The sequence below is a fragment of the Streptomyces sp. GbtcB6 genome, assembly GCF_019091475.1.
Classification (GTDB): Bacteria; Actinomycetota; Actinomycetes; order Streptomycetales; family Streptomycetaceae; genus Streptomyces; species Streptomyces hyaluromycini.
Genome location: NZ_JAGXJL010000002.1, coordinates 56866 through 172208, shown reverse-complemented (window position 1 = coordinate 172208; position 115343 = coordinate 56866). Strand labels below are relative to the sequence as shown.

The 115343-nt window shown below is 71.9% G+C and carries 96 protein-coding genes and 1 riboswitch (1 of these 97 running past the window's edge); of the genes, 45 read left to right on the top strand and 51 right to left on the bottom strand.

What is annotated here, in order from left to right:
• Positions 1-186: 186 nt before the first annotated feature.
• The 4 genes from KVT45_RS03690 to KVT45_RS03675 form a co-directional block, all read right to left on the bottom strand.
• Positions 187-1110, bottom strand: coding sequence for a MurR/RpiR family transcriptional regulator (locus KVT45_RS03690; protein WP_217545007.1), 924 nt, complete (start codon positions 1108-1110; stop codon positions 187-189).
• 187 nt (positions 1111-1297) lie between these two features.
• Positions 1298-3001 (bottom strand): phospholipid carrier-dependent glycosyltransferase, encoded by a 1704-nt coding sequence (locus KVT45_RS03685; protein WP_217545006.1) that lies wholly within the window; start codon positions 2999-3001, stop codon positions 1298-1300.
• 94 nt (positions 3002-3095) lie between these two features.
• On the bottom strand, positions 3096-5027 hold the full coding sequence (locus KVT45_RS03680; RefSeq protein ID WP_217545005.1) for a phosphatase PAP2 family protein: 1932 nt from the start codon (positions 5025-5027) through the stop codon (positions 3096-3098).
• Between the two features lie 291 nt (positions 5028-5318).
• The gene (locus KVT45_RS03675) at positions 5319-6224 is read right to left on the bottom strand and encodes a BadF/BadG/BcrA/BcrD ATPase family protein (protein WP_217545004.1); all 906 of its coding nucleotides are present in this window, start codon (positions 6222-6224) and stop codon (positions 5319-5321) included.
• A gap of 324 nt (positions 6225-6548) precedes the next feature.
• Here KVT45_RS03675 and KVT45_RS03670 point away from each other — a divergent pair, with 324 nt between their 5' ends.
• From KVT45_RS03670 to KVT45_RS03645, 6 genes are all read left to right on the top strand, one after another.
• A complete protein-coding gene (locus KVT45_RS03670; protein WP_308310636.1) occupies positions 6549-7682 on the top strand; it encodes an ROK family transcriptional regulator in 1134 nt (377 codons plus the stop codon).
• A 276-nt stretch (positions 7683-7958) separates the two neighbouring features.
• Positions 7959-9281, top strand: coding sequence for an ABC transporter substrate-binding protein (locus KVT45_RS03665; protein ID WP_217545002.1), 1323 nt, complete (start codon positions 7959-7961; stop codon positions 9279-9281).
• Between the two features lie 124 nt (positions 9282-9405).
• Entirely contained in the window at positions 9406-10317 is a 912-nt protein-coding gene (locus KVT45_RS03660; RefSeq protein ID WP_217545001.1) for a carbohydrate ABC transporter permease, read from the top strand.
• Positions 10314-11216 (top strand): carbohydrate ABC transporter permease, encoded by a 903-nt coding sequence (locus tag KVT45_RS03655; RefSeq protein ID WP_217545000.1) that lies wholly within the window; start codon positions 10314-10316, stop codon positions 11214-11216. Before KVT45_RS03660 ends, KVT45_RS03655 begins: the two co-directional genes overlap by 4 nt.
• Positions 11217-11218: 2 nt before the next feature.
• Complete coding sequence (locus KVT45_RS03650; protein ID WP_217544999.1) at positions 11219-12937, top strand: hypothetical protein; 1719 nt, start codon at positions 11219-11221, stop codon at positions 12935-12937.
• Between the two features lie 51 nt (positions 12938-12988).
• A complete protein-coding gene (locus KVT45_RS03645; RefSeq protein WP_217544998.1) occupies positions 12989-14806 on the top strand; it encodes a hypothetical protein in 1818 nt (605 codons plus the stop codon).
• Positions 14807-14887: 81 nt separating this feature from the next.
• Here KVT45_RS03645 and KVT45_RS03640 read toward each other — a convergent pair whose 3' ends face one another.
• Positions 14888-15562 carry a nucleoside/nucleotide kinase family protein gene (locus KVT45_RS03640; RefSeq protein WP_217544997.1) on the bottom strand — a complete coding sequence of 225 codons (675 nt, stop codon included), beginning with the start codon at positions 15560-15562 and terminating at the stop codon, positions 14888-14890.
• A 77-nt stretch (positions 15563-15639) separates the two neighbouring features.
• On the opposite strand from KVT45_RS03640, the gene KVT45_RS03635 reads away from it, so the two are divergent.
• Together KVT45_RS03635 and KVT45_RS03630 are read left to right on the top strand one after the other, a co-directional pair.
• Positions 15640-16374, top strand: coding sequence for an HAD family phosphatase (locus KVT45_RS03635; RefSeq protein ID WP_217544996.1), 735 nt, complete (start codon positions 15640-15642; stop codon positions 16372-16374).
• The gene (locus KVT45_RS03630) at positions 16371-18716 is read left to right on the top strand and encodes a glycoside hydrolase family 65 protein (RefSeq protein WP_217544995.1); all 2346 of its coding nucleotides are present in this window, start codon (positions 16371-16373) and stop codon (positions 18714-18716) included. Before KVT45_RS03635 ends, KVT45_RS03630 begins: the two co-directional genes overlap by 4 nt.
• A gap of 149 nt (positions 18717-18865) precedes the next feature.
• On the opposite strand, the gene KVT45_RS57600 is transcribed toward KVT45_RS03630, so the two are convergent.
• Together KVT45_RS57600 and KVT45_RS03620 are read right to left on the bottom strand one after the other, a co-directional pair.
• A complete protein-coding gene (locus tag KVT45_RS57600; RefSeq protein ID WP_217544994.1) occupies positions 18866-19762 on the bottom strand; it encodes a M56 family metallopeptidase in 897 nt (298 codons plus the stop codon).
• Positions 19759-20142, bottom strand: a complete 384-nt coding sequence (locus KVT45_RS03620; RefSeq protein WP_217544993.1) for a BlaI/MecI/CopY family transcriptional regulator — start codon at positions 20140-20142, stop codon at positions 19759-19761. The genes KVT45_RS57600 and KVT45_RS03620 overlap by 4 nt, the downstream gene beginning before the upstream one ends.
• A 147-nt stretch (positions 20143-20289) precedes the next feature.
• Here KVT45_RS03620 and KVT45_RS03615 point away from each other — a divergent pair, with 147 nt between their 5' ends.
• The gene (locus tag KVT45_RS03615) at positions 20290-21237 is read left to right on the top strand and encodes a lysylphosphatidylglycerol synthase domain-containing protein (RefSeq protein WP_217544992.1); all 948 of its coding nucleotides are present in this window, start codon (positions 20290-20292) and stop codon (positions 21235-21237) included.
• Positions 21238-21310: 73 nt separating this feature from the next.
• Positions 21311-22165, top strand: a complete 855-nt coding sequence (prcB, locus tag KVT45_RS03610; RefSeq protein WP_217544991.1) for a proteasome subunit beta — start codon at positions 21311-21313, stop codon at positions 22163-22165.
• A 1-nt stretch (position 22166) separates the two neighbouring features.
• Here the strand turns inward: prcB and KVT45_RS03605 are convergent, their stop codons facing one another.
• A complete protein-coding gene (locus KVT45_RS03605) occupies positions 22167-22850 on the bottom strand; it encodes a phosphatase PAP2 family protein (RefSeq protein WP_217544990.1) in 684 nt (227 codons plus the stop codon).
• Between the two features lie 266 nt (positions 22851-23116).
• Here KVT45_RS03605 and efeU point away from each other — a divergent pair, with 266 nt between their 5' ends.
• The 3 genes from efeU to KVT45_RS03590 all read left to right on the top strand — a co-directional run bounded on the left by efeU (position 23117) and on the right by KVT45_RS03590 (position 28011).
• Complete coding sequence (efeU, locus tag KVT45_RS03600) at positions 23117-25384, top strand: iron uptake transporter permease EfeU (protein ID WP_217544989.1); 2268 nt, start codon at positions 23117-23119, stop codon at positions 25382-25384.
• Between the two features lie 47 nt (positions 25385-25431).
• A complete protein-coding gene (gene efeB / locus KVT45_RS03595) occupies positions 25432-26703 on the top strand; it encodes an iron uptake transporter deferrochelatase/peroxidase subunit (protein ID WP_217544988.1) in 1272 nt (423 codons plus the stop codon).
• A 147-nt stretch (positions 26704-26850) separates the two neighbouring features.
• Positions 26851-28011, top strand: coding sequence for a HoxN/HupN/NixA family nickel/cobalt transporter (locus tag KVT45_RS03590; protein ID WP_217544987.1), 1161 nt, complete (start codon positions 26851-26853; stop codon positions 28009-28011).
• Between the two features lie 127 nt (positions 28012-28138).
• On the opposite strand, the gene KVT45_RS03585 is transcribed toward KVT45_RS03590, so the two are convergent.
• The 5 genes from KVT45_RS03585 to KVT45_RS03565 form a co-directional block, all read right to left on the bottom strand.
• Positions 28139-29098 (bottom strand): hypothetical protein, encoded by a 960-nt coding sequence (locus KVT45_RS03585; RefSeq protein ID WP_217544986.1) that lies wholly within the window; start codon positions 29096-29098, stop codon positions 28139-28141.
• A 12-nt stretch (positions 29099-29110) separates the two neighbouring features.
• Positions 29111-30583, bottom strand: a complete 1473-nt coding sequence (locus tag KVT45_RS03580) for an APC family permease (RefSeq protein WP_217544985.1) — start codon at positions 30581-30583, stop codon at positions 29111-29113.
• 297 nt (positions 30584-30880) lie between these two features.
• Complete coding sequence (sthA, locus tag KVT45_RS03575; protein ID WP_217544984.1) at positions 30881-32284, bottom strand: Si-specific NAD(P)(+) transhydrogenase; 1404 nt, start codon at positions 32282-32284, stop codon at positions 30881-30883.
• Between the two features lie 116 nt (positions 32285-32400).
• A complete protein-coding gene (locus tag KVT45_RS03570; RefSeq protein ID WP_254646279.1) occupies positions 32401-32994 on the bottom strand; it encodes a nucleoside deaminase in 594 nt (197 codons plus the stop codon).
• 16 nt (positions 32995-33010) lie between these two features.
• A complete protein-coding gene (locus KVT45_RS03565) occupies positions 33011-33217 on the bottom strand; it encodes a hypothetical protein (RefSeq protein ID WP_089103531.1) in 207 nt (68 codons plus the stop codon).
• A gap of 170 nt (positions 33218-33387) precedes the next feature.
• Between KVT45_RS03565 and KVT45_RS03560 the strand changes: the two genes are divergently transcribed.
• Entirely contained in the window at positions 33388-35232 is a 1845-nt protein-coding gene (locus KVT45_RS03560; protein WP_217544983.1) for a glycoside hydrolase family 15 protein, read from the top strand.
• Between the two features lie 3 nt (positions 35233-35235).
• Here KVT45_RS03560 and KVT45_RS03555 read toward each other — a convergent pair whose 3' ends face one another.
• The 5 genes from KVT45_RS03555 to KVT45_RS03535 all read right to left on the bottom strand — a co-directional run bounded on the left by KVT45_RS03555 (position 35236) and on the right by KVT45_RS03535 (position 43880).
• On the bottom strand, positions 35236-37977 hold the full coding sequence (locus tag KVT45_RS03555) for a SpoIIE family protein phosphatase/ATP-binding protein (RefSeq protein WP_217544982.1): 2742 nt from the start codon (positions 37975-37977) through the stop codon (positions 35236-35238).
• Between the two features lie 80 nt (positions 37978-38057).
• Positions 38058-40571 carry a SpoIIE family protein phosphatase gene (locus KVT45_RS03550; RefSeq protein WP_217544981.1) on the bottom strand — a complete coding sequence of 838 codons (2514 nt, stop codon included), beginning with the start codon at positions 40569-40571 and terminating at the stop codon, positions 38058-38060.
• A gap of 231 nt (positions 40572-40802) precedes the next feature.
• Positions 40803-41084 carry a YkvA family protein gene (locus KVT45_RS03545; RefSeq protein ID WP_089103535.1) on the bottom strand — a complete coding sequence of 94 codons (282 nt, stop codon included), beginning with the start codon at positions 41082-41084 and terminating at the stop codon, positions 40803-40805.
• 40 nt (positions 41085-41124) lie between these two features.
• Complete coding sequence (locus KVT45_RS03540) at positions 41125-42273, bottom strand: hypothetical protein (RefSeq protein ID WP_217544980.1); 1149 nt, start codon at positions 42271-42273, stop codon at positions 41125-41127.
• Positions 42274-42515: 242 nt separating this feature from the next.
• On the bottom strand, positions 42516-43880 hold the full coding sequence (locus tag KVT45_RS03535) for an FAD-dependent oxidoreductase (protein WP_217544979.1): 1365 nt from the start codon (positions 43878-43880) through the stop codon (positions 42516-42518).
• 257 nt (positions 43881-44137) lie between these two features.
• On the opposite strand from KVT45_RS03535, the gene KVT45_RS03530 reads away from it, so the two are divergent.
• Complete coding sequence (locus tag KVT45_RS03530; RefSeq protein WP_308310635.1) at positions 44138-45196, top strand: NAD-dependent epimerase/dehydratase family protein; 1059 nt, start codon at positions 44138-44140, stop codon at positions 45194-45196.
• 41 nt (positions 45197-45237) lie between these two features.
• Here KVT45_RS03530 and KVT45_RS58025 read toward each other — a convergent pair whose 3' ends face one another.
• A complete protein-coding gene (locus KVT45_RS58025) occupies positions 45238-47475 on the bottom strand; it encodes a C40 family peptidase (RefSeq protein WP_308310634.1) in 2238 nt (745 codons plus the stop codon).
• Positions 47476-47485: 10 nt separating this feature from the next.
• A riboswitch (cyclic di-AMP (ydaO/yuaA leader) is annotated at positions 47486-47639 on the bottom strand.
• Between the two features lie 428 nt (positions 47640-48067).
• Between KVT45_RS58025 and KVT45_RS03520 the strand changes: the two genes are divergently transcribed.
• The 5 genes from KVT45_RS03520 (at position 48068) to KVT45_RS03500 (ending at position 54769) form a co-directional block, all read left to right on the top strand.
• Entirely contained in the window at positions 48068-50047 is a 1980-nt protein-coding gene (locus KVT45_RS03520) for a DUF1996 domain-containing protein (protein ID WP_217545298.1), read from the top strand.
• Between the two features lie 290 nt (positions 50048-50337).
• A complete protein-coding gene (locus tag KVT45_RS03515) occupies positions 50338-51654 on the top strand; it encodes a lipase family protein (RefSeq protein WP_217544977.1) in 1317 nt (438 codons plus the stop codon).
• A gap of 53 nt (positions 51655-51707) precedes the next feature.
• Positions 51708-52166, top strand: a complete 459-nt coding sequence (locus KVT45_RS03510; RefSeq protein ID WP_217544976.1) for an NAD(P)H-dependent oxidoreductase — start codon at positions 51708-51710, stop codon at positions 52164-52166.
• Between the two features lie 191 nt (positions 52167-52357).
• Positions 52358-54490, top strand: a complete 2133-nt coding sequence (locus KVT45_RS03505) for a hypothetical protein (RefSeq protein WP_217544975.1) — start codon at positions 52358-52360, stop codon at positions 54488-54490.
• Between the two features lie 27 nt (positions 54491-54517).
• Positions 54518-54769 carry a hypothetical protein gene (locus KVT45_RS03500; protein WP_217544974.1) on the top strand — a complete coding sequence of 84 codons (252 nt, stop codon included), beginning with the start codon at positions 54518-54520 and terminating at the stop codon, positions 54767-54769.
• Between the two features lie 180 nt (positions 54770-54949).
• Here the strand turns inward: KVT45_RS03500 and KVT45_RS03495 are convergent, their stop codons facing one another.
• Positions 54950-55624 (bottom strand): ATP-binding protein, encoded by a 675-nt coding sequence (locus KVT45_RS03495; RefSeq protein WP_217544973.1) that lies wholly within the window; start codon positions 55622-55624, stop codon positions 54950-54952.
• Positions 55625-55951: 327 nt separating this feature from the next.
• On the opposite strand from KVT45_RS03495, the gene KVT45_RS03490 reads away from it, so the two are divergent.
• The 3 genes from KVT45_RS03490 (at position 55952) to KVT45_RS03480 (ending at position 58001) form a co-directional block, all read left to right on the top strand.
• Positions 55952-56827, top strand: coding sequence for a helix-turn-helix transcriptional regulator (locus tag KVT45_RS03490; protein ID WP_217544972.1), 876 nt, complete (start codon positions 55952-55954; stop codon positions 56825-56827).
• Positions 56828-57064: a DUF397 domain-containing protein gene (locus tag KVT45_RS03485; RefSeq protein WP_217544971.1), complete on the top strand. Its 237-nt coding sequence runs from the start codon at positions 56828-56830 to the stop codon at positions 57062-57064.
• A gap of 121 nt (positions 57065-57185) precedes the next feature.
• Positions 57186-58001: an SAM-dependent methyltransferase gene (locus tag KVT45_RS03480; RefSeq protein WP_217544970.1), complete on the top strand. Its 816-nt coding sequence runs from the start codon at positions 57186-57188 to the stop codon at positions 57999-58001.
• A 215-nt stretch (positions 58002-58216) separates the two neighbouring features.
• Here the strand turns inward: KVT45_RS03480 and KVT45_RS03475 are convergent, their stop codons facing one another.
• A complete protein-coding gene (locus KVT45_RS03475; protein WP_217544969.1) occupies positions 58217-59002 on the bottom strand; it encodes an NPP1 family protein in 786 nt (261 codons plus the stop codon).
• Positions 59003-59232: 230 nt separating this feature from the next.
• Between KVT45_RS03475 and KVT45_RS03470 the strand changes: the two genes are divergently transcribed.
• A complete protein-coding gene (locus tag KVT45_RS03470) occupies positions 59233-60882 on the top strand; it encodes a carboxylesterase family protein (protein WP_308310633.1) in 1650 nt (549 codons plus the stop codon).
• A 21-nt stretch (positions 60883-60903) separates the two neighbouring features.
• Here KVT45_RS03470 and KVT45_RS03465 read toward each other — a convergent pair whose 3' ends face one another.
• Positions 60904-62064, bottom strand: a complete 1161-nt coding sequence (locus tag KVT45_RS03465; protein ID WP_217544968.1) for a PP2C family protein-serine/threonine phosphatase — start codon at positions 62062-62064, stop codon at positions 60904-60906.
• Positions 62065-62118: 54 nt separating this feature from the next.
• Positions 62119-63108 carry an aldo/keto reductase gene (locus KVT45_RS03460; RefSeq protein WP_217544967.1) on the bottom strand — a complete coding sequence of 330 codons (990 nt, stop codon included), beginning with the start codon at positions 63106-63108 and terminating at the stop codon, positions 62119-62121.
• A 147-nt stretch (positions 63109-63255) separates the two neighbouring features.
• Between KVT45_RS03460 and KVT45_RS03455 the strand changes: the two genes are divergently transcribed.
• Both KVT45_RS03455 and KVT45_RS03450 read left to right on the top strand, forming a co-directional pair.
• Positions 63256-64191 (top strand): LysR family transcriptional regulator, encoded by a 936-nt coding sequence (locus KVT45_RS03455; RefSeq protein WP_217544966.1) that lies wholly within the window; start codon positions 63256-63258, stop codon positions 64189-64191.
• Positions 64192-64296: 105 nt separating this feature from the next.
• Entirely contained in the window at positions 64297-65460 is a 1164-nt protein-coding gene (locus KVT45_RS03450; protein WP_217544965.1) for an NAD-dependent formate dehydrogenase, read from the top strand.
• 151 nt (positions 65461-65611) lie between these two features.
• Here the strand turns inward: KVT45_RS03450 and KVT45_RS03445 are convergent, their stop codons facing one another.
• The 7 genes from KVT45_RS03445 to bla form a co-directional block, all read right to left on the bottom strand.
• On the bottom strand, positions 65612-66838 hold the full coding sequence (locus tag KVT45_RS03445) for a cytochrome P450 (RefSeq protein ID WP_217544964.1): 1227 nt from the start codon (positions 66836-66838) through the stop codon (positions 65612-65614).
• Positions 66839-66908: 70 nt separating this feature from the next.
• Positions 66909-68117 carry a cytochrome P450 gene (locus KVT45_RS03440; protein WP_217544963.1) on the bottom strand — a complete coding sequence of 403 codons (1209 nt, stop codon included), beginning with the start codon at positions 68115-68117 and terminating at the stop codon, positions 66909-66911.
• Positions 68114-68707, bottom strand: coding sequence for an ATP/GTP-binding protein (locus tag KVT45_RS03435; RefSeq protein ID WP_217545296.1), 594 nt, complete (start codon positions 68705-68707; stop codon positions 68114-68116). The genes KVT45_RS03440 and KVT45_RS03435 overlap by 4 nt, the downstream gene beginning before the upstream one ends.
• Positions 68708-68720: 13 nt before the next feature.
• Positions 68721-69068, bottom strand: a complete 348-nt coding sequence (locus KVT45_RS03430) for a DUF742 domain-containing protein (RefSeq protein ID WP_217544962.1) — start codon at positions 69066-69068, stop codon at positions 68721-68723.
• Positions 69065-69472 (bottom strand): roadblock/LC7 domain-containing protein, encoded by a 408-nt coding sequence (locus KVT45_RS03425; RefSeq protein WP_089103557.1) that lies wholly within the window; start codon positions 69470-69472, stop codon positions 69065-69067. Before KVT45_RS03425 ends, KVT45_RS03430 begins: the two co-directional genes overlap by 4 nt.
• Complete coding sequence (locus KVT45_RS03420; protein WP_217544961.1) at positions 69469-71055, bottom strand: ATP-binding protein; 1587 nt, start codon at positions 71053-71055, stop codon at positions 69469-69471. Before KVT45_RS03420 ends, KVT45_RS03425 begins: the two co-directional genes overlap by 4 nt.
• Before the next feature lie 180 nt (positions 71056-71235).
• Complete coding sequence (gene bla / locus KVT45_RS03415; protein ID WP_217544960.1) at positions 71236-72111, bottom strand: class A beta-lactamase; 876 nt, start codon at positions 72109-72111, stop codon at positions 71236-71238.
• Positions 72112-72331: 220 nt separating this feature from the next.
• Between bla and KVT45_RS03410 the strand changes: the two genes are divergently transcribed.
• Both KVT45_RS03410 and KVT45_RS03405 read left to right on the top strand, forming a co-directional pair.
• Positions 72332-73144: a hypothetical protein gene (locus KVT45_RS03410; protein WP_254646278.1), complete on the top strand. Its 813-nt coding sequence runs from the start codon at positions 72332-72334 to the stop codon at positions 73142-73144.
• Positions 73145-73337: 193 nt separating this feature from the next.
• Complete coding sequence (locus KVT45_RS03405) at positions 73338-76712, top strand: pyruvate carboxylase (protein WP_217544959.1); 3375 nt, start codon at positions 73338-73340, stop codon at positions 76710-76712.
• Between the two features lie 52 nt (positions 76713-76764).
• On the opposite strand, the gene KVT45_RS03400 is transcribed toward KVT45_RS03405, so the two are convergent.
• The 7 genes from KVT45_RS03400 to KVT45_RS03370 form a co-directional block, all read right to left on the bottom strand.
• Positions 76765-77739 (bottom strand): hypothetical protein, encoded by a 975-nt coding sequence (locus KVT45_RS03400; RefSeq protein WP_217544958.1) that lies wholly within the window; start codon positions 77737-77739, stop codon positions 76765-76767.
• Positions 77740-77893: 154 nt separating this feature from the next.
• Positions 77894-78349, bottom strand: a complete 456-nt coding sequence (locus KVT45_RS03395; protein ID WP_217544957.1) for a hypothetical protein — start codon at positions 78347-78349, stop codon at positions 77894-77896.
• A gap of 41 nt (positions 78350-78390) precedes the next feature.
• Positions 78391-79188, bottom strand: a complete 798-nt coding sequence (locus KVT45_RS03390) for a DUF4389 domain-containing protein (protein WP_217544956.1) — start codon at positions 79186-79188, stop codon at positions 78391-78393.
• An 87-nt stretch (positions 79189-79275) separates the two neighbouring features.
• Complete coding sequence (locus KVT45_RS03385) at positions 79276-80052, bottom strand: polysaccharide lyase family 7 protein (protein ID WP_308310632.1); 777 nt, start codon at positions 80050-80052, stop codon at positions 79276-79278.
• 131 nt (positions 80053-80183) lie between these two features.
• Positions 80184-81398: a carbohydrate-binding protein gene (locus tag KVT45_RS03380; RefSeq protein WP_217544955.1), complete on the bottom strand. Its 1215-nt coding sequence runs from the start codon at positions 81396-81398 to the stop codon at positions 80184-80186.
• Positions 81399-81514: 116 nt separating this feature from the next.
• On the bottom strand, positions 81515-82258 hold the full coding sequence (locus KVT45_RS03375; protein WP_217544954.1) for a YqjF family protein: 744 nt from the start codon (positions 82256-82258) through the stop codon (positions 81515-81517).
• 129 nt (positions 82259-82387) lie between these two features.
• Positions 82388-82738, bottom strand: coding sequence for a hypothetical protein (locus tag KVT45_RS03370; protein WP_217544953.1), 351 nt, complete (start codon positions 82736-82738; stop codon positions 82388-82390).
• Positions 82739-82911: 173 nt separating this feature from the next.
• Between KVT45_RS03370 and KVT45_RS03365 the strand changes: the two genes are divergently transcribed.
• From KVT45_RS03365 to KVT45_RS03345, 5 genes are all read left to right on the top strand, one after another.
• The gene (locus KVT45_RS03365) at positions 82912-83589 is read left to right on the top strand and encodes a response regulator transcription factor (protein ID WP_217544952.1); all 678 of its coding nucleotides are present in this window, start codon (positions 82912-82914) and stop codon (positions 83587-83589) included.
• Between the two features lie 37 nt (positions 83590-83626).
• Positions 83627-84910 (top strand): cell wall metabolism sensor histidine kinase WalK, encoded by a 1284-nt coding sequence (locus KVT45_RS03360; RefSeq protein WP_217544951.1) that lies wholly within the window; start codon positions 83627-83629, stop codon positions 84908-84910.
• Between the two features lie 72 nt (positions 84911-84982).
• A complete protein-coding gene (locus KVT45_RS03355; RefSeq protein WP_217544950.1) occupies positions 84983-85852 on the top strand; it encodes an alpha/beta fold hydrolase in 870 nt (289 codons plus the stop codon).
• Positions 85849-86568, top strand: a complete 720-nt coding sequence (locus KVT45_RS03350) for a hypothetical protein (RefSeq protein ID WP_217544949.1) — start codon at positions 85849-85851, stop codon at positions 86566-86568. The genes KVT45_RS03355 and KVT45_RS03350 overlap by 4 nt, the downstream gene beginning before the upstream one ends.
• A 138-nt stretch (positions 86569-86706) precedes the next feature.
• Complete coding sequence (locus KVT45_RS03345; RefSeq protein ID WP_217544948.1) at positions 86707-87438, top strand: GntR family transcriptional regulator; 732 nt, start codon at positions 86707-86709, stop codon at positions 87436-87438.
• Here KVT45_RS03345 and KVT45_RS03340 read toward each other — a convergent pair.
• The 6 genes from KVT45_RS03340 to KVT45_RS03315 are packed head-to-tail and all read right to left on the bottom strand — an operon-like array spanning position 87428 to position 93559.
• Entirely contained in the window at positions 87428-87751 is a 324-nt protein-coding gene (locus KVT45_RS03340; RefSeq protein WP_217544947.1) for an L-rhamnose mutarotase, read from the bottom strand. The two genes, KVT45_RS03345 and KVT45_RS03340, sit on opposite strands and share 11 nt — an antisense overlap.
• Positions 87748-89271: a sugar ABC transporter ATP-binding protein gene (locus KVT45_RS03335; RefSeq protein ID WP_217544946.1), complete on the bottom strand. Its 1524-nt coding sequence runs from the start codon at positions 89269-89271 to the stop codon at positions 87748-87750. Before KVT45_RS03335 ends, KVT45_RS03340 begins: the two co-directional genes overlap by 4 nt.
• Positions 89268-90287: an ABC transporter permease gene (locus tag KVT45_RS03330; protein ID WP_217544945.1), complete on the bottom strand. Its 1020-nt coding sequence runs from the start codon at positions 90285-90287 to the stop codon at positions 89268-89270. The genes KVT45_RS03335 and KVT45_RS03330 overlap by 4 nt, the downstream gene beginning before the upstream one ends.
• Complete coding sequence (locus KVT45_RS03325; protein WP_217544944.1) at positions 90284-91348, bottom strand: ABC transporter permease; 1065 nt, start codon at positions 91346-91348, stop codon at positions 90284-90286. Before KVT45_RS03325 ends, KVT45_RS03330 begins: the two co-directional genes overlap by 4 nt.
• Positions 91345-92433 carry a mandelate racemase/muconate lactonizing enzyme family protein gene (locus KVT45_RS03320; RefSeq protein ID WP_217544943.1) on the bottom strand — a complete coding sequence of 363 codons (1089 nt, stop codon included), beginning with the start codon at positions 92431-92433 and terminating at the stop codon, positions 91345-91347. The genes KVT45_RS03325 and KVT45_RS03320 overlap by 4 nt, the downstream gene beginning before the upstream one ends.
• A 34-nt stretch (positions 92434-92467) precedes the next feature.
• On the bottom strand, positions 92468-93559 hold the full coding sequence (locus KVT45_RS03315) for a substrate-binding domain-containing protein (RefSeq protein ID WP_217544942.1): 1092 nt from the start codon (positions 93557-93559) through the stop codon (positions 92468-92470).
• Between the two features lie 386 nt (positions 93560-93945).
• Between KVT45_RS03315 and KVT45_RS03310 the strand changes: the two genes are divergently transcribed.
• From KVT45_RS03310 to KVT45_RS03295, 4 genes are all read left to right on the top strand, one after another.
• The gene (locus KVT45_RS03310) at positions 93946-95757 is read left to right on the top strand and encodes an FAD-binding dehydrogenase (RefSeq protein ID WP_217544941.1); all 1812 of its coding nucleotides are present in this window, start codon (positions 93946-93948) and stop codon (positions 95755-95757) included.
• A 282-nt stretch (positions 95758-96039) separates the two neighbouring features.
• On the top strand, positions 96040-97143 hold the full coding sequence (locus KVT45_RS03305) for a GNAT family N-acetyltransferase (RefSeq protein WP_217544940.1): 1104 nt from the start codon (positions 96040-96042) through the stop codon (positions 97141-97143).
• A gap of 142 nt (positions 97144-97285) precedes the next feature.
• The gene (locus KVT45_RS03300) at positions 97286-98113 is read left to right on the top strand and encodes a PP2C family protein-serine/threonine phosphatase (protein WP_217544939.1); all 828 of its coding nucleotides are present in this window, start codon (positions 97286-97288) and stop codon (positions 98111-98113) included.
• Positions 98114-98193: 80 nt separating this feature from the next.
• Positions 98194-99207, top strand: a complete 1014-nt coding sequence (locus KVT45_RS03295; protein ID WP_217544938.1) for an MASE1 domain-containing protein — start codon at positions 98194-98196, stop codon at positions 99205-99207.
• 59 nt (positions 99208-99266) lie between these two features.
• Here the strand turns inward: KVT45_RS03295 and KVT45_RS03290 are convergent, their stop codons facing one another.
• Positions 99267-99758 carry a peptidylprolyl isomerase gene (locus tag KVT45_RS03290; protein ID WP_217544937.1) on the bottom strand — a complete coding sequence of 164 codons (492 nt, stop codon included), beginning with the start codon at positions 99756-99758 and terminating at the stop codon, positions 99267-99269.
• Between the two features lie 68 nt (positions 99759-99826).
• Positions 99827-100393, bottom strand: a complete 567-nt coding sequence (locus KVT45_RS03285) for an alpha/beta hydrolase (protein WP_217544936.1) — start codon at positions 100391-100393, stop codon at positions 99827-99829.
• Between the two features lie 123 nt (positions 100394-100516).
• Between KVT45_RS03285 and KVT45_RS03280 the strand changes: the two genes are divergently transcribed.
• The gene (locus KVT45_RS03280) at positions 100517-100963 is read left to right on the top strand and encodes an Lrp/AsnC family transcriptional regulator (protein ID WP_217544935.1); all 447 of its coding nucleotides are present in this window, start codon (positions 100517-100519) and stop codon (positions 100961-100963) included.
• A 212-nt stretch (positions 100964-101175) separates the two neighbouring features.
• On the opposite strand, the gene KVT45_RS03275 is transcribed toward KVT45_RS03280, so the two are convergent.
• The gene (locus KVT45_RS03275; protein ID WP_217544934.1) at positions 101176-102102 is read right to left on the bottom strand and encodes an SGNH/GDSL hydrolase family protein; all 927 of its coding nucleotides are present in this window, start codon (positions 102100-102102) and stop codon (positions 101176-101178) included.
• 285 nt (positions 102103-102387) lie between these two features.
• Between KVT45_RS03275 and KVT45_RS03270 the strand changes: the two genes are divergently transcribed.
• Positions 102388-103089 (top strand): SDR family oxidoreductase, encoded by a 702-nt coding sequence (locus KVT45_RS03270; protein ID WP_217544933.1) that lies wholly within the window; start codon positions 102388-102390, stop codon positions 103087-103089.
• A 209-nt stretch (positions 103090-103298) separates the two neighbouring features.
• Positions 103299-105431 carry a discoidin domain-containing protein gene (locus KVT45_RS03265; protein WP_217544932.1) on the top strand — a complete coding sequence of 711 codons (2133 nt, stop codon included), beginning with the start codon at positions 103299-103301 and terminating at the stop codon, positions 105429-105431.
• 11 nt (positions 105432-105442) lie between these two features.
• Here KVT45_RS03265 and KVT45_RS03260 read toward each other — a convergent pair whose 3' ends face one another.
• From KVT45_RS03260 to KVT45_RS03240, 5 genes are all read right to left on the bottom strand, one after another.
• Positions 105443-106564 carry an acyltransferase gene (locus tag KVT45_RS03260; RefSeq protein WP_217544931.1) on the bottom strand — a complete coding sequence of 374 codons (1122 nt, stop codon included), beginning with the start codon at positions 106562-106564 and terminating at the stop codon, positions 105443-105445.
• Between the two features lie 249 nt (positions 106565-106813).
• Complete coding sequence (locus KVT45_RS03255) at positions 106814-107284, bottom strand: hypothetical protein (RefSeq protein ID WP_217544930.1); 471 nt, start codon at positions 107282-107284, stop codon at positions 106814-106816.
• Positions 107268-107759, bottom strand: a complete 492-nt coding sequence (locus tag KVT45_RS03250) for an RNA polymerase sigma factor (protein ID WP_217544929.1) — start codon at positions 107757-107759, stop codon at positions 107268-107270. Before KVT45_RS03250 ends, KVT45_RS03255 begins: the two co-directional genes overlap by 17 nt.
• A gap of 89 nt (positions 107760-107848) precedes the next feature.
• Positions 107849-108475 (bottom strand): class F sortase, encoded by a 627-nt coding sequence (locus KVT45_RS03245; protein ID WP_217544928.1) that lies wholly within the window; start codon positions 108473-108475, stop codon positions 107849-107851.
• On the bottom strand, positions 108472-108846 hold the full coding sequence (locus KVT45_RS03240; protein ID WP_217544927.1) for a Tat pathway signal sequence domain protein: 375 nt from the start codon (positions 108844-108846) through the stop codon (positions 108472-108474). The genes KVT45_RS03245 and KVT45_RS03240 overlap by 4 nt, the downstream gene beginning before the upstream one ends.
• Before the next feature lie 219 nt (positions 108847-109065).
• On the opposite strand from KVT45_RS03240, the gene KVT45_RS03235 reads away from it, so the two are divergent.
• The 5 genes from KVT45_RS03235 to KVT45_RS03215 form a co-directional block, all read left to right on the top strand.
• The gene (locus tag KVT45_RS03235; RefSeq protein ID WP_217544926.1) at positions 109066-109503 is read left to right on the top strand and encodes a Fur family transcriptional regulator; all 438 of its coding nucleotides are present in this window, start codon (positions 109066-109068) and stop codon (positions 109501-109503) included.
• A gap of 56 nt (positions 109504-109559) precedes the next feature.
• Positions 109560-111749, top strand: a complete 2190-nt coding sequence (gene katG / locus KVT45_RS03230; RefSeq protein ID WP_217544925.1) for a catalase/peroxidase HPI — start codon at positions 109560-109562, stop codon at positions 111747-111749.
• A 223-nt stretch (positions 111750-111972) separates the two neighbouring features.
• Complete coding sequence (locus KVT45_RS03225; RefSeq protein ID WP_217544924.1) at positions 111973-113682, top strand: PHP domain-containing protein; 1710 nt, start codon at positions 111973-111975, stop codon at positions 113680-113682.
• Positions 113679-114284 carry a hypothetical protein gene (locus KVT45_RS03220; RefSeq protein WP_217544923.1) on the top strand — a complete coding sequence of 202 codons (606 nt, stop codon included), beginning with the start codon at positions 113679-113681 and terminating at the stop codon, positions 114282-114284. Before KVT45_RS03225 ends, KVT45_RS03220 begins: the two co-directional genes overlap by 4 nt.
• A gap of 164 nt (positions 114285-114448) precedes the next feature.
• Positions 114449-115343, top strand: partial view of a M1 family aminopeptidase gene (locus KVT45_RS03215; protein ID WP_217544922.1) — the 5' portion only. The gene runs 944 nt beyond the window's last position; 895 of the gene's 1839 nt are visible here — the first part of the coding sequence; it begins with the start codon at positions 114449-114451; its stop codon lies off the right edge, out of view.

Genomic DNA, 115343 nt, shown 5'->3' with positions numbered 1-115343 from the left:
GGTGCGTCCTCGGGTGCGGAACGTGCCCGGAGTGGGCCGGGGGTGATCCGTGAGCAGTATTTATATATGCCGTCCGGTTTGCAAGACGTATGAAAACATTCATGCGCGAAATGCGGTGAATACTCCCCCTACGAGGTCATGCGGAGGGAGGCCGCAGGGAAGCCGGATACACCGGGATCCCGGGGGTCAGTCCTTGAGGAAGAACTGGTGCTCCTCGGCGACCTGCTCGTACTCCTCCAGGCGCGCCTGGGTGCGCGCGGGATCGGCGTCGGTCATGGCCTGGAGCAGAGCGGCGGCCATCAGGCCGGGTGCCGCGTAGGTGTCGAAGACCAGGCGGGACCCGATGCCGGTGCTGAAGGTGACGTCGGCCTCGTCGGCCAGCGCACCGAGCGCCAGGTCGGTCACCAGCGCGACCCGCAGCCCCGCGGTGCGCGCCACCCGGATCGCGGTCAGTGTCTCCTGCGCGTGCCGCGGCATGCCGAACGCCAGCACCCAGGTGCCACCCGCCTCGCGCGACTGCAGCAGGGCGTCGTAGGCCACGCTGCCGCCCCGGGTCACCACCCGTACGTCGGGGTGGATACGGCGGGCGGCGTAGGCGAAGTACTCCGCCAGCGAGACGGAGATGCGCAGGCCGAGCACGGTCAGCGGGGACGACTGGGACAGTTCGCGGCCGATCCAGATCACCCGGTCCGGGTCGGCGAAGTCCCGGCGCAGGTTCTCCAGGTTCTCGATCTCGGCGTCGACGGCGGCCTGGAGCTCGTTGCTGCGGTGCTCGGTGGCGGCCCCCGTACCGCCCGCCAGGGTGCGCAGCGCGATCGACTGGAGCCGCTCACGCAGGGCGGGGTAACCGCTGAAGCCGACCGCGCCCGCGAACCGGGTCACCGACGGCTGGCTGACCCCGACCCGCTCGGCGAGGTCGGTGATCGACAGGAAGGCGGCCTCGGTGATGTGGTCGATCAGGTACTGGGCGATGCGGCGCTGGCCGGGGGAGAGCCGGGGGCCGTCGAAGAGTTCGCGGAGCTGGGAGGTGGGCGCGGCCTCGGCCTCCGGCACGGTTTTGCCCGAGGTGATCGCGGATGCCTGGGCACGTGCCTGCTGCGGCGATGGCACCGAAGCGCCTCCTTTGTCTCCCACGAGGACTCAACATAGCTCACGGACCGTGGTGACCAGGGGTTGTGCGGTACGCCGGACCGTCCCGGCGGCCGAACGCTCAGGATGCGGAAACAGCACCGGGATTCCGGCGCTCACCGGCGGCGGATGAGGTGGTCGTCGCCGGTGGATCAGGTGGATCGTACGGTCACCGCCGATAGATGGTGATCGAATGACCGACATCATCGACCGGACGGCTGGTGTCGATCAATTCGGCCAGTGCGCCTCGTGCCTTGGCGGCCGACGAGTCCGAGACGACCAGCAGCCCGTGCACCTTCCCGGGCGGCACCTTGCGGGGGTCGGCGGCGTGGATGCCGTAGTACTCCGGGACGCCACTGCCCTTGTAGACCAGCCAGATCCGCTCGCCCGGGTAGCGCTCCTTCAGCCGGTCGGCGAGCCGGCCCAGGTCCTGCCCCCAGTCCACGTTGGAGTCGTGCAGCCACAGATGCGTCTTCGCCGGACCGCCGAACGCCTCGTTGGCGTACGGCAGATAGAACGGGAACGCGCGCAGCGAGCTCACCGCGACGAACAGCACCAGCGCCCCGCCCACCGGCCGCGCCCACCGCCGCCGCACCACCAGGACCGAGGCCCCGCCCACCGCCAGGAACATCGGCATGAAGACCGCGTACCGCGTCCCGAAGTCCCGTGACCCGGTCATCGCCGAGGCGAGCAGCACGGCAGGCGGCAGCAGCAGATACGGCGCGGCGGGCCGCAACCGCCGTACCGCCACCAGCGCGACGGCACCGGCCGCCCACAGCGCCAGCATGCCGAGCGGGGTCTTCACCAGCAGGGCGGCCGGCAGGTAGTACCAGCGGGAGCCGGTGTAGAGGTGCCCGAACAGATAGCCCTGCCAGGGGTAGTCCTCCAGGGCGAACTGCATCCGCATGCCGTCCCGGTAGGACTGCGGGAAGGGCATCAGGTCGGCCAGGAGGCCGCGCAGTCCGGGCACCGCCGGCACGGGCTCGGCGGACAGCGCACGGAGCCGGGGATCGACCGCCAGATAGGAGAGCCATACGACGGCGACCGCGGTCAGGGCCACCACGGCCGCGGCCGCGAGGGCGCGCAGCGCACGGCCCGGGCGCGCGCCCCACACCGACACCACCGCCAGCGCCACGAGCACCGGGACGGCGGGCAGCGCGCTCATCTTCGTCGCCAGCGCCGCCCCCAGCGCGGCCCCCGCCAGGGGCAGATACAGCCGGGGCCGGCGCCGGGCCCGCCACACCAGCCAGGCCGACGTCAGCACGAACCCGGCCGACGGCACGTCCAGGGTGGCCAGCGAGCCGTGCGCGATCACGTCCGGGGAGAAGCAGTACAGGGCGAGCGCCAGCAGCCCGGCGGCCGTACCGAGGACTTCACCGGCGAAGGCGAGGACGACCAGACCGAACAGCAGCGTCAGCACGATCACCGGCAGCCGCGCCCACAGCATCACCCGCCAGGGGTCGTTGCCGGACGAGTACAGCAGGTGCCGGCCCACCTGCCCCTGGTCGCCCTGGTACGCCGGGTCGTAGTGCGGGTCTGCGACGGCGATGCCGGCCATGATGACGAGCTTGCCGAGCGGCGGGTGCTCGGTGTTGTAGCGCAGCCGGTGCTCGTGGAGGTAGTCGGTGGCGGTGGCCACGTAGACCGGCTCGTCGATGGTGGGTGTCTGCTGGACGGCGGTGGTCACCATCGCCGCCGCCATCTGGGCGAGCAGCAGCACCGCGAGGACCGGCACCAGCCACCGGCGGCGGGCTCGCAGGGCGGCGGTCAGCCGGGCCGCGGGGGCGGGCCGGGGAAGGGGCCCGGGGCCGGCAGGGAGGTCGGGGACGTCGGGGACGTCGGGTTCGAGGACCGACTGCTGTTCGCTTGCCATCTTCCGCCCCGCGGGGACACCGGGCCCGCGGTGACGGGAGCGATCACGATCAGCCATGGGCCCTACTGTCGCATCGCTCCCGCCACCGGGCGCGTCACCGCTTCACGAGTCGTACCGACAGACCGTCTGCCGTGTACACGGGTACGGCCCGCAGCGTGGCGGAGTTCAGCTCCACCTTGTCGAACTGGCCGCGCAGCCGCGGCGCGTCGACGACCGGGAGGATGCTGCCCGCGGCCGGCGGGTGCTCGGTGTCGAGGTTCAGGGACAGGGTGGTGCCCCTGCCCAGGACGGCCAGGTGCTTCACCGTCAGCGGCGCCGTGCGGCCCTTGGCGAGGGTGACCGTCAGGGCGCCCGCGTCCTGTGTGTACGTCCCGCGCACGAACAGCTGCCCGGTGACCCGCAGGGTGCCGGCCGAGACCCGGACGTCACCGCGGCCCAGCGCGTCGTCGGAGGCGGCGACCAGGGTGCCGGCGGCCAGTACGGTGCCGCCCCGGTAGCGGTTGCCGCCGGTCAGGGTCAGGGTGCCGGTGCCTTTCTTGGTCAGAGAGCCGTGGCCGTCGATGTCGTTGCGCCAGCTGTCGGCCGCCGAGAAGCCGCCGGCCGCCGCGTCCAGGGTGACCGTGACGTCCGCGTCGAAGGCGCCGTAACCGTCCGCCGCGGCGAACAGGTTGAGGCGGCCCCACTGCTCCGGGCCGTCCAGCAGCACGTACCCGGAGGGGAGGCCGGTGGTGCGCAGCACCTCGCGGCGCTGGTCGGCGGTGAGGTACGGCTGGCGGGTCTCCAGCAGCACCTCGGCGCCCTTGGGCACGGTGAACGGGAGCTCGCGGCCCTCCCGCTTCAGGATGTACGTCAGCCGGGGCGTGGCCGCGCGTTCGTTGGCCTCGCGGTCGGCGTACGGGTCGGTGGCGGCGTCGGCCGAGTGGGCGTAGGCGTACAGGGTGTCGGCGGTGCTGCCGGTCTGCGCCTCGAACCAGGCGAGGGCCTGGGCGCGGGCGGCCGCCTTGAGGTCGGCGTTGGCCGGGTCGGCGAGGGTTGCGGCGGCCAGGGCGGTGGCCATGATGCGGCCGCCGATCACGTCGACCGTGTTGTGCATGCCCGCGATGATGCGGGTGTCGCTCAGCTCCAGGGTACGGGCGACCAGCTCCTGGAAGCGCTCCGGCACCGCGTACGCGTAGGCCAGGCCCGCCAGGTGGAAGGCGTTGGTGTGGCCGGACGGGAAGCCGGCGTCGTCGGTGGGGGAGGTGCTGCGCTGGCGCAGCAGCTGCGGGGCGACGACCACGTCGGACTCGTAGACCGGGTAGCCGTAGGCGTCCGTCGTGCCGGTGTCGACGACCTCGCTGTCCTCGTTCATCCGCCACGGACGCGGGTACTGGTAGGCGTACTTGGACGGGTTGCCGGACGCGTAGTTGCCGCGCAGGGTGTCGACCAGGGTGGCCACCTTGCCCAGCGCCGAGTCGTGGGAGCCCGCGCCGAGCGCCGAGCCGGCCGGGGCGTCGGCCGGGACCGCGTCGTTGATGGTGGTCGCCGGGGTGCCGTCGGGGGCGCTGGTGATCGAGGTGACCGCGAGGGAACCGGCCTTGTAGAGGTCGGCGAGCGGGCCGAGGCCGGCGATCATCGCGTAGCTCTGGTGCTGGCGGTCGTAGAGGAAGGCCTTCTTCGCCTCCGCGGCGCTGCGCTTTCTGGTGATCTTGGCGCAGTAACGCAGGTTCGCGCGCAGGATGTCGGCGCGCAGGACGGTGCCGGTGTTCCAGGCGGAACCGGTCTTCCATATCTGCGCGAAGCCGCCGAGGATGCGGACCACCGCGTTGGTGTCGGCGGTGAGGTTGGTGCTGATGTTGGTCTTGTAGTCGTCGACGAACGCGAGGGCCGTCGCGGCCTTGGCGTCGGCGGCCACGAGCCAGGTGGCGAAGGTCGGGGCCGCCAGCACACCCGCCGACGCGCCGAGCGAGGTCTTCAGGAATCCCCGTCGGCCGACGGCGAGTCCACGGGCCGGAGAAGCGGGGTGGTGCCCGGCAGGTGACGGCATGGATGTGCCTCTCTGAGTTCTACGGCGCGGCGGCCGGAGGGGAGTTGACACGAAGGCCCGGTGCGCCCGATGTGCGTGGGCGTGTGGGTTCGCGTGGGAAAAGTGTCGAACGAGCGAAGTTCTATGACCGGCCCGTGTCCCGGTGGCCATCGTCCAACGACCGCAACATGGACCGGAGTTGAACGACAGCCCGGTGGTTCACAGGAAGAACGGGCCGAGACCTGCGCGTTCGCAGCCTCGAACGGCCCGTGGTCCGGGCAGACGGGACCGGACGGGCTGCGGGCGCGTTTCTCACAGGATCGAACGTGCCAGCGCAACCGCGCCCTCGACCGGCGGGAGCCGCAACGGCTGTGGCCGCGCCCCGGGTACGGCCTCGGCGAGCGCGGCGGTGCAGGCGTCGGACAGACGCGGCGGGGAGAGGAGCGCGCCGCCCGCGACCACCACGTCGTCCACGGCGAGACCGCGGGCGGCGAGCCGGGCCACGAGGCCGGCGAGGGCGCGCCCGCCTTCGGCTACCACGTCCGCGGCGAGAGGGGAGCCGGCGTCGGCCGCGGCGAAGAGCACCGGGGCATGCCGGCCCCACTCGGCGGAGACGTCGGAGGCGCTCTCAAGGGCGGCGCCGAGTGCGGGTACCTCGGCCACCTCGAAGGCGGCGACGAGTCCGGTCGCGAGGGCGTCGGGAGCCTCGCCGCGGTCGTGTGCGGCCCAGACGGCGCGGGCGGCCTCCCGGACGAGTCCGGCGGCGCCGCCCTCGTCGCCGAGGACCGCGCCCCAGCCGCCCACCTGCACGGGGCTGCCGTCGGGCTGCCGGCCGACGGCCACCGAGCCGGTGCCGGCGACCAGGCCGACACCCTTGTCCAGGCCGGCGGCGGGGACGAGGAGCTCCGCGTCGCCCACCACCCGGACGGGAATGTCGAGAAGCCCCCGCAGCGCGTCGGCGATGCCGGCGCACTGGCGGGGGGTCTCACAGGCGTGCCCGCCGACGGCCAGGGCGGCCGGGCGGGTGCCGGGGGGCAGGGCGTCGTGGACCAGTGCGGTCAGCCAGCGGGCCGCGGCGGCCGGATCGTGCGGCCGCCAGCCGCTGCTCGGACGGACGTGGTCGGCGACCCGCTCCGCACCGGCGACGGCGCGGAGCTGGGTCTTGGTGCCGCCGACGTCGATACCGACCACGAGCGGGGAAGAAGGTGCGTCCTGCACGGATCCTCTTTCGTCGTCTGGGCGAACAGCGCCGAAGAGCTTGGCACTGTACTGCGACGGCGGGCGAACCGTGCCTGGCCGAACGGGAGTTGAGCAAGTCGGGAAGCCCCGGGACGGGCTTCTTGCGGAGCACGGCAGGCGAGTACCGTGTACTTCGTTAGGAAGTTAACTAACGAAGTACAGTGCGTCAAGAGTTGCCGCGGACTCGATCAACGGGACGCTGTCGAGGCCACAACCGCGCGGCACAAGGGCACCGCATCGCCGCATCTCCCGACACCCGGGGGAGCGCGGCCCCTGACCCATGGGGGAACTGTGGAACACGTCGTGGCTGAAGCCCCCCGGCTCACCGAGAGCGCCGGCGCGGTCTTCGCCGTGCTGGCCCAGGCCGGCAGCGCCACCCGGCCGCAGCTCGCGAGCCTCGCCGGCCTGTCCAAGCCGACGGTCTCCGCCGCCGTCGCGGAGCTGGAGGGGGCCAGGCTGGCCACCCACTCCGGTACCGCGTCCGGCGGCACCGGCCGCTCCGCCGCCGTCTACGGCCTCGGGCCCGCCTCCGGCTCGGTCCTCGCCGTCGACCTCGGCCCGGCCCGTACCCGGGTGCGCGGCTGCGCCCTGGACGGCACTCTGCTCGCCGAGGCGGACACACCCCGCACCCGTGCCGCCGACGCCGTCCGCGAGGCCCTGGCCGGGCTGCCGGCGGGCGCCCCGCTGCGGGCCATCGTCGTCGCCATCGGTGACGTCACCGCCACCGACCGGGCGGGCACCGGCATGCGCCCGGCGACCGCCAAGGCGGGGCCCGTCTTCGACGCGGTCTCCGTCGCCCTGCCGCCGGGGGTTCCGGTGCACCTGGAGAACAACGTCAACTGCGCGGCCCTCGCCGAGCTCCACGAGGGCGCCGCCCGGGGCCGCCGGACCTTCGGCTACCTGCGGATCGGCGTCGGTATCGGTCTGGGCATCGTCATCGGCGGTCATGTGCTGCGCGGCGCCAACGGCGCGGCCGGTGAGCTGGCCCGGCTGCCCTACCCCTGGGACGACGACCGGGAGCCCCGTCAGGAGGCCCTGGAGGCCTACGTCGGCTCGCAGGCCCTGCTGCGCCGGGCCGCCGAGGCCTGGCGGGAAACCGACGGCCCGTGCCCCCGTACCGCCGAGCGGCTGTTCGCGCTGGCCGCCGAGGGCCGCGAACCGGCCCGTTCCCTCGTCGCCCGGCACGCCGCCGACGTCGGCAGGCTGGCCGCCGCCGTGACCGCCGTACTGGACCCGGGGCTGATCGTCCTGGGCGGCAGCACCGGCGCGGACCCGCAGCTCCTGTCCGGGGTGCGGACCGAGCTGGGGCGGCTGAGCTGGCCCACCGAGGTGGTCAGCAGCCAGATCGGCGATCTCGGTACCGTGGTGGGTGCCGCCCGGCTCGCCGTGGCCAAGGGAGTCCAAAACGTGACCGAAGGCGCGCAGGTGAAGGATTGACGGCTTCCTTATCGGTCTGCCAATGTCCGGACAAGCGCTTTCTAAGTCGGCCGGGACGCCGGCTTGGGGTGAGCCTCCCAGCCCGTACATGATGTACGGCAACCGTACGAGGGCGTGCCCGTGCGGTGACGGCCAGGACGGCCGGGGATCTCGCCCCGCGTGGACGATGCGGCCGGGCGAGGCCGCGCCCCCCGGAAAGTGACTTTTCCTTCAAAATGCACCCGTGCCGCCTCAGCCGGCGCCGTGCTCCGTCCGTACGACGAAATGGGATCGAAGATGACCACTGTGGGTGTGCGGCGCTCCAGCCGACTCGGCCGCGGCGGTATGCGCCGCCTGATTCCCCTCGCTGCCGTGGCCTCGGCAGGAGCCCTGCTGCTCTCCGCCTGCGGGTCGGGGTCCGGCTCCGGCGGGACCGCGAAGTCGCTGACGTTCTGGATCTCCACGGTTCCGGGCCAGGACGCGGGCTGGAAGAAGCTGGTGGCGCAGTACAAGAAGGAAACCGGCGTCAGCGTCAAGCTCGTCAACATCCCCTACGACGGCTACCCGACGAAGCTGCACAACGCCGCGCAGGCGAACTCGCTGCCGGATGTCGCCGACGTGCCGGCCCTTGACCCGATCTGGTCGAGCAAGCTGATCGACCTCAGCTCCATCGCCAACAACAAGAGCTACAACATCAACGCCAACTTCCTCGCCAAGGACTCGTCCGGGAAGGTGCTGTCCATCCCCTCGGACGTCACCGCGTCCGGCCTGTTCATCAACAAGTCGCTGTTCAAGAAGGCCGGTGTCGCCGTCCCGACCTCGCCCTCGGACACCTGGACCTGGACCGAGTTCATCGCGGCGGCGAACAAGGTCCGGGAGAAGACCGGCGCCAAGTACTCCCTGACCTTCGACCAGTCGCCGTCCCGGCTGCGCGCCATGGTGTACGAGATGGGCGGGAATTACGTCCACGCGGACTCCTCCGGCAAGTTCTCGGTGGACGCGGCGACCACGAAGGCCGTGAAGTACTTCGTCGGTCTGAACGACGACAAGGTCATGCCGAAGTCGGTGTGGACCAGCGGCGCCGACCCGTCGGCCATGTTCCAGAGCGGTGACGTGGTCGCCTACTGGTCCGGCGTCTGGCAGGTCGCCTCCTTCGCGGACAGCATCAAGAAGTTCGACTGGGCGAGCGTTCCGACTCCCGCCCAGCCGGTGCAGGCCAGTGACGTCAACAGCGGCGGCATGATGGTGGGCTTCAACAACAACGGCGCCGCGTCCACCGCCGCGAAGAAGTTCCTGTCCTGGGTCTACGAGCCGGACCAGTACCGCACGCTGTGTGAGGCGTCCGGGTTCCTGCCCGTCGAAAGCGGTCTGAACCCGAAGTACCCCTTCACCTCCTCGGCGGCGCAGGCGGCGTTCACGCTCTACAACGAGGAGATCCCGCTCTACGCCCCGATCTCGGGCTACTTCAACGGCGCGCAGACGAGCTGGGTGCTGAAGGGCAAGAGCCTCACCACCGACCCGACCAAGACCGAGCTGGGCAAGGCGATCAACGGTCAGCAGACGGTCGACAAGGCCCTCCAGAACATCGTTGACGGCTACAACCAGCAGGTCGGCGGCTGATCGTAGGTCCAAGGGCCCGGGAGGCGGGGTCGAGACACCGCCTCCCGGGCCTGGTCGCCCACGTGATGCCGGGCTCACGGCGTGAGCCCACAGCAATCCATCCACCAGCACGGAAGTCAGGAAGATGACAAAAAGTGCCGCGGCAGTGTCCGTGAGGCAGCCCAGGAGACGCAGTACCTACACCCTCGCGCCGCTCGTCCTCATCGCGGCCAATGTCGTGCTCTTCGCGCTGTTCTTCGCGTGGCCGGCGGTGATCGGGCTCGTCTACTCCTTCACGAACTACACGGGTGTGGGGGCGTACCAGTTCATCGGACTGGACAACTACCACAACCTGTTCGGGGACTCCGCCTTCTACGACGCGCTGACCCGGACGCTGCTGTACACCGTCCTCTTCGTGCCGCTGAACTTCGCGCTCTCGCTGCTCGCCGCCAACCTGCTGGTGAGCAAGCACGCCAAGGGCGCGTCCGTCGCCCGTGTCATCTTCTTCATCCCGTGGCTGCTGTCGCCCATCGTCGTGGGTGTCCTGTGGCGGTGGCTGTTCGGCGAGAACTTCGGACTGGTCAACTACGTCATCGAGAAGCTCGGCGGGTCCGCCGTTCCTTGGCAGTCGAACGCGGACCTGTCGCTGGTGGTGGTGGTGTTCGCGGCATCCTGGGCCTGGACGGGCTTCTCGATGCTGCTGTTCATCGCGGCGATCAAGAACGTACCGGTGTCGTACTACGAGGCGGCCTCGCTCGACGGCGCCGGCCCCTGGCGCCAGTTCATCAGCATCACGCTGCCCAGCATCGCGCCCACCTCGTTCATCGTGATCCTGCTCAACACGATCAACGCGATGAAGGAATACCCGGTGTTCGTCTCCCTCAACAACGGCGGACCCGGCACCTCGAACAACCTGCTTGTCCAGTACATCTATCAGACCGGCTTCCAACGGGGCCAGATCGGCTACGCGAGCGCCGCGTCGTTCGTGCTCATGCTCATCCTGATGGCCGTCGCGATCATCCAGCTGATCGTCAACCGACGGGTGGAGAACCGATGACAACCACAGACACGCCACGCCCGGTCGACGCCGGTCCCGGACGGGCCGTTTCCAAAAAGCGGTCCCGCGGTGCGGGCAGCGGCGGGCTCCGGCGAGCGGTACCCGCGACGACGCTGCTGTGGATCATGGCGTGCCTCTACGGGCTGCCGGTGCTGTGGTTCATCCTCAGCTCACTCAAACCGGCCGGGGACCTGTTCTCCTATCCGCTGACGCTGATTCCGCACCACCCCACCCTGTCGGGCTACTCCCAGGCGTGGCGCAGCGCCAACTTCTCCCAGTACTTCATCAACACGACCATCGTGTGCGTGGTCACCACGATCCTCACGGTGGGCGTCAGCTGCTGCACCGGGTACGCGCTGGCCAAGTACGACAACAGATGGCTCAAGGCGTTCTTCATCTGCATCCTGGCCACCACGATGCTGCCGGGCGAGGTCATGCTCGCCCCCGAGTTCCTGGTGGTCCGCAACCTCGGCCTCTACAACTCGTTCGCCGGCATCATCCTCCCGGCCGTCCTCACCGCGACCGGATGCTTCATGTTCCGCCAGTTCTTCATCACGGTCCCCGACGAACTTGTGGAAGCCGCACGCATCGACGGCGCCCGCGAACTGTCGATCTTCCTGCGGATCATGGTGCCGCTCTCCCGGCCCATCATGCTGACCCTCGCCATCCTGTCCTTCCAGTGGCGGTGGAACGACTACATCTGGCCGCTGCTGATGCTGAACGACCCCAACAAGTTCACCGTGCAGATCGGCATCCAGAGCATCGTCGGCGCGCAGAACATCAACTGGTCGGTCCTGCTCGGCGCATCGGTCATCTCCATGATCCCGCTGATCGCCATCTTCCTGGTCTTCCAGCGCTACGTCATGGGCGCCGACATCAATGCAGGCCTGAAGGACTGACCGTGCCCACCCCGCTCGACCACGAGTTCGTCCGCGCGGCGGCCGGCGCAGCCGACCGGCTGGCCGCCCCGCTGGCGGCTCACCCCGACGAGGAACCCGCCGGGGTGACCCACCGCGCCCTGGCGCGCCGGGTGAAGACTCTGGTCGCGGCGTACCGTTCCACGGACTCCACACTGCACGGCAGCGGGCAGGCCGTCGCCGCCACGATGGCCCACCTCGGCGCCCTCCGGGCCGCGCAGACCAGCACCGGCCTCTTCGCCGGCGGCGACAACGTGCAGTCACCGCCGGACTCCGCGTTCACCGTCAACGACGTGTGCGACACGCACGTCCTCGCCGCGGGCGCGGGGCCGGAACTGCGCGACGTCACGGTCGCGCTCGCCGAGATCGCCGGCGCCGCCTCCGGCGCTCTCCTGACCGGCGGGGTGCACACCCCGAACCACCGCTGGGAGCTGTGCGCGGCGCTGGCCCGGCTGCACCGGTCGTTCCCGGACAGCCGGCTTGTCGACCGCATCGACGCGTGGCTCGCCGAGGGCGTCGACATCGACGCGGAGGGCCTGTACTCGGAGCGCAGCGCCGTCTACGCGGCCCACGTGTCCAACCCGTCGCTGCTGCTCCTGGCCGACGTCCTCGGCCGCACCGACCTGCGGGACGCCGTCGAACGCAACCTCACCGCGACCCTGGACCTCATCAGACCGGACGGCACGGTGGAGACCGTCCACTCGCGGCGGCAGGACCAGAACGGGCGGTTCCCGCTGGCGCCCTACCTGCCGCACTACCGGCTGCTCGCGATCCGCACCGGCCGACGCGACTTCAGCCGGGCGGCGCGGCTGGCGGCCGCCGGCGGCATCGACGACCCCGGCCTGCTCGCCGAGACCCTCCTCACCCCCGACCTGTGCCGCGCGCTGCCGGCACCGGCGCCGGAACCCCTTCCCCGCGACCGGTACATCACCACGGCGCGCCTCGCCTCACGTGCCTCCGCCACCGCGCACAGCGTCCTGTACGGCGGCTCGGACGTGCCCGAGCACCGGCGCATCCGCTCGGGCCTCGCCTGCAATCCCACCTTCCTGCGCCTGTTCGCCGGCGACGCCGTCCTCGACGCGGTCCGCCTCTCCCGGGGATTCTTCGACCTGGGCCCGTTCCGCGCCGCCGGCATGCAACAGCTCGCCGACAACCGGTACCGGCTCACCGAAACCCTCACGGCCGCCTACTACCAGCCGCTCCTGCCGGACCGGCGACGGGACGACGGCGCCTACCGCATGGCGGACGAGGGCCGCTTCTCGGCCGCGATGGCCTTCCCGGACCGGCCCCGGGACGAGGTCTCCCACACGACCAGCGTCGAAGCGGAGCTGCGGGAAGACGGTGCCGACCTGCGGATCGACATCAGCGGACCACGGGTGCCCTGGGCCCTCGAACTGACCTTCCGCCCGGGCGGCGTGCCGGCGGGCGCCGTACCGATCGGCGACGGACGCTGGTGCCTGACGACCGGGCCGATGACCTACCGGGTGGGCGACGACGAGATCCGGGTCGAGGCCGACGTCCAGGCAGGCGAACCCCTTGCAGGGCCGGACCCGGGCGACGTACTACGGTACGACCCGGGTCAGGACCACACCGTGGTGGGCGGCACCGACGCCACGACCGGGAACCGCGTCTACATCGGTGGGCACGGCCCTCAGACACTGACCGTCGCACTGCGCGCCCGCCGTCCCCCGTCTGTCGTCTGAACCCGACGAACCACGCCATGGCCACCTCCGGCATGAAGGGCTGATCCACCCGTGCACCTCCTCCACCAGCGCCGCCCGCTGCACGACCTCCCGGACACCCAGGAGGCGTACGACACCGTCCTCGCCGACGTCGTCGAGCAGGCCCTGGCCCGGCTCACGCCCGAGGGCAATCTCGAACACCCCGACTGTGTGGACGACATCGGCGACACCTCGCTCGGCATCACCTCGCTGCTGGCCTTCGCCTGGCAGCGCGGCAAGGACCCGCGGCTGCCGGAGGCGGTGCGCCGCAGCCTCGCCTTCCATCTGCGCGAGCGGGTCTACACCGAGGACAACCCCGGCTACCCGAACCTGAGGATCCGCAACTCCGGGTTCCCGTACGCCCGTTACGTGCTGGTGCCGGGTGCGCACCCCATCGGCGACTGGCCGAGCACGGTGTGGGCGCTGCTCCAGGCGGTCAACATCCTCGGCACGGCCGACGGCCTGGTCGACGACGAACAGTGCGCCGAACTGCTGGAGGTGGCCTGGGGCTACTGGCGCTGGCTCACCGAGGCGACCTTCTTCAACCCGCAGGAGGCCGGCAACCAGGCCATCGGCTGCGTGGTGGGCGGGCTGATGCTGGCGGGCCACCTGCCGGACGCCGAGGGCGAGCCGGTGCGCGCACTGGCGCTGCGGCTGTACGCCGACGAGATCCGCGCCCACCGGGTCGCGGACCGGGGTGCCCTGCTGCCCCCCGAGCACGGCGGCGCCTACGACAACAACTACGGCCCGATCTCCCTGTCCTTCCTCGCCCAGGCCCACCGGGTCAGCGGCGAAGAGGTCTTCGCCGAGGACGGCGACGCGCTCGCCCGCTACATCGACGCCCGGCTCGCGGGCGGCGGCTTCGACAACGGCGGACCGCGCTACAGCGAACAGCACTCGGCCTTCGAGTCGGTCCTCGGCCTGCGCTACTTCGGCGCCCGTATCGGCTCCGACCTGGGCCGCTACCGGGGCGACAGCCGCTGGGCCCGGTACGCGGCCAAGCCGGACGGCGGGGTCGACGGGCACTTCGCCTGGATGCTGGTCTGGCAGATCCAGGACACCACCCCCTGGCACCGCGACCCGTCGACGGCCCCGGCCCGCCACCAACTCCGGGCGGGATCCGTGTCGGTGGCCTTCGACCACCGGATGACCCCGTCCTTGATCGAGGCCGCCGGCACCTACTACCTGCCGGCGGCGGTGAACCGGCAGCACGGCTTCGGACCGGCCCTGGACGGCTTCCTGTACTGCCGGCCGATGGGCGAGGTCCGGGTCCGGGACATGACCGCCGACGGCCTGACCGCCAAGCTGGTCAGCAAGCCGGTCGTGGGCCGCGACCAGGTGCTGCGCCATGTGAGCTCGCTCTACGTCACGGACGGCACCCGGCTGTGGGTGACGGTGGCCGTGGAGCGCCTCGACGGGACGCCGTACCTGCTGGCCGGGCTGCCGTACGCGGCGGACGACGGCGAGAGGGTGCGCCGGGTCGCCGAGGGCGAGGTCGCCTCGGCGGGTGCCCTGCGCCTCACGCACCCCACCCCGCAGGGCGTGGACCACTTCGACGCGCGCGCCGAACTCACTCAGGAACAGGCCGCGTTCGCCCTCGCCGCCGACCCGCGCGGCTTCGGCAACCCGGACGAGGGCTGGCGCCACCTGGTCACCTCGACGGCGTACGAGGCCGAACCGGCGCCGGGCGCACCGGAGCACCTGCACGTGTTCGCCGTGCGGTACGGGCCCGGCGGTGACTTCACGCCGTCGTTCGAGGGCGACCTGACCGTGCACACCGAGGCGTTCACGGCCGCCATCGGGGCCGAGGACGCCCACGGCGACCCCGAACTCGCCCTAGCCGCCTGCTGAGCGCTCCGCTGGCACTGCCGCGATATGCCGTCTGTCGACTGCGGCGCCGTCGTGGCTGGTTGCGCAGTTCCCCGCGCCCCTTCAGGGCGCTTCACAGCTGCCCGCGTCGTACGGCGCGGGCAGCGCCGTCTCCGGGACCACCAGGTCCGCCCGGTCCCGGGTGGCGGCGACCAGGTCGGCGTTGCGCTGGTCGGTGCCCGCCACCCAGGCCACCGCCTGGTCGTGGCCCTTGCCGAACTCCTCGTGCCGGGCGACCAGCCGCCGTACCCGCTCCGCCTCGTCGATCTCGCAGAACCACACCGCGTCCAGCGTCGGCCGCACCCGCGCCCACGAACCGTCCGTCAGCAGCAGGTAGTTGCCCTCCGTCACCACCAGCCGGGCCGTCGGCAGGACGGGGATCACGCCCGCGAGCGGCTGCTCGAGGACCCGCTCGAAGCCCGGCGCGTACACCACGACGTCCGTCTCCTCGCGCAGCCGCCGCAGCAGCGCCGCGTACCCGGCCGCGTCGAAGGTCGCGGGCGCCCCCTTGCGGTCCCGCAGGCCGAGGCGGTCCAGCTCGACGTCGGCCAGGTGGAAGCCGTCCATCGGCACATGCGCGACCCACGGCTCACCGGCGCCGTTCAGCTCCCGCACCAGATGTTCGGCCAGGGTCGTCTTGCCGGCACCGGGGCTGCCCGCGATGCCGAGGATCGCGCGCGGAGCCCGTCCGGCGAGTGAACGGGCGCGGTCGAGAAGGTCGTCGAAAGTCAGCGGCACGCAAAAAGTGTGACACCGGGCCCGGAATGTGGCGGGCGCCACCCCCTCGAAGCCGTCCGGTGGGGAAGATGCCGGACATGACTGAACTCGGTCTGCCCGACACCATCCAGGCCTGTCTCTTCGATCTCGACGGGGTCGTCACCAGGACGGCCGTCGTGCACGCGGCGGCCTGGAAGGAGACCTTCGACGCCTTCCTGCGCGACCACGACGGACAGCGGACCTTCGACGCGGTCGCCGACTACGACGAGTACGTCGACGGCCGCCCCCGTGCCGACGGGGTCCGTTCCTTCCTCGACTCCCGGGGCATCCACCTGCCCGAGGGCACCCCGGACGACCCACCGGACGCCCCGACCGTACACGGCCTCGGCAACCGCAAGAACGAACTGCTGCTGGAGAAGATCCGCACCCAGGGGGTCGAGGCCTACGACGGCACCCTGCGCTACCTGGAGGCGGTCCGCGCGCACGGACTGCGCACGGCGATCGTCTCCTCCAGCGCCAACTGCCGTGACGTGCTGCGCTCGATCGGCGCCGAGCACTTCTTCGACGTCCGCATCGACGGAGTCGTGGCGGCCGAGCGCCGGCTGCCCGGCAAGCCGCACCCGGACACCTTCCTGGCCGCCGCCCACGACCTGGGGGTCGAACCAGCCCGCGCCGCGGTCTTCGAGGACGCCCTCGCCGGGATGGACGCGGGTCGCGCGGGTCGCTTCGGATACGTCGTCGGCGTGGACCGCGTCGGACAGACCGACGCCCTGTACGCGCACGGCGCGGACACCGTCGTGAAGGACCTCGCCGAGCTGGGAGGCAAGGAGTGATCACCCACCGGTCGTACGCCGTGGAACCCTGGGCCGTTCGCGAGACCGAGCTCAAACTGGACGTGCTCGCGCAGAGCGAGTCGGTGTTCGCGCTCTCCAACGGGCACGTCGGCTGGCGCGGCAACCTCGACGAGGGCGAACCGCACGGCCTGCCGGGCAGCTACCTCAACGGCGTGCACGAGGTGCACCCGCTGCCGTACGCCGAGGCGGGCTACGGCTACCCCGAGTCCGGGCAGACCGTCATCAACATCACCAACGGCAAGATCCTGCGGCTGCTGGTCGACGACGAGCCCTTCGACCTGCGCTACGGCCGGCTCGTCGCCCATGAGCGGGTCCTCGACCTGCGCCGGGGCGTCCTGGAGCGGACCTGCGAGTGGACCTCGCCGGCCGGCTCCACCGTGCGGGTGCGCTCGACCCGGCTGGTGTCGCTGACCCAGCGGGCGATCGCCGCCGTCTCCTACGAGGTGGAAGCCGTCGACCGGCGCTGCCGGATCGTGGTCCAGTCCGAGCTGGTCGCCAACGAGCAGCTGCCCGGGTCCGACGGCGATCCGCGCGCCGCGATGGCGCTGGAGTCGGCGCTGGAAGAGGAGGACAACTTCGCCTCCGGGCACCGGCTGCGCCTTGTGCACCGCACCCGGCGCAGCGGCCTGCGGGTCGCGGTCGCCGCCGACCACACGGTCTCCGGCCCCGAGCGGACCTCGGCCCGCGCCGAGAGCGGCGTCGACGTGGCCCGGCTGACCGTCACCTCCGTGCTGGAGCCGGGCCAGCTGCTGCGGGTGGAGAAGTTCGTCGCCCACGGCTGGTCCGGGGTGCGCTCGCTGCCCGCCATGGCCGACCAGGTGGACGCGGCGCTCGCGGCCGCCGCCCACGAGGGCTGGCAGGGGCTCGCCGACGACCAGCGCGGCTACCTGGACGACTTCTGGTCCCGCGCCGACGTGGAGGTGGACGGCGACGAGGAGGTCCAGCAGGCCGTCCGCTTCGCCCTCTTCCACGTGCTCCAGGCCGGGGCCCGCGCCGAACAGCGGGCGATACCCGCCAAGGGCCTCACCGGCTCCGGGTACGACGGGCACGCCTTCTGGGACACCGAGATGTTCGTGCTGCCCGTCCTCACCCACACCGCCCCCGGTGCCGTCGCCGAGGCGCTGCGCTGGCGGCACAACACCCTGCCCGCCGCCCGCGAACGCGCCGCCCAGCTCGGTCTGGACGGGGCCGCGTTCCCCTGGCGGACGATCGCCGGCTCGGAGGGCTCCGCCTACTGGCCGGCCGGCACCGCCGCCTTCCACGTCAACGCCGACGTCGCCGACGCGGTGGTCCGCTATGTCGCCGCCACCGGCGACACCGACTTCGAACGGGACACCGGCGTCGAACTGCTCGTGGAGACCGCCCGGCTGTGGCGCTCCCTCGGCCACCACGACAGCCGCGGCGCCTTCCACATCGACGGCGTCACCGGCCCCGACGAGTACAGCGCGGTCGCCGACGACAACACGTACACCAACCTGATGGCCCGGGCGAACCTGCTGGCCGCCGCCGACGCCGTCGAACGCCACCCGCGGCAGGCGGCGGAGCTCGGTGTCGACGCGGAGGAGAGCGCCGCCTGGCGGGACGCGGCCGAGTCCGTGCACATCCCGTACAACCACGAGCTGGGCGTCCACGAACAGCACGCCGGGTTCACCCGCTACCAGCACTGGGACTTCGAGAACACCCGCCCCGAGCAGTACCCGCTGCTGCTGAACTTCCCCTACTTCGACCTCTACCGCAAACAGGTCGTCAAACAGGCCGACCTGGTGCTGGCGATGTACACCTGCGAGGCGTACTTCGACGAGGAGCACATCGCCCGCAACTTCGCCTACTACGAGCCGCTGACGGTCCGCGACTCCTCCCTGTCCGCCTGCTGCCAGGCCGTCGTCGCCGCCCAGGCCGGGCACCTGACGCTCGCCCACGCCTACACGGCGGAGGCCGCGCTGATGGACCTCGACGACCTGGAGCACAACACCCGCGACGGACTGCACATCGCCTCGCTCGCCGGCACCTGGATGGCGCTGGTGGCCGGCTTCGGCGGGCTGCGCCACTACGACGACGGGGCCCGGTTCGCCCCCCGGCTGCCGGAACGGCTGCGGAGGCTGGCCTTCAGCCTGCAGCTGCGGGACAGCAGGCTCCGGGTGGAGATCGGCGCCGACAAGGCCACGTACACCCTCCTCGACGGCCCGCCGCTCACCGTGCACCACCACGGAGAGCCGGTCACGGTCGGCACGGACGGCCCGGCGGTGCGGGCGGTGCCACCGGCGAGGCCGGGCCCGGCGCCGGGCCAGCCGCTGCACCGGGCACCGAATCGGCCGACCTGAGCGATAGCTTTTTGGGGGCGCGGGGAACTGCGCGATCAGCCACGACGGTGGCGCGGACGACCGATTGCGCCGTAGGGGTCCGGATGCGTTGCAAAGTGCCGGTTGACTGTGGCTGGTCGCGCAGTTCCCCGCGCCCTTAAAGGGGCGCCTTAAGTGAGGACGTTCCAGAGCAGGGCCACCAGGTCGCTCGTCGCGTCCGCCGAGAAGAGTGCGGCCAGTGCGCCCAGGGCGAGGACGGCTGCCGCGGCCGGCCAGAGGTGTGGGGGCGGGGTGGTCTGGAGGGCCGCGATCCGGCGCGTGACCGCTCGGTCCGTGAAGTTCAGGGCGCAGGCCGGGCGGGCGGCGCGGCCCGCGCTGAGCGCCGCCCGGGCCAGCGCCCGGGCGGTGGTGCCGCGGTCCCCGACCTCGGTCGCCGCCTGCTCGTCCGCCCAGCGCTCCACCAGGAAGGTCACGGCGGAACGGACCGGGCCGAGCAGCGGGTTGGCGGCCGCGGCGAGCGTCACCGCCGTCACCAGACGGCCGTGCCGGTGCCGCAGATGGGCCCGTTCGTGGGCCAGCAGCACCCGCCGCTCCGCCGGTGCCAGCGCACCCAGCATCGCCGAGGTGACCAGGATGCGGCCCGGCCGGCCCGGGATCGCGAACGCCTGCGGCACCTCGCAGGCGGCCACCACCAGCTCGGTGTCCCGCGGATGCCCCTCGCACAGCCGCCGCAGCGCCCGCCGGGTGCGCCGCTCGGCCCGCACCGCCCGCTGCACCCGCCAGACCACCACGGCCAGCGCGAGGCACGCGGCGACGCCGATCACCTCGGGCACCGGGTCGGCCAGCGGGCGGCCGTCCTCATGGGCCTCCCGGATCACCGGCGGGGCGTCGCCCAGCAGGGCCGTCGTCAGGAGGATCAGAGACCAGGTGGCCGCGGCCGCGGTGAGCACGGCTGCGGACGCCAGCACGCGTGCCGCCAGCGCGGGCGCCATCCGGCGGCCGATCACCGGGCTGACCAGGGGCAGCAGCAGGGAGACCAGCAGCGGGGTATAGACGTCGAACCTCATGCGCCGCCTCCGGCGAACAGGTTCCGCAGCGCCCGCTCCTCCTCCGGGCTCAGCCCGGACACGAACTGCTGGAGCGCGGCGATCGGGTCCGGGCCCCGGTCCAGGGCCTCGTGCATGGCCTCGGCGGTCAGCTCGGCCGCGTTCTTCGCCGGCCGGTACGCGCCGCGCCGCCCGTCGGCGTCCCGCAGGACGAGCCCTTTGTCGTACAGCCGCTTCAGGATCGTGTGGACCGTGTTGTACGCGAGCCCGCCGCCGATCTCGGTCTGGATCTCGGCCGGGGTCAGCGGGCGTTCGGTCGCCCACAAGGCTGCCAGGACCTCGCTCTCCAGCTCTCCGGCGCTGCGCCGCTCCGCCCTGCCGCGGGACCCTGTGCCAGCCATGGCTCAACCTTACAGCGCGTAGTGCCGCCGTTCGTATGGCCGTACCCGCGCTGCCTCCACCGGTAAGTCCGGTTAGTTTGTCAGTGTTTGTCCCTCAAGCCCATGGAGGGTCCTGCGCGCCGCAGGGGAACAGGGGTGGGTGCCTCGATGGTCCCGAACGTGAACGCCACGCCCGTCCTGGGCCGCCGGGGACTCTACTGGCAGAGCGGTGTCTGCCTCGTGCTGCTGCTCGGCGCGGGCTGGCTGGTCCGGCGGCACTGGCCGGCCGTGGCGCACGGGGCCGTCCGGCTCGCCGTCGCCGACCAGGGGTGGCTACTGGTGGCGGCCGCGGCGGCGGTCGGCACCTGGGCGTCCTCGGCGCTCGCCCAGCAGGGCGCGGTCGCGCGCCGGCTGCCCGGCGGGCGGCTGGTCGCCGCGCAGTTCGCCGCCTCGGCCGCCAACCACGTGCTGCCCGCCGGGCTCGGCGCGGGCGCGGTGAACCTGCGGTTCCTGATGCGCTGCGGACTTCCGGCGGGCCGCGGCGCGTCGGCACTCGCGGTCAAGGCGGCCGCCGGCGCGGTGGTACGGCTGGCCCTCGTCGCCGTCCTCGCCCCCGCCTGCCCGGGGCTGCTGCGGCTCCCGCACGTGTCCGTGGCCGCACTCCTCGCCGTCTCCGCGGCGGTCGTCGTGGTCCTCGTCCTGCTCGGGGCCCGGATGTGGCCCCGCTGCCGGGGTGCGGTGGCCGCCGTGACCGCCGACATCCGGGCCCTGCACGGCCGTCCGGTCCGCGCGGCCGCGCTGTGGGGCGGTTCGCTCGCCTTCGCCGGGCTGCACGCGCTGGTCCTCATCGCCGTGTCCCGGGCCGTCGGACTGCCGTTGTCCCCGGCCCGGGTGGCGCTGCTCTACCTCGCCGCCAGCGGCGCCGCGGCGCTGCTGCCCACCCCGGGCGGACTCGGCTCACTCGATGCGGCCCTCGCGCTCGCCCTCACCGCCTCCGGAACCCCGGCCGCCGCGGCCGCCTCCGCCGTGCTCGGCTACCGGCTGCTGACCGTGTGGCTTCCGCTGCTGCCGGGCCTGCTGGTGCTCGGGTTGCTGATCCGGCGCCGGGCGCTGTGACCGGGCGGGCGTTTCCCGGCGGCCCGCATCAGGTAGGAGTCCGGTGTCGTCGGCCGACAGGAGGGGGACTGGTATGCCAGAGAACGACACCGGGGGCCGGCTGGGGGAGGAGTTCTTCACTCCGGGGACCTCGTCCTTCGCCCGGTTCCTCGCCGCCCACCGACCCGACCTGCTGCCCACCCGCAGCCCCCTGCCCCCGGGCACGGTCGCGGCGCCCGACGCCTTCCCGCACGGCACCACCGTCCTCGCCCTCGCCTACCGCGACGGCGTGCTGATCGCCGGCGACCGCCGGGCCACCATGGGCAACCTCATCGCCCAGCGCGACCTGGAGAAGGTGCACCCCGCGGACGACCACACGGCGGTCGCCTTCGCCGGTACGGTCGGGCTCGCCCTCGACATGGTCAAGCTCTACCAGGTCGAACTGACCCACTTCGAGAAGATCGAGGGCATCCCCATGACCCTCGACGGCAAGGCCCGCCGGCTCGCCGCGATGATTCGCGAGAACCTCGGCCAGGCCATGCAGGGGCTCGCCGTCGTCCCCCTGCTCGCCGGTTACGACCCCAAGGCGCCGGAGGGGGAACGCGGCCGCATCTTCAGCTTCGACGTCGCCGGCGGCCTCTACGAGAAGCGCGCGTTCCACGCCGAGGGCAGCGGCTCGCCGTACGCCGGAGGCGCCCTGAAGAAGCTGTACCGCCCCGGCCTCACCCGCCGCGAGGCCGCCCTGGCCGCACTTCAGGCGCTCTACGACGCGGCCGACGACGACTCGGCGACCGGCGGCCCCGACCTCAACCGCCGTATCTTCCCGCTGGTCTCGGTCATCACCGACGACGGCTTCGAACGGCTGCCGGAGCCCGAGACGGCGGACCTGACCCGGGAGATGGTCGACCAGCGCCGCACCCGCCCGGACGGACCCGGCGCCACGTCCTGACTCACGGCGTGGTCACCGGTCTCTCCGGCACGCCGTCGGGCGCCCCCGCATCCGGAACCCACCGGGCCGCCACGCACGCCCAGACCCCGAGCCACCCGACCGCGAACAGCCAGCCGCCGATCACGTCGGTGCACCAGTGCACGCCGAGGAACACCCGGGTGGCCCCGACGGCGAGCCCCCAGCAGGCGACGGCCACGCACCACGGCGTACGGCCGTGCGGGGCCCTCGACCGGATCGCGAGGATCAGGAGGCCGGCGGCCAGCGCGGCCGTGGTGCTGTGGCCGGAGGGGAACGACCAGCCGGAGGCGGACGTCTGCCAGTCGGCCTGCGGCGGCCGGGCCCGGCCGATCAGCTCCATCAGGGCGCTCCGGGCGGCCTGGCCCAGGGCGAGGCAGGCCGCGCCGAGCAGCGCGGCGACCAGCCGCTGCCGCCGGGTGCGGCCCACGACCAGCCCGGCCGCCACGACCAGGGCGTACGGCACGACCCCGGTGCCGGTCGCGGTGACCCCCCGGGCCACGGCCACCGCCACGTCCGGCCGGTGCGCGAGGGACCAGGCCAGCAGCGTGCGGTCCAGGCCGAGCGGGGCGCCGTGCCGGCCGGTCACGACCAGGGCCAGCACCGCGAACGCCGCCCAGGCCCCGAACGCGACGCTCCCCGCGAACTCCGCGGTCCTCCTGCGTTCCATGACGCCGACGACGGCCCTTTCCGGTGACTGTGAAGATCCGGTGACTACGAAGATGTAGACGGTCTACCCGAATGTAGACGATCGGCGTCCCATCGGTGTTCCCGGGCGTGCGCGTCCGTGTCCGATCACGGACTTTGCCGCACCATTGCCAGTTCATGACCGACTGACTACATGGGTGTAGTCATCATGGTCGGCGGAGTAAGGCATGCCTTCACTAAGTTCGAGCCATAGGGCGGGGACGGGCCTGCCGGGGAGGGCTGCGACGGATGTGGGACGACGCGTTTCCTAGTTTCCTGATCGGGCTGAGGGAAGGTCTCGAGGCCGGGCTGATCGTCTCGATCCTCGTCGCCACGCTGGTGCGGGCCGGGGCCCAGAACCGGCTGTCGCAGGTGTGGACGGGCGTGCTGGCCGCGATCGCGCTGGCGATGAGCTTCGGCGCGGTCCTCACCTTCACCGCCGCCTCCCTCTCCGCGACCGCCCAGGAGGCCTTCGGCGGCACCCTCAGCGTGATCGCGGTCGCCTTCGTCACCGCGATGGTCTTCTGGATGCGCCGCTCGGCCCGCAGCCTCGCCGGCGAGATCAAGGACAAGGTCACCGGTGCCCTGGCCATGGGCTCGGGCGTGCTGATCCTGACCTCGTTCCTCGCGGTCGGCCGTGAGGGCCTGGAGACCGCGCTGTTCCTGTGGACCACCGCCCGGGCGGCCGGCGAGTCCGCGGGCCCCCTGGCCGGCGCCGGGATCGGCCTGGTCCTGGCGGCCGGTCTGTGCTGGGGCCTGTACCGGCGCGTGCTGAAGATCAACCTCACGAGGTTCTTCACCTACACGGGCGCCGTCCTGATCGTGATCGCGGCCGGCGTCCTCGGCTACGGACTGCGCGACCTCCAGGAGGGCGGCGTCCTCCCGGGCAACACGGCCTACGCCGTCGACCTCAGCAGCCACATCGACGCGGGCTCCTGGTACAGCACCCTCCTCCAGGGCGTCCTCAACATCACGCCGACGATGACCTGGCTGCAGGTGATCGGGTACGTCGGCTATCTGGCCGTGGTGATGACCCTGTTCGTACGCGGAGTGCGTGCCGGTGTGCCGACGCGGGCCGCCGAACGGACCAAGCCGACAGCCGCCGCGGACCGGCCGGAGCCGGAGCCGGAGCCGGTTGCGGGCGGGGCCGGATTGAAATCCGCTGCCGGCGGGTCCGTACCGGATTCCGGTGGGGACCGGCCCGAGTCACGGCCTGAGCCTGCCGCCGTCGGCTCGGCGTCGCGGCTTGCCGCGGGAGAGCCCGAACCGCAGACGCCGCCGGCCCCCGCCGCCGACCGGCCGGACCCCGCCGCGGACCGGCCGGAGCCCGGCCCGAAGCTTGCCGGGGGAGTGCGTCGGCGTCCCGGCTGGGTGGTTCCGGTCGCCGTGGTCGCCGTCCCCGCCGTGGTCGCGGGGCTCGTCGTCGCCGTATCCCGGCCCAAGCCGACCGGCGGGCAGACCGTCGCCGTCTCCGAGACCGAGTGCGGCAAGGGCTTCACCGCGCCCAAGCCGGGCCGGCAGACCTTCCAGATGCAGAACACCGGCAGCAAGACCTCCGAGGTGTACCTGATCGACCCGGGCACCAACGCGGTCTACGGCGAGGTCGAGGGCCTCGCCCCCGGCACCACCCGTGATCTGGTCGCCACGGTGGCCGGCGGCACCTACGCCTGGCGCTGTGTCCCCTCCAGCGGCAAGGCCGTCACCTCCGCGTCGGTCACCGTCAGCGGCGGCGGAGGCGGCACCAAGGCGGTCGTACCGGTCTCCGAGAACGACCTCGCGGCACCGCTGAAGGCGTACAAGGCGTACGTCGAGCAGGGCCTGGCCACCCTCGTCGCGCAGACCCGCACGCTCGACGCCGACATCGCGGGCAACCACCTCGCCAAGGCCCGCACCGACTGGCTGACCGCCCACCTCACCTACTCCTCCCTCGGCGCCGCCTACGGCACCTTCGAGGACTTCGACAAGAAGATCAACGGCCGCGCCGACGGCCTCCCGGGCGGGGTCGCCGACCAGGACTTCGCCGGGTTCCACCGGGTCGAGTACGGGCTGTGGCACGCGCAGACCGCCGGGCAGCTGAAGGCTCCGGTCCAGGCGCTCGCCGACGCGGCGGCCGGGCTCCAGAAGGCGTTCCCCGCCCAGGACTTCGACCCGGGCGACCTGCCGCTGCGCGCCCACGAGATCCTGGAGAACACCCTCCAGTTCGAGCTGACCGCCGACACCGACGAGGGCAGCGGCACCAACCTCGCCACCGCGAACGCCAACCTCGCCGGCACCCGCGAGCTGCTGACCGTACTGCGGCCGCTGCTGACCACCCGGGCGCCCAGGCTGCTGCCGGTCGTCGACGCGGACATCGCCCGCCTGCAGCAACTCCTGGACGCCGAGCACCAGGGCGCGACCTGGACCCCGGTCGAGCAGCTCGACACCGTCACCCGGCAGCGGATCGGCGGAGCCACCGGACAGCTCCTGGAGGACCTCTCCCCGGTGCCGGACCTCCTGGAGATCAGGAAGTCCGCCTGATGAACCCCGCAGAGCACCCGCACCCGTACGACGAAGGGAACCCTCCGATGTCCGCTGCCGACACCCCGTCCTGCCCGATGGGCACGGGCCGCCGTTCCTTCGTGCGGACCGCGCTGGGCGCCGGGGCCGCGGGCGCGGTCCTGGCCGGCGGCGGCTTCGCGCTGAGCCAGGCCGGCGGCACCGTCGAGGCCCAGGCCGCCGACGCGACCGGCACCACCAAGGTCCCCTTCCACGGCATCCACCAGGCCGGCATCCTCACGCCGGCTCCGGCCGCCGCCACCTTCGTCTCCCTCGACGTCATCGCCGACGACCGGCAGGGGCTCACCGACCTGCTGAAGACGATCACCGAGCGGGCCCGCTTCCTCACCTCCGGCGGCACCCCCGAGGACCTCGGCGTCGGCGCGCCGCCCGCCGACAACGGCATCCTCGGCCCCGAGGTCCCCTCCGACGCGCTGACCGTCACTGTCGGCGTCGGCGCCTCCCTCTTCGACGACCGCTACGGCCTCGCCAAGGCCCGGCCGGCCCGGCTGACCCCGATGCGGACCTTCCCGAACGACAACCTGAACGCCGCCGAGTGCCACGGCGACCTCTCGCTGCAGATCTGCGCCGACAGCACGGACACCGTGCTGCACGCGCTGCGGGACATCGCCAAGCACACCCGCGGTGCGATGCAGATCAAGTGGCGGATCGACGGCTTCCAGAACGCCCCGCGCCCCACCGGCGCCCAGCGCAACCTGCTCGGCTTCAAGGACGGCATCGCCAACCCGGACGTCAACTCCGCCCGGGAGACCGACCGGCTGATCTGGGTCGGCGAGGGGCAGGGCGAGCCGGCCTGGACGGCGGGCGGCAGCTACCAGGTCGTCCGGATCATCCGGATGCTCGTCGAGTTCTGGGACCGGGTCTCGCTCAGCGAGCAGGAGCTGATGTTCGGCCGCCGCAAGGACACCGGCGCCCCGCTGGACGGCGCCAAGGAGACCGACATCCCCCAGTACGCAAAGGACCCGAAGGGCAACGCCATCCCGCTGGACGCCCACATCCGGCTCGCCAACCCGCGCACCGCGAAGACCGACAGCTCCCGCATCCTGCGCCGCGGCTACAACTACGACCGGGGCGTCGACGGCGTCGGCAACCTCGACATGGGCCTGGTCTTCTGCTGCTACCAGCAGGACGTCCGGCGTCAGTTCGAGGCCACCCAGACCCGGCTCATCGACGAGCCGCTCGTCGACTACATCTCGCCGACCGGCGGCGGCTACTTCTTCGCCCTGCCGGGCGTGAAGAACGCCAAGGACTGGCTGGGGAGCGGGCTGCTGGCAGCCTGACCGCGGGCAGGCCTTTACCTTCTCATGGAATTGTCTTGGTAAAGGCCTGCCGCGGGCGTTGCTGCGAATGATGTGCAAGTACGGGAAGATGGCACAAGTCTGCCGCTGGCAGCTGCCCATTGTTCGACCGAAGGATGTCACCTCCCGATGACGGCCGCCCCTGGTTCCGCTCCGTCCCTCCCCGACCAGGCCGAAGCCAAGCGCTCGGCCTGGCGCCGTGTCCGGGGCTCCATGACACGGCAGGAGTGGATCAGGGTCGGCGGGATGGCCGGCTTCGTGCTCGCGCTGCACGTCATCGGCTGGGGCACCCTGGTCGGGATCATCGCCCCGCAGCACTTCAGCGTCGGCACCGAGTCCTTCGGCATCGGGATCGGCGTCACCGCGTACACGCTGGGCATGCGGCACGCCTTCGACGCCGACCACATCGCGGCCATCGACAACACCACCCGCAAGCTGATGGGGGAGGGGCAGCGGCCGCTGTCGGTCGGCTTCTGGTTCTCCCTCGGCCACTCCAGCATCGTCTTCGGCCTCTCCCTGCTGCTCTCGTTCGGCATGAAGGCCCTGGCCGGACCGGTCCAGGACGACGGCTCGCACCTCCACGAGGTCACCGGCCTCATCGGAACGACGGTCTCCGGCACCTTCCTCTACCTCATCGCCGGCATCAACCTCGTCATCCTGGCCGGCATCTGGAAGGTCTTCCGGCAGATGCGCTCCGGCGCCTACGACGAGGCCGCGCTGGAGACCCAGCTGAACAACCGCGGCTTCATGAACCGCTTCCTCGGCCGGGTCACCGGCTCGATCCGCAAGCCCTGGCAGATGTACCCGCTCGGCCTGCTGTTCGGCCTCGGCTTCGACACCGCCACCGAGATCGCCCTGCTGGTCCTGGCAGGCTCCGGCGCCGCCTCCGGCCTGCCCTGGTACGCCATCCTCACCCTGCCGGTGCTCTTCGCGGCCGGGATGTCGCTCCTGGACACCATCGACGGCTCGTTCATGAACTTCGCCTACGAGTGGGCGTTCTCCAAGCCGGTCCGCAAGGTCTACTACAACCTCACCATCACCGGCCTGTCCGTGGCCGTCGCCCTGATCATCGGCACCGTGGAACTCCTCGGCCTCCTCGCCGACAAGATGGACCTGCACGGCTTCTTCTGGGACTGGGTCGCCGGGCTCGACCTCAACACCGTCGGCTTCGTCATCGTCGGCCTCTTCTTCGCCACCTGGGCGATCGCCCTGCTGATCTGGAAGGCCGGCCGCATCGAGGAGAAGTGGACGACCGGCCTCGCCCGACCCGCCGAACAGACCGAGGGCTGAGCAGCGCCCCGAAGGGGCGCGGGGCCGTGTCCGATATGCGGCTACCGCCGCGCGGGCGCGACCAGCCACGACGGCGCCGCAGTCAACAGACGGCATATCGCGGCACTTCCAGCGGAGCGCTCAGCCGTCACCCGCGCATCTTCAGGTCCGCCCGCCACTTGATGATCTGCTTCTCCGCGTCGCCGGTGTACGACCACGGGGTGCGGGTGGCCCGTCGCCCCATGAGTCGCAGCAGGTCCGTGGCGAGGTCCGTGACGCCCGCCTGACAGGCCGCGTGCGTCAGGTAGTTGAGGTCACGCAGCTCGCCCGGGGCGACCGGGGCGTCACCGCGCTGTGCGATCCAGCGCTCCCAGGTGCGCCGGACGTCGCTGACCGCGCCGTCGTGCTTCCAGTGCTGGCTGAGCGCGACCGCGTTCTGCTGGCCCTGGGCCGCGTCCAGGGCATACCTGAACTCCTCGACGCGGGCGTACTGCACCAGGACGGGCAGCGCACAGCCCGGCGGGGCGACCCCGGCCGCGTCCCGGGCGAAGTCGTACATCAGGCCGTGCGTGCCGTGCCAGCGCGCGGAGTAGTAGTGGAGCACCTGGAGGTGCCCCTCCACGTTGTACGGGTCGCGCCGGTGCAACTCGTCCCACCAGCGGGCGAGTTCCTGCCGGCGCACCCCGGTGGGATACAGCCTGGCCACCGAGATCAGGGAGACCCAGGGGGTCGGGTCCTGCGGGTACGCCTCGGCGGCGGCCAGGCAGGCCAGCACGGCGGTGTCGATCCTGGCCCGGTCGATCGGGATGCCCCGGCCCGCCGAGATGGCCAGGGTGAACGCCCGGGCCGTCTCGGTCGCCGCGCGCAGCACCAGCGCGTCGGCGCCGTGCGGCTCGGCGGCCAGCCAGGACTCCGCCGTCGAACTGCCCGCGCAGGCCTGCGCCAGCAGCCGTACCCGGTGCCCCCGGACCAGCCAGTCCGGGCCGGTGGCCCGCAGCAGGTCCCTGAGGCCCTGCCAGCGGCCGATGACGATGTCCTGACGGGCCGAGGTGAGGGATTGGTCCCCGCAGTCCGGGTCGAAGTCGGGGGCGAAGCGGTCGCGCGCCATCGGACTCCTGCCTCAGAAATCCGTGGGGAGGCCTTCGTAAGCCCGGGCATGTTCGCTGACGTGTTCGTCGGGGACGTAGTCGGCCTCGACCGTGCGGGTGGCGTCCAGCCTGGCCGGCCGGTAGTAGTCGCTGCCCTGCTTCCAGTACCAGAGCATCGGGATCAGGCCGACGGCCAGACCGCCGATGCCGATCGCGATCGCCGCGGTGCTCAGCTCGCTCAGCGACTCCACGAAGATCCAGAACATGAACAGCGCGCCGCCCAGCGGCCACAGCCCGCCGAGCAGGAAGTTGGCCGCCGACTTGAACAGGATCTTGCGGTAGGCCACGACCACCGCGAGGCCGGCGAGACCGTAGTAGACGGCGATCTGGAGGCCGATCGCCGAGATGGCGTCGGAGAGGATCTCGCCCACCGAGCGCAGCGCGTTGGAGGCGATGAACAGCGTCAGCGCCACCGCGCCGACCACGCCGATCGCCACGTGCGGGGTGTTCCAGGTGCGGTGCACCCTGCCCAGCGCGGCCGGCATCGTCCGGTCGCGGCCCATCGCGAACAGCGAGCGGGTGACCTGGATGAGCGTCGTCTCCAGAGTCGCGATGGTGGACAGCATCACGGCGACGATGAGCAGCTTGCCGCCCCAGCCAGGCCAGATCGCCTCGCCCAGCACGCCCAGCACATTGGCGTCGTTCGCGGCGATCTGGTCCGAGGACAGGATGATGTTCACGGCGATGGTGAACACCTCGAACAGGGCGAAGACGATGCCGACGCCGATCAGGCCGGCGAGTCCGGTCGTCCGGCGGGAGTTGCGGGTCTCCTCGCTGAGGTTGCTGGTGACGTCCCAGCCCCAGTAGTAGAACGCGGCGATCAGCGCGCCCGAGGCGAAGCCGGAGGCACCGTCGAAGTGCGAGAAGCCGAGCCAGGACCAGTCGAAGGCGCGGGCGTTGCCGGTGTGGAAGAGGGCCAGCACCGCGAACAGCAGCAGGATGGCCAGCTCGATGCCGGACATCAGCAGCTGGGCGCGCACGGTGAGGCGGGCGCCGCCGAGCACCACCGCCAGCATGACCAGGAACCAGGCGGCGCCGACCACCGTGGAGAGGGCCACGTTGTCGGCGAGGCCCGAGTCGAACATGGACAGCGTCATCGACCCGGCGGGCAGTGAGCCGGCCACCATGAAGATGGTCGCGGACACCACCAGCGCCCAGCCGCTGACGAAGCCGAGGAACGGGTGCAGGGTGCGGCCCACCCAGGAGTAGCTCGCGCCGGCGTTCACGTCGATCCGGCCCAGGTAGCTGAAGGCGAGCGCGATGCCCAGCATCGGTATCGCACACCACAGCAGGGCCGCCGGACTGGCCAGCCCCACCGACCCGACCAGCACCGCGGTGGTGGCGGCCAGCGAGTACGCGGGTGCGCTGCCCGCGATGGCCATGACCACGGTGTCGAACGTGCCGAGGGCGTTGGCCTGCAGCCCTCTGCCCCTGTTGTTGCTCATAGGTTGTGCTGCTTTCCGGTCGTGCAGGGCGCACGGGAGTGCAGGCCCGCGGTGGTACGGGTGGGGGGTGCACGACCCGCCTCGTACCCGGAGAGGGATGGCCTCGGGCAAAGGGCCGGTCAGAAAGAAGAAAGGGGTGGTGAGGGCCGCATGCCGAGAGTCGGCGGACGGTCACACCGCGTGTGTGGGTGTGACTATAGCGGCCCTCTTTGACCTTTCAAGCTGACCGACCGGTAATCACATATGCCACTTCGGGTCGCCAACTCTCACATCGGAAGCAGTGGTTCCGTAAGCCCCTCAGTCCTCCAGCCGGTCGAGCTGCCGCAGCTTGTTGGTGGCGTCCAGGGCCGCGACCTTGTAAGACTCCGCGAGCGTCGGGTAGTTGAACACCGCGTCCACCAGATAGTCGACCGTGCCACCGCAGCCCATCACCGACTGGCCGATATGGATCAGTTCTGTCGCTCCGGTACCGAAGCAGTGCACACCGAGCAGCCGCCGGTCCTCGGTGGAGACCAGGAGCTTGAGCATGCCGTGCGAGTCGCCGATGATCTGGCCCCGGGCCAGCTCCCGGTACCGGGCCACCCCGACCTCGAACGGCACGCATTCCTCGGTGAGCTGGTCCTCGGTCCGGCCGACGAAGCTGATCTCCGGGATGGTGTAGATACCGATGGGCTGGAGGTTGTCCATCTGCCCGACCGGTTCCCCGCAGGCGTGGTACGCGGCGACCCGGCCCTGTTCCATCGAGGTCGCGGCGAGCGCCGGGAAGCCGATGACGTCGCCGACGGCGTAGATGTGCGGCACCTCGGTGCGGAAGTGCTCGTCCACCGTGATCCGGCCCCGCCGGTCCGCGGACAGGCCCGCCTTGTCCAGGTCGAGTCCGTCGGTGAGGCCCTGGCGGCCCGCCGAGTACATCACCGTGTCCGCCGGTATCTTCTTGCCGCTCTCCAGCACGGTCAGCGTGCCCCGGGGATGCCGCTCCACGGCGGCGACGGTCTCCCCGAACCGGAAGGTGACGGCCAGGTCCCGCAGGTGGTACTTGAGCGACTCCACGACCTCGACGTCGCACATGTCGAGCATGGCCGCGCGCTTCTCGACCACGGTGACCTTGCTGCCGAGCGCGGCGAACATGCTGGCGTACTCCATGCCGATGACACCGGCGCCGACGATGACCATGGAGCGCGGCACCCGCTCCAGCGACAGCACGTTGTCCGAGTCCATGATGGTGCGGCCGTCGAACTCGACGCTGTCCGGGCGGGCCGGCCGGGTGCCGGTGGCGATGACGATGTGGTCCGCGGTCAACAGCCGTTCGTTGCCGCTCGGTTCGCGCAGGGCGACGGTGTGCGGGTCGACGAACCGGCCGGTGCCGGAGCAGAGGGTGACGTGGTTGCGGGAGAGCTGGTTGCGGATGACGTCCACCTCGCGGCTGACCACGTGCTGGGTGCGCGCGGTCAGGTCGGCGACGGTGATCTCCTCCTTCAGCCGGTAGCTCTGGCCGTAGAGATCCCGCTGGGTGAGACCGGTCAGGTAGAGGACCGCCTCGCGCAGGGTCTTCGAGGGGATGGTCCCGGTGTGGATGGACACGCCGCCGACCATGTCGGGGCTGTCGACGACGGCGACCCGGCGGCCGAGCTTGGCCGCGGCAATGGCGGCCTTCTGGCCGCCGGGTCCTGATCCGATGACAAGCATGTCGAAATCGCGCACCCTGCGGAGTCTGTCAGCACGCGGCCCTGCTTCGAAAGGGTGAACGGGCAACCTCCGCGTGAAATCCGGTATGGACCAGGGCGGTTGCGCACCTCGCGGGCCCCGGCCCCGGTCGGCTAGGGCGCCCCGCCGGTACGGCCCGCGCGCAGCAGCTGCGCCCGCCGGAACAGGGCGTCCGTCGTCCCGGCGAGCACTCCGCCGAGCAGCCCGGGGGAGTAGAAGGGGCTCGCCGCCCGCGCCACCTCGGCCGCCGGGATCGCGATCTGGTCGAGGCCGGTGCGGCCGAGCTCCTCGATCGAGGTCCCCCAGACCACCTGGCCGACCCCCGCCCAGGCGCAGGCGCTCATGCACATGGCACAGGGCTCCGCGGTCGAGTACAGCGTCGTCGCGGCCCAGCCGCGGTTGCCGGCCCGGCGCACGTAGTCGGCCATCGCGACCATCTCCCCGTGGTACGAGGGGTTCTCGGTCGAGGCGTTGACGCCCCGCCCCAGGACCCGGCCGGAGTGCACGAACACCGCCCCGAAGGGGTAGAGCGCGTTCCGGCGCGCCTCCTCGATCGCGAGGCTCATGAACCGGGCGTGCGCCGCGCCGCCGTCGGCCGCGGATCCGACGGCGGCCGGAGTGGAGTGCGGTGCGAGGACACCGGGCACGGACGGACCCAGGCCCGCCGTGCCGAGCAGCCCGAGGAGACTGCGCCTGGTCGGCCTCATCGTCCCGCCGCCGGAGTCAGGGCAGGAGCCGCTCGATGCAGTTCGGCCCCTCGCGCTCCATCTTCTTCCTGGCCCATTCGAGCGTGGCCGGGGTGACGTCGCGGCCCGACGCCATCACCAGGTCCTCGGGCGCCACCCCGGTGCCGGGGGCGCTGTGCAGCAGGGAGTCCGGGGTGGCGCGGTCGTCGGACGGCCGGGACGCTTCGGGTTCTGTGGTCGACATGGTCCCTCCTTCGCGGAGCGGGGTGCACACTCTCACGATTGCCCGCCCGGCCGCACCCCGCATCCCGAGCGGCCCGGGGCCCTGCCCGGTGCCGACAGCCGGTGCGGGAAGGATAACGCCCCTTTTAGGCTGTAAGGTAGCGATACATCCGTTCCGGGGAGGCCGCCACCATGGCCGAACAGCCGTTCTATCAGAATGCGCCCGGGAGCCCCCGCTACCTGCCGATCGCCGAGCACGGGCTGATCGGCGATCTGCGCAGCGTGGCCCTGGTCGGCAGCAACGGCACGATCGACTGGTACTGCAGTCCGTCCTTCGACGCCCCCAGCGTCTTCGCCGCCGTCCTGGACGCCGAGCGCGGCGGCTTCTTCGCGCTGGCCGCGACCGTACCGGCCCGGACCAAGCAGTTCTACTTCCCCGACACCAATGTGCTGATCACCCGGTTCTACACCGACGAGGGCGTCGGCGAGGTCCAGGACTTCATGCCGGTGACGGGCGAGTCGGGCGAGGCGGCCGAGTGCGAGCGGCACCGGCTGATCCGCCGGGTGCTGTGCGTGCGCGGCACCGTCCCCTTCCGGGTCCGGGTGGCCCCCCGCTTCAACTACGGCGCCGACCCGCACACCCTGCGCATACTCGACGACACCGCGCTGTTCGAGTCCGCGGCCAAGTCCCTGCTGCTCACCTCCACGGTGGCCCTGGAGGGCGACGGCCCGGACGCCTGTGCCGACTTCAAGCTCTCCGAGGGCGAGTCCGCCGTCTTCGCCCTCGACCAGGCCGGCGAGGACATCGCCCCGCGCGGCTGTGCCCGTGCCGAGGCCGAGCGCCAGTTCGAAACCACGGTCTGCTACTGGCGGCGCTGGCTGCACCAGTCCCGCTACCGGGGCCGCTGGCGCGAGATGGTGCACCGCTCGGCGCTCACTCTGAAGCTGCTCACCTACGCGCCCACCGGCGCCATCGTCGCCGCGCCCACCACCAGCCTCCCCGAGCAGTTCGGCGGCGAACGCAACTGGGACTACCGCTACGTCTGGATCCGCGACGCCGCCTTCGCCGTCTACGCCCTGCTGCGGCTCGGCTTCAGCAGCGAGGCCGCGGCCTTCATGAAGTTCGTGACCACCTACATCAGTCCCGGCGACGGCTTCGCCTCCGGCCCCCTGCAGATCATGTACGGCATCGACGGCCGCTCCGACCTGCCCGAACGCGAGCTCAACCACCTGGAGGGCCACTGCGGCTCCGCCCCGGTCCGGGTCGGCAACGGCGCCGCCGGCCAGCTCCAGCTCGACATCTACGGCGCCCTCATCGACTCGATCTACCTCTACGACAAGTGGGCCGAGCCCATCTCCAGCGACCAGTGGGACGACGTCACCCGCCTCGTCGAATGGGTCTGCGACCACTGGGACCAGCCCGACGAGGGCATCTGGGAGACCCGAGGCGGCCGCAAGAACTTCCTCTACTCGCGTCTGATGTGCTGGGTCGCCATCGAGCGGGCGATCCGCCTCGCCAACCGGCGCGGCCTGCCCGCCGACCTGCCCCGCTGGCGGCAGTGCCGCGACACCATCTACCGGCGGATCATGGACCGCGGCTGGTCCGAGCGGCGCGGCGCGTTCGTCCAGCACGAGGGCGGCGACGTCCTCGACGCCTCGCTGCTCATGATGCCACTGGCCAAGTTCATCGCCCCGACCGACCCGAAGTGGCTGTCCACCCTGGACGCCCTCACCGAGGACCTGGTCTCCGACTCCCTCGTCTACCGCTACGACCCGCAGGCCAGCCCCGACGGGCTCCGCGGCGACGAGGGCACCTTCTCCATCTGCTCCTTCTGGTACGTGGAGGCCCTGGTGCGCGCCGGACGCGTGGACGAGGCCCGGCTCGCCTTCGAGAAGATGCTCACCTACGCCAACCATCTCGGCCTGTACGCCGAGGAGATCGGCCGCACCGGCGAGCAACAGGGCAACTTCCCGCAGGCGTTCACCCATCTCTCCCTCATCAGCGCCGCCTTCAACCTCGACCGCGCGCTGGGCTGAGGGTCACGGCAGCGGCTGCTCCGCCCAGATGACCTTCCCGGCGGGCGTGTAGCGGGTGCCCCAGCGCTCGGACATCTGCGCGACCAGGAACAGGCCCCGGCCGCCCTCGTCGGTGCTCGCCGCGTACCGCAGATGCGGCGAGGTGGTGCTGGCGTCGGAGACCTCGCAGATCAGCGACCGGTCGCGCAGCAGCCGTACCCCGATGGGCGGCCGGCCGTGCCGGATGGCGTTGGTGACCAGTTCGCTGAGGATCAGCTCGGTGGTGAACGACAGCTCGTCCAGGCCCCAGTCCGCCAGCTGACGGGTCACCCTGGACCGCACCTCGGAGACGGCCGCGGGATCGGCCGGCACCTGCCACTCGGCGATCCGGTCCGCACCGAGCGCCCGGGTGCGGGCGACGATCAGCGCCACGTCGTCGCTGGGACGGGCCGGCAGCCGCTCCAGCACGGCCGCACAGGTGTCGTCGGGGGTGGAGCCGACCGCCGACTCCAGGGCTCCGGCGAGCAGTTCGAGGCCCTCGTCGATGTCCCGCTGCCGGTCCTCGACCAGGCCGTCGGTGTAGAGGACCAGACTGCTGCCCTCGGGAAGCTCCAGCTCGGCCGTCTCGAAGGGCAGTCCGCCCACGCCCAGCGGCGGGCCCGCCGGCACGTCCGGGAACTCCACGCTGCCGTCGGGCCCCACCAGCGCCGGCGGCGGATGACCGGCCCGGGCCACCGTGCAGCGCCGGGACACCGGGTCGTAGATCGCGTACAGACAGGTCGCCCCGGTGATCGTGACCGTGTTGTCCGCGTCGTCCACGGGGGTCTCGTCCTGGTCGATACGGCTCACCAACTCGTCCAGCAGACCCATGAGTTCGTCGGGCTGCAGGTCGAGCGCCGTGAAGTTGTGCACGGCGGTGCGCAGCCTCCCCATGGTCGCCGCCGCGTGCAGCCCGTGCCCCACCACGTCCCCGACCACCAGCGCCACCCGGGCCCCGGACAGCGGCAGCACGTCGAACCAGTCGCCGCCCACACCCGACTGGGCCGGCAGATAGCGGTAGGCGATGTCCAGCGCGCTCTGCGCGGGCAGGTTGCGCGGCAGCAGGCTGCGCTGCAGGGTCACCGCCATGCTGTGCTCGCGCGTGTAGCGGCGGGCGTTGTCGATGGAGACGGCGGCCCGCGCCACCAGCTCCTCCGCGAGGGCCAGTTCCTCGGTGTCGAACGGTGCGAGCTTCTCCGAACGGCAGAAGTTGGCCAGGCCCAGCACCAGGTTCCCGGCCCGCAGCGGCACCGTGATCAGCGAGTGGATGCCGAACTCCAGGATCCGGCCGGTCAGTTCCACGTCCTGGGACCGCCAGCCGGGCGAGTCCCGCAGCCGCGGCTCGACGACGGACTCGCCGCTGTCCAGACTCCGGCCCTGCGGTGAGGACGGCACGAACTGGAACCGCTCGCCGACCGGGTACAGCGGGGCGTCCTTGCGGATGCCGGCGAACGCGACCCGGCGCAGCGCGTCCCCGGGCTTCGGCTCCTCGCCCTTGAGGACCGCGTCGTACAGGTCGACGGTGGCGTAGTCCGCGAACCGCGGCACGGCCAGCTCCGTCAGCTCCTCGGCGGTGCGGGTGACGTCCAGGCTGGTGCCGATGCCCACCCCGGCGTCGTACAGCATGTTCAGGCGCTCGCGGGCCACCTCGGCGCGTCCGGAGAGGGCGCGCAGCTCGGTGGAGTCGCGCAGGGTGGTGACGCTGCCGGGCGGGCCGCCGCGTACCTCGATGGGACGCTGGTTGACGGCCAGCAGCCGGTCCTTGACCAGGTGCACCTCGTCGGTGGCGACCCGTCCCGAGGCGATCAGCGCCGCCGTCTCCGCGTCCAGACCGAGGTCCAGGACCCGGCGGCGTTCGGCGTCCTGGGGCAGGTCCAGCAGGCGCTGCGCCTCGTCGTTGGCGAGCATCAGCCGGCCGTCACCGTCGACGATCAGCACACCCTCCCGCACGGAGTGCAGCACCGCGTCGTGGTGCTCGTACATCCGGGTCATCTCGTCCGGGCCGAGACCGTGCGTCTGGCGCAGCAGCCGCCGGCTGACCAGCGCCGTCCCCGCGGTCGCCAGGGCCAGCGCCGCGGCGGCCGCGGTCAGCAGCAGCGGCAGCTGCTGGTTGGCGGTGCCGCCCACGTGCGCGGTGGTGATGCCGGCCGACACCAGGCCCACCACCTTGCCGTTCGCGTCCCGGACCGGGACCACGGCCTGCACCAGCTCCCCGATGGTGCCGTGGACCTCCTCGGTGACGGTCCCGCCGGCCAGCGCGGGCCCGATGGTCCCGACGAACTTCTTGCCGATGCGGTCCGGTTTGGGGTGCGTGTACCGGATCCCGTCGGTGTTCATGACGACGATGAAGTCCACGCCGGTCGCCTTGCGGGCCGCCTCCGCCCGCGGCTGGAGCACCTTCGTCGGGTCGGGCAGCCGCAGCGCCGCGGCCGTGCCGGGGGCGTCGGCGAAGGTCTGGGCGACCGCCAGGGACCGGTTGCGGGCCTCCGTGGTGCTGTCGTGCCGCACCTGGAGCACCAGGGCCAGCACGGCCGACACGATCAGGAGCAGCACGATCGCAACCTGCAGCACGAAGACCTGTCCGGCCACGCTGCGTCCGCTCAGCGCCGACCACAGCCGTCCGGACCGGATGCGCCCCGGCCCGCTCGGCTCCCGCTGGGCGAGCGGCGCGCGCGGAGTCCCGGAACGGGACGGCCGAGTGTCGGACCGGCCGGGCTGACGGACCATGAGCCCATGTCTACACTGCCCCGCCCCGCGAGGCGAGAGCGCCCCGGAGGTAACCGGCGAGATACCCCGTTGTGTCCTGGTCACCCTCGGCGCGCGGGCTCCGGGCGGCGGGTGGCGAGCAGCAGTGCCACGTCGTCGGGGCGGTCGGTGGCGTGCCGGGCAACGGCGGTGAGCCGGTCGGCCACCGCGGTCAGGGTCCGGCCGCCGGGCCGCCCCGGCGAGGCCCCGGCCTCGGACAGGGCCGCCCCCAGCGCGGCGATGCCCTCGTCGATGTCCGCGCCCGGCCGCTCCACCAGCCCGTCCGTGTACAGGGCGAGGATCGCGTCCGGCGCCAGCTCCAGTTCGGTCACCGGATACCGGGCCCGCGGATCCACGCCCAGGACGACACCGCCGGGTATCTCCAGGACGCTGGTGCGGCCGTCAGGGGCGCGCAGCAGGGGCGGCGGATGACCGGCCCGGGCGATCCGGGCGCGCCCGGTGGCGGGGTCCAGACGGAGATAGCAGCAGCTCGCGAACTGACCCGGGTCGAGGTCGATGAGCAGCCGGTTGGTGCCGCTCAGCACCTCGTCGGGCGGCCGGTCGCTGAGCGCGAACGCCCTCACCGCGCTGCGCAGTTGCCCCATGGTGGCGGCCGCCTGCACACCGTGCCCCTGGACGTCGCCGATGACCAGGGCGAGACCGTCGCCCGCCGCCACGACGTCGTACCAGTCGCCGCCCACGTCCATGCCCTGGGTGCCGGGCAGATACCGGCCCGCGGTCTCCACCTGGGGGTGTGCCGGCAGCCGGCGCGGCAGCAGTGCCTGCTGGAGACCGCGGGCGAGGGCCGCCTCGCTGTCGTAGCGCCGGGCCTTCTCCATCGCGTGCGCGATCAGGCCCGCGAGGGCCGTGAGGACCGTGCGCTCCTCGGTGCTGAAGCCGCGCTCGACGTCGAAGCCGAGGATGCAGGTGCCGACCGGGCGCCCCGAGGCGATCAGCGGCAGGAAGGCGCGGGCGCCGATGTCGGCGTCGAGGGCGAGGCCCGGATAGGTGTCCGCCAGCTGCCGCATCGACTCGAAGAACAGCGGTCTGCCGGTGGTGAGGGTCTCGACACCGGGTATGTGGGCGTCCAGGCCGACCCCGTCGAACGGGGCGAGGAAGCCCGGCGGGAAGCCGGTCTCCCAGGCGAGGTAGAGATGGCGGTCCTGGAGCAGGTAGATGGCGAGCCGGCGGCCGCCGAACGCGGGGAGCAGCTCCTGCATCACCACCGCGGACACCTGCTGGGCGGTCACCGCGTCGGTCAGCGCGATGGCCAGGGCGATCGGCCGGTACAGCGGGGCCATCGAGGGCCCGCCAGGTACGCCGGGCCGCCCGAGTACGGCCGCCGCGTCCGGCTCGGCCGGGCGGGGCAGGTGCACGGACGGGTCGATGCGGCTCGCCGGGACGACCGTACAGGTGATGAGGTCCGGGCCCGGATGCACGGACAGGGCGAGGCACTCGCCCTCGGCGACGTCCTCGCACCGGACCTGGAAGTGCACCGGGCCGCGGGCCAGCAGCGCACCCCGCCAGTGGTCGTCGTAGGGCGGTCCGCTCAGCCACGGCATCGCCTCCCACGCGGGCCGGCCGACCAGCTCGGAGCGGGGCCGGCCCGTCAGGTGGACGAGGGCCGGGTTGACGTAGCGGACGACCCCCGAGCGGTCCATGCAGAAGACGCCCTGGGGCAGCAGATCGGCCGCTCCGTCGGCGGCCACGTCAGGGCCCGGGTCGACGACGATTCCGGAGACCAGGGACGGGTCGGCGGTGCCGGGCGGCGGCCACAGTTCCAGGAGGAGCGGGGCGCCGTCCGCGGCCCGCACCCGCAGCGGGGAGTGCGGCGGCTTGCCGGCCGCGGTCTCGCGCAGCGCGGTCAGCACGTCGTCTGCGTCGTCGGGCGTCACCGTCACGGCCAGCTCGGCGCCGGTACCGGGGAAGTCCTGCGGGGCCATGCCGAGCAGGGCGTGCAGCCGGTCGTCCGCGTGCACCGCCGAGGTGACCGGATCCCAGGTGAAGCGGCCCACCCGGGCCGCCCCGGGCCGCGTCGCGGGCGGCCGTATGCACACCGGCTCGCCCTCCCAGGCGACCGCCGCGTCGCCCTCCTCGGCCACCAGCTCGCGCAGTCCGGCCCCCAGCCGCTCGGCCAGCCGGCCCAGCCGGTCCAGGTCGGGCAGTTCGTCCACGGTGTCCGGGGTCGCGGGACGCAGCACGGTGAGTACCCCGAAGGACGGCTCCGCGCCGGGCACGGGTGTGTACACCGACCCGAACTGGAAGGGCAGGCCCGCCGCGAACTGGGGATACCGGCGCACCATCTCGGTGGCGTCGGGCAGCACCACCCGCACGCCGAGCCGGTAGGCGTCCGCGACCGGGAACGGCCGGTCCATGTGCAGCCGCCACCAGGGCCGGAACAGCGGGCCGGGAAGCCCCACCAGCGTGGCCAGCCGCAGCAGTCCGGGGGTACCGGAGCGCAGGTACACCCCGGCGACGTGGCCGCCCGCCGCGCCCAGGGCGCCGGTCGAGGCCTCGACCAGCAGCGCGGTCAGCCGCTCACGCGCCCGGCCCATGTGCTCGCCGCTCCCAGTCATCGGGTCCTACCTCGTCCGCGCACCGCCGGGTGGGTGACACAGCAAGAATGCGTCACGACGGCCCGAAAACGCACCTCCGTGACACGGGCGCACAGCGGTGGCGGTGACGGCAGCGGCCGGCTCGTCCCGCGCGCACCGGCCGAAGCGCCAGGTGACCGTCCTCCCGGGCGTCGCGCACAGACCGGGGACACCGGCGAATGTGGCTTGTATCACTCCGTCGTGCCGGGCGGGTCAGAGTTCCGGGTCCTCCGCCGGCAGCGCCGCGCGCATCGAGCGCAGGGCCAGCAGCAGGACGCCGATGTCGTCCAGGTAGATCGGGTCGGGCAGCAGGTCGGTGGGGAGCACCAGATACAGCACGGCACCCCAGAACACCCAGCGCGAGCCGGTCGGCAGCCCGGCCCGGCGCAGGGTGCGCCGGGTGCGGACCAGCCGTACGAGTACGGCGACGGCGCCCGCCAGCAGGGCCGCGGCGACGATCGCGCAGATCACGAGCACGGTCGTGGTGGTGTCCATGGCTGTCCTGTCGTCCGGCCCCGATCCGGCCCGGGGTCTCTCACTGGTCCGTGTTCCCGGTTTCGTCCCCGGGCATGGCCGTCGGTTCGGCATTCTCCTTCGGGGCCCGCAGCCCCTTGAAGGCGCGGGTCAACTGCTGGAAGGGGGAGGCGGGTTGGGGTGCCGGTGCGGCCGGGGCGGGGGTGTCGCGGAGGGCGGCGAGCGCCTCGCCGGCCCGCTCGGCGGCCTCCCGGTACAGGTCCCGGGACCTGGTCATGGCCTCCAGCGCCTCGGCGTACTGCGCGACGCGCCCCCGTTCGCGTGCCAGTTCCTCCTCCAGCGTCATCAGGGTCCAGTTGTCGCGCAGATCGGCCAGCGCCTCCTCGGCGCCCTGCGGCGCGGGCTTCGCAAGCGCGGCGAACCGGCGCAGGGCGGCGATCAGCTCGACGGGCTCCGAGCCGTCCAGGAAGACGCTGCGCACCGCGTACTCCTGCGCGTCGTAGTCCGACGGCGCCGGGTCCGGGGGCAGCAGCACGGCGCCGCCGCGCGGGATCTCGGCACCGAGGTCGCGCAGCGCCCAGTTGACGGCACGGAACTGCTGGGGCGCGGCCCGGTGTTCCACGACGCGGTGCGCGAGTCCGGGCGGCAGCTGCCGGACCAGCGGCAGCCGGCCGAGCGCGTCGGGCGTCATCGCCTCGTGCACGACGAGGTTGACGCACCAGGCGTCCTTGGCCGCGTCCCGCAGCACCCGGCGCATGTCCTTGTCGTCGGCGGGCAGCGGGTTGACCGTGCGGAATCGCACGCCGGCCACGGCCGGGTGGTAGTCCCAGGCGGCCTCGCCGCCGTCACCGGCCTCCTCGCCGTCGGGCCAGAACATGGCGGCCGGGGAGGGCCAGGCCTCGTCCCAGGGCCGGTCGGCCTCGGCGACGAGCTGCCACTCCCGGCCCGCCTGCCGGCCCTGCAGGTCGACGAGGGTGAGCCGGGCGCGCACCGTCACGGTGCCGTCGTCGACGCGCCAGCGGGCCTCGAAGACCCGCCGGGCCGATTCGTCGGGCACCGGGGGTTCGGCGAAGTCGTCGAGGGCGCCGGTCTCCCTGCGGCGGCGCAGGATCCTGCGGACCACCTCTTCGGAGTGCGGGCCCGTGTGGCGGCCGCGGGCGGGCCAGACGGTAGGCGGAAGGACGGCACGGTCGGCGGCGGAGTTCGACATGGGCCAATCTGCTGGTGGGAGCGGGCTGCGTCTTCCAGTATCCCCCGCTCGGGGGTGTGTCCCGCCGGGCGGGGGCCGCCCGCGCACGGGGTGTGCGCCCCGCACCCGGGGCGCACACCGTGTGCGTCGTAAGACGCCGGTTCACTCGTGCCCTTGATCCGGCACACCCCCGCACAATAGTGCGGCGAACGGGGCCCGCCCGCCCATCCGCTCAGGGGCGGGCCCCGTTCGGCGTCAGTGCCTCACGCGCCGCTCTCGCGGAGCATGTCCTCGCGCTCGACGAGCTTGACGCGCTCGCGGCCCTGCGGCTCGCCCAGCGCCTTCTCGGCGGCGTCCAGCTTGTACCAGCCCTCCCAGGTGGTGAAGCGGACCTCGCGCTCGGTGAGGAAGGCGTCCACGGCCTCCGGCGCCGGCGACTCGGGGGTCTGCAGCCGGCCGTTCGCGTAGTCGTCCAGCAGGTTCGACACCGTCTCGTTGGCGTCGCCCTTGGTGTGGCCGATCAGACCGACCGGGCCGCGCCGGATCCAGCCGGTGACGTACGTCGACCGGAGGTGGCTGCCGCTCTCCTCCACGACCCGGCCGCCCTCGTCCGGGACCGTCCCCGACTCGATGTCCCAGGGCAGCTTGGGCAGCTTGTCGGAGAGGTAGCCGACCGCGCGGTAGACCGCGGTGAGGTCCCAGTCCTTGAACTCGCCGGTGCCCTTCACGTTGCCGGTGCCGTCCAGGGCGGTGCGCTCGGTGCGCAGGCCGGTGACCTTGCCGTCCTCGCCGAGGATCTCGGCCGGCGACTCGAAGAAGTGCAGGAAGAGCTTGTGCGGGCGGTCGCCGACGTCGCGGATCGCCCAGTTCTCCAGGGTCTTGGCGACCATGTCGGCCTGCTTGTTGCCGCGCCGGGTCTCGATCGAGCCCTCGTCGTAGTCGATGTCCTCGGGATCGACGATGACCTCGATGTTGGGGGAGTGGTCCAGCTCCCGCAGCTCCATCGGGGAGAACTTCGCCTGCGCCGGGCCGCGGCGGCCGAAGACGTGCACTTCGAGGGCCTTGTTGGCCTTGAGGCCGTCGTAGACGTTCGGCGGGATCTCGGTCGGCAGCAGCTCGTCGGCGGTCTTGGCGAGGATGCGGGCCACGTCCAGGGCCACGTTGCCGACGCCGAGGACCGCGACCTTCTCGGCCTCCAGCGGCCAGGTGCGCGGCACGTCCGGGTGGCCGTCGTACCAGGAGACGAAGTCGGCGGCGCCGTAGGAGCCGTCCAGCTCGATGCCGGGTATCCGCAGCTCGCGGTCGGCCGTCGCGCCCGTCGAGAAGATCACCGCGTCGTAGAAGGAGCGCAGGTCGTCGAGGCTGATGTCGGTCGGGTAGTCCACGTTGCCGAAGAGGCGGATCTGCGGCTTGTCGAGCACCTGGTGCAGGGCCGTGATGATGCCCTTGATGCGCGGGTGGTCGGGGGCGACGCCGTACCGGATCAGGCCGAACGGGGCGGGCATCCGCTCGAAGAGGTCGATGGACACGCCGGGCTCGGCGGCCACCCCGGACTTGAGCAGGGCGTCGGCGGCGTAGATCCCGGCGGGGCCGGCTCCGACGATGGCTACCCGCAGGGGGCGCGGCATGATCAGGTTCCCTTCGAGTGAGGACAAGCGATCTCGAACGGGAAGCCTAAACTAAGGCAGTCCTAAGTAGGTACGCGGGTCCACTCTATGACCTCATAAGGCGATCTTATGACTTGTGTCGGGCCCGGCTTATGGCCTCGGGTGGCTTCCGGGGCGTCACAGCGGCCGCCCGGTGCTTGGCGGGTGCCCCAACCATGCACCAACCTGTCCTCTGCGGCGCACCGAGGCGCGGTGGCCCGAGGGCGAGGGGTGGAAGCGTGGACGCACGCGGGGAGACGACCGTCGCGGTGACCGGCGGCAGCGGATTCGTCGGCAGCCATCTGGTACGGCGGCTGCTGGAGCGCGGGTACCGGGTCCGTGCGACCGTCCGCCGCGCCTCCGACGCGACGAAGACAAGGCCCCTCTGGGAGCTCCAGGAGGCCTTCCCCGGCCGACTCGCCCTCTTCGAGGCCGACCTTCTCAAGGACGGTTCCTTCGACGAGGCGTTCCGCGGCTGCGCGACCGTCTTCCACGTGGCCTCGCCGTTCCTGATGCCCGAGCGGATCAAGGACGGCCAACGGGACGTGGTCGACCCCGCGTTGCTCGGCACCCGCAACGTCATCGGCAGCGTGGAACGCACCCCGGAGGTGACGACCCTGGTCTTCACCTCCACCGTGGGCACGATCTTCGGCGACTACGCAGACGTCCGCGAGATGGCCGGCGAGGTGCTGACGGAGAAGTACTTCAACACCACCAGCACGGTGGCGAACAACCCCTACCACTACGCCAAGACGGTCGCCGAGCGCGCCGCCCTGGACGCCGAGGCCGCCCAGGACCGCTGGCGCATGGTCGCCGTCAACCCCGGCCTGATACTGGGCCCCTCCCTCACCCCCGCCTCCGAGTCCGGCAGCCTCTTCCTGCTCGACGAGCTGTTCAAGGGCTACTTCTGCTACGGCGCCCCGGACTTCAGCTTCACCACGGCCGACGTCCGTGACGTGGCCGACGCGCACATCGCGGCGGCGGAGAACCCGGCGGCCAGAGGCCGTTACATAGTGGCCAACGAGACGATGACGTCCTTCCAGGAGATGTCCCGGATCATCCGCACCCGCCACCCCTGGGACCCGCGGCTGCCGCGCACCGCGCTCCCGCACGGGCCGGTACGGGTCCTCGGCCCGCTCTTCGGCCTCACCCAGGACTACATACGCAAGCACCTCGGCATCCGCTTCCGCGTCGACAACGGCCGGAGCGTCCGCGAACTGGGCCTTGCCTACCGGCCCGTCGAGGAGACCCTCCTGGACCACCACGAGAGCTGGCGCACGCGGCGGCGGAGGGTCTGACCTCGAGGGAGGCCGGGTCAGGCCGGATCAGGCAGGGCGGATCAGGCCGGGCGAATCACCCGGTGGATCGCCGACTCCCCGGCGTTGTAGATCGACTCCTCGCGGATGAGCGCCCCGGGGCTCGGCGCGTGCACCATCGTGCCGCCGCCCGCGTAGATCCCGACGTGGCTGTCGTCGTCGAAGAAGAAGACCAGGTCACCCGGCTCGATGGCGGCCAGCGTCAGCGGAGTGCCGGAAAGGGTCTGCTCCGGCGCGCTACGCGGCAGCGTGACACCGGCGGCGCGCCAGGCGGCCTGGGTCAGGCTGGAGCAGTCGTAGGCCCCCGGCCCGGTCGCCCCCCAGACGCACGGCCGGCCGATCTGCTCCCGCGCGAACGCCAGCGCCTTCATGGCCTTGCCCGGCTCGGCCGCGACGCCCGGCTGGACGTAGACACCGGGGTCGGCGAAGGCAGCGGGTGCGGGGGCGGTGGGGACCGGGGCGGCGACCTGCGGGGGTGCGGTCGGCAGGGGGGTGGTGGGGAGCGGAGCCGTCATGACCGGGGCGGCGGTGGGCATCGCCATGGTGGGCGCGGCCATCATCATCGCTTCGGGCGGCGCGGCCATGGCCATCGGCACCGCGGCCATCGCGGGCGTGGGGGGTGCCTGCATCGGTGCCGCCATGGGTGCCGGTATCTGCGCTGCCATGGGTGCCGCCATGGGCATGGGCATCGGTGCCGCCATCGCGGCAGGGGGAGTTGCCATCGCTGTGGGCATCGCGGCGGCGGTGGCGTAGGCGTATGCGGCGTCGCCGGGCTGCATGGCTGCGGCGTAGGCACCGGTCATGTCGGCGCCGGGCTGCATGGCTGCGGCGTAGGCACCGGTCATGTCGGCGCCGGGCTGCATGGCTCCGGCGTAGGCGCCGACCATGTCGGCGGCGGGCGCCGTGGCGTAGGGGGCGGCCTGCGGCATGGCGGCCATGGGCGCGGGGGCGGCGGGGGCTGCCGTGGCGTACGCGTCGTTGGCGTAGGAGTAGGCGTAGGCGGTGTCGGCGGCGGCCTGGGGCACCTCGCTGTAGCCGGCGGCCGCGTTCGGCGACATGACCCGGAAGCCGCCCATGTCCATCGGGGCCGGGGCGGGAGCGGCGGCGGGCGCCGCGGTCGGGAAGGCGCCGGAGTCGGTGGGGACGGCGGTGGGGAAGGCGCCGGCGTTCGTGGGAACCGCGCTCGGGAACACGCTGGTGCTCATGGGGTCCGCGGTCGGGAAGGCTCCCGCCTCGGCCGAGTTCGGCATCGGGAACGAGCCCGTGGCGCCCGGCGTCATGATGCGGAAGGAACCGCTGTCCCCCGGAGCCGGAGCCGGAGCCGGAGCCGCGGCCTGTGCGGTGGCGGTGGCCATGTCCATGGGAGGCACACCCGGGAACGCCCCGGTGTCCGAGCCGCCCGGGGTCATGATGCGGAAGCCGGTCGTGTCCGCCGGAGCCGGAGCCGCGGCCTGGGCGGTGGCCATGTCCATGGGAGGCACGCCCGGGAACGCCCCGGTGCCCGAGCCGCCCGGGGTCATGATGCGGAAGCCGGTCGTGTCCGCCGGGGGCGTGGCACGGCTGGCGCCGGTGCCGCCCGGGGTCATGATGCGGAACGTACCGGTGTCGGTCGCGGACACGATCGGGATGCCGCCTGTCTCGGCCACCGCGGGGATCGCGCGGGTGGCGGCGAGGGCGTCGGTCCGGAAGGAGCCGCTGTCGGTCCGCTGGTTCGGTATGCCGACGGCGGGAGCCGCCCACTGCTGCACCGCGGCCTGGGCCTCGGGCGTGGGCCACGGGGTCTGTGCGGTCGGCACGGGCTGGGCCGCCGGGGCCGGGGCCGGTTCGAGCGCGGCCACCGCGCGCTGCTCCAGCATCGGGCGCTGCTGCGGCAGCTCGCGGACGACCTCGATGGCGGTCTGCGCGGACGGCCCCGCGGTCAGCTCCAGCCGGGCCGGGCCGGAGTCCTCCAGCTGGCCGAGCAGGTCGGCGGCCATGGCGCTGACGGGCCGCCGCGGACCGGGCCGGGCGGGCCGCCGGTCGGAGGGGAGTGCGGCCGGGACGCTCGGCCCCAGCTTCGAGCGGGCGCCCTCGAACCACTCCCGGGCGATGTTGTCGAGGCCCGGGTCGTCGCGACGGGGCCGCTTGAACAGCGGGACACCGCGTGAGCGCGAACCTCCGCTCATCGCGCGCGTGGCGTTGTAGTTCCCGGTGGCGTTCTCGGCCTGGTCGTACAGGCTGTTGATCCGCTGCCGAACCTCGTCACGGCTCTCGGGCGCCATTGAGGGGTGGTGCTCCTTCCGTACTCCGCCTACCGAGTTAGCTGTCGGGTTCGGGCGGTGAAGTCCGGAAGGCATGCCCTACGGCCCCTGTCCTCGCGGACGGTCGGCCGATTCACCCCAGTGGTCGGTTGGGTCCCCGGCTCCGGATTCGCCCCTGGGAGGCACCGGACTCGGCGGAGGCCGCGCGGCCCGACGGGATTCGCCGGGGGGAGCCGAGCGGCTTGCCCGTCAACTTAGCCAACTTGTGTCACTCGTGTGAAGGTTGAAGTGCGTAATGTCCGATACGTATTTGTGATGTTCGTCTTAGCGTTCGGAACTCGACCGTACGGGACGGCATTTCGCGCGCATCCATTGCTTTCGCAGGGTCACCGGGGTGTTGCCGTCGGTCGCGTCGGCCCGCTCCGGAACTCCCGCTTTCTGTGAGGTCACCGTGAATTCGTGGGTCTGTTGAACACGGTGGCACCGGGGGCCGTATAGGGCGGGGGATTTCCATGCCCGGCCGACCACGAAACGCAGGGGAACGACCTTGAGACGCAACAGGCGCAGACGCCCGACCGGCGCACAGCGCGCGACCTTCGCAGCGGTCGCCCTGATGCTCGGCGGTGGAGGACTGGTCGCGGTGAACGTGTATGCCTCGGCCACCGAGGGCGGGGACCAGCAGGCCCAGGCCGCCACCGCTCAGGTGCTGTCCGCGCCCACGGTCTACTGCCCCGACGTCGGCAGCCGGCTGACGGACGTGCCCGACGCGGCCCGGGAAGCCGTCGACGGTGAACTCGCGCAGCTGGACCAGCAGATCGCGGCCGCCTACCAGCAACTCACGGAGTCCGCCGCGGCGATCGAGCAGAACCCCGGCCTCGCCGACGAGACGATCATGAACCCGCTGAAGGAGAAGCGGTCCGAGTCGATCCAGCGCATCGCCGACGCCATCGGCCGCGAGGGCGACCGCCCGCAGGGTCTCGACGACCTCGCCGCCTGCACCCTGCGCTCCTCGAACCAGGGCGACGGGCAGTCGGCGGCCCCCCAGGGCGGTGCCACGCCGAGCCAGAGCGGCCAGGGCAGCGCCGCGCCGAGCCAGGGCACCGGCATCGGCGGCCAGGGCGGCAACGGCCCGGTCGCCGCCGACTACGCGGACATCACCTCCGTACAGCCCAATGTCACCACCCCGGCCGAACAGTCCGACGGCTCCACCGGCACCTTCTCCTCCAGCTGCGGCGTCAACGCGAACGGCCTGTTCAACTCGGACAACGTGATCGTCGCGCCCGGTGTCTCCAACGGCGCCCACCACTTCCACGACTACATCGGCAACCAGTCCAACAACGCCTTCGCCAGCGACCAGGACCTGGCGAACGCCGACACCAGCTGCGCGGACCAGGGCGACAAGTCCACGTACTACTGGCCCGTGCTGCGGCTGCAGAACGGCCGGCAGGAGCGGGACGCCGACAAGCCGGGCGGCGGCACCGAGGGCAACGCCGGGCAGATCGTCACGGCAAAGCAGGTCACGCTGACCTTCGAGGGCAACCCGACCTCCAAGGTCACCGAGATGCCGCGGCTGCTGCGCATCATCACCGGCGACGCCAAGGCGTTCGTCAACGGCCCGGCCAACGCCAACGCCTCCTGGAGCTGCACCGGTTACGAGGACCGGCAGCTCAAGGACAAGTACCCGCTCTGCCCCTCGGGCAGCGACGTCGTGCGCACGTTCAAGTTCCAGAGCTGCTGGGACGGCCGGAACATCGACAGCGCCAACCACCGCACCCACGTGGCCTTCGAGGCCCCCGACGGGAGCTGCCCGGCCGGTTTCCAGGCCATTCCGCAGCTGGTGCAGCGCATCGTCTACGACGTGGACGCGCCGAGCCTCCAGGACGGCGGCCGTACGGTCCCGCTGTTCGCGGTGGACTCGTTCCCCGAGCAGCTGCACAAGCCGGTCACCGACCACGGCGACTTCATCAACGTCTTCGACGACAGCCTGATGCGGAAGATGGTCGACTGCATCAACTCCGGCCGCAAGTGCGGTGCGGGGGCCGACGAGCAGCCGCCGGCCGAGAGCGCGGAGCCGTCCGAGCCGAGCGACACCGCGAGCCCGGTCGCCCCGCCGGCCGAGACGCAGAGCGCCGAGCCGTCCGAGCCGGTGACCGAGCAGCCGTCGTCCGAGCAGCCGTCGTCCGAGCCCCCGGCCGACACCCCGGCCACCGAGACCGCCCCCGCCTCCGACAACGCCTCCACCCCCGCCTCCGGTGACACCGGGCTGCCGAGGGTCTACGCGACTGCGTCGCCGAAGAAGACGTCGACCACGAAGTCGTCGGGCGGCGGTGTCATCAGCAAGCCGACGCAGCGGCCCGAGACCGAGGCGCCGACCGGCAGCGCCGCCGCCACGCCGACCGACACCGCGGTCGCCGCCCCGGCGGGTCAGGAGACCCCGGCCACCGGCTCCCAGACGGAACCCCAGAGCGAGCCCCAGGCGGTCCAGGGCGGTCTCGCCGAGACCGGCGCCCACCTGTGGCCCGCGCTCTTCGGCGGGCTCCTGCTGGCCTCCGGGGGCGCGCTGCTGTGGCGCACCCGGCGGAACTCGGTCTGACCCTTCTCACGCGCCGCGCAGCATGTCCTGGGCGGGCTCGAACGTGGGGAGCACCTCGTCGTGCTCCGCGCCGCCGAGCCCGCCCAGGGGCAGGACTGCGCGGCCCTCGCACGAATGTGCGTCCGCAGGGGCATTGTTGACTGCGCGTCACATTACTGAACCGTAACCTGACGGCAGCTACCGCCGGTAATGCATTGCTCGTTACCGTCGGGTAAAACGCACCCGCCCCGTCGGCCGCTCCGGGGACTTCCTCCGCACCTCCCACGTCCAGCACGTCCAGGAGGTTCCCCATGCCTGTCCGCGTTCGCCTGCTGGCCACCGCCCTCGCCGCTGCGGCCTGCCTCTGCCTCCAGACCCTGCAGGCCACGGCCTCCCAGGCGGAGGTCTCCAGGGGTGTCACCATCCCCGCCTTCTACGACCCGCCGGCCACCCTGCCCACGGCCGACGGCGCCCTCGTCCGCACCGAAGCCCTCCCGCTGGCCCTGAGCCTGCCGAGCCTGCCCGGCCCGCTGCCGGGCCGCGCGACCCGGCTGATGTACAAGTCCACCGACTCGGCGGGCGACCCCGTCGCCGTCACCGGCGCCTACATCGAGCCCACCCTCCCCTGGCTCGGCCCCGGCGCCCGCCCGCTGGTCGCGCTGGCCCCCGGCACCATGGGGCAGGGCGACCAGTGCGCCGCCTCCATGGGCCTGCAGTACCCGCTGATCCTCAACGGCCAGACGGTGTCCGTCGGTTACGAGGACCTGTCGATCTACCGGCTGCTGGCCGAGGGCGTCGCGGTCGTCGTCACCGACTACGTCGGACTCGGCGCCACGGACCGGCTCCACACCTACGTCAACCGGCTCGACGGCGCCCACGCCGTCCTGGACGCCGTACGCGCCGCCCGGAACCTCCCCGGCGCCTCGGTCACCGCCGCCTCGCGGGTGGGCCTGTTCGGCTACAGCCAGGGCGGCGGCGCGACCGCCGCGGCCGCCGAGCTCCAGCCCGCCTACGCCCCGGACATCACCCTCTCCGGCACCTACGCGGGGGCGCCGCCCGCCGACCTCACCGCCGTCACCGCGGCGATCGACGGCAGCGACCTGGCCGGTGCCCTCGGCTGGGCCGTCAACGGCTTCGTCCAGTCCGACCCGGCGCTCAAGCCGATCGTCGACGCCCACCTCGGCGCGGCGGGCCGGGCCGCCCTCGCCGACCTGTCGACGATGTGCGTCGCCGACGCGCTCCTCGCCTACGGCTCCCAGCACAGCTCCGCCTGGACGAACGACGGCGGCTCCATCTCCGAGGTCGTCGCCGAGGAGCCCGCCCTCAAGGCCTTCCTGGACGAACAGCGCATCGGCCGGACCGCGCCGGTGAGCCCGGTCCGGCTGGCGACCGGCGTCAGCGACGACCTCGTCCCGCACGCCCAGGCGCGGCGGCTCGCCGTCGACTGGTGCGGCGAGGGAGCGAACGTCACCTATGTGCCGGTGCTCCTGCCGGACGCGGGCCGCGCCCTGCTGAACCACTTCGAACCCCTGCTCACCGACCAGGGCGACGCCGTCGCCTGGCTCACGGCCCGCCTCTCCGGCATACCGGCCGTCTCCAACTGCTGGAGCATGCCCGTACAGCCCTGAACGCCGCCCGCCGCCGGTTGCCGTCGGCGGGCACCGCACGGCAGGGTGCCGGTGTGCCCACCTTGCTGATCGTCCATCACACCCCCTCACCGCACTGCCAGGCCATGTTCGAGGCCGTGGTCTCCGGGGCGACCACCCCGGAGATCGAGGGCGTGCGAGTCGTGCGGCGGGCGGCGCTGTCCGCCACCGCCGCCGACGTGCTCGCGGCCGACGGGTACCTCCTCGGCACCCCGGCCAACCTCGGCTACCTCTCCGGTGCCCTGAAGCACTTCTTCGACCAGATCTACTACCCGTGCCTGGACGAGACGCGCGGCCGCCCCTTCGGCGCCTATGTGCACGGCGGCAACGACGTCACGGGCGCCCTGCGCGCCCTCGACTCCATCACCACCGGCCTCGGCTGGCGCCGGGCGGCCGAACCGGTCACGGTGACCGGCGAGCCCGGCAAGGCCGACATCGAGGCGTGCTGGGAACTGGGCGCGACGGTCGCCGCCGGCCTCGCCACCGACGCCTGACCGGTCGCCGCCGGCCGGCGTGAGCCGCGCCTCGGTCCGCCGCGATCGCCCGCCGCACAGCACGCCGGACCCGGGCCCGCCATGCACGCCGTGTCCGTGCACCCGCTTCACCCGGACGGACGAAGGTGCGGGCGCCGGATCCAGGGCACACGATGGGACCAGGCCATGTCGTCGATCCCAGGGAGCGTCGGATGGCAGCGCATCGCCGTGCCTCCGGGCCGCCCGCGAAGGAGATGCTGCGGGACTGCGCCCGTGACGTGGTGGCCGTCGCCGAGGGCATCCGCGAGGTCTCCGCGCGGACCAGCTCCGTCCTGTTCTCCCCGGCGCTGACGAGTTCCGCGCGCCGTCGCCCGCGCACCGGCATCGCCGCCCGCTGGGCGCTGCTGCGGACGCTCACCAACAAGCAGGGCCTCGGCGGCTCGGCGATCGTCGCGCCGGACGGCGTCGGCCATCTGCTCGGCGCGGCGGGGGAGGCGCTGGGCCGGGAGAGCCTGGCCGCGCTGGTGGCGGTCACCTCGCTGCGGCTCAGGATCGCCGCCGTACTCCTCGACCACCCCGAGTTCGGGCACGACCCGGGCATGCGACGGCTGACGGACGCCGTCGCCGCCGACCACGACCCGGAGGCCGTCCGCGCGCTGCGGGCCCTCTTCAAGGACCAGGGCGCCCAGCGCTCCCTGTCCGCGCTCGCCCCGATCCTGGCCGAACTCCTCGCCATCCGGGGCCTGCTGGACGAGGACCCGCTGAGCGACGAGACCGCCTGGGCACTGGCCGCGGGCCGGGAGCTGACCGCCGGCCCGGTCGGCGGCCTCGACGCCGCCCATCTCTCCGTCCCGGGCAGGGGCGGGGGCGCCGCCCAGGCCGTCGAACCGTCCGCCCAGGAGGCCCGGTCCATCGCCACCGAGGGCTCCTTCCTCGGCTTCCTGCGCAACATCGACGCGCTCGCCGGCGACGGCCGCGTCCTCGTCCAGGAGGTACGGGGCCCCGACGGCGTGCTCCGGTACGTCGTCCAGGCGCCCGGCACGGCCCCCGGCCGCCCCCGCGACGACTCCCCGCAGGACTTCACCGGCGCCTGGCGCAACCTGTTCCTGACCGACTCGCCGTACACCCGCTCGATCCTGCTGGCGATCCGGGCCCACGGCATCCCGCGCGGCGCCGACCTGGCGCTGGTCGGGCACGGCGAGGGCGGGATCGCGCTGCTGAACCTCGCGCAGGACGACGAGTTCTGCCGCGCCTACCGGGTCACCCACGTGGTCGCCGTCGGCGCGCGGGCCGACGACCGCACACCCGCCGACCCGCGCACCTGGGTCGCCGGCATCACCAACCGGTACGACATCGTCCCGGTCCTGGACGGCCCCGGCGTCCCGCACTCCAACCGGTACCGGGTCGACTACACCGGCCCCACCCGCGAGTTCCCGCACTGCCACCTGCTCGGCGTCTACATCGACCACCTGGAGACGGTGATCCCGCAGGCCCAAGCCGACGTCGACCGTGCCCTCACCCCCTACCGGGGCCCGGTGGAACGCTCCCGCGTCTACCGGCTCAGGGACCGCGCCCGCCCGCCCGAGGGCTATCCCTTCCTGGCGGTCCCCACCACGAGCCTCGTCACCTCGGCGGGCCCGGTCGACGTGCCGGTGCGCTACTACGACTCCTCGGCCGCGCACCTGTGCTTCCCGGTCGACACGGACGTGGCCTGCAGCCTGCTGCCCGACGTCGCCTGGCTGGTCCCCACCCGGCTCGGCCGCCGCGCCCTCGCCGTGCTCTCCCTCTACGAGCACCGCTGCACCACCATCGGCCCCTACACCGAGCTGGGCCTGTCGGTGCTGGTCGACGACCTGTGGCGGCCGCACGCGTACGACCTCGCCGCGGACCTGCTGCGCCGCGCCGACCTGCGCCGCACCGGACGGTACGTGGTCGCGCTCGCCGTCGGCACGGAGGAGGCGCGGGCGGTGGCCGAGGAGGTCTGGGCCCAGCCGGCCGTACGCGGCACCGCCGACGTCGATCTGCAGGGGCGGGAACTGCGCGTACACGCACCCGAGTTGGGTGTCTCGGTCGAGGGCCGTCCGGGCCCCGGCGCCCGCTGTCCCGAGCCGGACTGGGTGCTCTACGGGCGCCGGGGCGGGAGCACCGTACGCACCCTGGTCCGCACGCACGGCAGGCCGCGCATCCATGCCCGCCCCCGGCTGCGGCTGCGGCTCGACGGCGCCCACGGGCCGCTCGTCCGGTACCTCCAGATCCTCGAACTCGACGCCGTTCGGCCCGGGTTCGTGCTGTCCAGCCCCCGGTTCGTGGCCCGCAGAAGCGCCGGCGCGGTGCTGCCGCGCTAGGCATCCCTCCGAGTACAGGTGAGCCCCATGGCGACCCCATCCCGTCCCGCCACCGCCGCCCCGGAACTCCTTGCGTACGTGGACGACCTGAGAGTCGACGCGGACCGGATGGACGGCTACGCCCAACGGCTGCGCGGCGCCGCCGAGACGCTGGGCAACTGCGCGGAGACGCCGGAGTGGAGCGGCGCCTCCCTGGAGCGGCAGGCGACGGCCTGTGTGACCGCGGCGATACAACTGCGGGCGGCCGCGGCCGCGTTGCTGGCGCACGCGGCGGAGTGAGCGACGGCCCCCGAACACGCGGCGCGGCGAACACCGCGGTGTGGCGAACACGCGGCGCGGCCGGGACGGTCGCGTCCCGGCCGCATCGTGGCGGTGCCGGCTCAGCCGGCCGGAGCGGTGTGGGGTTGTTCCGGACCCGGCTTGGGGCGGGTGCGGGTCCAGGACGGGTCTGCGGCGGGGTCAGGAGTGGGGGGACGGTCCATGGGTCGGGGGGCCTCCTGAGGCGTGGGGGGTGGTGAGCGGTGCGTCCGGTGCCGTCGACAACTCGGCCCAGACGACGCGGGAGGCGGTCCGTCCCTCCGGCGCGGCCGTGACACCCCAGTCGAGACTGAGCGCGTCGACGAGGAACAGGCCGCGCCCGTTCTGCTCGTCGGGTCTGGCCCGCCGGGGTGCCGGGAGCGTGATGCTCCCGTTCTGGTCCTCGACCTCGATCCGGATCCGGTCGGCGTCGGCGTGCACCCGGCAGACGATCCGCCGGCCGGCCGAGTGCACGATCGCGTTGGTGACCAGTTCCGAGGTCACCAGGACCGCGTTGTCGCGGGCCTCCTCGCCCACGCCCCACGAACCGAGCAGTTCGCCCACGCTCCGGCGGGCGTTGCCCACCGCGCGCGGCGTCGGCGCCAGGTCGAAGACCCGGTTGAGCGCGGCGGGCCGGTCCCCGGAGGCGAACCGGTCGAGGCCTTGCGGCCCAGGGAGTCGACCGAGGCGTTCGCCTCCGGGTGGTCTGGGGATGCCCGTCGCGTCCGACGGGCGGTACGGGCCCTCGGCCGCGGCCGCCAGGGCCGGCCGCGGCAGGCCGGGTATGTGGTCCTCGGGCAGTCGGTCGAGTGGCTGGGGGAGAGAGGGCGGGGCCATCGCCGTGCGCCTTTCGTCCGGCTTCGCAGCGTGGGGGCTGAGCGGTCGCGTCCGCCCCGGGCCGCTCGGAGGCAGACGACGACCCGTGCCTGGGCGGCGCCGGGCCGCAGCTCAGTCTCCCCCAACTGGACTGCTTCGCCTGCTCCTTGGTCGGCCGGAGCAGTGAGTCCACTCTGGCATCTGCCAACATCGCCTCGCAACCAGCAAGTTGAAAATTGCAAGAAGCGAAGTGCATGCTGCTCCCGACAGGAAGTGATCGAACGAGTCCGTGAACGATCACAAGCACGTGAGACGGTGACCCTGGAACCTGGTGTGAGGGGGTAGGGCGTGACCTCGGAGACCGACTGGGGCGGAGCCCCTTCCGTGCTGCGCATGATCCTCGGCCGGCAGCTGGAGGAGATGCGGACCCGGGCCGGGCTGACCTATGAGCAGGCGGCCGCCGCGATCGGGGTGAGCCACTCCACGATCCGCCGGATGGAGGCCGCCAAGGTGGCCCGGCTCCGGCTGGCCGACGCCGAGAAGCTTCTGCAGGTCTACGGTGTGACGGACCGCCAGGAGGTCGACACCTTCCTGCAGTCGGTGCGCGAGGCGAACAAGCGCGGCTGGTGGCACACCTACCGCGATGTGATGCCGGACTGGTTCGCCGCGTATCTCAGCCTGGAGCAGGCGGCGTTGCAGATCCGTGCCTATGAGAACCAGTTCGTGCACGGCCTGTTGCAGACCCGCGAGTACGCCGGTGCCCTGCTCGGCGCCGGCAACCCGCACGCGCCGGGCGAGGCGACCGAGCGCATGGTGGCCCTGCGCATGCGCCGCCAGGAGCTGATCACCCGGCAGGCACCGCCGCGGCTGTGGGTCGTGATGGACGAGACCGTGCTGCGCTGGCCGGTCGGCGGTGCCGGGGTGATGCGCGCCCAGATCGACCATCTGATCGAGATCAACCGGCTCCCCAACGTCACCTTGCAGATCATGCCGTTCGCCAACGGCCCGCACCCCGCCATGCGCGCGGGTGCGTACCACCTCTTCCGGTTCCGGGCCCCCGAACTGCCCGACATCGTCTATCTCAACGGCCTGGTGGGCGCCGTCTACCTGGACAAGAGCGACGACGTCGTGGTCTATCGCGAGGCCCTGGACCGGTTGGGCGCGCAGGCAGCGCCCGCCAGAAAGACCGAGGCTCTCCTCGGTGCGATTCGCAAGGAGCTCTAAGTGCACCACCTCATACACAACGGCATTCCGTCCCGGCAACTCGGCGCGCGCGGCTGGTCCAAGCCGTGGAGCGACGACGCCGGCGGCGCCTGCGTGGAAGTGAAGAAGCTCGCCGACGGCCGGGTCGCGGTACGCCAGTCGACCGACCCCGACGGTCCGGCGCTGGTCTTCACGCCCCGTGAGATGACGAGTTTCCTGTCCGGCGTGAAGGCGGGTGACGCCGACTTCCTGATGTGACCCCTGTTCCCGGAACTTCCTTGCTATAGCTGATCGTTCAACCAACCCCCCACACCCGAAGCACCACAGCGCAGCCCCCTCGAACACCCCCGCTTCCCTCACCTGAATGGGAGACACGGCGTTGCCCGACAACGGATGGCCGGCCGACCGCATCGACACCGAGAACGCGCACTCCGCGCGGATCTACGACTACATCCTGGGCGGCAAGGACTACTACCCCGCCGACCAGGAGGCGGGTGACGCGATGTCCCGGGAGTGGCCCGCGCTCCCGATCCACATGCGCGCCAACCGCGACTGGATGAACCGCGCCGTGCGCTGGCTCGCCGAGGAGGCGGGGATGCGCCAGTTCCTGGACGTCGGGACCGGCATCCCCACCTCCCCGAACCTCCACGAGATAGCCCAGGCGGTGTCCCCGGACTCCCGGGTCGTCTACGTGGACAACGACCCCATCGTCCTCACCCTGTCCCAGGGCCTGCTCTCCAGCACGCCCGAGGGCCGGACGGCGTACATCGAGGCGGACTTCCGTGACCTGGCGGACCTCTTCGAAGCCCCCGAACTGCGCGAGACCCTGGACCTGGACAAGCCGGTGGCGCTCACGGTGATCGCCATCGTGCACTTCATGCTCGACGCGGACGACGCCGTCGGTGTGGTGCGTCGGCTGCTCGAACCGCTGCCGTCGGGCAGCTACCTGGCGATGTCCATCGGCACCGCCGAGTTCGCGCCCGACGAGGTGGGCCGGGTCGCCCGCGAGTACGCGGCCCGCAACATGCCGATGCGGCTGCGCACCATCGACGAGGCCCACAAGTTCTTCGAGGGCCTTGAGCTGGTGGAGCCGGGCATCGTCCAGGTGCACAAGTGGCTCCCGGACGGCACCGGCGAACAGGGCATCCGCGACGAGGACATCGCGATGTACGGAGCGGTCGCCCGCAAGCCGTGACATGGGCTCCGTGCCGGGGCCGGGCTCACCTTCCCGGCCCCGGCACGGTCGCTTTGCGGGTACCGGTGACGGCCACCCGTACCGGGGCGGACGGCGCCACGGAGGCCGAGGTCCCGCACCAGGACCTCGCCGAAGGCATCCGCCCCGAGGACGACGAACCGGGCACGGGGGCGGCCCTCGCCGCCCCGGCCCGGCTCGTCGAGGGCCCGCCCGACTCAGGCGTTCGGGTCGAACGAGATCCCGGACGGCATGGAGTACGACAGGTTGGCGTTGAACGAGCCGTCCTTGATCTTGATGGTGGCGTCGCCGAAGTCCGCGTTCATCAGCTTGTCGCGGTAGCCCGCCGGGTAGCCGTCCCAGCCCACCAGACGCGGATAGAACCAGCCGCCGGTCACGTTCTCCGGCGGGTCGTCGTTGGAGTTGGCGAAGCGGAAGTCGTGGGTGGACACGCCGTCCTTGTGGTAAACGATCTTCGGATGGGTGCCGTCGAACCGGATCGCCGAGGCGGCCGCCACCTGGTAGCTGCTGTGCTGGGACACCGAGACGTACTGCACCTGGTTGTTCTGGATCCACACGATGACGTGTTCCCAGTCGTGCCGGTGCCCGATGGCCAGCGGCCCGAGCGTCGCCTGGTCCTTCTCGAAGTAGCTGGCGTACATCACCGCGCACCAGCCGTTGTTGCACTTCTCGCGCGAGTAGGTGTTGGCGTTGGCGAGCTGCGCGTAGTCGTGGCAGTGGCCGTTGACGTCACCGCCGAGCGCGAGGCCGGGGTTGATGGTGCCGTCGGCGCCGATGGCCGCCGTGGCGTAGCAGCCGTCGCCGTCGTAGTCGTAGGCCGGGGAGAACGTCTGCTCCAGGCCGTCGGCGTTCTGCGGCAGCAGCGTCAGGACGTTGGCGTGCGCGGTGGCGGGCACGGCAACGACCAGCGCGAGCGCGCCGAGTGCGGCGGCGAGGGCCTTGCGCAGCGGCCGTCTGCGGGTGGGGGACTGCAGGTCGGGCATGTGGGCTCCCTGTCGGTGAAAGGCGATGCGGAGTCTGGCAGTCAGCTCGCGCCGATGACCACCCTTACGACTTAACTTTGACCCAAAGACAATTGAACAGCAGCCCCAACTCCTCCGCTGTCAGAGGCTGTTGACCTGCTGTGAGTCGCCCGGATGCGGTTGCCGTACGGTCCGCCCGAGGTCAGGCTACTCGTCGGTTCGTCCCCCCCCACCGCCCGAAAGGGAACCCCGTGAGCGACACAGACATGCCCTCCGCCCGGCTGAACCGGCGCGGCTTCCTCGGCGCCGCCGCCGCGGCCGGACTGCTCGGCACGCTGGCCACGCCGGCCGAGGCGAAGACCGCGGCCGCCACAGTGATATCCACGGAGTCCGGCCAAGTCACCGGAGTCCAGGGCAGCCTGCGCGGCGTCACCGTCTACAAGGGCATCCCGTACGCCGCCACCACCGCCGGCGCCAACCGCTGGCGCCCGCCGCAGCCGGCCCCCTCCTGGGACGGGGTCCGGGCCGCCGACTCCTGGGGCCCCGCCTGCCCGCAGCCGGTCACGGGCATTCCCGCCGACCAGGTGCCCGAACTGGGTGAGGACTGTCTGAACCTCAACATCTGGACGTCGGCGACCGGTTCGGGGGGCAGCCGCCCCGTCCTCGTCTGGCTGTACGGCGGCGCGCAGGCCCTGTGGTCCGGCCAGGAGATCTACAACGGCTCCCTGCTCGCGTCCAAGGGCGTGGTCGTCGTGACCCTGGACCACCGGGTCGGCCCGCTCGGCGGTCTCGCCCACCCCGAGCTGACCGCGGAGTCCGGGTACGGCAGCTCAGGCAACTGGGGGATCCTGGACGTCGTCGCGGCGCTGGAGTGGGTCCAGCGGAACATCGGCGCGTTCGGCGGCGACCCGGACCGGGTCACCCTGGCGGGCTGGGCCCAGGGCGCGTCCATCGTGAACATCCTGCTCGCGTCCCGGCGCGCCAAGGGCCTCTACCACCGCGCGCTGCTCTCCTCGGGTGTCCAGTACACGAAGGACCCGGCGCTCGCCCAGGGGACCGGCCGCTACCGGAGCCTCGCCGACGCCGAGGCCAACGGCACCGACTTCGCCGCCCGGTCGGGCGCCGCCGATCTCGCGGACCTGCGCGCGCTGGACGCCGACGACATCGTCACCCGGGCCGCCGCCGACACCACCGCCGACTTCGGCCACGTCCTCGACGGATACGTCCTGCCCGACAGCTACACCGCCGTACTGAAGGCCTGCGCCGAGACCGACGTGCCCGTCCTCACCGGTGTCTGCAAGGACGCGAACGGCGCCTCGCCCGACCTGAAGCTGACGCTCGACGCGTTCGAGGCCTACGCACAAGCGGAGTTCGGCCCGCTGGGGCTCGCGGACACCTTCCTGGACCTGTACCCGGCGGACAGCGACACGGCGGCCGCCCGGCAGTACAGCGCCTACGCCCGGGACGAGGAACGCGTCTCCGCCTTCCTGTGGGCGACACAGTTCAAGGACACGGCCGCCAACTCCAGTGCCGTGCACACCTACTTCTGGACCCGCGTCCCGCCCGGGTACGACGACACCAACCCGGTCATCGGCACCGCCGCGACCGGCGCCTTCCAGGGCTCCGACGTCTACTACCTGCTCGGCTACCTCTACAACACCGACCGCCCCTGGACCTCCAAGGACTACGACATCGCCGACACCACCGCCTCCTACGTCGCCCGCTTCGCCGCCACCGGCGACCCGAACGGCAGCTCCCTGACCAACTGGCCCGCCCTCGCCACCGACACCCCGCAGACCATGGAACTCGGCGCGGGCTTCGGCACGCTCGCGGTGGCCGACAGCGACGCCAAGCTCGCCTTCCTGAAGACGTACCTGGAGTCGCAGACCACGGAGTTCTGAGGCCCGCGTTCCGCCCCCCGGCTACGCCCGGGCGGAGTGGTGGCCGAGGATGCCGTGGTGCTGACGGTGGTGCACGGTCGGGGTGCGGTGCAGGGCGATCAGGGCCGCGTCGTCGCCGAGGCGGCCGCCCGCATGCGCAAGCAGATCGCGCCGGATGTGGTGCATCAGCGCCTCCGGAGCGGCGTCGGTCCACTGCGCGACCCGCTCGGCGAGCGGGTAGAAGCGGCGCTGCGCGTCCCGGGCCTCGACGACACCGTCGGTGTAGAGCAGCAGGGTGTCACCGGGCTCGAAGGAGAACACGTCCAGGGTGTGCTCGGCGCCGCCCGCCCCGGGCACGCCGAGCGGCGGCGACGGGTGCAGGCTCGGCACGGTGACCGCGTGCCCCGGGCTCAGCAGCAGCGGCGGCGGATGGCCGGAGCTGGTCATCCGGGTGACCGGGTCCTCGTCGGGGATCTCGACCAGCAGCGCGGTGGCGAACCGCTCGCCCGCCTCCTCGGGGGGCTCCAGGTCCGCCGCGTACCGCTGCACGCTCTGCTCCAGGGCGGCGGCGAGGTCCGGCAGCGTGACGTGCCGGTGGGCGGACTCCCGGAAGGCGCCGAGCAGCAGGGCCGCCTCGCCGATCGCGGACAGCCCCTTGCCCCGCACGTCGCCGATCAGGACCCGGACCTCGCCGTCGCAGCGGGTGGCCGCGTACAGGTCACCGCCGATCTGTGCCTCGTCCTCGGCGGCCAGGTACAGCGAGGCGATCCGCAGCGGGCCGATGTGCTCGGGCAGCGGCCACATCAGGACGTGCTGCGCGGCCTCGGCGACCGTGCGCACCTGGGCCAGCTGGGCACGGCGCCGCTCGCGGACCGCGCTGTAGACAACCGTGATCACCGAGAGCAGCGCCAGGGTGACGATCTGCACGACGTGGTTGGCGGTGGTCAGCCCGCCGTGGAAGACCGCGATCATCACCTGGGCGGCCACCGCCAGCGCCCCGACCAGCGCGGTCGGCCGGGGGCCGGCGAACGACGGGGTGAGCGCGGGGGCGATGACCAGGGCGGGGCCCAGATGGATGTCCTCGGGCGCCCGGAGGTCCGCCACCGTGATCACCACGATGAGGGCGATCGGGAGCAGCAGCAGCGCGTGTGACGACTGCCACGACCGCCGCAGCCCCGCCGCACAGCTCTGCAGCTTGCCCATGCCACCAGCGTGCGCCACCGCCGGGGGACCGGCCACCGCGCGCCGGACGGTGTTCTAGAGGTCCACGGAGCGCATCCCGGCCTCGTCGTAGCGCTCGCCCGCCGCCCGGGGCACCTCGGCCTCGATACGGGCCAGGTCCTCCTTGGTCAGCTCGACGCCGACGGCGCCCGCGTTCTGCTCCAGGTAGGTACGGCGCTTGGTGCCCGGGATCGGGACGATGCCGTCGCCCTGCGCCAGCACCCAGGCGAGGGCCAGCTGCGCCGGGGTCACGTCCTTCTCGGCGGCGATCTCCTGCACCTTCGCGGCCAGCCGCAGGTTCGCCTCCAGGTTGTCGCCGGTGAAGCGCGGCCCGGTGCGGCGCCAGTCGCCCGCGTCCAGGTCGTCCGGGGAGGAGAACCGGCCGGCGAGGAAGCCGCGGCCCAGCGGCGAGTACGGGACGAACCCGATGCCCAGCTCCCGGCAGGTCGGCAGCACCCCGTCCTCGGGGTCGCGCGACCACAGCGAGTACTCGCTCTGCACGGCCGTGACCGGGTGGACCGCGTGGGCCCGCCGGATCGTCTCGGGACCGGCCTCGCTCAGCCCGATGTGCCGCACCTTGCCCTCGGCGACCAGCTCGGCCAGTGCGCCGACGGTCTCCTCGATCGGCACGTTCGGGTCGACGCGGTGCTGGTAGTACAGGTCGATGTAGTCGGTTCCCAGGCGCTGGAGCGAGCCGTGGACCGAGCTGCGGACGTGCTCGGCCGAGCCGTCCTGCGGGCCGATGCTGCTCATGTCGCCGGGTACGGCGTGGTCCATGCGGTAGTTGAACTTGGTGGCGATCACGTACTCGTCCCGGTGCCCCCGGATCGCCTCGCCGACGAGTGACTCGTTGGTGAGCGGTCCGTAGAGCTGCGCGGTGTCGAGGAAGGTGACGCCGAGTTCCAGCGCGCGGTGGATGGTCCGCACGCCCTCGTCCTGGTCGGCGGTGCCGTAGAAGGCGGACATGCCCATGCAGCCGAGGCCGATGGCGGAAACCGACAGATCTCCCAGATTGCGCTGTTGCATGTGACTCCCAGCCTTTCCCGCTGACTCGTTCTCCTCATGGACGCTACGACTTCAAGAGCACTCGAAGTCAAACGGGCGCCGCCGATCCGGTAGACGTGGACCCGGAGCCCGTGTCCGTGCCCGTCGCCGAGCGTCCGTGGAGGCCGCATGCTGCTGCGTCAGCTCGAATACCTCGTCGCGCTCGCCCGGGAGCGGCACTTCGGCCGGGCGGCCGCCGCCTGCCATGTCTCGCAGCCCTCGCTGTCCGCCGCGATCCGGCGGCTCGAACACGACCTGGCGGTCCCGATCGTGCGCCGGGGCCGCCGCTACGAGGGCCTGACCCCCGAGGGCGAGGTCGTGCTGGCGTGGGCGCACCGCATCCTCGCCGAGGGCGACGCGCTCCGCCAGGAGCTGTCGGCGCTGCGGGACGGCCTCACCGGCACCCTGCGCCTCGGGATCGTGCCCACCGCCGTCCCCGTCGCCTCGCTCCTCACCGGCCCGTTCTGCGACCGGCATCCGCACGCCCGGGTGGCCATGGAGTCCCTGTCGTCCGCCGACATCCGGCGCGGCCTCGCCGAGTTCGAGCTGGACGCCGCCATGACCTACCTGGACGACGACGAACTGCGCCAGGTCCGCCGCTTCCCGCTCTACGAGGAGCGCTACGTCCTGCTCACCCCCGTCGGCGGCCCCCTCGGCGACGCGGCCACGGCCACCTGGTCGCAGGCCGCCGCCCTCCCGCTGTGCCTGCTCGGGCCTCGGATGCGCAACCGGCGGATCATCGACGAGTGCTTCGCCGCCGACGGCGCCGCGCCCGTCCCGGCCGTCGAGTCCGACAGTGTGGCCGGCCTCTACGCCCATCTCCCCGGCGGCCGCTGGTCCAGCGTGATCTCGCACGCCTGGCTGCACATGTTCGGCGTACCGGAGGGCATGCGCGTGGTCCCGCTGGAGGGCCCCGCCCACGGTCCCCGGGTCGGACTCGTCGTCGCCCGCAGCGAACCCCAGTCCGTGCTGGCCCAGGCCCTGGTGAAGGTCGCCCGGGAGGCCGGCCTCAGGGACGCCCTCGACAGCCGGCTGCACGCCGTCCTGGACGGCCGGGGCCGATGATAGAAGCGGGCTATCACGGCATAGCAACGTTCGCTTTGACCTGCGCAGTTGTCCCCGAGGATCGTGAAAGGCGCCCATCCGCAACGGAGTTGAGGAGCCGCCACCATGGCCAAGGTGCTCTGCGTCCTGTACGACGACCCGACCGACGGATACCCGAAGAGCTACGCCCGCGACGACATCCCCGTCATCGACCACTACCCCGGCGGTCAGACCACCCCGACCCCCGAGGCCATCGACTTCACCCCCGGCCACCTGCTGGGCAGCGTCTCGGGCGAACTCGGCCTGCGCTCCTTCCTGGAGAAGGCCGGCCACACCCTCGTCGTCACCTCCGACAAGGACGGCGCGGGCTCGGTCTTCGACCGTGAGCTGGCCGACGCGGACGTCGTCATCTCGCAGCCGTTCTGGCCGGCGTACCTCACCCCCGAGCGCATCGCCGCCGCGCCGAACCTCAAGCTGGCGGTCACCGCCGGCATCGGCTCCGACCACGTCGACCTGGACGCCGCGATCGCGCACGGGGTGACGGTCGCCGAGGTGACGTACTGCAACAGCATCAGCGTCGCCGAGCACGTGGTGATGATGATCCTGGGGCTGGTCCGCAACTACCTGCCCTCGCACCAGGTGGTGCTCGACGGCGGCTGGAACATCGCCGACTGCGTGAGCCGGTCGTACGACCTGGAGGGCATGCACGTCGGGACCGTCGCCGCCGGCCGGATCGGGCTCGCGGTACTGCGCCGCCTCGCCCCCTTCGACGTCAAACTGCACTACACCGACCGGACCCGGCTGCCCGAGTCCGCCGAGCGCGAGCTGAACCTGACCTTCCACGAGAGCGCGGCCGCCATGGCCCCGCACTGCGACGTCGTCACCGTCAACGCGCCCCTGCACCCGGAGACCGAGGGCCTGTTCGGCGACGAGCTGCTGGGCACGATGAAGCGCGGTGCCTACCTCATCAACACCGCCCGGGCCCTGATCGTCGACCGGGACGCCGTCGACCGGGCGCTGCGCAGCGGGCAGCTGGCCGGCTACGCGGGCGACGTCTGGTACCCGCAGCCCGCGCCCGCCGACCACCCCTGGCGCACCATGCCGCACCAGGGGATGACCCCGCACATCTCCGGCTCCAGCCTCTCCGCGCAGGCCCGCTACGCGGCCGGCACCCGGGAGATCCTGGAGAACTGGCTCGCCGGCCGGCCCATCCGCGACGAGTACCTGATCGTCGACGGCGGCAAACTGGCCGGCACGGGAGCCAAGTCGTACTCCGTGCACACCCGCTGAGCGCTCCACTGGAAGTGCCGCGATGTGCCGTCTGCCGACTGCGGCGCCGTCGTGGCTGCTCGCGCAGTTCCTCCCCCGGCCTTCGGCCGGGGGTACCCCCAGCGCCCCTTCGGGGGCGCTGCCGAACCGCAGCGGACTTCGCCGGACCCGCTCAGGGGTTCAGCCGGACCGGCAGTTCGAACAGGTCGTTCTGGGTGACCACCGGCTTGTTGCGCAGTTCGGACGCCGGTATCGCCAGGTCCAGGCCGGGGAAGCGGTCGTAGAGCGCGGGCAGCGCGACGCCCGCTTCCAGGCGGGAGAGCGCCGCACCCGGGCAGACGTGCGGGCCGTGCCCGAAGGAGATGTGCCGGTTCTTCGACTCCCGGGTGACGTCGAACTCCCCGGCGCTCGGCCCGTGCGCGTTCTCGTCGCGGCCGATCGCGGCGTACGACACGATCAGCGCGTCGCCCGCCGGGAGCACCTTGTCGCCGACCGGCACGTCCTCGGTGGCGAACCGGATCAGGACGTGCGAGGTCGGGGTGGACCAGCGCAGGGTCTCCTCGACCACCGCCGACCAGTCCACCTCGCCGGAGAGCACCTTGGCCCGCTGGTCGGGGTGGGCGGAGAGGTTGACCACGGCGTTGACGATCAGGGAGATCGTCGTCTCGTGGCCGGCCGCCACCATCAGCTGGAGGGTGGAGACGATCTCCTCGTCGGTGAGGTGGTCACCGTCCTCGGAGGCCAGGATCAGCGCGCTGGTGAGGTCGTCGCCGGGCTCGGCCCGCTTGGCGGCGACCGTCGCCGCCATGATCCCCGCCAGCTCGGTGAGGGTCGCGATGACCTCCGCGGGCGGGGTCTGGGTCGAGAAGAACTTCTCGAACAGCACCTGCAGGCGCGGCAGTTCGGCCTCGTCGATGCCCATCAGGTCGGCGATGACGTACATCGGCAGCGGGTAGGCGAAGGCCGCCTTGAGGTCGACGCTCTCCTCGTCCGCCGGGAGCCCGTCGAGCAGGTCCTGGGTGAGCTTCTGGATCCGCTCCCGCATCTGCTCCACCCGGCGCGGGGTGAGCGCCTGTGCGACCAGCGTGCGCATCCTTCTGTGGTCGGCGCCGTCCACGGTCAGCATCGAACGGCCGGGGTTGGCGAGGCCGATCAGCGGCCAGTCCGGCGCGATCTCCCCGCGCTGCCAGGCGCCCCACACATTGATGTCCTTGACCAGGCGCGGGTCGGTGAGCAGCGCCTTGGCCTCGGCGTGGTGCGTGACCGCCCAGACGGGCACCCCGCCGGGCAGTTCCACGGCCGCGAGCGGACCGGCGGCGCGCAGCCGCGCGCTCTCGCCTTCGAGGTCGGTGACGAAGGGGTCGAGGGCGATCCGGGCTTGTTCGGTACCGGTCGTCATCGTGACGTGCCTCCCAGGGCAGGGTCGGAGTACTGCGCCGATCGGTGCTGCGCCTAACTGACGGTGGTGATCACAGGGTGGGTACGGGCGTGAACCGGACGGGGAGTTCCGTCAGCCCCCGCAGCCACGGCGAGGGCCGGCGGGTGAGGGAGGCGGCGGGCACCGCCAGGTCGATGTCCGGGAGCCGGTCGAGGACGACCTCGATGCCGGTCCGCGCGACCACCTCGGCGACCTCCTGGGCGGGGAACGGGCAGCGGTGCTCGCCGTGCCCGAAGGAGAAGTGCGCGTTGTTGCCGCCGGTCAGCGCGGAGGCGTCGGTGCGGACCTGCGGATCGGAGTTGGCGCCCTGCAGGCCCAGGATCAGCAGGTCACCGGCGCGGATCCGGCGGCCGCCCAGCTGGGTGTCGCGGGAGGCCCAGCGGCCGGCGATGTTCTGGCTGGGGGTGTCCTCCCACAGCACCTCGTTCATCGCCTCGGCGACACTGTTGCGGCCGCCGAACAGGGAGGCGGCGAACCGGTCGTCGGTGAGCATCAGGCGCAGCGAGTTGCCGATCCAGTCGGCGGTCGGCTGGTGCCCGGCCGCCATCATGACCATCAGGTCCTGCATGATCTCTTCGTCGGTGAACCCGCTCTTGTCCTGGAGCATCCGCGACACCACGTCGTCGGACGGGTCCGCCTTCCGGTCGGCCAGCAACTGCGCCATGGACGTGGCCAGATGCATCTGCCCGGCGATCGCCCGCTCACGCCCGTCGATCATGTCGTTGAGCGCGGTGACCAGGCCGGGGCCCTCCTCGTCGGAGAAGCCGTACAGCCGGGCCAGCACCCGCACCGGCAGCAGCATCGCGTACTGGCCGATCAGGTCGGCCTCGCCGCTGGTGCACAGCCCGTCGATCAGCTCGTCCGCGAACCGCTCGGCGTGGCCGCGCAGTTCGAACGGGTCGACGGCCTCCAGCGCGTCGCTGATCATCCCGGCCCGCTCGCGGTGCCGCTCGCCGACGGTGTAGAGGATCGACGGCTGCTTGCGGCCGATCATCGGCAGCAGCGGCCAGTCGTCGGGGATCATGTCCCACTGGTTCCACAGGTCCGAGTCCCGGCTGAACAGCACCGGGTCCCCGGTCACCTGGTGCAGCTCGCGGTAGCCGACGACCAGCCAGGCGGGCACGTCACCGTCGAGCACGACGGGGGTGACGGCGCCGTGGTCGCGCCGCATCTCGCGGTACAGACGCGCCGGTTCGGTCTGGAACCGGGGGCCGCCGAGCGGCACGGCTTCGGGGGTCACACGAACTCCTGTCGGGGCAGGTCCGCCGGTGCGGACGGGCCGGCGTACCGGTTCTTGACGTGCTGGACGAGCGTGATCAGCACCTGCTTGCCGGACTCCCGGGAGCGGGCGTCGCAGTCGACCAGCGGGACGTGCGGGTCCAGGTCGAGGGCGTGCCGGACGTCCTGGGGCGTGTGCACGGGGCCGCCGAAGTGGTTGCAGGCCACGATGAACGGCGTACCGTGCTTCTCCAGCCGGTCGATGGCGTACCAGGAGTCGCCGATCCGCCGGGTGTCGACGAGGACGACCGCGCCGAGGGTGCCGGAGAACAGCCGGTCCCACAGGAACCAGAACCGCTCCTGGCCCGGCGCCCCGAACAGGTACAGCACGTTGCGGGCGTCCAGGGTGATCCGGCCGAAGTCGAAGGCCACGGTGGTCGCGGACTTGCCGCGCACCTCGCGGATGTCGTCGACCTCCTCGCCGGCCTGGGTCATCGTCTCCTCGGTGTTGAGGGGACGTATCTCGCTGACCGAGCGGACCAGGGTGGTCTTGCCGACGCCGAAGCCGCCCACGACCACGATCTTGAAACCGTTGTCGGCGGAGGCACCCAACGGGGTGCGCGCTTCAGATGTTGCGGAGTCCAACGAGCACCTGCTCCAGGATGTCGGGGTCGGTGATGGCCGGCCGGTAGGGATGGCGGGCGCTGACCCGGCCGGCCGCCTGCAGGTCGCACAGCAGGACCTTGGTGATGCTCACCGGCAGCTTCAGCTCCGCGGCGATCTCCACCACCGAGGTCGGGAACTCGGCCAGGCGCAGGATCGCCGCGTGCTCCGACTGCATGCCGGCAGCCGGCTCCGACTCCGCGACGACCAGGGTGACCAGGTCGAAGGGGCTGTCGGGGCCGGTGCTGCTGCGGCCGCCGGTGATGGTGTACAGGCGGTCGGGCGCGTCGTCCCTGCCGGGGCGGCTCATGACGTGCGGGGCTGCGCGGTCAGGTGTTCGCCGAGCTGCTCGACCAGTTCGCTCATGTTGTGCCCGACCAGCCCGGGTTCCGCGTCCTCGCTGGTCACCACGGCCAGGTGGGCGCCCTCGCCGGCCTCCACGATGAACAGCACGCCCCCGTAGAACTCGGTCATCGCCGACCGCACGCCGCCGCTGCCGTCGCCGAACTCGACGGACGCCCCGTGCGACAGCGACTGGATGCCGGCGGCGATCGCCGCGAGCTGGTCGGCCTGGTCGACGGAGAGCTCCGGGGTACGGCAGAGCTTCAGCCCGTCGCGGGAGAGCACCAGGGCGTGCCGCGCGCCGGGGGTGCGCTCCAGGAGGCCCTCGATGAGCCAGGTGAGCTTGTCGTCGGCGGTGGTCCTGCCGGTCATGAAGTGGTGTCGCCTTCCGGGTACGCGTGCGGGTGGGAGGTGGGCTCGGGTTCGGACTCCGGGTGGGGCGCGGGGACCGGGTCGTGTACGGGGGTGGGGGCGTACGGGGCTGCTTCGTCGGGCGAGCCGGAGATCTCGGCGAAGGTGTCCGCGGAGTCGGGCGCGGAGTCGCGCGCGGCCGGGCGGACGGCCTGCCGGAAGCTGTCGAAGCGGGCGGCACGGACCTGGGCGTCCGCGGCGCGGGTCGCGGGGCGCGGCTCCGCGGGCTGCGGCGCCGACCGGCGCTCGGCCTCGGCGAGGGTCCGGCCGCGGCGCCGCCTGGGCAGCCCGGTGGGCCCTTCCTCGTCCTCGTCCGGCTCGGCCGACTCGTGCACGGGTGCGGGGTCGAGCGGGGCCACCGGCGGTGCGGCCGGCTCCGTCTCCTTCGCCGACGCGGGTTCGTCGGCGACCGGGCGGGTCAGCAGGTCCTGCGGGACCAGCATCAGCACCCCGGTGCCACCGCGCGCCGACGGCCGGAACGACACCTTCAGGCCGTGCTTGCGGGCCAGCCGTCCCACCACCGCGAGCCCGAGCCGGGTGCCGCTGAGACCGCCCAGCTCGGTGCTGTCGCCGGTGACCGCCCGCTCGGCGCGGCGCAGCTGCACATCGCCCATCACCAGCCCGCTGTCCTCCACGGACACGATGACCCCGGCCGGCACCTCCTCCACGTACACATGGACCTCGGCCGTGGGGGGCGAGAAGTTGGCCGCGTTGTCGAGGAGTTCGGCCAGCGCGTGCATGACACCCTCGGCGGCGTGTCCGGCGACGGCCGTCCCGCTCACCGAGTGCACCCGCACCCGGCGGTAGCCGCTGATGCGGCCCATCGCACCGCGCAGGATGGACTCCATGCTGATCGGACGCGCCCAGCGGCGGCCGGAACGCGCTCCGGTGAGTACGGCGATGGAGTCGGCGAGCCGGCCCGCCTGGGCGGTGCGGTGGTCGAGGTGCAGCAGGTCGGCGAGGACGTCCTCGTCGCTGTGCCGGTCCTCCATGGCCCGCAGGTCGGCGAGGGTCGCGGTGGCGAGGGCCTGCATCCGCCCGGACGCGTTTCCGGCGGCGGCGATCGCGGCGGCCCGTTCCCGGGAGGCACGCTCGAGTTCGGCGGTGAGCCGGGCGTTCTCCTGCTGGTACCAGTCCAGTTCCCGGCCGCTGTCCTGGTGGATCCGCGCCCGCTCCTGCTCGAAGGAGTCGGCGAACTCGCTGCGCTGCTGGGCCAGTTCACCGATCAGCCGCTGCTGCTCCTGACGCGCCTCCTCGGTGGTCCGGGCCTGCTGCTGGAGCAGCCGTCCGATGTCCTGACTCACCGCCTCCAGCCGGCGCCGGGCGCCGCGCGTGGCCCGTGCCGCGTGCACGGCCCAGGTCACCGCCGTGCACAGCAGCAGCGCGGCGGCGCTCGCGCCGAGGGCGAGGGGTGTGCGTACCGAGGCCGGCGCGGCGGTCACCGCGGCGACGACCGCGAGGGCCGACACCAGGGCGGTCAGCGCGAAGGTCGGAACGAGCGTGCGGAGGGACGGTCGGTCGCCGGGATGCGTGGGCGCGGTCATCGGTCCGGTCAGGTCCTCGGAGCGGGTAGGGATGTGTGTTCGGTAAAGGAGTTGTGACGCTCGGTGCTGAACTGCGCGTCACTATACGAGAGTTCGTGATCGAAACAGAACGGTTCCGGTCTCATTGCAGAAAACCGGCTGCGGGGAAGGCGACTTGCTGTGTCCCGACTGTGAACGATCTTATGCGCCACCGCGATCGAAGGTGTCCGCCACCACCGTGGCGGCCGCTCTGACCAGCGGAGAGTCGGCCTCGGCGGCGGCATCGGCGTGGGTGGAGAGGACGGCGACGACGACGGGCGCCCGGCCCGGGGGCCAGGCGACCGCGACATCGTTGGCGGTGCCATGGCCGCCCGTTCCGGTTTTGTCGCCGACCGTCCAGTCGCGGGGGAGCCCGGCGCGGATCCGTTCCCCGCCGGTGGTGTTGGCGAGAAGCCAGCCGGTGAGCCGCCCGCGGTCGGCGCCGTCCAGGGCGTGACCGACGGTCAGCCGGGCGTAGGTCGTCGCGACGGCCAGCGGAGTGGTGGTGTCGGTGATCCGCCCGGGCTCCGCCGAGTTCAGCTCCGGCTCCCACCGGTCCAGGCGCGTCACCCGGTCCCCGAGCGAACGGCACAGTCGCGTCACCGCCACCGGCCCGCCCAGTTGCTCCAGCAACAGGTTCGCCGCGGCGTTGTCGCTGTACGAGACCGCCGCTGCGCACAACTCCGCGACCGTCATTCCGGCGGCGAGGTTCTCGGGCTTTCCGGTGACCGGAGCACCGCCCGCCCTCTCGACATCGCCCTCGTCGTAGTGCACGACCTCGGTGAGCACGTCCTCGTCGAGGTCGCGCAGGACGGCGGCGACCGCGAGCGTCTTGAACACCGAACACATCGGGAAGCGCTCGCCGGACCGGTACCCGAGCCGGGCCCCCGAGCCGGTGTCCCAGGCGAACACACCCAGCCGGGCGCGGTGTTCGTGCTCCAGGGCGCGCAGTCTCGTGGTCGCCCCCGGGGCCGGCGGGGCGGTCACCGCCGCACCCAGAGCCGTGGCCAGCACCATGCGACGCGAAGGTTTCCGCATTACCGCTCCTTTGCCGGGACGCCGGTGAGGGGGACGCGAACGCGGCCACGCGGGTTCAGCCGTGGACGGGTGATAAATCCGACGCCGATATCCGACCGGTCGTAGCTCCCGCATCGTCGCAAATGATCCAAACGTCTATACGATGACGCGTGGAACGGCCTGGGCGCGGAGAACCTTTTGGGGGCGCAGGCCGAAGACGGGGGCGGTGTCGATGGGGGCGATGCCTTTCATGGAAGGCGACTGGAGCCGGGTGGCCGCGCGGGCGGTCGGCTTTGTGCGGCGGACGCTGCGCGACGAATGGCGCGCGATCGTGGTGGAGCCGGTACGGCAGCTGGTGCGGCGCGGGCTGTCCGGGCTCGTGCTGGCGTTCGTGGCCGCGTTCGGCGTCATCTTCTTCCACGGCATCGCCCAGCATCCCTTCGGCAGGAGACTGGTGTGGCACCTCGGCGGCGTCACCGCCGACCTGCCCCTGTGGCTCTCCCTGCTGCGCACCCCGGTGTCGCTCTACGTGCCGGCGCTCGACCTGCCGGTCTGGGCGGGCATCACCCAGCTCTTCCTCGCCTTCGCGCTCGCCGAACTCACCCTCGGCCGCAGCCGCACCCTCGCCGTCGCCTACCTCACCACCCTCGCCGGCACGATGACCGCCCGGGTGATGGTCGCGCTCGGCCCCGGCTGGTGGGGTTTCGGTCTGCCCCCGGAGGTCGGCCGGATCCTCGACACGGGGCCGTCCGCCGCCGTGGTGGGCCTCTTCACCTACCTGGCGGTGGTCCGCCGCGCGCCCGTCGTCTTCACGCTGACCGGCGGTTCGATGGTGTGGGAGTCCATCGCCGTACCGAACCTGGCCGGCCGCGAGCACCTGATCGCCGTGGCCTGCGCGATCGTCCTCGGCCTGCTGCACGGCCGCCGACTGCTGCTCCCCGCCCGCCTCGTGCAACGCCTCGACACCACACCGTCGTCGCCGCCCCGGTCGGACCCGCCGATACCGCGCCCGGGCCCACCGCGCCACCCCGTACCGTCCTTCCGGCTGCCCTGAAGACTCCCCAACCCTCCGGACTTCCCCGAAACCTCGTATGTCACGCGGCTGACCCGCCGAAGTGCTCAACGACGTCAATGTGATGGTTTTCGCACTTCAGCCGGTTCAGGCAACCCCTAATGTTGCGGCGAGCTACGGACGGGCGCGGCTGACACCATGGTGTTCGTCGCCGGCAGGCTGAAGGGATCCAGGGATGTTCCGCAAGGTGCTGGTCGCCAACCGTGGAGAGATCGCCATCCGCGCTTTTCGCGCGGGCTATGAGCTGGGTGCGCGCACGGTCGCCGTGTTCCCGCACGAGGACCGCAACTCGCTGCACCGGCTGAAGGCCGACGAGGCCTACGAGATCGGGCAGCCCGGACATCCGGTGCGGGCCTACCTGTCCGTCGAGGAGATCGTGGGCGCGGCCCGGCGGGCCGGGGCCGACGCCGTCTACCCCGGCTACGGGTTCCTCTCCGAGAACCCCGAACTCGCCCGCGCCTGCGAGGAGGCGGGCATCACCTTCGTCGGGCCGAGCGCCCAGACGCTGGAGCTGACGGGCAACAAGGCCCGCGCGGTGGCCGCCGCCCGAGCCGCCGGCGTCCCGGTGCTCGGTTCCTCCGCGCCCTCCAACGACATCGACGAACTGGTCCGCGCCGCCGACGAGATCGGCTTCCCGGTGTTCGTGAAGGCCGTCGCCGGCGGCGGTGGCCGCGGCATGCGCCGGGTCGAGGAACCCGCCGCGCTGCGCGAGTCCATCGAACAGGCCTCCCGGGAGGCGGCCTCCGCGTTCGGCGATCCGACGGTCTTCCTGGAGAAGGCCGTCATCGACCCCCGCCACATCGAGGTACAGATCCTCGCCGACGGCGAGGGCAACGTCATCCACCTCTTCGAGCGGGACTGCTCACTGCAGCGCCGCCACCAGAAGGTCATCGAGCTGGCCCCCGCGCCCAACCTCGACCCCGAACTGCGCGACCGCATCTGCGCCGACGCCGTCCGCTTCGCCCGCGAGATCGGCTACCGCAACGCCGGCACCGTCGAGTTCCTCCTCGACCGCGACGGCAACCACGTCTTCATCGAGATGAACCCCCGCATCCAGGTCGAGCACACGGTCACCGAGGAGGTCACCGACGTCGACCTGGTCCAGGCCCAGATGCGCATCGCCTCCGGCGAGACCCTCGCCGACCTCGGCCTCTCCCAGGAGACGGTGAAGCTGCACGGCGCCGCCCTCCAGTGCCGTATCACCACCGAGGACCCCGCCAACGGCTTCCGCCCCGACACCGGCCGCATCAGCGCCTACCGCTCCCCGGGCGGCTCCGGCATCCGGCTGGACGGCGGAACCACGCACGCCGGTACCGAGATCAGCGCGCACTTCGACTCCATGCTGGTGAAGCTCACCTGCCGGGGCCGGGACTTCAAGGCCGCCATCGGCCGCGCCCGGCGTGCCGTCGCCGAGTTCCGCATCCGCGGTGTCGCCACCAACATCCCCTTCCTCCAGGCGGTCCTGGACGACCCGGACTTCCAGGCGGGCCGGATCACCACGTCGTTCATCGAGCAGCGCCCGCACCTGCTCACCGCCCGCACCTCCGCCGACCGCGGCACCAAGCTGCTCACCTACCTGGCGGACGTCACCGTCAACAAGCCGCACGGCGAGCGCCCTCACCTGATCGAGTCGACCACCAAGCTGCCCCCGCTGCCGGCGGGCGAGCCGCCCGCGGGCTCCCGTCAGCGGCTGGTCGAGCTCGGTCCGGAGGGCTTCGCCCGCTGGCTGCGCGAGTCGCCCACCATCGGCATCACCGACACCACCTTCCGCGACGCCCACCAGTCCCTGCTCGCCACCCGGGTGCGCACCAAGGACCTCCTCGCTGTCGCCCCGGTCGTCGCCCGCACCCTGCCCGAACTTCTCTCCCTGGAGTGCTGGGGCGGCGCCACCTACGACGTGGCGCTGCGCTTCCTCGCCGAGGACCCCTGGGAGCGCCTCGCAGCCCTGCGCGAGGCCGTCCCCAACATCTGCCTCCAGATGCTGCTGCGCGGCCGCAACACCGTCGGCTACACCCCGTACCCGACCGAGGTGACCGACGCCTTCGTCCACGAGGCCGCCGCCACCGGCATCGACATCTTCCGCATCTTCGACGCCCTCAACGACGTCGGTCAGATGCGCCCCGCCATCCAGGCCGTACGCGAGACGGGCACCGCGGTCGCCGAGGTCGCCCTCTGCTACACCGCCGACCTGTCCGACCCGAACGAGCAGCTCTACACCCTCGACTACTACCTGCGGCTCGCCGAGCAGATCGTCGAGGCCGGCGCACACATCCTCGCCGTCAAGGACATGGCGGGCCTGCTGCGCGCCCCGGCCGCGGCGAAGCTGGTCTCGGCGCTGCGCCGGGAGTTCGACCTCCCGGTCCACCTGCACACCCACGACACCGCGGGCGGCCAGCTGGCCACCTACCTGGCCGCGATCCAGGCGGGCGCGGACGCGGTGGACGGCGCGGTGGCCTCCATGGCCGGTACGACCTCGCAGCCCTCCCTGTCGGCGATCGTGGCCGCGACCGACTACTCGGAGCGTCCCACGGGGCTCGACCTGCGGGCGATCGAGGACCTGGAGCCGTACTGGGAGAGCGTCCGCAAGGTCTACGCCCCCTTCGAGGCGGGCCTCGCCTCGCCGACCGGCCGCGTCTACCACCACGAGATCCCCGGCGGCCAGCTCTCCAACCTGCGCACCCAGGCCGTGGCGCTGGGTCTCGGCGACCGCTTCGAGGACATCGAGGCGATGTACGAGGCCGCCGACCGCATCCTGGGCCGGCTGGTCAAGGTCACCCCGTCCTCCAAGGTGGTCGGCGACCTCGCCCTGCACCTGGTCGGCGCCGGGGTGCGGCCGGAGGACTTCGAGGCGACCCCCGACCGGTTCGACATCCCGGACTCGGTCATCGGCTTCCTGCGCGGCGAGCTGGGCACCCCGCCCGGCGGCTGGCCCGAGCCGTTCCGCACCAAGGCCCTCCAGGGCCGCGCCGCCGCAAAGCCGGCACCGGAGCTGACCGCCGAGGACCGCGAGGGCCTGGCCAAGGAGCCCCGCACGACCCTCAACCGGCTGCTGTTCCCGGCCCCGACCCGCGAGTTCGACACCCACCGCCAGACGTACGGCGACACCAGCGTCCTCGACAGCAAGGACTTCTTCTACGGGCTGCGCCCGGGCAAGGAGTACTCGGTCGACCTGGAGCCCGGCGTCCGGCTGCTGATCGAGCTGCAGGCCGTCGGCGAGGCCGACGAACGCGGCCTGCGCACGGTGATGTCGAGCCTCAACGGGCAGCTGCGGCCGATCCAGATCCGCGACCGGGCGGCGGCCTCCGACATCCCGGCCACCGAGAAGGCCGACCGCGCCAACCCCGGCCATGTCGCTGCCCCGTTCGCCGGAGTCGTCACCCTCGCGGTCACCGAGGGCGCGGAGGTCGAGGCGGGCGCCACGGTGGCCACGATCGAGGCCATGAAGATGGAGGCCACCATCACCGCCCCGAAGGCCGGCCGGATCTCCCGGCTCGCCATCAACCGCATCCAGCAGGTGGAGGGCGGCGACCTGCTGGTGGAGATCGCCTGAGGCCGGACAGCCCCCGAGGGCGGGGAGGGCCGGGCGATCCGGCCCTCCCCGGCTACGAACGGGAGAAGTGCGCGCCCAGCCGGGCCTTCAGCAGGTTCGGGTCGCGCTGGGTGAAGTAGGCGGCGCTCGTCACGAACACATCGCGGCCGCGTACCGCCAGCGAGGTCGGGTTGGACAGCCCCTCCTGCACGGAAAGGACGCTGCCTCGGCTGCCGTCCGGGCTGACCAGCACGACCTCGTTGGACGGGTTCAGCGCGGCGAGCACGAGGTCCGAGTGCCCGGGGAAGACGAAGTCGTCGACCCCGGTGAGGCCGGCCGCCCTCGTCTCGGCCGTCCCCGCCGAGCCGTCCGCACCCACCGGGATGCGCAGCAGCGTGCCCCGGTCGGTGTTGGTCACCCACACCGCGTCCTTGTGCACCTGGATCCCGTTCGCACCGAAGCCGGTGGCCGACGGGAGCCCGGCGAGCTCGGTGCCCGCGGCCCAGGCCGTGGCCGTGCCGCCCGCCTGCGGGATGCGCCACACCGTGCCCAGCGCCGAGTCGGCGGCGTAGAGCACGCCGTGCTTCTCGTCGAGGGCCAGCCCGTTGGGCAGGCCGTCCGCCGGCAGCTGGGCGATCTGCTCGGGTGTGCCGCCGCCCGCCGGGATGCGCCAGACACCGGTCCTGCCGGTGCCGGTGGCGTAGTTGACGTACAGCGTGCCGTCGTGCGCGCGGGCCAGGCCGTGCGTGACCGCGCTGCTCACGAGGGGCGTCCGGGGGTTGTTCTCGTCGGGCAGGGTCGCGAGGACCCGGACCCGGCGCTCCCGGGTGACCTTGACGACCTGCCGGGCGAACGCGAAGGACACGTCGACGGTGCCGCCACTCTCGGCGACGACACTCTCGGGTGTCTGTCCGTGGGCCAGGTCGAAATGGGCGACGGTGTGGGGACGGGAGAGGACCGGCTCGTCACTCGCGGCCGGAACCGCCGCGAGCAGGCCGATCGCGACCGCGGCCGGGGCGGCGACGGCCCGGCGGGGGAATCGGGGCATGTGACCTCTTTCGACGGGAGCGCGGAGCTCCGGCGTACCGGTCACACCAACATGAGGCTTCGCCGTCCCCGGGCCGCGGCAGCCGTGGCCGCGACGTCGCCCGCCCGGCGCACGGCGTGGCCCCGCATGCCGCGCAGCCGGGTGACGGCCCCGCTCAGTTCCACATCGGGTAGCTCATGACCTGCGTGTATCCCTCCGGCCTGGCACCGGAGTAGGTCAGGTTCAGCCGCGTGAAGTGCTGCACGTTCGGGTGCTTCGTCCAGGCCGTCGGGCGGTCGAGCCGTACGGTCACCGGATACTTGTGGAACTTGCCGGCCGCGCAGTACGGCTTGCAGTCGTTCACCGCGTTCACGCCCTGGGCGACCGCCGTGTTGTCGTTCCACTGGGTCCAGTGCATGCCGGTGAGGATGCTGTTGCCGTCGCCGCAGGCCAGCAAGAAGTCGGTCGGCCTGAACCGCTGGTGCCAGAGGCAGTCCACGAGCACGGGGTGCTGGACCGACGCCCGCGACGCGGGCGGTGTCGGCGGCGTCGCGGAAGCAGTCGTCATGCCTGCCGTGAGCAGCAGGGCCGCCCCGAGTCCGATCGCCGTTTCCACCACTGGTCTGCGCATGGTCGCTCCCGCCCGTTCCGCCGGACATGTTCCCTTCGACGCTACGACCGTCCTGCGAGATGTACCACTTGCGGCGTATTCGCCAGCCCGTTGTCGTCGGAGTTCCCGGTACTGCGGGAGCCGACCTGGGTGACCAGGCCGAGCACCAGGAAGACCCAGATCAGGACCTTCGCGGCGGTGTCCAGGACCAGCGGCCGGGTGGCGGAGCGAACCTCGTCCTCGGCGGTCGGAGCGTCGCCCAGCAGCCCCTTCGGGTAGACGGGCGACAGCATGCTGGTGTAGGCGCCGAACCGCATCCGGTAGCGGGCGACCGCGGCCGTGGCCCCGAAGACCGGCCCGGGCAGCCGTCCCAGCACGATCCCGATGATCCAGAAGATCCAGCCGACCGCGAGCCAGCCGGTCGCCGCGAGGTTCGCGATGATCGCCGCCGGGATCATCAGGATCAGCCGGAACAGCACCGCGAACCGGTTCAGGGTGGTGGGCCGCAGCTCGATCTGCACCGGGTAGTCGGGCGCGGTGAGGGCGAACGGCGGATACCGGTCCACCAGGAGCATGGAGCTGGCCGCGATCCGGGTCTCGTAGGCGAGGTACTTGCCGAGGAACGAGGCGATGGAGTCGGGCAGCCGGCCCAGCACGAGCGCCGCGAACCAGCCGGCCACCGTCACGAAGAACGCCGCGATGCCGAGGAGGCCGAGTACGACGAACTGCGGGACCAGCAGCAGCCAGCGCAGCAGCACCGTCCAGCGGCGCTGCTGCCCGGGCCCCGGGATGTCCAGCTCCGGCCGCCACTCGGGGCCGTCAGCCGTGGCGGGAGGGCGTGGCCCCCAGCTCTGCGTCATGAGTCCTCCCGTCGTCCGGCCGCGGCGCGGATGGCCTCTCCATCGTGCGGCGGAACGACGGCCCCCGCCAGGGTGGACCAGACGAACTCAGCCGTGTGTGACGGTCAGACCGTAGAACGCGACGCGGGCGCCGTTGGTCGTGCTGTCGGAGGACGACTGGTTGTACGAGCCCGCCTTGAAGTACTGCTTGTACTGGTTGAAGGAGGACGGAATGGCGTAGTGGGTCGTAGTGCCGTTGACGGTCAGGTTGATGGTGTTCCCGCCGGAGACGGAGATGGTGTACGTCCAGGTCTTGCCGACCGACACATTGCCCACGCTGTGCGTGGTCTGGCCGCCGTCGGGGGAGTTCTCGGTGCCGAGCACGATGTCGCCGTTGGAGTGGTAGTACAGCTCCAGCAGCGGCTTGGTGGACGAGCCGCCGGTGCCGAGGTGGATCTGGCCCACGCACACGTTCTTGGTCACCGAGACCACCCGCAGGGTCGCGCTCATCTTGTGGCTGCCGCTCAGCGACCAGTTCGCGGCGCTGCCGTCCCGGTTCATCTCGCGCAGCTCGGAGCGGGCGTAGTTGGAGTTCGGGGTGGTGACGCCCTTCTCGGGCGCCCAGAAGGTCATCGCGCCGTCGCGGGTGTCGGTGTAGAAGTACGCGTCCTGGTAGCCGTTGGCGCCCTGCAGCCGGGACGAGGAGATGGTGGTCGGCGAGCCGGGGGAGCCGACCGGCTCCTGGAGCTGCCATATGGACAGGTCGAAGTTGCCGCCGGGTGCGACGTTCGGGTTCGCCGCGTCCGCGCTGCCGCCGAACAGGACGGTGAGGGCGAGGGCGAGGCCCGCGGCGGTCGGCGCCGCGAGCATCCGGGATCGGTTCACGTGGGGGGTCCTTTCGTCAGAGGGATGCGTCCGGAGTCCACTCCATGGGATTCATGTATGTGAACTCCGGCCGCATCCGTAACCCTCGATGACTCGTGAAGGTAAAGGTCCGGACCAATCCCGTCAAGAGGTCAGCAGGCGCCCTCGTCCTGCCAGGGGCCCCACTCGGAGGCGCCGGGCACCTCGTTCTGGGTCCACCACTTGGCCTTCCAGTTGTGGCTGTTGTACGAGACCTCGTTCCCGGCTGTGTACACCGCCGTCGCACTCCAGGCGGTCTTGCAGGAGGTGGGAGTGGGTGTCGGGGTGGGCGTGGGGGTGGGGGTGGTGGTCGGCGGGGTGACCCCGGCGAACTTCACCGAGTACTTGGCGAAGTCCCAGGCGCTCTGCGCCACGCTGGAGCAGGTCCCGGACGTGGTGCCGTTGTTGTCGACCGGAGTGCACTGGCGGTCGCGGTTCAGGGACCAGAACGTGAAGCGGTCCATGTTGTGGCTCGTCGCGTAGTCGAGCACGGTCTGGAAGTCGGCCTGGGTGAAGTACTCGCCGGTGTCACTGCGCCCGTTCATCCCGGAGAAGCCCTCGTGGGCGTAGGCGGTCGCCTGGTCCCAGCCGAAGGTGGACTGCAGGATCGAGTTGAAGTTGGTGAGCGCGCTGGTCTGTGAGGCGGCTCCGCTGAAACCGCCGTCGAACGGCATGATGGAGAAGTTGTTCGGGGTGAACCCCTGCGACTTCGCCTCCAGCAGCATCTGCTTGCCGAACCAGCCGGTCCCGTCCGCCGTGCCGGCCGTCGTCACCGACACGTACAGGCCCGGGTTGTTCTGCTGGAGGATCTTCGCGGCGCCGATCTCGTTCTTGATCGCCGCGGTGTTCTCGTACTCCGGCTCCTCCAGGTCGAAGTCGATCGCGTGCAGCCCGTACTTGGTGATGACCTGCTGGTAGGCCGCCGCCGTGGAGGCCGCGTCCGCGCAGGTCTGCCCCAGCTTGGTGCCGCCGTAGCCGCCGATGGAGACGGAGACGTCGCCGCCCTTGGCCCGGATCGTGTTGATCACCGACTGGACGGCGGTGTCGGAGGAGACCGCCGCCGTGCCGCCCCAGGTGGGCGAGCAGCCGCCGCCGTTGGGGGCCAGGACGAACGCCAGCTGGAACGCCTTCAGGCCGCTGGCGTCCATGATCGCGCCGGCGTCCGGCGGGTTGTTGTCCAGCGGCATCAGGTAAGGGGCGGCCGCGTACCACCGGTTGCTCAGCGCGGTGGTCGCGCCCGAGGCGTCGCTCGCGACGAGTGCGGTGGTGCCGGCGGCGGCGAGGGTGACGGCGGCCGCCGCGCCCAGACATGCGCGAAGGGGTCTCACTGGTGCCTCCAGGGGGGCCGGGGAGGTGGGGTGGTCCCAGCTTCCGGAGGTGTCGCGGTCACGTCAATGAATTGGACTGGACCAAAGCTCACTTTGGACTAGACCATACGATTTCTTTACCCGGGGTGGCGGAGTAGTTCCAGGGCCCCGAACCGCACCTTCACGCCGGGCGACCAGAGCACGCTGACCGGCGGCCCGGACAGTGCGGGCAGGCCCGCAGCCTCCACCAACTCGTCTTCCAGATCCAGGAGTTCGGCCCGGTGCAGCGGCCAGGTCGGATGCTCGTTCGGCAGGTGCGCGGTACGGCCGTGCCAGGTCACGTGCAGCCCCCAGCGCGCGGTCAGGAAGTGCTCCAGCGGGGAGGGCTCGGCTATCGGCGTCCCGATCCGCACGACCGCCCGGCTCGCGGCCGCCGGACGCCGCCGCCGGCAGGTGTAGGTGATCACGTCGCCCTCGCGGCGCAGCCGCATCGCGGACCAGATGTACGGCAGCCGGAACCCGAGCCGGCCCACCAGCACCGGGAGCAGCCGGGTCGCGTCCAGGGACTTGAACACCACCCCGCGCCGGCCCTGCCCGTCCACCGAGTACAGCCGTACGTTCGTCTCGCAGAAGGTGCCCAGATACGGCAGCCCCGGCCCTGGCCCGAAGCCCGTGCCCCGCATCAGGAACGGGACGAGACCGATGTACGTGACCCCGTCCAGCGTGTCCGGCCGGGTGCCGGCGGGCAGCAGCCCCGCCACCCGCTCCGGCTCCACCGGCCAGTGCAGGAAGGTCAGTTCATGCCACCCCTGCACCATCGTCGGCCACCGTACGGGCCGCGGGGTGGACGGGGTGATCGGCTCGGTCGGCACGGTCTCCATGGAACAGGGGTCATAGCACGCCAGTGCGAGGGCGCGGTGAGCGGGGCTGCCCGCGAGAGCCGGCGGGAGCGCCCGGCCGGGCGCCTCGTGACAGGGACTCCGGCTACTGCGGCTTGTGGCCCGGACGAGTCACCGTGTCGTCCCCGCCTTGTGGCCCGGAAGCGTCGTCACACCGTCCCCGCCGTCGTCGACGACGACGGGCTGATGCGGCAGGGCGGTGGCGTGGCCGGGCTTCCACCCGTGCGGCTTCGCGCCGGGCACCTCGGTGAGCGTGATGCCGTCCGCCGGGGTCGGAGTCGCCGGCGTCCAGTCGGTCGGCTTCGCGCCGGGCACCTCGGTGAGGGTGATGCCGGGGTCCTCGGTCGTGCCGTGGCCGCCGGAGGCCGCCACGGCGACCCCGCCCGAGGCGAGGAGCGCGACGGCGACGCCGGTGATCAGCAGGCCTCGGCGGCGGGGGACGCCGCGCCAACGTGTCTTCATGGGATCAGCTCCTTCTGGGGGACGGGACACGGAGACACCGGACCCGGTGCGGCATCCGGTCCCGTCGGGAACGAGTGCGTCCCCGACTCTCGCCGCCGTCCGCTGAAGATCCGCTGAACGTCCTGAAGATCCCCTTCAGCACCGCACGTCACCGGTGAGGCAAGGTGTACGGCATGCGTGTGCTGGTGATGGACGACGACGCGCGGCTCGTGGAGCTGCTCCAACAGGGCCTTCGGGCAGAGGGCTTCGCGGTGGACGCCGTGGGCGACGGCCTCGACGGTCTCGCCAGGGCGGCGGCCGACACCTATGACGTGATCATCCTCGATGTGATGATGCCCGGGCTCAACGGCTACAAGGTCTGCGCCCATCTCCGTGCGGCCGGCGACAACACCCCGATCCTGATGCTGACGGCCAAGGACGGCGAGTACGACGAGGCGGAGGGCCTGGAGACCGGCGCCGACGACTACCTCACCAAGCCTTTCTCCTTCGTCGTCCTCATCGCCCGGCTGCACGCCCTGATGCGCCGCGCACGCCCCGAACGGCAGATCGTCCGGCACTTCGGGGACCTGGAGATCGACACCGGCGCCCGCCGCTGCCGCCGCGCAGGTACGGACATCGCCCTCACGCCCCGTGAGTTCGACGTCCTGGCGCTGCTCTCGGCATCTCCGGACGTCGCCATCACCAAGGCCGCAATCCTCGAACACGTCTGGGACAGCGCGTACGAGGGCGGTCCGAACATCGTGGAGGTCAACGTCAGTGCGCTACGCCGCAAGATCGACCGGCCCTTCGGCCGGGCCAGCATCGAAACCGTACCCGGCGGAGCCTACCGACTCCGCTCCGACGGATCCTGACCGCCGCCGACGACGCCTGCGCCCGTGGCCGCGCACGGTGCGGGGCCGTGCCACCCTGGCCGTCGCCCTCGTCGCCGGTATCGCCCTCGCCGCCTGCTCGGCGGTCCTGCTCTACGCCGTCCATACCAACCTGGTCGGCTCCGCCCAGACCACGGCCCGTGACCACGTCGAGCAGGCTGCCCGCCAACTCGACGCCGGCACACCCGTGGCGAAGGTACTGACCGCCCTGCCGGACGTCACCGTGGTCACCACGGGCAGCGCCCACGGCACGCAGACCGGTGAGCCGGACGGCGACGGGGCGACCGCCTCCGTCACCACCTCTGGCGGGCCGATGGTGGTGCAGGCGTACCCCGACCTGGCTCCCGCCCGCACCGCCGTCGTCGTCCTGACCTGGGCCCTGGTACCCGGCGCCGCCCTGATGGTCCTGCTGGTGGCCGGTCTGAACTGGTACGCCATGGGCCGGGCGCTGCGGCCGGTCGAGGACATCCGTTCCGAGTTCGCCGACATCACGGCCCACAGTCTCCACAACCGGGTCCCCGTGCCCGGCTCCGAGGACGAGGTCGCCTCGCTGGCGGAGACGATGAACGGCACCCTCGACCAGCTCCAGCGCGCCGTCGAGCGGCTGCGCACCTTCACCTCGGACGCCTCGCACGAACTGCGCGGCCCCCTCACCACCCTGAAGGCACGCCTGGAACTGGCCCTGGCCCGCCCCGACCGGGCCGAGTGGCCCGCCGTCGGCCGGGAGGCGCTGCGCGACACCGTCAATCTCGAGGAGATCGTCGATGATCTGCTGCTCCTCGCCCGCCTGGACGCGCACCGGCCGCTGAAACTCCAACCGCTGGGCGTCACCGACCTCCTGCGGCGGACCATAGCCGAGCGGTACCCCCACCGGCCCGTCGTCCTCGTCGCACCCGCGGAGCCCGACGAGCCGGTCCTCGGCAGCCGCACCGCACTCGCCCGCCTCTTCTCGAACCTGCTGGACAACGGACTGCGGCACGCGCACAGCACCGTGACCGTCGAACTGCGCCACACCGAGGACGAGGCGGTCGTCGAGGTCCGCGACGACGGGCCTGGCATCCCCGAACCCGACCGCGAACGGGTCTTCCACCGCTTCACCCGGCTGGACAACGCCCGTACCCGCGGCGTGGGCGGCACCGGCCTCGGCCTCGCCATCGCCCGCGACATCGCGACCGCCCACGGCGGGACACTCACCGTCCGGCCGCCTCGCGCCGCCGACCGCGGCGCCCGCCTGGTCCTGACCCTGCCCCGGCCGGCCGGGGCCCTCACCCGTTCATGTGAGGGACAGGCGGCCCACAGCTGACCGACCCTGGTGCGGAGCCGGCCGAGGAGCCTTCCTGCGGCCGGTCGCAGGCTCTGGGGAGAGGTGGATCCGATGGTGCAGAGCTACACCGAGGCGCCGATCAGCAAGGTGACGGCCGCGAGCGGCGTGGAGTACGCGTACCGCGAGGTGGGCGAGGGCGGTGTGCCGTTGGTCCTGCTGGTGCATTTCCGCGGCAACCTCGACAACTGGGACCCCGCGCTGGTGGACGCCCTGGCCCGGGGCCGACGCGTCATCGCCTTCGACAACACCGGAGTCGGCGGATCCAGTGGCACCACACCGGGCACGGTGGCGCAGATGGCCGCGGACGCCATCGCCTTCATCGAGGCGCTGGAACTGGACCACGTCGACGTCCTCGGGTTCTCGCTGGGGTCCTTCGTGGCCCAGGAGATCGCGCTGATCCGGCCGGCACTGGTACGGCGTCTCGTGCTCGCCTCGTCCGCGCCCCAGGGAGCGCCCGGCATGCACGGCTGGGCGCAGTGGGTCATCGATTCGGTCGGGCAGGTCGAGACCGCCCCCGCGAAGATGCTCGACGTCTTCTACACCCGCTCTCCCGAGAGCCGGAAGTCGGGTGAGGCCGCGCTCGGCCGCATGTTCACCCGAGGCGAGCTGGACACGCCGACGACGTGGCAGACGCGGCAGGCGCAGTACGACGCGGTGTGCGCCTGGGGCGTCCCCGGCTTCTCGCTCCTGGAGCGGGTGACCGCGATCCAGGTGCCGGTGTTCGTCGCCAACGGCGACAGCGACCCGATGATCCTGCCGCGCTACTCCCACCTGCTGGCCGGGCTGATCCCCGGCGCGGAGCTGCGGATCTACCCGGACGCGGCGCACGGTTTCCTCTTCCAGCACCACGAGGAGTTCGCCGCCGACGTCACACGATTCCTGGCCCGGCCGCAGACCGATGAAAGGAACAAGGCCGTATGAGCGACCTGCTGGATCTCGCGCTGCACGCCCACGGGGGTCTGCAACGGTGGCGAGAGGCGGAAACCATTCATGCCACGGGCTCCCTGGGCGGGGTCCTGTGGTCCCAGGTCGGCCAGGACGGCATCCTCGCCGCCGCCGACATGAGCGTCGACGTGCAGCGCCAGCGGCTGGTCTTCGAGCGCTTCACCGGCCCCGAGCTGCGGGGTGTGTTCACGCCCGAGCGGGTCGCGGTCGAGCGGCGGGACGGCGACGTCGTCGCCGAGCGGACCGCTCCACGCGAGGCGCTCGTCGGCCATGACCCGGACACCCCGTGGGACCGGCTCGACGTCCTGTACTTCGCGGGCTACGCCATGTGGAACTACCTCACGGCCCCCTATCTGCTGACCCGGCCCGGCGTGGTCGTGGAGGAAGCCGAGCCGTGGCGGGAGGCCGGTGCGGACTGGCGCCGGCTGCGGGCCCGATTCCCGCACGGCATGGCCACCCACTGCGCGGAACAGGTCTTCTACTACGACCAGTCCGGTCTGCTGCGACGCCACGACTACGCGCCCGACGTCCTGGGCGGCACCCCCGCCGCGCACTTCGCCGAAAAGCACGTGCAGGCGTCGGGACTGGTCTTCCCCACCCACCGTTACATCGTGCCCGCACAGTCCGACGGGCACGCCCTGCCGGAACCACGCCTGATCACCATCGATCTCGACGAGATCTCCGTCGTCTGACGGCGCGAGAGGTCACAGGCCTTCCGGACTCCCGCCCGGGTGGCCGGGCCGCACCCGCCTGATCAGGACTTCCGGGCCGCTCACCCCGCCCACCTGGGTAAACTGGGGGTGACACGCAGGTCTTGAGGAGGATCCGGGATGCCGCCGCACACCTCTTCCGCAGCCGGGTCTCCGGGCGAGGGCGAAGAGCAGAGCGGTCCTCCTGTCCGGCAGGCGCTGTCGGACAGCGTGTACGAGAGCATCAAGGCGATGGTCATGGACCACGAGATCGCCCCCGGCGCCCGCGTCGGCATCGACGCGCTGTCCCGCGCCCTCAAGGTCTCACCCACCCCGGTCCGGGAGGCGCTGGCCCGGCTGGAGTCCGACGGACTGGTGGTCAAGCGTGCCCTGTCCGGATACCGGGCCACGGAGCTGCTGACCCGTCAGGGCCTGCAGGAGCTCTTCGAGATGCGGCTGCTGCTGGAGCCGAGGGCCGCCGCCCTGGCCGCCGGCAACGCCACCGAGGAGCAGCTGGACGGCCTTGAGCGGATCCTCGAGGAGATGCAGGTCCAGCCCAGCCCGAACGGCCGGTACGCGTCCTACCGTGACTTCGCCGGACTCGACCAGCGCTTCCACGAGGCGATCGGACAGGCCGCGCACCGGCCGTTGCTGGCCGACGCCGTGCAGCGCCTCCACGCGCACCTGCACATCTTCCGGCTCGGCGACGTCGTCGGGGCCGGCGGCCCGACCGTCGCCGAGCACGAGCGGATCGTACGGGCCGTGCTGCGCCGCAACCCCGAGCGGGCGGCCGAGGCGATGGCCGAGCACCTCACCCGCAGCATGGAGCGCCAGCTCCAGGAGGACGGCGGCGACGAGCCGGCTACTCCATGAGGAACAGCTGTTCCGCGGTGGCCCACCACTCACCCGGGGCCGCCTCCGGAACCGGTGTCTGACAGGGCGCGGTGCGCCGCCACCACTCCTGGGTCGCCTCGTCGGCGGCCATCAGCGCCAGATCGGCCGCCAGGTCGTCGCCGTGGTACTCGAAGTAGGCGAACAGCCGGTCGCCGAGCAGGTGGATCGAGTAGTTGGCGATGTGACAGCGCCGGAGCCGGTCCAGCACCGGCTCCGGTACGTCGCGGTGCAACTCCCGGTACCTGTCGAGCAGTTCCGGTCGTACGGCGATGACCTGGGCCACCCGCCTCATGAGCGCACCGCGTCCCGGTCGTGGATCAGACGGATGATCCGGCCGCTCATCCGGTCGTAGTCCCGGTCGTTGTCGACCTCGCCCCGGACGCGGTGGTCGGTCATGACGACGATCCGGTCGGCGAGGGTGACCATCTCCGCGAGGTCGCTGCTGATCAGCAGGATCGGCAGACCGTCGTGGGCCAGGTCCCAGATGAGTTCGTGGAAGGCGCGTTTGGTGCGGACGTCGACTCCCACCGTCGGTTCGTCGATGACGAGCAACCGGGTGTCGGCGGCCAGCCACTTGGCGAGGCTGACCTTCTGCTGGTTGCCGCCGGACAGCTCACCGGCGTTCTGCGAGAGGCCGGTGATCCGGATGCCGAGCCGCTCGACGAGGTCCTGGGCGACGGCGCGTTCCTCGCCCGGCGGGACGAACCCGAGCGCCCGGGCCAGCCTTCGCCACACCGTCACCGTGATGTTGCGGACGATGGGTTGATCCAGGAAGACGCCCTCCTCCTTGCGGTTCTCGGTCACGTACCCGATGCCGAACTCGTGCAGGGCCTGGCGGGGCGAACTGATGCGGGCCGGCCTGCCGTGCACCCGGATCTCGCCGGCGGTGATGCGGTCGAGGCCGAGCACCGCCTTGACCAGCTCGCTCCGCCCGGCGCCGACCAGCCCGTACAGACCGACGATCTCCCCGGGCCGCACCGCCAGGTCGATGTCCCGGTGCCCGCCGGCCGTGGCGACGCCGGCCAGCTCCAGGACCGGCGCGGCGGACCGGTCGACCGTGCGCGGGCGCATCTCGGCCGCCGCGTGGGCACGGCCCACCATCAGACTCACGATGTCGTCGTGGGAGTGGTCGGCCAGGGGCGACGACTGCAGCACCGACTTCCCGTCCCGCAGCACGGTGACCGTGTCGCAGAGGGCGAAGACCTCCTCCAGTTTGTGACTGACGAAGACGACACAGGCACCGCGCTCGGCGAGCCGCCGGACCACCTCGAACAGGCGCTCCGTCTCCTCGGGGGAGAGGGAGGCGGTGGGCTCGTCCAGGAGCAGCACCCGGCTCTCGGTGTACAGGGCCTTGGCGATCTCCACCAACTGCTGCTGCGCGACGGACAGTTCCCGTACCGGCCGGTCCGGATCGAGGTCGACGCCCAGCTCCGTGAGGCAGGCGACGGCCGGTTCGGTCATGGCCGCGTAGTCGACCAGACCACGGCGCGCGGGCGGCTTCTGCAGGGTGATGTTCTCGGCCACCGAGAAGCCGGGGATGAGGTTGCGTTCCTGGTGGACGACGCCGATGCCGGTCCGGGTCGCCTCCAGCGGCGAGCGCAGCTGGACCGGTTCGCCGCACCAGGCGAGGGTGCCGCCGTCGGGGGAGTGCACCCCGGTCAGGACCTTGATGAGGGTGGACTTGCCGGCGCCGTTCTCACCGAGGAGCGCGTGCACGGAGCCGGCGGTGAGCCGCAGCCCTACGCCGTCCAGCGCCCGCACACCGGGGAAGACCTTGACCAGATCGTGGCATTCGAGAAGGACCGTGCTCATCGGGCACCTCCCGGCTGCGGGGCCGGCGTGCTCTTCGCCAGCCGTGTCTGGTGCAGGTGCCCGCCGGCGACCGTACCGAGGACGACCAGACCGATCAGCAGGTTCACCCAGCTCGGGTCCAGCGAGAACTGGGCGCGTGCCGCGTCGATGAGCCGGGTCACGAAGGCCGCGAGGACGGTCCCGAACACCGCGATGGAACCGCCGGTCAGCGCGACCCCGCCGATGATCGGCGCGGCGAAGCTGGGCAGTAGCCAGTCGCCGCCGACGCTGCGGTTGACGCCGGGCAGCGAGGCGGTCGCGGTCACGGCGGCCACCCCGACCAGGAGCCCGGACAGGGTGTGGGCGGCCACGATCTGCCGGTCGGTGGAGATGCCCGACAGCCGCGCGGCGAGCGGGTTGCCGCCCGCGGCGAGCAGCCGCCGGCCCGCGACCGTGCGGTACATGAACGCGCCCAGCAGGACGGCCGCGACGATCGCCGTGACGAAGACGAGCGGGACGTCCAGCGGCGCCGCCGTGCCCAGGTCGCGCAGCGTCGCGGAGTAGCCGTCGACGGTCCGGGTGCCGACGAGCCGGTACTGCGCGCCGAGGAGGATCGTCATCGTGGCGAGCGTGACGATGAAGCCGTTGATCTGCGTGGCCACGATGACGACACCGGTCACCAGGCCGACGGCGGTCGCCGTCAGCAGCCCCACGAGCACGGCGACCCCGGCCGGCACCCCGTGGTCGGCCATCAGGACGCCCGTCAGACAGGCGGTGAAGCCGCCCAGGGCGCCGACGGCGAGATTGAGCTGGCCCACGCACAGCGCCACCATCTGGGCGAGGCCGATGAGGATGGGCGTGGCGAGGTACTGGAGGAAGACCCGTACCGAGGGGCCCTCGAAGAAGGAGCCCGACGACGCCACCTCCAGCGCCACGGCCCCTGCCACGACGACCAGCAGCAGCATGGCCGTCGTCGTACGGGAGAACCGGTGCAGCGCCGCGGCGGCCCGGCTCTGCTGGTCGCGGATCGTGCTCATGTGGAGCGCACCACCTTGCGATAGGACACCACGGTGCGGATCCGGTCGGCCGACAGGGCCAGGAGGAGGATGCAGCCGAGGTAGATATTGAGGCTTTCCAGACCGACGCCGAGCAGGTCGAGCCCCTTGCGGATGACCCCGACGAGCGCGGTGCCGAGCAGCGTGCCGAGGACGGACACCACCCCGCCGGTGAGCAGGGTGCCGCCGAGCACCGCGCCCAGGAAGGACGGCAGCATGAAGTCGTCGCCGATGGAGGCGCGGAACGTGCCCGTCCCGGCGGCGGCCATGAACCCGGCGAGCGCCGCGAGCAGCCCGGAGAGGGTGTGGGCGAGCAGGACCCGGCGTCCGGTGGGGATGCCCGACAGCTCGGCGGCGGCCGGGTTCGCCCCGGTCAGCAGCAGCTCCCGGCCGATGCGGGTACAGCCGTACAGGAAGCCGAGACCGAGCATGGCGAGCACGGTGAACTGGGCCAGCTGCGGGATGGCGGGCGAGCCGCAGATCGGGCCCGCACAGATGTCGGCCAGCGAGTAGGACCGCAGTGCGTCGATGCCGGCCGGGCGGGTGGTGAAGGCGGCGTCCTCGGTGAGTGCCGAGTACATCAGGGACACCAGGCCCAGCAGGGCGAAGTCCATCGCCAGCGTGACGACGAAGGAGCTCACCCCGGTACGGGCGATCAGCCAGCCGGTGACCGCGCCGATCGCCGCGCCGGCGGCAAGGCAGAGCAACAGGCCCGCCTGCATGGGCAGATGGAGCTTGTCGTAGCCGAGGCCCGCGAACATGGCGCCGAAGGCCGCCATCCGCCCGACCGCGAGGTTCATGTGCCCCACGGACAGGGCGACCATCTGGGCGAGCGCCACCACGGTGAGCGTGGCCACGTCCCGCAGCAGCGGGAAGAGCACCAGGCGCTGGTCGAGGAAGGCGGGCCGGAGCACGCCGAACAGCATGCTCAGCGCGATGACCAGCACCAGCAGACCGAGCCGCTGGTTGACCCAGAACGGCATCCGATGGGCGGCCGCCTTCTGTTCCGGGACGGTCTCCGGCGGGCTGACGGACGTCGTCATGCCACCCTCCGGTCGTCGAGGGCGTCCAGGTCCCAGTCGATTCCGATCCCCGGTACGTCCGGGGCCACGGCCAGGCCGTCGCGGATGGCCAGCTCGGTCCGGGTCACGGCCCGCAGCTGCGGGATGTACTCGACGAAGCTGCCGTTGGGCACCGCGGCGGCGAGGCTGACATGCAACTCCATCAGGAAGTGCGGGCAGACCATCACGTTGTGGCTCTCCGCCAGGTGCGCGACCTTCAGCCACGGGGTGATGCCGCCGATCCGGGCCGCGTCGACCTGGACGATCGACGCGGCCCCGGACTCCAGGTAGCTGCGGAACTGCATGAGCGAGTACATGGACTCGCCGACGGCCACCGGGATCCGGGTCGCCCGCGCGAGCCGGGCGTGGCCGCTGATGTCGTCCGCGGGCAGCGGCTCCTCCAGCCAGTACGGGTCGTACGGCTCCAGCGCGGCCGCGAGCCGGAGCACCGAGGACGCCGTCTGGGACTGGTTGGCGTCGGTCATGACGTGCAGCGCGGGACCGACCGCCTCGCGTACGGCACGCAGCCGCTCCGCGTCCTCGGCGGGATGCGGCTTGCCCACCTTGATCTTGACGCCCGCCCACCCCGCCTGCTGGGCCCGCAGGGCGCCCTTCACCAGCTCCTCGGTGCCCAGATGGAGCCAGCCGCCCTCGGTGTCGTACACCGGCACCTCCCGGCGGTACCCGCCGGCCAGCCGCCACAGCGGTTCCCCGGCCCGCTTGCAGCGCACGTCCCACAGGGCGGTGTCCACGGCGGCGAGGGCGAGGGAGGTGATGGCCCCGGTGGTGGTGGCCCGGGTCAGGGCGAACAGCCGCTGCCACAGCGCCTCGACGTTGCGGGCGTCCTGTCCGACCAGGGCCGGGAGCAGATGGTCGCGGAGCAGGGCCAGCACGGACGTGCCGCCGGTGCCGATCGTGTAGGCGTACCCGGTGCCCGCGAGACCGTCCGCCGTCTCCAGGTCGACCAGGACCGTCTCCTGTTTGACGAAGGACTGCACCGCGTCGGTGCGGTCCGTCTCGACGGCGATGTCGGCCAGCCGGGCGGTCGCGGTCGTGATGATGCTCATCGATGTCCGTTCTCTTTCGGGCTCTTCCGGGCGGTCAGCCGCACGAGAGGTACTTGTCGGCGAACTCCGTCTTCAGCTGCCTGGTCTTCTCCTGCCGGGCCTTGTCGTAGTCGCCGACGTTCGCCTTGGTGACGACGAACGAACCCGAGTCGACCTTCACCCCGGGATCGCGCATGGTGCACTGCTTCGTCTGGAGCAGCGCGAGCGCCCAGGTGCCGATCTCGGCCTGGCCGGTGGGGTTCTGTACGACGGTCGCCGTGACCGTGCCCTGCCTGATACCGCTGAGGATCTTGGCGTCGTCGTCGATGGCGATGACCTTGGCCTTCGAGCCGGACGACCTGACGGCGTCGGCGGCGGCGACCGCCGGGTTGTAGGCGGTGGCGACGATGCCCGTGATCTGGCCGCCCTTGGCCGCCATCAGGTCGGACACGGCCTTCTGCGCGGTCTGCAGGTCCGTGTCGATGTCGGTGACGGTCTGCAGGAGCTTCACCTTGCCACCGGACTCCTTGACGGCCCGGGCCACGCCCTTGATCCGCAACTGGGTGTTGGCGTCCACGTTGTTGCCGGTCAGATGGACCAGGGTGCCCTTGCCGCCCATCGCCTCGATGGCCGCCTTCGCGGCTTTGTAGGCGGCGAGTTCGACGTCCGTGGAGAGGCAGAAGTCGGCCTTGTCCGTGTCGCCGGCCGGGCAGGAGCCGAGGGAGGCCACCGGGAAGCCCTGCGACTTGAGGTCGGCGAAGGTGGTGTTGATGTCGGTGGGGGAGACGCCGAACACCCCGAAGGCGTTGTAGCCGCGGGCGGCGAGCGTGGACAGCAGGTTGTTCTGCTTCTGCTGGTCCCACTCCGCCGTCTCGTCGAACGTGACGTCCCCGAGGCCGTAGGTCTTCTTCGCGGCGGCCCCCGCGGTCTTCCACGGCTGGAAGTAGGGATGGGCGCCGCCGGGCACGAGGGCCACCTTGGTCCCCGACCCGTCGGCCAGGTCGGCGCCGTCGCCGGTGCGTCCGGCCGTCGAGGCCTGCCCGGTGGCGGGGGCGGGTGCGTTGCGGTAGGTGCAGGCCGCGGTCCCGGCAGCGAGCAGTGCCGCTGTGAGAACCCCGGACAGGACGGATCTGGTCGGGAAGTGCATCTCCCACCCCTGCGGGATCAGATAGGAAATTGATGCGGTGATCGTGAGGCAGGGAGATGTGTGCGTCAAGGCCTGTGGCAAGAACCGTTGCTATCAGGTAAGACGCGGGTTGAGGTGGTCTCATGTCGTAGAGGTCTGATGTAAATCCTATAGGAAACGTTATCTCGGTCAGAAGGAGGCCGGACGAGGTGCCGGCGTCACGCATGCCGACACGGGTGGCTTCTGCTCAACTCGGGCCGCGTGTCCGGGAGTTCGGTCGCGATCCGGTCGCGCGCGACTCTGGTCGCCGCTCCCACCATGGGCTACCGTCGGTAACACCTTGCCGTCCCGGCAGTCTCAGTCATGTCTCCCGCACCGCCCGCATCCGTACGGAAGGCAACCCCCCCATGGAAATCCCCAGAGCAGGCGCCGACGCGCTCGAAAACTCCGAGCAGTCGTCCCGGTTCACCCGCCGTCAGGTGCTGACGGTGGCCGGCGGCGCGCTCGCCGGTATGACCCTCGGCCAGGCCGGGGCCTTCGCCGCCGAGTCGCAGGACGCGGACGCGATCGTCGTCGGCCACGGCCTCGCCGGTCTGGTCGCCACGGCCGAACTCGCCGCCGCCGGCCGCAAGGTGCTGCTGCTCGACCAGGAGCCGGAGGCGAGCCTCGGCGGCCAGGCGTTCTGGTCCTTCGGCGGTCTGTTCTTCGTCGACTCCGACGAACAGCGGCTGATGGGCGTCAAGGACTCCCACGACCTCGCCTGGCAGGACTGGCTCGGCGCGGCCGGCTTCGACCGGGGCGTCGACGACCCAGGCGGCCAGGACTACTGGGCCTACAAGTGGGCCCAGTCGTATGTGGACTTCGCCTCCGGCGAGAAGCGGTCCTGGCTCTCCGGGCTGGGCGTGCAGTGGTTCCCGATCGTGGGCTGGGCCGAGCGCGGCGGCGGCCTCGCCGACGGCCACGGCAACTCCGTGCCCCGCTTCCACGTGACCTGGGGCACCGGCCCGGCCGTCGTCGAACCCTTCGAGAAGAAGGTGCGTGCCGCGGTCGCCGCAGGCAAGGTGACCTTCAAGTTCCGGTACCGCGTCGACGAGCTGGTGACCACGGGCGGGGCGGTGACCGGCGTCCGGGGCGCGGTCCTGGAGCCCAGCAGCGCGGCCCGCGGCACCCCCAGCAGCCGTACCGTCGTGGGCGACTTCGAGCTGCGGGCCCCGGTCGTGGTGGTCACCTCGGGCGGCATCGGCGCCAACCACGACCTCGTACGGCAGAACTGGCCGGCCCGGCTCGGCACCCCGCCCAAGTTCATGGTCACCGGCGTCCCCGCGCACGTGGACGGCCGGATGCTCGGCATCACCGCCCAGGCGGGCGGACGGATCGTCAATCCGGACCGGATGTGGCACTACACCGAGGGCCTGCGCAACTACGCACCGATCTGGCCGAACCATGGCATCCGCATCCTGCCCGGCCCGTCCTCGATGTGGTTCGACGCCAAGGGCCGCCGCTTCAACACCCCCGACATCCCCGGCTACGACACCCTGCACACCCTCGGGTCGATCACCGCCTCCGGCTACGACTACTCCTGGTTCGTCACCACCCAGAAGATCATCGCCAAGGAGTTCGCGCTCTCCGGCTCCGAGCAGAACCCCGACCTCACCAACAAGAACATCTGGCAGCTGCTCTCCCGGATCTGGCAGACCCCGGAACCCATCGAGAAGTTCAAGAACAACGGCGTCGACTTCGTGGTCGCCGACAACCTCACCGATCTGGTCACCGGCATGAACAAGCTGACCGGCGACAACCTCATCGGCCTCGCCGACCTCAAACGGCAGATCGAGGCCCGCGACCGCGAGATCGACAACCCGTACACCAAGGACGTCCAGGTCCAGGGCATCCGCAACGCCCTCAGCTACATCGGCGACTCGCTCAGCCGTACGGCCTCGATCCACCGGATCCTGGACTCCAGCGCCGGGCCGCTGATCGCCGTCCGGCTGAACATCCTCACCCGCAAGACCCTCGGCGGCCTGCAGACCGACCTCTCCGGGCGCGTCCTGAACAGCAGCGGCTCGCCGGTGCCCGGTCTGTACGCCGCCGGTGAGGTCGCGGGCTTCGGCGGCGGCGGGGTGCACGGCTACCGCTCGCTGGAGGGCACCTTCCTCGGCGGCTGCCTCTTCTCCGGCCGGCAGGCGGGCCGTGCGGCGGCCGCGGCGACGGCGACCTGACGGAAAGGGCCGGGAAAGTCCGAGTCACCCCACCCCCAACCCGCCCCGACAGTGGCACCCTTGACAGCGTGCGTACTGTTTCGCCACGTTTGAGCGACACCTCCGGACCGGCGACCCCGTCGCCGGTCCCGGAACGAAGGTGTACAGCGGGGAACAGGAGCTGTTCGTAGAAACGGCAGAACGCGGAATACGCGTTATGGGGGGAGCGGTCGCCCATGCGATCCAGAGGTCAGTGCAGTCATGTGCCACACACCTCGTCAGCCGAAGGGCGGTTGATCTGAGGTGGACATCACGATCCACAGACCCGGCGAGCTGACCCAGTCGCTCTGCCGGGCCTGGCACCGCGCGATGGACGAGTCGCCGGAGTACGCCAACCCTTTTCTGGCCCCGGAGTTCACGATCGGCGTCGGTAAACACCGCGCCGGCGTGCGGGTGGCGGTCCTGCGCGAGGGCGGGGAACCCGTCGGCTTCTTGCCGTACGAGCGCAACGCCCTCGGTGTCGGCCGGGCCGTCGGTCTCGGCCTCTCCGACTGCCAGGCGCTGGTGCACCGGCCCGGAGTCGGCTGGGACGCCCAGGAGCTGCTGAGCGCCTGCGGGATGTCCATCTTCGAGTTCGACCACCTGGTGGCCGAGCAGAGACCTTTCGCCCCGCACGTCACCGGCACCTTCGCCTCACCGGTGATCGACGTGAAGCCCGGCGACGCCGGCTACCCCGAGTGGCTGCGCGCCACCTACCCGGGCCTGGCGAAGACCACGCTGAAGAAGGAACGGCGCCTCGGCCGCGACATCGGCGACCTGCGCTTCGAGTTCGACGAGCGCGACCCCGCGGCCCTGCGCACGCTGATGCGCTGGAAGTCCGCCCAGTACCGGCGGACCGGACGCATGGACCGCTTCGCCCGCCCCTGGATCGTCGACCTCGCGGACCACCTCTTCCACGTCCGTGAGGAACACTTCACCGGCGTGCTGTCCGTGCTCTATGCCGGCGACCGGCCGGTGGCCGCGCACTTCGGCCCGCGCTCGGGCACCGTACTCGCCGCCTGGTTCACCGCCTACGACCCCGAACTGCACTACTACTCACCGGGGTTGATGATGCATCTGCGCACCGCCGAGGCCGCGGCGCGCGGCGGGGTCACCCTCGTCGACCTGGGGCGCGGCGACAAGGAGTACAAGGACTGGCTCAAGACCCGCGAACTGCGGGTGGGCGAGGGGTTCGTCACCCGCACCCACCCGGTGGCCGCGGCGCACCGCCTGTGGCGCCGGCCGGTCCGCGGGCTGCGCAACACCGTCCTCGCCCATCCCCGGCTGCGCGACCCGGCGGACCGGCTGCTCAAGACGGTCGGCACACTGCGCGCGTCCCGCCGCACGGACGGTCTGCACAAGGGGTGAACCGACCCGCCCGGCGGCGGCCGGCCGCACCCGGCCGTCGCCGCCGCGGCCGACCGCTCGCCCGCCGTTCGCACTATGATCCTGTAAAGGTGCAATCTAGGGGTTTGCCCTGGTAAGGATGTCGTCTCGGCCGGAGTGAACCATGCCCCGCAAGCGCTCAACGGACGACGACGAGCTGCTGGCCAGACTCAGGTCGCTCACCGCCCAGGCACGCGAGCGGGCCGAGTACCAGCGTTCGCAGGTGGAACTGGCCATCGCCCTCCAGCGCGGCATGCTGCCCCGGGACCTGCCCGACACCCCCCGCTTCCATCTGGCCGTCCGGTACGCGCCCGCCTGCTACGGGCTCAACGTGGGCGGCGACTGGTACGACGCCTTCACGCTGCCGGACGGGCACATCGGCCTGTCCATAGGCGACGTCCAGGGCCACAACATCGAGGCGGCCGCCTTCATGGGCCAGGTCCGGGCGGCCCTGAGGGCGCTCGCCTCGGTGTCCGGCGGGCCGGGCGAGCTGCTCGCCCGCACCAACGACCTGCTGGTGTCCCTGGGCAGCGACCTCTTCGCGACCTGCACCTTCATGCGGCTCGACCCGGAGACCGGGGTCCTGGAGAGCGCCCGGGCAGGCCACGTCCCGTTCGTCTGGGCCACCGCCGACGGAAAGTCCGGGCTCGGGGAGGACGAGGGCGGACCGCCGCTGGGCATCGAGCCCGGCATCGACTACCCGGTGGCCCGGTACCGGCTCACCACCGGCGGCATGGTCGTGCTGCTCACGGACGGGGTGGTGGAGGGGCCGTCGATGCCCATCGAGGAGGGACTCGACCAGGTGGTACGGCTCGCCGGTGTCGCCGCCGTCGCCGGCCTCGAGGCACAGTCCCTGGCCGCCGCCGTGATCAAGGGCGCGGAACGCGTGGGCCACGAGGACGACGCGGCCGTCCTGGTCATGGGCCACGACGGCCTGGACACCATGCTGTAGCCTCCGAGGGACCGGCACCGGCTCCTTCACGTCAGCCGCAGGCGGCGCCCGCCTCGCCGACCCGGCCGCCTCGGTGTCTGATGGCTCATGTGGTGGGTAACCAGGAGCTGCGCCGGCCGGCCGTCCTCGCTCTCCGGACGCTGGCCGTGGCCACCTGCTACTACGCGGCAGGACGGCTCGGCCTGCTGTGCGGGCTCACCGTCGAGGGCGCCGTCTTCACCCCCGTCTATCCGTCGACCGGTGTGGCGCTGGCCTGTCTGCTGGTCTTCGGCCTTGGCTGCTGGCCGGGCATCACGCTCGGCGCCTTCTTCCTCGTGCTGTCGCTCGGCACGCCCGGGCCCGACGCCGTGGGCATCCTCCTCGGCAACACGGCCGGGCCGGTGTGCGCGTACCTGATGCTGCGCCGGGTCGGCTTCCGCACCACCCTGAGCCGGCTGCGGGACGGCCTCGCCCTGGTGTTCCTCGGAGCGTTCGCCGCCATGCTGGTCAGCTCCACCATCGACGTGGTCACCCTGATGCTCGCCGGCAAGCTCGACACGACTCACTTCTGGCCGATCTGGCTGGCGTGGTGGGTGGGCGACGCGATGGGCGTCCTGATCGTCACCCCGGTCCTGCTGGTGCTGTTCGAAACCCGTCGACCGCCGTCCCTGGCCCGCTGGAAGGAGGTCCTGGCCCTCGCGGCCGTGGCGGCGGTCCTGGTCCCGGTGGCCACGCACAGCTCCCTGAGCGCGCTGTTCCTCGTCTACCCGCTGCTGATCTGGGCCGCGCTGCGGTTCCGGCTGGCCGGGAGCATGCTGTGCGCCCTGTTCGCGTCGGTGACGGCCACGATCGCCGCGACGGACGGCGTCGGCGCGTTCGCCCGGCTGTCCCCCGTCGAGGTGATGCTGAAGCTGCAGTTGTTCAACGGCTCGCTGGCGCTGACCGCACTGCTGCTGTCGGCCGTCATCACCGAACAGCACAACACCCGGCGCTCCGTCGCGGAGGCCTGCAAGGAACTGGCCGAGGTCCTGGAACACCTCACCGCGCACGACTCCCCGGCCGGGCGCGCCCCGCCGGAGGCGGCCGAACCGCGGCGCGAGCGCGGCACCCGGTGACTACGCCAGGGGGACCGGGCGAGCAGCCCGGTCCCCCGTGGAGAAATGCAGGTCCTAGATCAGACGGTGCCGCTCGCCGTGATCTCGACCTTGGCCTTGGGGTTACCGCTCTGCGAGCCGTAGCTCTCGATCTTGTCGACGATGTCCTGGCCCTCGACGACCTCGCCGAAGACCACGTGCTTGCCGTCCAGCCAGGACGTCACGACGGTGGTGACGAAGAACTGCGAGCCGTTGGTGTTCCTGCCCGCGTTGGCCATGCTGAGCAGGTACGGACGGTCGTGCTTGAGGTTGAAGTTCTCGTCCTTGAACTTCTCGCCGTAGATGCTCTTGCCGCCGGTGCCGTCGCCGCGGGTGAAGTCACCGCCCTGGAGCATGAACTGCGGGATGATCCGGTGGAAGCCGGAACCGGCGTAACCGAAGCCGTGCTGTCCCGTGGCGAGCTCACGGAAGTTGCGGGCGGTGTCGGGCACCACGTCGTCGAACAGGCTGAACACGATCCGGCCGGCCGGCTCGTTGTTGATCGAAATGTCGAAGTAAACGTTGTCGCTCATGCAGGTCAACCTATCGCGAACCGTCCCAGGGGGCCGCACGACCCGGGGTGTCGGGGCATCGGAGCCGCTCAGGGATCCACCAGGGTGTGCAGGAGCTCCCGGCCGACGGGCCAGTCACCGAGACCGCTCGCGGAGTTGAGGTGCCCGTGCGCGCCGACGGAGCGCCATGGCGCCCGCCAGCCCGATGCCAGCGCGGCGGAGGCCGTGGCATCGGCGTAGGGGTCGTCCTCGCTCGCCACCACCAGGGCAGGGCCGGGCAGTGGGCGGGCGGAGAGCCCCAGGAACGTCGGCGCGGCCGCGCCCGGGAACGCAGGCCCCCGGGGATCGGGCGGAGCGACCAGGAACGCCGGGACCGCCCGGGGCCGCGCCCGCGCCAGCCACTCGGCCGCCGCCCAGCAGCCGAGGCTGTGCGCCACCAGCGCCACCAGCGCCACCCGGCCGTCCGTCCGGCCGTCCCGTGCGACGGCGACGTCGTAGGCGGCCTGCACCGCGGCCACCCAGTCGCGCAGCTCGGGCCGGTTCCACGACGCGGGGGCGATCCGCACCGCCGCGTCGCCCCAGGCCTGCTCCCACCGGCTCTGCCAGTGCCTTTCGTCCGACCCGTCGATCCCGGGGATGATGACGTACGCGACCACCGCCGACCGCCCTTTCCGTCGTGACCCGGCGCCTGCCGGGTCCGTTCTGCCGGCGATTCTGGACGGACCAGTGGCGGCGGCGCGGCCCGGCAAGTGATCCAGAAGAAAGCGGGAACGAGGACGATGGAATCACTCGACGACATCGACCGGGCCATCCTGGAGCTGCTCCAGACCGAGGGCCGGCTCACCGGAGCCGAGGTCGGACGGCGTGTCGGACTCTCCCAGCCGGCGGCGGGCGCCCGGATCCAGCGGCTGGAGAAGAGCGGTGTCATCACCGGCTACCGCGCCGTCGTCGCCCCCGCCGCGCTCGGGCTCAACATCCACGCCGTGGTCCGGCTGCGCACCACGCACGCGCGGCTGCCGATGGCGCTCGCCCTCGCCGACCGGACCCCGGAGGTCGTCTCGACGCTCCGGGTGACCGGCGAGGACTGCCTGGTCTTCGACGTGCACTGCACCCACGCCGAACGCCTCGAAGAGATCGTGGACTCCCTGGCCCGCCACGGCCCGGTCACCACGTCCCTCGTCCTGCGCGGCTACCCGCCCAAGCCGCTGCCCACCACGAACCCCTAGGGGCTGTCCGGCGGATCATGCCGCAGACGCGGGGTCTGGCACGCCCACCTGCGGCGTTGTCGTCACTCGCCGACGTCCCCCAGCCTTCGGCCGGGAGGTGCCCCCACCGCGTCGACTCCCTCCTCCGCCTTGCAGTTGGACGCACCAGACCCCGCTCACCTCGGCCGATCGGTCGCCGCTGCTTTCCTGCGACTTGATTCGCCGGACAGCCCCTAGTAGCGCCGCTCCAGCCGCTCCAGCACGGTCTGGGCCATGGCCGCCTCGCCCTTGGCGTTGGGGTGGGCCGGGGCGGCCGGGGAGGTCGGCTGGAGGGGTTCGATCCAGCGGTCGGCGGGGGTCTTGCACATGTCGTGGCCGACGGTCGGGCCGTAGGTGTCCACGTACCGGGCTCCGTTCCAGGCGGCGACCATGCGCAGCATGAGGTTCAGCCGCTTCCCGGTGTCCCGGAGGTAGGGGAAGTCCTTGGCGGCGAACGGGACCGTCGGATAACAGCCGCTGCCGTCGTCGGGCAGCAGGTCGGGGTAGCCGACGACCAGGATCCGGGCGTGCGGAGCCCGGGCGTGAATCGCCCGCAGCACCTTGTCGACCTTGGGTGCGGTCTGCGCGATGTCGACCGTCAGCTGGTCGGTGCCGGACGCGTTGTAGTACTGCTGGCAGGGGTTGCCCGTCAGGTCCTTCGAACTGAGCGTCGCGCAGGTGCCGATGATGGAGCTGAACCCCACGTCGTTGCCGCCGATCTGGACGGTCACCAGGTCGATGCTCCGCTGCACGGCGTCGAGCTGGGGCCCGTTGGTGCCCTGCGCCTTCCACATCTCGGCGGTCGTCGCGCCGGAACAGCTCACGTCCTTGAACGCGCTCACGTGCCGGGCCGCCGCCACCAGCGAGGGGTAGTTGTGGTCGGAGCGGGCACAGTTCGCGTCGACCTGCGTCGGGATGACCGGGCCCGAGGTGTAGGAGTCGCCGAGCGCCACATAGCTGGTGCCGCGGTCGTGGCCGGAGCCGTGGCCGTGGCCGCCGCCGTGTGCCGCGGCGGGTGTCGTGGACGCGGCCACCAGGGCGCAGCCGCCCAGCGCCGCCGCCACGGTGGCCTTCCGCCGGTGCCGTCGCGCCGAACCGTCGGACGGGGTGCCGTACGCCATGGAGTTCCCCCCTGGAACCAGGACGCGTACGGAACCGGTCCCGACGGGCGGCCCGCACGCGTATGTCGGTGGTCTGTATACCGCCCGGTAGGAGTCCGTAGCCAGGGGTCGGACGCAAGGAACTGGATCGAGTAACCAGCCCTGCCCGTACGGACATCCGGTCCTGCCCACTGTCGCGTGGCACCCTCCGCGATTGAAGCTGGAAACCGATCGGTTTACGATGGGCGGGACCGGATGGAAACCGATCGGTTTCCAATCTCTTCGCATGTCTGGAGCGTGAGTGTCATGACCGCGATCAAGGACTCCGTCGTCCTCGTCACCGGCGGCAGCCGAGGCGTCGGAAAGGCGCTGGTGGAAGAGCTGTACGCGCGCGGCGCCGGCAAGGTCTACGCCACCGCCCGCGACCCGCGCACCGTCACCCACCCCGACGCCGTGGCGCTGGCCCTGGAGGTGACCGACCCCGACTCCGTGGCCGCGGTCGCCGCGCAGGCCCAGGACGTCACCGTCCTGGTCAACAACGCCGGGGTCGCCACCGGAACCCGCTTCCTGACCTCCTCGCTGGACGACATCCGCCACGAGTTCGAGACCAACTTCTACGGCCCGCTGCTGCTCACCCGCGCCTTCGTCCCGGTCATCGAACGCAACGGCGGCGGCCACATCCTGAACGTGCACTCGGTCCTGTCCTGGGTCGCCGAGGGCGGCGCCTACAGCGCCTCCAAGTCGGCCCTGTGGTCGCAGTCCAACAGCCTTCGCCTGGCGCTCCAGCCGCGCGGCATCGGCGTCACCGGCCTGCACATGGGCTATGTCGACACCGACATGGCGGCCCACGTCGACGGCGCCAAGGCGAAGCCGCAGGACATCGCGGCGGCCGCCCTCGACGGCGTCGAGTCGGATGCCTGGGAGGTGCTCGCCGACGACCTCACCCGCTGGGCCAAGGGTGCTCTGTCGGGCGACCTCGCCGCCATGTACCAGCAGCTCGCCCGGTGACGGGGACCCCGCATCCGAACGGCGCCGCCCCCGTCCGCCCCGATTTCCCGGTAGGCGGCCCGTTCGGTGGGGGCTCTGGGCCGGTCGTTGAAAAATCCACTCCCGAAGGGTTGTCGCCGGGTTGCCTCACCACTTAAATCAAATCCTGAACTAAGCAGTGGGGTGTGTCGGTTGGACGCGCGCCCCCTGCCCACCTCAGGGAGCCGCTGATGAGACTGAGATCCTTGGGCGTAGCGCTCGCCGCCATGGCAGCGCTGCTTGCCCTCCCCGTCGCGCACGCGCCGGCGGCGCAGGCCGCAGACACACCGTTGTCCCAGGGCAAGACCGCCACCGCCTCCTCCGAGGAGAACGCCGGGACCGCCGCCGGGAACGCGGTGGACGGCAACACCGGCACCCGCTGGTCGTCCGCCTTCACCGACGACCAGTGGCTCCAGGTCGACCTCGGCGCCACCGCCCAGGTCAACCAGGTGGTCCTCAACTGGGAGACCGCGTACGGCAAGGACTACAAGGTCCAGATCTCCGCGGACGGCAGCAACTGGACCGACCTGCAGTCCGTGACCGGCGGCGACGGCGGCACCGACACCCTGTCCGTCTCCGGGCAGGGCCGCTACGTCCGGATGCTGGGCGTGCACCGCGCCACCCAGTGGGGCTACTCGCTCTGGGAGTTCCAGGTCTACGGAACCACCACCGGCACGCCCCCGGTCCAGGGCGGCGGCGACCTCGGCCCCAACGTGATCGTCGTCGACCCGTCCACGCCGAACCTCCAGGCGAAGTTCGACTCCGTCTTCGCCCAGCAGGAGTCGGCCCAGTTCGGCACCGGCCGCTACCAGTTCCTGCTCAAGCCGGGCACGTACAACGGCATCAACGCCCAGATCGGCTTCTACACCTCGATCTCCGGGCTCGGGCTCAACCCCGACGACACCCAGATCAACGGTGACGTCACGGTCGACGCCGGCTGGTTCAACGGCAACGCCACCCAGAACTTCTGGCGCTCGGCGGAGAACTTCGCCATCACGCCGTCCAACGGCACCGACCGCTGGGCCGTGGCTCAGGCGGCCCCCTTCCGTCGGATCCACGTCAAGGGCGGCCTCAACCTCGCCCCGAACGGCTACGGCTGGGCCTCCGGCGGCTACATCGCCGACTCCAAGATCGACGGCACGGTCGGCCCGTACTCCCAGCAGCAGTGGTACACCCGCGACAGCTCGGTCGGCGGCTGGACCAACGGCGTGTGGAACATGACCTTCTCCGGAGTCGAGGGCGCACCCGCGACCAACTTCGACACCGGCCCGTACACCACGCTGGACACCACCCCCGTCTCGCGCGAGAAGCCGTTCCTCTACCTGGACGGCAGCACCTACAAGGTCTTCGTCCCGGCCAAGCGCACCAACGCCCGGGGCGTCTCCTGGCCGGCGAACGCGGGCACCTCCATCCCGCTGGACCAGTTCTACGTCGTCAAGCCCGGCGCCACGGCCGCCACCATCAACCAGGCCCTCGCCCAGGGTCTCAACCTCCTCTTCACCCCGGGCATCTACCACCTCGACCAGACCATCAACGTCACCCGCGCCAACACGGTGGTCCTCGGCCTCGGCCTCGCCACCCTGGTCCCGGACAACGGCGTCGACGCCATGCACGTCGCCGACGTCGACGGCGTCAAGCTCGCCGGGTTCCTCATCGACGCGGGCACCGTCAACTCCGACACCCTGCTGCGGATCGGCGACCCCGGCTCCACCGCCGACCACTCCGCCAACCCCACCTCCATGCAGGACGTGTTCGTCCGCATCGGCGGCGCCGGACCCGGCCTCGCCACCAACTCCGTGGTCGTCAACAGCAACAACGTGATCATCGACCACACCTGGCTCTGGCGCGCCGACCACGGCAGCGGCGTCGGCTGGGACACCAACCGCGCCGACTACGGCCTCAGAGTCAACGGCAACGACGTCCTCGCCACCGGCCTGTTCGTCGAGCACTTCAACAAGTACGACGTCTACTGGAACGGCGAACGCGGCCGCACGATCTTCTTCCAGAACGAGAAGGCGTACGACGCCCCGAACGCCGCCGCCATCACCCACGACGGCGTCGTCGGCTACGCGGCCTACAAGGTCGCCGACACCGTGACCACCCACGAGGCGTGGGGCCTGGGAAGCTACTGCAACTACACGGCCGATCCGACGATCGTCCAGTCCAACGGCTTCCAGGTGCCGACCGGTTCGGGCATCAAGATGCACGACCTGCTGGTGATCTCCCTGGGCGGCATGGGCCAGTACGCCCACGTCGTCAACACCACCGGATCACCGACCTCGGGGACCAGTACGACCCCCTCCAAGGTGACGCAGTTCCCGTAACCGGTCGGGCGCTAGGCCGTCCGCCGCCGTGCCGGACGCCGTAGCAACAGCCGTCGTGCGGGCCGCTCCACGCCCTCGTACAGGAGCCAGGACAGGCCCAGCGACACGGTGAACGCGACGGCGGCGACGGCCGCCCCGGTGAGCGGGTCGAAACGCGGGCGGGTGCCGAGCAGACGGGTGCCCGCCCGCAGCACCAGCAGATGGACCATGTAGAACGCGAACGACAGTTCGCCCAGGCGGACCAGCCGCCGGCGCCGCCACAGCGAGGGCAGGCCGTGCAGGTCCGCGACGGCCGCCGCCGGGATGAGCAGTGCGAAGCCCGTGATGGTGCAGGCGGTGGCCGCGTACTCGGCGGTGACCTGCGGGACCAGGAAGTAGCCGATGACCGCCAGCGCCAGCGAGGCCTCCAGGCCCGGGCCGCGCCACCGGCCCAGCAGCACAAGACGCGCGGTGGCCGCGCCCAGCACGAACTCCGGCAGCCGGGCGGCCGGGAAGGAACTGATCGGCTGCGCCCACCAGTGGTGCGCGTCCGTCCAGGCCAGCGCCAGCACCGTCAGCACGGACAGCGCGGCCAGCGCCGTGGCGCCCCGCCCGCCCAGGCGGCGCAGCACCAGCGCCAGCAGCGGGAACGCGGCGTAGAAGAAAGCCTCGCAGGCCAGCGACCAGCTGACCGGGTCCAGCGTCTGCCACCACGGCCGCCACCAGGAGTGCACCAGGAAGACGTCGGCCAGGCCCTGCAGCAGGGTCGGCCTCGGCTGGCGGGGCAGCGTGCACACCATGACCAGCGCGACGGCGACGGTGACCAGGTGCACCGGGTAGACCCGGGCGACGCGCCGCCACCAGAAGCGCGTTGCCCGGTCGCCCGGCCGCGCGGACCACATCAGGACGAACCCGGAGAGGATGAAGAAGAACGACACCCCCGAGGCGCCGGCCTCGAACCCCCAGGTCACGATGCGGCCGCCGGTGCCGCCGAAATAGCGGAAGTTGTGCACGTGCAGCCCGAAGACCAGCAGTGCGGCCATCCATCTCAGCCCGGTCAGGGAGGGCAGCGAAGGGGCGGGGGCGGACGGCAGGGTGCGGGAGGGTGGCGCGGCGGCCGGAGCGGTCTGAGGGGCCTTGGTCGCCGTCGTCATCGAGTCACCTGCCGGAGGGTTCGCGCGTGGAGCATGAAACGGAACGTTGCCCGTTCCACGCCTTTCATTCCGGCCTCGTACGAAACATCACACCAACGCCGAGGCGCAGCCTCCGCCATCCGGGCCGTGGCCCCCGCCAGGCTCCGCACGCGCCGGAGCGGCGTCTTGACCCGCGCCTTTGGGGCGCGGGCCGGGCGTCGAAACACGGGGGCACGGACGAATGACCCCACTGCCGTCGCGTTGACGCCGCTACCGGCCGGCCGCCGTGGCGACCGCGCTGGGCCGGTCCTCGGACGGGGCGCCCCGGACCGCCGACGGGATCATCGACGGGGCCGTCGATGCTTCCCGGGTGGGAGCCTGGGTGGTCTCCCGCCGCGTGGGTCCCACGCTCGGGCTCGGGCTGGGGGTGGCGGGCGCCGGGGATCCCGAGGGGTGGTGCGGGGCGGTGGGGCTGTGGGCCGGCGGTGCGAGGGGGAGCCGTGGGGAGGTCGGCGCCGCGGGTGCCGTCAGATGCAGCGACAGGGCGACGCAGGCGGCGACGGCGCAGGTCACCCCGGCTCCGGCCGCCGTGCGGACGAGCCGGCGGCAGCCCGCGGCCCGGCGGATCTCCTCGTAGCGGCCCGGCGGCGGCCCGAGGTGCGCGGCGGGCGGCCGCAGGATGACGGCGAGTGGATCGTCGGGGCCGTCGAACTCGGGCTCGTCGTCAAAGCGTGTGGTCAAGGCTTCTCCTCAGATGGCCGCGGAGCAGTTCTCGGGCCGCGTGCAGATCGGCCTTGACGGTTCCTTCCTTGCGCCCGGTCAGCTCGGACACCTCCCGGATCGGCATGTCAGCGTAGTAGTGCAGCAGGATCGGCACCCGCAGCCGCTCGGGCAGCGACTGCACCAGCAGCCGTACCGACGGATCCGCCTGTTCGGTGTGCGGGCGGGTCGCGGCCTCCGAGCCGGCGCGGCGCACCGCGCGGCGCTCGCGCTCCAGCTTGCGCCAGTGGTCCCGGACGAGATTGGCCGCGGTGACGTAGAGGAAGCCGCGCGGCTCCTCCACCGACGTCCACCGGGCCCACAGCCGGGTGAAGGCCTCCGAGGCGATCTCGTGGGCCGTCTCGTCGTCGTCGACCAGACGGCGGCACCAGCCGGCCAGGCGCGGGTACAGGGCGGCGAAGAGCTCGGAGGCCGCCGTGTCACGGGACCGTTTCAACGTTCTCCAGGGTCGAAGGGGCTCGCTCGTCGGGGAGGATGCGGGCCCGGTGGCGTACGTTCCACCGGTCCCGCATCCGTTCTGACGAGTCAGGGTTTCGTGCCGGTCAGCGTGGCGAAGACGATGACGTTGTCGAGGTAGCCGTCGCCGCCGCGCGGACCGCCGCAGGTGATCAGGCGCAGCTCCGGCCGGTCCACGTCCCCGTACACGTCCTGCGTCGGGAACGCGGCCTTGGCGACCGTACGGACCTCGTCGACGGTGAACACCGCGGACCTGCCGTTCTCCAGGCGCGCCACGGCCTGCTCGCCCCGGCGCAGCTCCGCGAGCCGGCGGAACACCCCGTCCCCGTAGGCGCCGACCGTGACATGGCCGAGGATCACCGACGGGCCGGTCTGTCCCGGGGTGGGGGAGCGGCGGTACCAGCCCGCCCGGTCGTGCGCCGTGACCGGCGGCACCTGCACCGTGCCGTCGGCCGCGAGGCCCAGCCGCAGCAGCGGGGTGTCGACCCCGATCGCCGGGATGCGCAGCCGGACCGGCACGGAACGCCCGAGCGCGGCGGGCGTGGCGGACCCGGACGAGGACGCCGACGTGGACGGCGAGGACGCCACCCGCCGGTGGGCGGCCGGGGCCGTGCGGTCCGGTGCCCGGCCCGCGCAGCCCGCCAGCAGCGAAGCCGTCGCGGCGGTGACGAAGGCGCGCCTGGAGAGCGGGGTCATGCCCCGGTCGCCCGGCGGCGGCGGACGGCGAAGACCGTCCCGCCCGCGGCGAGCAGGGCCGCCGCACCTCCGCCGATCAGCGCGCCCTCGGCGCCGGAGTCCGAGGACGGCTCCGCCACACCGGTGTCGGGCGCACCCTGCGGCACCGCCGCGACCTGGTGCGAGTCCCGCGTCGGTGCGGGGGCCGCGGCCCGGCTGGGCACGGCGGACGGCGCCTCGGACGGGACGGCGGACGGTTCCGCCGAGGGGGCGGCGGACGGCGCCACGGTGGGGACCGGGCTCGGGGCGGTGCCGTCGGCGAACGCGGGCACGGTGCCCGCCAGGACGGCGGTGCAGGCGAGTGCCGTGGCGCTCAGGACAGTTCGGCGCATGAGGACGCTCTCTTTCGTCGGCCCGCAGTGGTCGGGGCGGGCTGAGTAACGGATCGAGCGGAGAGACGACCCGGCACCAGGGCGGGTTGTAAAGAGATGGCAAAGCCGTGCGGCGGGGAGCGATGGGGGACCGGTGGGGCGGATGTTGGCCGGTTCGCCACCACACTTGAGCGGCTTGTTTTCTTGAACCACTCGTGTTTATGAGGATAGGTTGGCGTCATGACCGCATCCCAGCCCCCGACGACCGCCGCTGAGCTGCGCGGTGCCGGCCTGCGGGTGACGGCCGCCCGCGTCGCGCTGCTGGAGACCGTCCGCCACGGCGACCACCTCGACGTCGAGGCGATCGCCTCGGGCGTCCGTGAGCGCGTAGGCCACATATCGCTTCAAGCCGTGTACGACGCGCTGCACGCGCTCACCACGGCAGGACTCATACGCCGTATCGAACCGGCCGGCAGCCCGGCCCGCTTCGAGGGACGCGTCGGCGACAACCACCACCACGTCCTGTGCCGGTCGTGCGGTGCCGTCGCCGACGTCGACTGTGCGGTCGGCGACGCCCCGTGCCTGACCGCTTCGGAGGACCACGGCTTCGCGATCGACGAGGCCGAGGTCATCTACTGGGGCCTGTGCTCCGCCTGTTCCACCGTCAGTAGTTCCTGAATACGTCCAGTAGTTCCTGAGTACGTTGATCCGCCCATTCCGGAAGGATTTCCCCCATGTCTGAGACCCAGGAGAACGCCGCGGGCCAGTGCCCGGTCGCGCACGACCGCGCCCCGCACCCCACCCAGGGCGGTGGCAACCGCCAGTGGTGGCCCGAGGGGCTCAACCTGAAGATCCTTGCCAAGAACCCCGCCGTCGCCAACCCGCTCGACGAGGGTTTCGACTACGCCGAGGCGTTCCAGAACCTCGACCTCGCCGCCGTGAAACGTGACATCGCGGAGGTGCTCACCACCTCGCAGGACTGGTGGCCGGCCGACTTCGGCAACTACGGTCCGCTGATGATCCGGATGGCCTGGCACAGCGCGGGCACCTACCGCATCTCCGACGGCCGCGGCGGCGCCGGCGCCGGTCAGCAGCGCTTCGCCCCGCTCAACAGCTGGCCGGACAACGGCAACCTCGACAAGGCGCGCCGTCTGCTGTGGCCGGTCAAGAAGAAGTACGGCCAGTCCATCTCCTGGGCCGACCTCATGATCCTCACCGGCAACGTGGCCCTGGAGTCGATGGGCTTCGAGACCTTCGGCTTCGGCGGCGGCCGCGCGGACGTCTGGGAGCCGGAGGACGACGTCTACTGGGGTCCCGAGAAGGTCTGGCTCGACGACCAGCGCTACACCGGCGACCGTGACCTGGAGAACCCGCTCGGCGCCGTCCAGATGGGCCTGATCTACGTCAACCCGGAGGGCCCCAACGGCAACCCGGACCCGATCGCCGCGGCCCGCGACATCCGTGAGACGTTCCGCCGGATGGCGATGAACGACGAGGAGACCGTCGCGCTGATCGCCGGTGGCCACACCTTCGGCAAGACCCACGGCGCCGGCCCCGCGGAGAGCGTGGGCGCCGAGCCCGAGGGCGCCCCGATCGAGCAGCAGGGCCTCGGCTGGAAGAGCACCTACGGCACCGGCAAGGGCGGCGACGCGATCACCAGCGGCCTGGAGGTCACCTGGACCACCAAGCCCACCCAGTGGAGCAACGACTTCTTCAGCATCCTCTTCGGCTACGAGTGGGAGCTGACCCAGAGCCCCGCCGGTGCCAACCAGTGGGTGGCCAAGGACGCCGAGGCGATCATCCCCGACGCGCACGACGCGTCGAAGAAGAAGCTCCCGACGATGCTCACCACCGACCTCTCGCTGCGCTTCGACCCGATCTACGAGCCGATCTCGCGCCGCTTCCACGAGAACCCCGACCAGCTCGCGGACGCCTTCGCCCGCGCCTGGTACAAGCTGACCCACCGTGACATGGGCCCGAAGTCCCTGTACCTCGGCCCGGAGGTCCCGGAGGAGACCCTGCTGTGGCAGGACCCGCTGCCGCAGGCCGAGGGCGAGGCCATCGACGCCGCCGACGTGACGGCCCTGAAGGCCAAGCTCCTCGACTCGGGCCTGACGGTCGCGCAGCTGGTCTCCACCGCCTGGGCGTCGGCCTCGACGTTCCGCGGCAGCGACAAGCGCGGCGGCGCCAACGGTGCCCGCATCCGTCTGGAGCCGCAGCGCGGCTGGCAGGTCAACGACCCCGACGAGCTCGCCCAGGTCCTGCGCGTCCTGGAGGGCGTCCAGCGGGACTTCAACACCGGCGCCAAGAAGGTCTCCCTGGCGGACCTGATCGTCCTCGGCGGTGCCGCCGCCGTGGAGAAGGCCGCCAAGGACGGCGGCGTCGACATCGAGGTGCCCTTCACCCCGGGCCGTGTCGACGCGACCGACGAGCACACGGACGCCGAGTCCTTCGCGGCCCTGGAGCCGACCTCGGACGGCTTCCGCAACTACCTCGGCAAGGGCAACCGCCTTCCCGCCGAGTACCTGCTCCTCGACCGCGCCAACCTGCTCGGCCTGAGCGCCCCCGAGCTGACCGTCCTCGTCGGCGGTCTGCGCGTCCTCGGCGCCAACCAGGGCGGCTCGAAGCACGGCGTCCTCACCGAGACCCCGGGCGTGCTGACGAACGACTTCTTCGCCAACCTGCTCGACTTCGGTACGACGTGGAAGTCGACCTCCGAGGACCAGTCCACCTTCGAGGGCCGTGACGCGAGCGGCGCGGTCAAGTGGACCGGCACCCGTGCCGACCTGGTCTTCGGCTCCAACTCCGAACTGCGCGCCGTCGCCGAGGTCTACGCGAGCGACGACGCCAAGGAGAAGTTCGTGAAGGACTTCGTCGCCGCCTGGACGAAGGTCGCCAACGCGGACCGCTTCGACCTGGTCTGACCGCCCGGCCCCTGATGCCCGGGCCGGCTCCTCGTGAGCCGGCCCGGGCACTGCCGTCTTTACGGCTCCTTGGCCAACTCCCCACCGGGGTAAGAGCGTAGTGCGCTGCACATGAGTCGTTCTTTACCCCACCATGACCTCGACTCCCGTTGTTCACGCGACCTTCGCAGACTCTGCACGTCCTGAGTCACCCCCGTACCGGCCGCCCACGGGAGTTCCGAACATGAGCCACGGTCACAGCCACGACCACGGTCACCCTCACCACCATCACCACCACGGGGACGGCGACGCCGCGTCGTCGCTGCCGCCCGCCCTCGATCTGTCCGTCCCCGACGCGGAGCTGACGCCCGGTCAGCTCTCCCGCCGCTCGATGCTGCGCCGCACCGGCCTGCTGGGCGCCGGCCTCGCGGCGGGCAGTGTCCTCGCCGGTGCGGGCCAGGCCGCCGCCGCGGTCTCCTCCGCCCACTCCCAGAACGGCCGTTCCGGCGGCTATCTGTGGCTGGCCGGCGACCACCACATCCACACCCAGCACAGCTCCGACGCCAAGTACCGGGTCATCGACCACGTCCGGCAGGCCAACGCGCACGGCCTGGACTGGATGGTCATCACCGACCACGGCAGCGAGACCCACGCCAAGATCGGTGTCGAGAAGGTCAACCCGGACATCGTCGCCGCGCGCGACGAGATCGACGACACGCTGGTCTTCCAGGGCCTGGAGTGGAACATCCCGGCCGCCGAGCACGGCACGGTCTTCGTCCACCCCGGCAAGAACGAGGTCGCCGTTCTCAAGGAGTTCGAGAACTCCTTCGACGGCTCGGTGAAGGGCGCCTCCGCGAGCACCCCCGCGAACGAGGCGCTGGCCATCTCCGGCCTCAACTTCCTCGCCGAGCAGGTGCAGCGCCGCAAGGTCAAGGACGCGCTGTTCCTCGCCAACCACCCGGCGCGCAAGGGCATCGACTCCCCGCACGAGATCCGCGCCTGGCGCGACGCCCAGCCGTCGATCGCCGTCGGCTTCGAGGGTGCCCCCGGCCACCAGGCGGGCGGCCTGCCCAAGCCGAACGGCCCCGGCTCGGCCCGCGGCATCTACGACAACAGCCCGAGCGCCGACTCCTTCGGCGGCTACCCGCTGGAGAGCTACCGCACCTGGGGCGGCTTCGACTGGATGACCGCCACCGTGGGCGGCCTGTGGGACAGCCTGCTCGCCGAGGGCAAGCCCTGGTGGATCACCGCCAACTCCGACTCCCACAACGTCTACGCCGACACCGCCGTGCGCGGCCCGAACAGCGACTTCAACGCCAACGGCCGCTACAACGACCCGGTCTACGGCACCGGCATCAGCCTCACCGACACCGACTTCTGGCCCGGCCAGTACTCCCGCACGCACGTCGGTGCCTCCTCGTTCTCCTACAAGTCGGTCATGGACGGCATCCGCGCGGGCCGGGTCTGGGTGGACCACGGCGGCCTGATCAGCGGCCTCAACGCCCAGCTGGGCTCCGGCTCCCGCGCGGTCACCCTGGGCGGGGTGCTGCAGGTCCGCAAGGGCAGCCGGGTGGACCTCGTCATCGAGATCAGCCTCGCCAACGGCCCCAACTGGGCGCAGTTCGTGCCGAGCCTGGCCCGCGTCGACGTCATCCAGGGCGATGTCACCGGCGCGGTCTCGGACAAGGACACGTTCGCCACGCCCGCCACCAAGGTCGTGAAGTCCTTCGAGGTCAACAAGGCGACCGGCTCGGTCAAGCTGACCTACTCCCTCGGCCGCCTCGACAAGCCGGTCTACGTCCGGCTGCGCGGCACCGACGGCAACCGCTCCGCGGTCGGCATCAACGGTGCCGCCGTGGACCCGGCCGGCCCGGCCATCGACGTCCTCGGCGACGCCGACCCGTGGAAGGACCTGTGGTTCTACTCCAACCCGATGTGGGTCCTGCCCGCATGACCTCCCCGCACCACGCGTCCGGCGTCCGCTCCGTCATCGGGGTGGACGCCGGTACGGCGACCCTGCGCGAGGCCGACCACCTGATCCACCGGCTGCTGGACCGACTGGCCCTCCCGGAGGGCGTGTTCGCCTGCACCCACCTGTACCGCACCGGCGAACGCCGGGGCACGACGGTCTCGCTGGCCGTCCCGGAAGCGGACGTGGACGCGGTGTGGGCGGCGCTGCTCACGGCGCTGCCGAAGGGCACCGGCCTCGCCCTGGCCGACCGCACCCACGGCCCGGACGACGCGGTGGACACCGCCCGGCTGGCGGCCGCCGCGCCCCCCGTCTCCGGCCGGGTCGTGGCCTACCCCGGCGTGGCGCACCTGACCGGCACCGTCACCGTCGCGGATCTGCTCGACCGCACCGCCATCGAGCACCTGGTGGTGCTCGGCGCACCGGGCGCCGAACTCCCGCCCGCCACCGAGGTACTGACCCAGAATCATGTGCGCCCCGAGTGGCGCGACGGCGTTCTCACCCTCACCCTGGTCCCGGCGGCGGGCGGCCTGCTGGCCCCCTTCGAGGTTCCCAACCCCACCCCGTGCTGTGCGGACCACCTCTGACGCGAGGGTAACCCCTTAGTGACATGTGCTGGTCAAATCTGTCAGGCTTCCGACTCGCACCACTCGCTCGTAGCGCATGCCCCATGGCCGCTCCCCGGCACACCCCTGCCGGGCGGGCGGCCTCCGAGCAGGCCGGAATCCCGGCCGGCGTAAAGGAGTTCCGTGTGAGATCGACCCCCCACAAGGCCTTCGCCACCAGCGCGTTGGCCATCGCGGCACTCGCCGCGGCCCTGCTCCCCGGCAGTACTGCGTCGGCCGCCGAGCAGGCGGCCTGCACCCCCGCCCAGGTGGTCACCAACGGCGGTTTCGAGAGCGGCACTTCACCCTGGACCCAGTCCTCGACCAGCGTGATCACCAACCGCACCGGCCAGACCGCCCACGGCGGCTCCAGCTTCGCCTGGCTGGACGGCACCGGCGGCACCCACACCGACACGCTCTCGCAGAGCGTCAGCATCCCCTCCGGATGCGCCGCGACGCTCAGCTTCTGGCTGCACGCCGACACCGCCGAGACGACCTCGTCCACGGCGTACGACAAGCTCACGGCGAAGATCGGCAGCACCACGCTGGCGACCTACTCCAACCTGGACAAGAACACCGGGTTCGTGAAGAAGTCGTTCGACGTGTCCGCGTTCGCGGGGCAGACGGTGACCGTCGCCTTCAGCGGCACCGAGGACTCCAGCCTCCAGACCAGCTTCGTCCTGGACGACGTCGCCCTGGACACCTCGGCCGCCACCACCCCGGGCGACTCCACCCGCACCCCGGCCGCACCGTCGTACACCGTCAGCCTGACCAGCAACTCCACCGGCACCGGCTGGACCGGCCACGAGAGCGTGACCTTCACCAACGCCTCCGCGACCGCGCTCAGCGAGATCTACCTCCGGCTGTGGGACAACTACCACGGCACCTGCTCGGCACCGCCGATCACGGTCAGCAACGTCACCGGCGGCACCGCAGGGGCACTCTCGGTCGCCTGCACGGCGCTTGAGATCGCCCTGCCGACACCGCTGGCCCAGGGCCAGAGCACCACGGTCGGCTTCGACCTGGGCATCACCGTGCCCA

Coding starts and splice junctions, on each gene's coding strand:
- KVT45_RS03335 (WP_217544946.1), bottom strand. CDS start 89,271: ATGAGCACGGTCCTTCTCGAATGCCACGATCTGGTCAAGGTCTTCCCC.
- KVT45_RS03275 (WP_217544934.1), bottom strand. CDS start 102,102: ATGGCGTACGGCACCCCGTCCGACGGTTCGGCGCGACGGCACCGGCGG.
- KVT45_RS03365 (WP_217544952.1), top strand. CDS start 82,912: ATGCGTGTGCTGGTGATGGACGACGACGCGCGGCTCGTGGAGCTGCTC.
- KVT45_RS03405 (WP_217544959.1), top strand. CDS start 73,338: ATGTTCCGCAAGGTGCTGGTCGCCAACCGTGGAGAGATCGCCATCCGC.
- KVT45_RS03515 (WP_217544977.1), top strand. CDS start 50,338: ATGCCTGTCCGCGTTCGCCTGCTGGCCACCGCCCTCGCCGCTGCGGCC.
- efeU (WP_217544989.1), top strand. CDS start 23,117: ATGTGGGACGACGCGTTTCCTAGTTTCCTGATCGGGCTGAGGGAAGGT.
- KVT45_RS03295 (WP_217544938.1), top strand. CDS start 98,194: ATGGCTCATGTGGTGGGTAACCAGGAGCTGCGCCGGCCGGCCGTCCTC.
- KVT45_RS03220 (WP_217544923.1), top strand. CDS start 113,679: ATGACCTCCCCGCACCACGCGTCCGGCGTCCGCTCCGTCATCGGGGTG.
- KVT45_RS03345 (WP_217544948.1), top strand. CDS start 86,707: ATGCCGCCGCACACCTCTTCCGCAGCCGGGTCTCCGGGCGAGGGCGAA.
- KVT45_RS03535 (WP_217544979.1), bottom strand. CDS start 43,880: ATGCCGCGCCCCCTGCGGGTAGCCATCGTCGGAGCCGGCCCCGCCGGG.
- KVT45_RS03370 (WP_217544953.1), bottom strand. CDS start 82,738: ATGAAGACACGTTGGCGCGGCGTCCCCCGCCGCCGAGGCCTGCTGATC.
- KVT45_RS03550 (WP_217544981.1), bottom strand. CDS start 40,571: ATGACTGGGAGCGGCGAGCACATGGGCCGGGCGCGTGAGCGGCTGACC.
- KVT45_RS03410 (WP_254646278.1), top strand. CDS start 72,332: ATGCCTTTCATGGAAGGCGACTGGAGCCGGGTGGCCGCGCGGGCGGTC.
- KVT45_RS03615 (WP_217544992.1), top strand. CDS start 20,290: ATGGTCCCGAACGTGAACGCCACGCCCGTCCTGGGCCGCCGGGGACTC.
- KVT45_RS03540 (WP_217544980.1), bottom strand. CDS start 42,273: ATGTCGAACTCCGCCGCCGACCGTGCCGTCCTTCCGCCTACCGTCTGG.
- KVT45_RS03420 (WP_217544961.1), bottom strand. CDS start 71,055: ATGACCGCGCCCACGCATCCCGGCGACCGACCGTCCCTCCGCACGCTC.
- prcB (WP_217544991.1), top strand. CDS start 21,311: ATGCCAGAGAACGACACCGGGGGCCGGCTGGGGGAGGAGTTCTTCACT.
- KVT45_RS03565 (WP_089103531.1), bottom strand. CDS start 33,217: ATGTCGACCACAGAACCCGAAGCGTCCCGGCCGTCCGACGACCGCGCC.
- KVT45_RS03680 (WP_217545005.1), bottom strand. CDS start 5,027: ATGCCGTCACCTGCCGGGCACCACCCCGCTTCTCCGGCCCGTGGACTC.
- KVT45_RS03590 (WP_217544987.1), top strand. CDS start 26,851: ATGACGGCCGCCCCTGGTTCCGCTCCGTCCCTCCCCGACCAGGCCGAA.
- KVT45_RS03445 (WP_217544964.1), bottom strand. CDS start 66,838: ATGACGACCGGTACCGAACAAGCCCGGATCGCCCTCGACCCCTTCGTC.
- KVT45_RS03570 (WP_254646279.1), bottom strand. CDS start 32,994: ATGAGGCCGACCAGGCGCAGTCTCCTCGGGCTGCTCGGCACGGCGGGC.
- KVT45_RS03450 (WP_217544965.1), top strand. CDS start 64,297: ATGGCCAAGGTGCTCTGCGTCCTGTACGACGACCCGACCGACGGATAC.
- KVT45_RS03265 (WP_217544932.1), top strand. CDS start 103,299: ATGAGACTGAGATCCTTGGGCGTAGCGCTCGCCGCCATGGCAGCGCTG.
- KVT45_RS03280 (WP_217544935.1), top strand. CDS start 100,517: ATGGAATCACTCGACGACATCGACCGGGCCATCCTGGAGCTGCTCCAG.
- KVT45_RS57600 (WP_217544994.1), bottom strand. CDS start 19,762: ATGAGGTTCGACGTCTATACCCCGCTGCTGGTCTCCCTGCTGCTGCCC.
- KVT45_RS03245 (WP_217544928.1), bottom strand. CDS start 108,475: ATGACCCCGCTCTCCAGGCGCGCCTTCGTCACCGCCGCGACGGCTTCG.
- KVT45_RS03685 (WP_217545006.1), bottom strand. CDS start 3,001: ATGGCAAGCGAACAGCAGTCGGTCCTCGAACCCGACGTCCCCGACGTC.
- bla (WP_217544960.1), bottom strand. CDS start 72,111: ATGCGGAAACCTTCGCGTCGCATGGTGCTGGCCACGGCTCTGGGTGCG.
- KVT45_RS03495 (WP_217544973.1), bottom strand. CDS start 55,624: ATGGCCCCGCCCTCTCTCCCCCAGCCACTCGACCGACTGCCCGAGGAC.
- KVT45_RS03660 (WP_217545001.1), top strand. CDS start 9,406: ATGACAAAAAGTGCCGCGGCAGTGTCCGTGAGGCAGCCCAGGAGACGC.
- KVT45_RS03300 (WP_217544939.1), top strand. CDS start 97,286: ATGCCCCGCAAGCGCTCAACGGACGACGACGAGCTGCTGGCCAGACTC.
- KVT45_RS03260 (WP_217544931.1), bottom strand. CDS start 106,564: ATGACGACGGCGACCAAGGCCCCTCAGACCGCTCCGGCCGCCGCGCCA.
- KVT45_RS03290 (WP_217544937.1), bottom strand. CDS start 99,758: ATGAGCGACAACGTTTACTTCGACATTTCGATCAACAACGAGCCGGCC.
- KVT45_RS03635 (WP_217544996.1), top strand. CDS start 15,640: ATGACTGAACTCGGTCTGCCCGACACCATCCAGGCCTGTCTCTTCGAT.
- KVT45_RS03270 (WP_217544933.1), top strand. CDS start 102,388: ATGACCGCGATCAAGGACTCCGTCGTCCTCGTCACCGGCGGCAGCCGA.
- KVT45_RS03425 (WP_089103557.1), bottom strand. CDS start 69,472: ATGACCGGCAGGACCACCGCCGACGACAAGCTCACCTGGCTCATCGAG.
- KVT45_RS03315 (WP_217544942.1), bottom strand. CDS start 93,559: ATGCACTTCCCGACCAGATCCGTCCTGTCCGGGGTTCTCACAGCGGCA.
- KVT45_RS03235 (WP_217544926.1), top strand. CDS start 109,066: ATGACCGCATCCCAGCCCCCGACGACCGCCGCTGAGCTGCGCGGTGCC.
- KVT45_RS03555 (WP_217544982.1), bottom strand. CDS start 37,977: ATGGTCCGTCAGCCCGGCCGGTCCGACACTCGGCCGTCCCGTTCCGGG.
- efeB (WP_217544988.1), top strand. CDS start 25,432: ATGTCCGCTGCCGACACCCCGTCCTGCCCGATGGGCACGGGCCGCCGT.
- KVT45_RS03355 (WP_217544950.1), top strand. CDS start 84,983: ATGGTGCAGAGCTACACCGAGGCGCCGATCAGCAAGGTGACGGCCGCG.
- KVT45_RS03475 (WP_217544969.1), bottom strand. CDS start 59,002: ATGCCCGACCTGCAGTCCCCCACCCGCAGACGGCCGCTGCGCAAGGCC.
- KVT45_RS58025 (WP_308310634.1), bottom strand. CDS start 47,475: ATGGCGCCCGAGAGCCGTGACGAGGTTCGGCAGCGGATCAACAGCCTG.
- KVT45_RS03655 (WP_217545000.1), top strand. CDS start 10,314: ATGACAACCACAGACACGCCACGCCCGGTCGACGCCGGTCCCGGACGG.
- KVT45_RS03505 (WP_217544975.1), top strand. CDS start 52,358: ATGGCAGCGCATCGCCGTGCCTCCGGGCCGCCCGCGAAGGAGATGCTG.
- KVT45_RS03545 (WP_089103535.1), bottom strand. CDS start 41,084: ATGGACACCACCACGACCGTGCTCGTGATCTGCGCGATCGTCGCCGCG.
- KVT45_RS03225 (WP_217544924.1), top strand. CDS start 111,973: ATGAGCCACGGTCACAGCCACGACCACGGTCACCCTCACCACCATCAC.
- KVT45_RS03340 (WP_217544947.1), bottom strand. CDS start 87,751: ATGAGGCGGGTGGCCCAGGTCATCGCCGTACGACCGGAACTGCTCGAC.
- KVT45_RS03400 (WP_217544958.1), bottom strand. CDS start 77,739: ATGCCCCGATTCCCCCGCCGGGCCGTCGCCGCCCCGGCCGCGGTCGCG.
- KVT45_RS03395 (WP_217544957.1), bottom strand. CDS start 78,349: ATGCGCAGACCAGTGGTGGAAACGGCGATCGGACTCGGGGCGGCCCTG.
- KVT45_RS03375 (WP_217544954.1), bottom strand. CDS start 82,258: ATGGAGACCGTGCCGACCGAGCCGATCACCCCGTCCACCCCGCGGCCC.
- KVT45_RS03330 (WP_217544945.1), bottom strand. CDS start 90,287: ATGAGCACGATCCGCGACCAGCAGAGCCGGGCCGCCGCGGCGCTGCAC.
- KVT45_RS03310 (WP_217544941.1), top strand. CDS start 93,946: ATGGAAATCCCCAGAGCAGGCGCCGACGCGCTCGAAAACTCCGAGCAG.
- KVT45_RS03580 (WP_217544985.1), bottom strand. CDS start 30,583: ATGAGCAACAACAGGGGCAGAGGGCTGCAGGCCAACGCCCTCGGCACG.
- KVT45_RS03460 (WP_217544967.1), bottom strand. CDS start 63,108: ATGCAACAGCGCAATCTGGGAGATCTGTCGGTTTCCGCCATCGGCCTC.
- KVT45_RS03430 (WP_217544962.1), bottom strand. CDS start 69,068: ATGAGCCGCCCCGGCAGGGACGACGCGCCCGACCGCCTGTACACCATC.
- KVT45_RS03320 (WP_217544943.1), bottom strand. CDS start 92,433: ATGAGCATCATCACGACCGCGACCGCCCGGCTGGCCGACATCGCCGTC.
- KVT45_RS03605 (WP_217544990.1), bottom strand. CDS start 22,850: ATGGAACGCAGGAGGACCGCGGAGTTCGCGGGGAGCGTCGCGTTCGGG.
- KVT45_RS03520 (WP_217545298.1), top strand. CDS start 48,068: ATGCTCGGCGGTGGAGGACTGGTCGCGGTGAACGTGTATGCCTCGGCC.
- KVT45_RS03455 (WP_217544966.1), top strand. CDS start 63,256: ATGCTGCTGCGTCAGCTCGAATACCTCGTCGCGCTCGCCCGGGAGCGG.
- KVT45_RS03620 (WP_217544993.1), bottom strand. CDS start 20,142: ATGGCTGGCACAGGGTCCCGCGGCAGGGCGGAGCGGCGCAGCGCCGGA.
- KVT45_RS03500 (WP_217544974.1), top strand. CDS start 54,518: ATGGCGACCCCATCCCGTCCCGCCACCGCCGCCCCGGAACTCCTTGCG.
- KVT45_RS03665 (WP_217545002.1), top strand. CDS start 7,959: ATGACCACTGTGGGTGTGCGGCGCTCCAGCCGACTCGGCCGCGGCGGT.
- KVT45_RS03585 (WP_217544986.1), bottom strand. CDS start 29,098: ATGGCGCGCGACCGCTTCGCCCCCGACTTCGACCCGGACTGCGGGGAC.
- KVT45_RS03390 (WP_217544956.1), bottom strand. CDS start 79,188: ATGACGCAGAGCTGGGGGCCACGCCCTCCCGCCACGGCTGACGGCCCC.
- KVT45_RS03560 (WP_217544983.1), top strand. CDS start 33,388: ATGGCCGAACAGCCGTTCTATCAGAATGCGCCCGGGAGCCCCCGCTAC.
- KVT45_RS03350 (WP_217544949.1), top strand. CDS start 85,849: ATGAGCGACCTGCTGGATCTCGCGCTGCACGCCCACGGGGGTCTGCAA.
- KVT45_RS03240 (WP_217544927.1), bottom strand. CDS start 108,846: ATGCGCCGAACTGTCCTGAGCGCCACGGCACTCGCCTGCACCGCCGTC.
- katG (WP_217544925.1), top strand. CDS start 109,560: ATGTCTGAGACCCAGGAGAACGCCGCGGGCCAGTGCCCGGTCGCGCAC.
- KVT45_RS03465 (WP_217544968.1), bottom strand. CDS start 62,064: ATGGGCAAGCTGCAGAGCTGTGCGGCGGGGCTGCGGCGGTCGTGGCAG.
- KVT45_RS03325 (WP_217544944.1), bottom strand. CDS start 91,348: ATGACGACGTCCGTCAGCCCGCCGGAGACCGTCCCGGAACAGAAGGCG.